Below are 115,343 nucleotides of genomic sequence, written 5' to 3'. Positions count from 1 at the left end.
GCGGCCGCCGGCAACCCGAAGTTCGTCAGCGACCTGCGGCACGGCCACGCCGACCTGTACCGCGCCGACGTCGCCTACCTCGAGCAGCACACCGACGCCATCACCGCCGCCGTCTCGTGACGGCGGCGGTCTGACGCACCCGTTCACCGGGCCGTCACCGGGACCGCCTGGCCGCACTGTTCCTCCAGACCGCACCCAGCAACCACGCGGCGGACTCCGACACTGCCTCGGGTAATGTCGCAGGGCCATGACGGACAGCCCGGCCGACGCCACCCCCTACGAAGTCCTCGGCGTCCCGGCGACGGCCGACGACGACGCGCTCCGCCGCGCCTACCGGCGTGCGGCCCGCGAGTCCCACCCCGACCTCGGCGGCGACGCGCAGCGCTTCCGGCAGGTCCAGGTCGCCTGGGAGCGCATCGGCACGCCGGTCGCCCGCCGCGCCTACGACGTCGGCTCCCGCGCCTCCGGTGCCGGTCCGTCGGGCGGCGCCTCCGGCAGGCCCGAGACCGGTCGTGACGCCTACGCGCCCCCGGCAGCGCGTCGCGACACCCGCCCCCGGGCCCGGTCCCACGGGCACCCCGGCGGTCGGTCCCGCGAGGTGTTCCTGCAGGCCGAGCGCGAATGGGTCGGACTCGGTGACCCCATCGAGGACCCGTACGACCCCACGCTCATCCGTTCGGCGCCCCGGCACATCCGTCGGTTGCTGGCCGAGGCCCTCGCGGAAGAGGCGACGGCCTCGGTCGTCTCGGACATGGGCATCGGCGTGACGGTGTGGCACGACGTCGATGCCGGGGCCGAGGGCAAGCTCGACCACGCCGTCCTGACCCCGAGCGGCCTGTGGGCGGTGGAGTCCATCGACTGGGGTGCTCCGGTGCGCATCGAGCACGGTGAGATCGTCGGAGAGACCCTCGCACCGGGGGAGCGGCCGGTGAAGGAGCTCGTCCGGGCCGCCCGCGCCGTGCAGAAGCAGACCCGCGTCCGGTTCACCGGGCGGCTGCTCGTCGTGCCGGACTCGGCCGTCACCGAGGACGTGCAGCTCGTCGGCTCGCCGAAGAAGCCCACCGCGCTCGTCGTCCGCCGCAGTGCACTCGCCCAGGTGCTGAACGGCGTCTGGTCACCCCCCGGTTCCGTCGACGTGTTCGACATCCGTGACCGCCTGCAGCAGACCGTCCGCTTCGTGTAGCCCCGACGATCCGTTCGGCAGGCTGGGGCGTCAGTAGCCGCGGAGCTTCTCGAGGTCGCGGCGCTCCCGCTTGCTCGGGCGCCCGGCGCCGCGGTCGCGCATCGGGACGAACCCGGCCTCTTCCTTCGACAGCCGCGGCGGGGTCCGGTCCTCGAAGTGCTTCGCCGCCTCGGGGGCGCTCGTCCGCTTCAGGATGATGCCGGTGACCATGACGATGCGGTCGAAGCCGTTCTGTCGGACCCGCACCTCGTCGCCGGGGCCGATCGGCTGCGCCGGCTTCGCGCGCTCCCCGTTGACCCGGACGTGTCCGGCCTTGCACGCGGCGGTGGCGGCCGACCGGGTCTTCGTGATCCGGACGGCCCAGATCCAGCTGTCGACCCGGGCCTTCTCCATGCCGACACTCTAGGCGGCCCGTACCCTGGGTCGGTGCATGCGGACGAACAGGCGGCGATCGCCCGGGCCCGTGCGCTCGGGGTGTTGCACGACGCCGCCATCGGGGACCGACTCGTCGTGCGGGCGCTCCACGGGGACGGTGCGCAGGACGCCCTCGGCGACCTGGTCGCCCGCACGCCCGACGCCGTGACGATCGCGACCCGTCGCGGCCCGGTCGAGGTCCGGCTCGCCGACGTCGTCGCCGCGAAGCTCGTCCCGCCGCCCCCGCCCGCGCGGCCGGCGCGCTCCCGCCGCTGACGCGGGCGCTGACGCGGACACTGTCGCTGTCGCGCTCGCCGCATCCCGTGCGAGGTTCCGTTCACCGTGCGACCCCGCGTGGGTCGCACCACCACCGGAACCTCGCACCATTCGTGACCGCGCCCGCCCCGCCCCGCGCCGCCCACCCCGGCGAGCCGCGCGCCCCCGCGCCTCGCTCCCGACATACGCTCGTGCCATGGCAGTCCCCGTCCCGCTCGGCACCGAGGACCGCACCGCCCGCCTGACCCTCCGCCGCCCCGAGCAGTGGCGTCGCGAGGACTCTGCCCAGGCGGACCTGCGCGTCACCGGCGACGACGTCGTCCTCACCGTCCGATCCCGACCGAGCGACCGTGCGATCGGCGACGAGAACACCGGGCTCCTCGCGCGGCTGCCCGGCTCCGTCGAAGGACTGCTCCTCGTCGGCTGCGACCCCTGGACCGCCGCCGGAGCCCCCGCACGCCTGGTCGAGTACGTCCGGCCCGACGAGCGCGGCGACGTCGCCGGCACCCACCTGCTCTTCGTCACGGGCCGGCACCGCGTCGACCTGACCATCGAACGCCCGCTCGCCCGGCTGCTCGAGACCGACGACCTCGTGCTCGCCGTCCTCGAGAGCGTCCGCGCCGCCGAACCGGTGCCGGCGCGCCCCGAGCGCGACCTCGAACCCCTGCCGACCCCCGCGCCGGCGCCGGCGGTCGACGGCCCACGCCTCAGCGCGGACGCCGTCGGCACCCTGCAGAGCCTCGCCGGACGCCGGTGGAACCCCACGCTCCTCCGCACCGCGGCGGGCCGCGAACTCATCGAGGCGGGCCTCGTGGGTCGACTCGGCACCCTGCCGGAGTCCACCCAGACCCTCCTCGAGCCCTGGCAGGGCGATGCCCAGCCGGTCACGCTGGAACAGCACCTGCCCGACGGCCGCGAGACGCGCCTCCAGGCCTGGTCGCAGACCGTCGTCGACGGGACCGACGAGGCGGGCGCCGTGGTCGCGTCCGTCACACCGGACCGCGTGGTCGCACTGGCGGCCGGGAGGCTCGGCATCGGTGCGACGTGGACCTTCCCGTTCCGCACGGGGTCGCTGCCAGGGCACCTGCTCGGCCGCAAGCTGGCCGGCGGTCCGGACGCGCCGGACCTGCCGGAGGCCCTGGTCGAGGCGGACCCGCGACTCGCGCGGTTCTGGTCGGCGCCGTGGACGGTCTCGTACCTGCGGCGGCCCGGCAGACCGAAGCCGATCACGATCGTGCGCGCCGAGGGGCAGGGCTTCGCCCGCGTGGGCAAGACGGAAGCCGGGGAGACCGTCCTCAGGACGGACTCCCCGGCGAACGTCTACCGGTCGGTGGTGCGGGCGCTGCTCGGTTGAGCCGCTGCTCGCCTGCGCTTGCGGGCTTGGTTCCTGCTCACGCGGCGGGGCCGGCAGTCAGGGTGACGGTGACGGTCTTGGCGGCGCCGGTGCTGTCGGTGTAGCCGACCACGACCTCGTCGCCGACGGAGTGCGACTGCACCGCGGCGGTGAGCTCGTCCGGCGTGGTGACCGTCGTGCCGTCGAGGCTCGTGATCGTGTCGCCCTCGGCCAGACCGGCGCTCGCGGCACCGGAGCCCTCGACCGTGCCGGCGACGGCGACGCCGCTGGTGGTGCCGGTGGTGCTGCTGACCTCGACCCCGAGGAATGCGGGCAGTCCGATCGTGATGGTGCTCGAGGACTCTCCGGCGAGGATCTTCTCGGCGATCGTCTTCGCGGTCGTGATCGGGATGGCGTAGCCGGTGACGTCGGCCGTGCCCGAGGACGCAGCCGTGGCCATGCCGACGACCTCGCCCTCGCTGTCGACCACCGGGCCGCCCGAGTCGCCCGAGACGATGTCCGCCGAGATCTCGATCAGCCCGGTCAGCGACTCGGTGCCGGTGCCGGACTCGCTCTGCACCTGGATGTCCTGGTCCGTCGCGGTGACGGTGCCCTCGGCAGCGACGAGGTTGCCCGTCCCCTCGGCGTTGCCGACGTCGGTCACGGTGTCGCCCGTCGACGGTTCGCCGTCGTCGTCGAGGGTCACGGTGGACAGCCCGGAGGCGTCCTCGAGCTTCAGCACCGCGACGTCGTTCGTGGCGTCGGAGCCGACGACCTCGGCCTCGTACTCCTTGCCGGTCGTCTCGTCGGTGACGGTGATGCTCGTCGCACCCTGGATCACGTGGTTGTTCGTCAGGACGGTGCCGTCCGAGGTCAGGACCATGCCGGTGCCCGCCGCCTGCGACGACTCGTCGTAGTTCAGGACGGTGTTGATGGTGACGACACCCTTCTTCTGCGTCGTCGTGGCGGCGGTCGCGGCGGACTGCGTGCTCGTCCCGGTGCCGCTGCTGCTGCCGTCGCTGCCGTTGCTCGAACCGGTACCGTCACCCGGCACGGTGAAGCCGTTCGTGCCGTCACTGCTGCCGGAGCCGGAGCCGGAGCCGGTGCCGGAGCCGGTGTCGGGCAGTGTGGTGGTGCCCTGCGACTGGCTCGAGGTCGTGGTCGTGCCCTGCGAGGACAGGCCGAGGGCGGTGCCGCCGGCCGCACCGACGATGGCGAGCGCGGCGATGCCGGAGCCGATCATCAGGCCGAGGCGACGCGGCCGCTTCGTGGTCACGCCGGGGTGGCCGACGGTGCCCTGGTGGTTGGCGGTCGCCGCGGAGTGGGCCCAGGCGTGGTGGCTGCCGGCGAGGGCCGGGCTGCCGATCAGGTACGGGCCGCGGCCGTCGGGCGTGTAGGCGTAGGGCCCGGAGCCGTCCGGGCCGTAGAGGTAGGGGCCGGAACCGTCGAACGCGTACGCCGGGCGCAGCGAGGCCGGGTCGGCGTGCGGTGCTTCCCAGGTCGTCCCGGGTGCCTGCTGCTGCGCGGCGTCGGTGCGGGCGGTGCCGTTCTCGTCGTTGGCGGTGGCGGCGGGGTTCGGGGTCTCGTTCATCGGTGCTCTCCGGTCGTCCCTCGGCGACCCGGTCGGGCGTCGATGGAGATCAGTACAGAGCGCTTCCCCATGACGAGCCTATGAGCGAACCCTGCACACGCTCCGGGCTTGCTCGGGGGACACCGAACAGGGGTCTGGCGTTAGGGTTGCCTTACTTCCATGCCTCCAGCCACGTCCTCGCCCCCGGCCCCCAGCTCCGTCCGCCGACTCGTCGGTGCGACCGTGCTGGCGGTCGTCGTCCTCGCGGTGGCGTGTGCACTGTCGATCGCGTACGGGTCGCGGCCGATCCCGCTCGGTACCATGCTCGACACGGTGCTGCACCCCGGGCGGAACGACGAGATTGGGTTGATCGTGTTCGGCAACCGCGTGCCCCGCACCGTCGTCGGGCTGCTCGCCGGAGCGGCCCTCGGCGTCGCCGGCGCCGTCATGCAGGGTGTCACGCGGAACCCCCTCGCCGACCCGAGCGTCCTCGGCATCAACGCCGGGGCGACCCTCGCGGTCGTCACCGGCATCGCGCTCTTCGGGGTGAGCGGGACCGCCGCCTCCCTGCCGTTCGCCTTCGTCGGTGCGGCCCTCGCCGCCCTGCTCGTCTACGGGATCGCCGCCGTCGCCCGGCGGGGGCTGTCGCCCGTCGGTCTCGCGCTGGCCGGTGCGGTGGTCGCGGCCGCGCTGTCGTCGATCACCACGGCGGTGCTCGTGACCGACCAGAGCCTCCTCGACCAGCTGCGGTTCTGGCAGGTCGGAGCGCTCGCAGGCAAGGACCTGGGCACCGCCGGCATCATCACCGCACCGGTGCTCGTCGGCCTGGCCATCGCGTTCGGCCTCGGCCGGTCGCTCAACACCCTCGCGCTCGGTGACGAGCTCGCCGCGTCGCTCGGGCAGCGGGTCGTGCTCGTCCGTGCCGTCGGCGGGCTCGTGGCCGTGCTGCTCGCCGGGTCCGCGGTCGCCGCCGCCGGACCGATCGCGTTCGTCGGCCTGGCCGTGCCGCACGCCGTCCGCCGGTTGAGCGGACCGGACCACCGCTGGACCATCCTGCTGTCGGCGATCGTCGCGCCCGCGCTCCTGCTCGTCGCGGACGTCATCGGCCGCGTGGTCGCGTACCCGGGGGAGCTGCAGGTCGGCATCGTCACCGCGCTCATCGGGGCGCCGGTGTTCATCGCGCTCGTTCGGTCGAGGGTGGTGCGGGGCCTGTGAAACGAACCCGTTCGCTGGTCGGCCTGCGCCGCGAGGTCACGGTACTCGTCGCGGTGGTCGTGCTCATCGCCGTGCTCGTCCTCGTGGGGCTCGGCGTCGGTTCGATCCCGCTCAGCCCGACGCAGATCGTGGCAGCTCTCTTCGGGCAGGGCGACCGGATCTCCGACTTCGTCATCGGGCAGCTCCGCGGGCCGCGGGTGCTCGGGGCCGTGCTCGTCGGGGCCAGCCTCGGTGTCGCCGGCGCGATCGTCCAGAGCGTGGTGCGGAACCCGATAGCGAGTCCGGACGTCATCGGCATCACCTCGGGCGCGAGCGCGACCGGCCTGACCGCCATCGTGCTCTTCGGCGCCAGCGGGGGCACGCTGTTCTCGGCCGTGCTCGTGGGCGCCGTCGTGGTCTCGATCGTCATCGCCGGACTCGCCTGGCGCAGGGGCATCACCGGCAACCGTGTCGTGCTCGTCGGCATCGGCGTCGCCGCGATCTGCCTGAGCATCACTGGCTGGATGCTGACGAGCGGCACCGTCACGCAGGCCGGCACCGCCCTGCTCTGGCTCTCCGGCAGCCTGAACGCCGTCGACCGGAACCTCGTCGGTGTGCTCGTCATCGCGTTCGTCGTGCTCGGGCTGCTCGCACTGCTGCAGTCCGCACGCCTGCAGGTGCTGAGCCTCGGCGACGAGGTCGCATCCGCCCTCGGGCTCCGACCCGACCGGGCGAAGGTCCTCCTGCTCCTCACCGCCGTGTGCCTGACCGCCGCGGCGGTCGCGACTGCTGGGCCGGTGTCGTTCGTCGCGCTGATGGCCGCCCCGATCGCCCGTCGGCTGGTCGGCAGTGGGCGCGTGGCGCTCGCCCCGGCCGCGGCCGTCGGCGCGGCGATCACGCTCGGCAGCGACCTGATCGCCCAGTTCGCTATCCCCGGCAACGCCCTGCCGGTCGGCGTCGTCACCGGTGTCGTCGGCGCCCCCTACCTGCTCTGGCTGCTCGCGCGCGGGCGCTGAGGCGCGTCGCGCCCGCCAGCTCACCCCACCGACGGGAGGCCCGGAGCCGGTCCGCCACGGGCCTCCCGTCCGCCCGTTGCCCCGTTCTCGCGCGCGTCTGCGTTCGTTCTCGCGCCCGTCTGCGTTCGTTCTCGTACCCGGCTGCGTTCGCCGATCGCGGACGCTCGTCCACAGGCGCAGTTCAGGGCTGCCGCTCGGGCCCTCGTTTCCGATACGCTGGTGGGCCAAGAGGAGGAGGTCCACCGATGCCAGATCCAGTGGTCCCGCAGCCGGGCGGTCAGAAGACCCCGGAGCAGCGGCTGGTCGACACCACGCTGACCTTCAGCATGGACATGGGAGCGGCACTCACCGCCGAGTCCGGTGTCTCGACCGAAGAGCGCGAAGCCGTCAACGCCCTGCCCTCCGGGTCGGCGTTGCTGGTGGTCCGTCGTGGCCCCAACGTGGGTGCGCGGTTCCTCCTCGACTCCGACGTCACGACGGCCGGCCGACACCCCGACGCCGACATCTTCCTCGACGACGTCACCGTGTCGCGCAAGCACGCGCAGTTCCTGCGCCACGGCACGAGCTTCAGCGTCAAGGACAACGGCTCCCTGAACGGCACGTACTTCGACGGTGTCCGCATCGACGAAGCGCTGCTCAGCGACGGGGCCGAGGTCCAGGTCGGCAAGTTCCGGCTGACGTTCTACGCCTCCCGGGTCGACCTGGCGCGCCTGGCGAACGCGTAGTGGCCGCACGGTCCGCTGCGGCCCGGGCTGCGGCCGCGGCACCGGACCTGCTCACGATCGGGCAGGTCCTCGCTCGTCTCAAGCCCGAGTTCCCGGACCTGTCGAGCTCCAAGCTGCGCTTCCTCGAAGAGCGCGAGCTCGTCACCCCGGTGCGCACGGCGAGCGGGTACCGCAAGTTCTCCGCAGCCGACCTCGAGCGCCTCCGGGTGATCCTCGGGCTGCAGCGCGATCATTACCTGCCGCTCAAGGTCATCAAGGACTACCTGGCCGATCTGGACGCCGGTCGCGAGCCCGTGCTGCCCGGTGGCGGCGACGCACCCCGACCGTCGATCCTCGGGCGCGAACGTCGATACACCCGCGACGAGACGGTCCGCGCCGCCGGAGCGTCGCCGATGCTCCTCGCCGACGCCGTGTCGGCCTCGCTCCTGCCCGCCACCGAGACGTACGGCGAGGACAGCGTGTCCGTGCTGAAGGCCCTGGTCGAACTGCAGCGCACGGGCATCGAGCCGCGCCACCTGCGCACCCTCCGCAGCACTGCCGAGCGCGAGGTCGGACTCATCGAGTCGGCGCTCATGCCGGTCTCCCGTCGGGGAGACGCAACCTCACGCGCGAAGGCCGCCGAGCTCGCGCGCGAGATCTCCGGACACCTCGAGATCATCCGCTCCGACCTGATCCGCCAGGCCATCGGTCGCCTCGACGGATGACGCGATCCGGTCCTCCCGCGGGGGTTGTGTGTCAGTCGGTTGGGCGTATCCTCGACACGCCGGACGCGCCGGGTCGGATGTCCCGCGCGGGAGCGGTCGGAGTCGCTACCGTGGACCTCGGAACAACTCTCAACCCGTCGTTGAAGCTTCGGGTGGGAGCTCGATCGTCGTGGAAGGCAAGCTCATGAGTGGGAACGACATCCCTGGCACCGAGTCGGACACGACCCGGTACGACCTCGGGCTGCTCTTCACCGATGGTCTGCCCGAGCACGACGAGCAGAACGGCTACCGCGGCACCGTGGCCGCACGGGCAGCCGGCATCTCGTACCGTCAGCTCGACTACTGGGCCCGCACCGAACTCGTGCAGCCGACGATCCGCGGCGCCGCCGGCTCTGGGTCGCAGCGCCTCTACGGGTTCCGCGACATCCTCGTGCTCAAGCTCGTGAAACGTCTGCTCGACACCGGCATCTCGCTGCAGCAGATCCGGACCGCCGTCAACCAGCTCCGCGAGTCCGGCGTCTCCGACCTCGCCCAGACGACGCTGATGTCCGACGGTGCCTCGGTGTACCTGTGCACCTCCGACGACGAGGTCATCGACCTCGTGTCCCGCGGCCAGGGTGTCTTCGGCATCGCGGTCGGCAAGGTCCTGCGCGAGGTCGAGAGTTCCCTGGTCGAGCTGGACGCCACCGCCGCGGCCGATCCTTCTGACGAACTGGCCGCTCGCCGCGCTTCCCGCGCTTCCTGACCCGCGCTTCCCGCGCTTCCTGACCCGCGCTTCCCGCGCTTCCTGACCCGCGCTTCCCCTCGCTCGCGCCGGGCCCGGGCCGAGATCTCGCGACCTGCCGCGTGCGTGTCGCCGAGGTGCCACGAATTGTCGCTTGCGACGTTGTCGGCCGACAGTTGGTGACCTCTCGGCGGACGTGAGCGGTATGTCTTCGACCCCAGGCGAGCCGGAGCCGGGCGTGTCCGCCGGGGCTGGGGCGGGCCTCCCAGCTGTCCGAGGTCCCACGACCTGCCGCGTGCGTGTCGCCGAGGTGTCACGAACTGTCGCTTGCGACGTTGTCGGCCGACAGTTGGTGACCTCTCGGCGGATGTGAGTGGCATGTCGGGGACCCGCGGCGAACGGGGCCGGGCGTGTCTGCGCGGATGGAGCGGGCCTCCCGGCTCTCCATGAGCGGTCGCAGACCGGCCCATGCGCGTCGCCGAGGTGTCACGAACCGTCGCCTGCGGCGCCGCCGGGCGACAGTTGGTGACCACTCGGCGGAAGTGAGCGGCATGTCGTGACCACTCGGGCGACGACCGCGACGACCTCGGCCGACCGCCAGAGTGCAGGGACCTACGCGGCGCCGCCGTCGGCGTACGGGCCGATCTTGCCCGTGCGCATGATGCGCTCGAGCAGCTGGTCGAAGTTCTTCGCCATCTCCTGTGCCGACTCGCCGGGCCAGACGTGCAGCGGCTTCGCAGCACCCTGCGCCTGCTGCAGCGACGTGCGCTCCGGCAGCTGCGGGGAGAGCACGAGCGGGCCGAACATGTCGCGGAGCTCCTTGATGCGGAACTGGTGCTCGAGCGACTGCACACGGGCACGGTTGACGATGATGCCGAGGGGCTGCAGGCGCGGGGAGAGGCCGCGGCGGATCTCCTCGATGGCGCGGAGGGCACGGTCGGCGGCGGCGACGGAGAACAGGCCGGGCTCGGTGACGACGGTCACGCGGTCGGACGCCGCCCACGCCGTGCGGGTGAGGGCGTTCAGCGACGGCGCGCAGTCGATGAGCACGAGCTCGTAGTCCTGCTCGACGTTCGCCAGGGCCTCTTCGAGCTTCCAGATGTCGCGGATCGACGGGTGCGGCCCGTCGAAGTTGATGGCGGAGGGGGAGCCGACCATGACGTCGATCTTGCCCTGGGACCCCTTCGTCCAGCCGGAGGGGGCGATCGCCTGACGAACGATCTTCTCCTTCGGGTTCTCGAGGACGTCGGCGACGTTGAGGTGACCGGCGAGGTTGATGTCGAGGCCTGTGGAGACGTCGGACTGCGGGTCCAGATCCACCACCAGCGTGCGCAGTCCCCTGGCGAACGCGGCCGAGGTCAGGCCGAGCGTCACCGTCGTCTTGCCGACACCACCCTTGAGGGAGCTCACGCTGAGTACATGCACGTTGAGCAACGTTACCGCCACTAGGGTTGTGTCACCTCAACCCGGGCTGAAAGGGACGACGTGTTCAGCAAGATCCTCGTGGCGAACCGTGGTGAGATCGCCATCCGAGCGTTCCGTGCAGCGTACGAACTGGGGGCGCGCACCGTCGCCGTCTACCCGTACGAGGACCGCAACTCCCTGCACCGTCTCAAGGCCGACGAGGCCTACCTGATCGGCGAGCGGGGGCACCCGGTCCGGGCGTACCTCGATGTCTCCGAGATCATCCGCGTGGCGCGCGAATCCGGTGCCGACGCGATCTACCCGGGGTACGGCTTCCTGTCGGAGAACCCGGAGCTCGCTGCCGCGGCCGCCGCGGCAGGGATCACCTTCGTCGGGCCCGGTGAGCACGTGCTCGAGATGGCCGGGAACAAGGTCACCGCGAAGGAGCACGCGGTCGCGGCCGGCGTCCCGGTCCTCGCCAGCACCCCGGCGAGCCGCGACATCGACGAACTCATCGCCGGCGCTGACGGGGTCGGGTTCCCGGTGTTCGCCAAGGCCGTTGCCGGCGGCGGCGGGCGCGGGATGCGCCGGGTCGAGACGAAGCCCGAGCTGCGCGCCGCCCTCGAAGCGGCGATGCGCGAGGCCGACAGCGCGTTCGGTGACCCGACGATGTTCCTCGAGCAGGCCGTGATCCGGCCGCGGCACATCGAGGTCCAGATCCTCGCCGACGCTTCCGGCACCGACGCCGGCACGATCCACCTGTTCGAGCGGGACTGCTCCGTGCAGCGGCGCAACCAGAAGGTCGTCGAGATCGCCCCCGCGCCGAACCTGGACCCGGCGGTCGCGCAGGCACTGCACCGCGACGCCGTCGCCTTCGCCCGATCGATCGGCTACGTCAACGCCGGCACCGTCGAGTTCCTCCTCGACACGGAGGGTGAGAAGAGCGGACAGCACGTCTTCATCGAGATGAACCCGCGCATCCAGGTCGAGCACACGGTCACCGAGGAGGTGACCGACGTCGACCTGGTGCAGTCGCAGATGCGCATCGCGGCGGGTGAGACCCTGGCCGAGCTCGGGCTGTCGCAGGACACCGTCCACGTGCACGGCGCGGCCCTGCAGACCCGGATCACGACCGAGGACCCGACCCAGGGGTTCCGCCCGGACACCGGCCGCATCAGCACCTACCGCAGCCCCGGTGGCGCGGGCGTTCGTCTCGACGGCGGCACGGTCGCCACCGGTACGCAGATCAGCCCGCACTTCGACTCCATGCTCGCGAAGATGACGTGCCGCGGCCGTGACTTCCCGGCGGCGGTGTCCCGCGCCAAGCGTGCCCTCGCCGAGTTCCGCATCCGCGGCGTGAGCACGAACATCCCGTTCCTGCAGGCGGTCCTCGAGGACCCGGACTTCGCCCGCGGCGACATCTCGACGACGTTCATCGAGGAGCGACCGCAGCTGTTCGGCGGCCACGTGTCGAAGGACCGCGGCACGAAGGTGCTCAACTGGCTGGCCGACGTCACGGTGAACAAGCCGAACGGCGAGCGGTCCCCGCTGGTCACCGACCCGAGCGCCAAACTGCCGGCCCTCGACCTGACGAAGCCGGTGCCGGAGGGGCAGCGTGACCGCCTGCTCGCGGTCGGTCCGGCCGAGTGGGCGAGGTCCCTGCGCGCCCAGACCGCCCTGGCCGTCACCGAGACGACCATGCGCGACGCCCACCAGTCGCTCCTCGCCACGCGCGTCCGTACGAAGGACCTCGTCGCGGTCGCCCCGTACGTCTCCCGGCTCACGCCGCAGCTGCTCAGCGTCGAGGCCTGGGGCGGCGCCACCTACGACGTCGCGCTCCGGTTCCTCGGCGAGGACCCGTGGGAGCGCCTGACGGCGCTCCGTGCGGCGATGCCGAACATCCCGATCCAGATGCTGCTGCGCGGTCGCAACACGGTCGGTTACACCCCGTACCCGACCGAGGTCACCGATGCGTTCGTCGCCGAGGCCGCCGCCACGGGCGTCGACGTCTTCCGCGTGTTCGACGCGCTGAACGACGTCAGCCAGTTGCGCCCAGCCCTGGAGGCCGTGCTCGCGACCGGCACGGCCGTCGCGGAAGCAGCGCTCTGCTACACCGCCGACCTGCTCGATCCGGCAGAGGACCTGTACACGCTCGACTACTACCTCCGCCTGGCGGAACAGATGGTCGAGGCCGGCGCGCACGTCATCGGCATCAAGGACATGGCCGGCCTGCTCCGCGCCGGTGCCGCCGAGAAGCTGGTCACCGCCCTGCGCGAGCGGTTCGACCAGCCCGTGCACGTCCACACCCACGACACCGCGGGCGGACAGCTCGCGACCCTCCTCGCCGCGTCCCGTGCCGGGGCCGACGCGGTCGACGTGGCGGCCGCGCCGATGGCCGGCACGACCAGCCAGCCGAGCATGTCCGCCCTCGTCGCCGCACTGGCCCACACCGAGCGCGACACCGGCCTGTCCCTCGACGCCGTCGGTGATCTCGAGCCCTACTGGGAATCGGTCCGTCGCGCGTACGCCCCCTTCGAGTCCGGGCTCGCCGGTCCGACCGGCCGTGTCTACAAGCACGAGATCCCCGGCGGGCAGCTGTCGAACCTCCGCCAGCAGGCGATCGCGCTCGGACTCGGCGACCGGTTCGAGCAGGTCGAGGACTGGTACGCCGAGGCGAACCGGATCCTCGGGCGACCGACCAAGGTCACGCCGTCGTCGAAGGTCGTCGGTGACCTCGCCCTGCAGCTCGCCGCGGTCGGCGCCGACCCGGTCGACTTCGAGCAGAACCCGGACAAGTACGACATCCCGGACTCCGTCGTCGGCTTCATGGCCGGCGAGCTGGGCGACCTGCCCGGCGGCTGGCCCGAGCCCTTCCGGTCGAAGGTCCTGGCCGGCCGCGACGTCCGACTCGAGATCGCCCCGGTGCCCGAGGACGAACGCGCGCGCCTCGAGGCGCCCGGCCCCGAGCGGCAGCAGGCCCTCAACCGGCTGCTCTTCCCGCAGCCCACGCAGCAGTTCCAGCGTGTGCGGGAGCAGTACGGCGACCTGTCCGTCGTGCCGACCGTCGACTACCTGTACGGGCTGCGTCCCGGACAGGAGCACAGCGTGCCACTCGGCAAGGGCGTCGACCTGTTCGTCGGGCTCGAGGCCATCGGCGAGGTGGACGCCAAGGGTGTCCGCACGGTCATGGCGACGATGAACGGGCAACTCCGCCCCGTCGCCGTCCGTGACCGTTCGGTCGAGGTCGAGACGAAGGCGGCCGAGAAGGCTGTCAAGTCCGACCCCAAGCACGTGGCCGCGCCGTTCTCCGGCGTGGTGACGCTCAAGGTCGCCGTCGGTGACGTCGTCGAGGCCGGTGCGCCCCTGGCGAGCATCGAGGCGATGAAGATGGAAGCGGCCATCACGGCGCCCGTAGCGGGCACCGTCGGCCGACTCGCGATCCCGGTGACCCAGCAGGTGGACGCCGGCGACCTCTTGGTGGTGCTGCAGTAAATTGACCGTTCGTCCCATCCGCCTGTTCGGCGACCCCGTCCTCCGTTCTCCGGCCGACCCGATCCGCCCCGAACTGCTCGGGAGCCCCGGCGTCCGCGACCTCGTGCAGGACCTCGTCGACACCGTGCGAGAGCCCGGCCGCGCCGGTGTGGCAGCTCCCCAGATCGGCGTCGGACTCCGTGCGTTCTCCTACAACGTCGACGGCGAGGTCGGGTACGTCCTCAACCCCGAGATCGTCGAGGTCGCCGGGGAACCCGAGCTCATGGATGAAGGCTGCCTGTCGGTGCCGGGGCTCGGCTACCCGACGCGGCGGTACCCGCACGCCAAGGTCCGCGGCGTGGACGTCGACGGACACGAGGTCGTGCTCGAGGGCACCGGGCTGATGGCCGAGGCGCTGCAGCACGAGTGCGACCACCTCGACGGCACCGTCTACGTGATGACGCTCGACCCCGAGATCCGTCGACAGGCGCTGCGCGACATCCGAGCGCAGGACTGGTTCCACTGACGCCCGCGCCGAGGCCACGAGACCCTGCTCGCGGTCAACGTCGTTCGCGTTCGGTGAACTCCGCGTGACACCCCTTCGTGGGATTGTCGCTTTGTCCTGACGAGGGGGTACCGTGCTGCTGTCGGCCTCCCACCGACACCCCATCACATCCCCCCAGGACTCCCGCATGACCAGTCAGAACGACGAGCTGAGCTCGCACCGCACCCGCACCAACCGCCGACCAGCCGAGACCACCGTCACGACCGGTTCGACCGCCGTCCTCGACGCCCCCGCGACGGAGCAGTCGCCGGAGGCCTGACCCCCGCAGGCGCCCCCGGCGCCCGCTGAACGGCCTGGAGGCCCGGATCACGTCCGACGGGCGTGATCCGGGCCTCCAGGCGGTTGCGTCCAGCCCCCGCACGTACCTGGCGGCGGGCGTACCTGGTCGGAGGAACCGACCCGGTACGCCCGAAACGACCCGGTACGCCCGGAGCGAGCGGGCCCGCTACGAGCGGTTGCGGTGCCGGCCCTCGATGACGGGGGTCGCGGTCGTCTGCACCTTCGACCCGGAGTAGATGTGGGCGACCTCGGCCGCGAACTCCTTGAGGATCACACCACGCTTGATCGTCAGCTTCGGCGTGAGGTGCCCAGAGGCCTCGGTCAGCTCGGTGTCGAGGATCGTGAACGAGCGGACCGACTCGGCGCGTGAGACGCGGCCGTTGGCGGCGTCGATCGCCTCCTGCACGGCCGACAGTACGCGCTCGTCGTAGGCGGCCTCGTGCGCGGACAGCGCCGGCGTGATGCCACGCGTCTCGCACCAGCCCGGCAGCATCTCGCGGTCGAGCGTCACCAACGCGGCGACGAAGGGCTTGCCCTCGCCGACCACCACGACCTGCCCGATGAGCGGGTGCTCGCGGATGCGGTCCTCGAGCGGTGCCGGAGCGACGTTCTTGCCACTCGCGGTGACGATGAGCTCCTTGGCGCGTCCGGTGACCGTGAGCACCCCGTCGGCGTCGAGCCGACCCAGGTCGCCCGTGCGGAACCAGCCGTCGGTGAAGGCCTGCTCGGTCGCTGCGTCGTTGTGCCAGTAGCGGTCGAAGACGTCGACGCCGCGGATGAGGATCTCGGCGTCATCGGCGACGCGCACCTCGACGCCCGGAAGCGCGCGGCCGACCGACCCGATGCGGAGCTCTGCCGCTCGGTTCACGGTGGCGGGCGCCGTCGTCTCGGTCAGGCCGTAGCCCTCGAGGATGAGCACCCCGATCGACCGGAAGAAGTGCGACAGCCGCGGGGACAGCGGGGCGGACCCGCTGACGGCGTACTCGACCCGGCCGCCGAGCGCGTCGCGGAGCTTCGCGTACACGAGCCGGTCGAACAGCTTGAACCGCAGACGGAGCACCAGGGGGACCCGGCCCGAGGCCAGTGCCTCGGAGTGCGCGACCGCGGTCGCCGCCGCCGCGCGGAAGATCCGGCCCTTGCCGCCGAGGTCGGCCTTCTGCTCGGCGGAGTTGTAGATCTTCTCGAACACCCGGGGGACCGCGAGCAGGAACGTCGGCTTGAAGGTCGACACCGCCCGCATCAGGTCCTTCGTGTCCGGCTCGTGGCCGACGAGGACCCCGGCGGACACGGACATCGCCGCGATGAACCGGGCGAAGACGTGTGCCAGCGGGATGAAGAGCAGGGTCGAGGCGCCGTCGGCCACGACCTCGGGCATGGCCTCGCTCGCACCCTCGACGGTGGCGGTGAAGTTGTCGTGCCGCAGCACGCAACCCTTCGGCCGGCCGGTGGTGCCCGAGGTGTAGATGATCGTGGCGTCGTCGCGGCCGTGCACGGTGGCGGTCCGCGCGTCCAGTTCGTCGTCGGTGACGTCCTCGCCGAGCCGGACGAGGTCGTCGAGGCCGCCGCCGTCGATTGTCCAGTGCTGCCCGAGCGACGGCAGGTCCGGCGCGATGGAGGCCACCCGGCGCGCGTGCTCCTCCTGCTCCACCACGATGGCGACGGTCTCGGAGTCGGAGAGGATCCAGCGCACCTGGTCGGGGGAGCTCGTCTCGTACACGGGCACGGACACCAGGCCGGCTGTCCACACGGCGAAGTCGACCAGGGTCCACTCGAGGCGCGTCCTGGACAGGATCGCGACGTGCGCGCCCGGCTCGAGCCCGGCGGCGACGAAGCCCTTCGCGATGCCGCGGACCCGGGCGAGCGTCTCCGCGGCCGTGGAAGTGGTCCAGGTGTCGCCGTGGCGCTGGGCCAGGATCGGACGGTCCGGCGTCAGGCGGGCGCGATCGCCGAGGAGCCGCGCTGCCGAACCGTGGTCCGGGGCGACCGGACCACTGCTCGGCGGTGTGGCGTGCCTCCCGGCCGACGGCGTGGTCCCGGTGGCGGCGCTGCCAGCGGTGGACGTGCCGGTGGAGGCGCTGCTGCGTGCAGGACGCTGATCGTTCACGGTGACTCCCTTGTCTGCCGGTTCGAATCGAGTGCGCCTCAACACCGAGGCGACACAGCCAGCATAGGACGCGTCACCGGGCGTTCCGCGTCTTCGCGGCGAACCGGTAGGCTCGTTCCTCGTGCACGCCATCGGAATCGACATCGGGGGCACCAAGATCGCGGGAGCGGTCGTGACGGAACTGGGCGAGATCGTCGCCGAGGACCGCGTGGCCACCAACGCTGCGGACCCGAACGCCATGCTCGACGACGTCGTCTCGATGGTCGAGCGACTCAGTTCGCTCCACCAGGTCGGCGCCGTGGGGGTCGCAGCGCCGGGGTTCATCGACGCCTCGCAGTCGATCGTCTACTACACGCCGAACATCCGCTGGCGGAACGAGCCGCTGCGCCAGAAGCTGCAGCAGCGCCTCGGCGACCTGCACATCACGGTCGACAACGACGCCAACGCCGCCGGCTGGGCCGAGTTCCGGTTCGGAGCCGGCCGGCTGGTGTCGGACATGACCATGCTCACCATCGGCACGGGCGTCGGCGGTGCGATCGTCACCGAGGACCGCCTGTTCCGCGGGGGCTTCGGCACCGGTGGCGAGATCGGTCACCTGCGCATCGTCCCGAACGGCCTGCCGTGCGGGTGCGGCGCCCGCGGCTGCATCGAGCAGTACGGCTCCGGCCGCGCCCTGCAGCGCATGGCCAACGACGTCGCCGACGCCGGCGGCATCGGTTCGGCACTCGCCGATGCCCGCGCCGAGAACGGCGGCCAGCTGGACGGCAAGATCGTCGGCGATCTGATCCTGGCCGACGACCCGGGTGCCCTGGCGGCCCTCCGTCGTCTCGGTCGGCACCTCGGCGAGGCCTGCGCCTCGCTGTCCGCGGTGCTCGACCCGCAGCTCTTCGTGTTCGGTGGCGGCGTCGCCAGCGCGGGGGACCGGCTGCTCGACCCGATCAAGCAGGCGTACCTCAACAACCTGCCGGCCCGCGGGTACCACCCGGAGCCGGACTTCGTGATCGCCGAGCTCGTCAACGACGCCGGTGTCGTCGGGGCCGCCGACCTCGCCCGCATCCACGCCCGCACGGCGTAGGGTCGGGCCACCCCACACCCGGGCGCCCCACAGCCGGGCAAGACCGCACGCGGACCACCCACCACCTGGACCTTCTCACCACCTGGAGTCGTCGATGACCTACTGGCTGCTGAAGAACTTCGTGCTCGGCCCGCTCATCCTCACCCTGTTCCGGCCGTGGGTCGTCGGGCGCGAGCACGTGCCGACGACGGGCCCGGTCATCTTCGCGTCGAACCACATCTCCTTCATCGACTCCGTGATCCTGCCGGCGGTGCTCGACCGGCGGCTGTCGTTCCTGGCGAAGAGCGACTACTTCACCGGGCGGGGGCTGAAGGGCTGGGCGACGAAGACGTTCTTCAACGCCATCGGTCAGCTGCCGATCGACCGCTCCGGCGGCAAGGCCTCCGAGGCCTCGCTCCGCACCGGCCTGCAGGTCCTGGCCCGCGGCGAGCAACTCGGCATCTACCCCGAGGGCACCCGCAGCCCCGACGGCAAGCTCTACCGCGGCCGTACCGGCATCGCGCGGATGATCCTCGAGGGGCGGGTGCTCGTCGTCCCCGTCGCCATGGTCGGCACGCGTGAGGTCCAGCAGATCGGGCAGCGGTTCCCGAAGATCAAGCGCGTCGGCGTGGTGTTCGGCAAGCCGCTCGACTTCTCGCGGTTCCAGGGCTTCGAGACCGACCGCTTCATCCTGCGCAGCGTCACCGACGAGATCATGCACGAACTCGCCGGGCTGAGCCGCCAGGAGTACGTCGACGTCTACGCAACCAGCGTCAAGGAGCGGGCGAGCTCGGCACGCGTGGCCGTCATGCGGGAACGGAAGTCGACGCCCGCACGTTAGGCTCTGATGGTCCCGGCACCCCGCCGGGATGCCCGTCGTGCCGGTTCGCGGCACACCTGACGGGCCGCCCGCACAGAACACCGAGGTAACGCCCTTGTTCGAGTCGACCGACTTCGTCGCCCTGCAGGATCCGGACGTGATCGAGGGCCTCGACTCCTGGCGGACGCTCCCGATCAAGCAGCAGCCGACCTGGCCCGACGCGAACGCGGCCGAGGCCGCCTCGGCCGAGATCGCCACGCTCCCGCCGCTCGTGTTCGCGGGCGAGGTCGACAACCTCCGGGACCGGCTCGCCGCCGCCGCCCAGGGCAAGGCCTTCCTGCTGCAGGGTGGTGACTGCGCCGAGACCTTCGCCGGCGCCACGGCCGACTCCATCCGTGACCGGGTGAAGACGATCCTGCAGATGGCCGTCGTGCTGACGTACGGCGCGTCGATGCCCGTCATCAAGATGGGGCGCATGGCGGGGCAGTTCGCCAAGCCGCGCTCGAGCGACTTCGAGACCCGCGGTGACGTGACGTTGCCCGCCTACCGCGGCGACATCGTGAACGGCTACGACTTCACTCCTGAGAGCCGCCAGCCCGACCCGCGCCGCCTGGTGCAGGGCTACCACACGGCCGCCTCGACGCTGAACCTGGTGCGCGCGTTCACGCAGGGGGGTTTCGCCGACCTGCGCCAGGTGCACTCCTGGAACAAGGGCTTCGCCTCGAACCCGGCGAACGCCCGCTACGAGCACCTCGCCAAGGAGATCGACCGAGCGATCCGCTTCATGGACGCCTGCGGCGCCGACTTCGAGGCGCTCAAGCACGTCGAGTTCTACGCCTCGCACGAGGGGTTGCTCATGGACTACGAGCGCCCGATGACCCGCATCGACTCCCGTTCCGGCATGGCGTACGACACCTCAGGGCACTTCATCTGGATCGGGGAGCGCACGCGCGACATCGACGGCGCGCACGTCGACTTCCTGTCGCGGGTGCGGAACCCGATCGGCGTGAAGCTCGGTCCGACCACGAGCGTCGACGACATGAAGGCCCTGGTCGACAAGCTCGACCCGAACCGCGAGCCGGGTCGCCTGACCTTCATCACGCGCATGGGAGCGGGCAAGATCCGTGACGAGCTGCCGAAGCTGCTCGAGGCGATCAAGGGCATGGACGCCAACCCGCTGTGGGTCACCGACCCCATGCACGGCAACGGCCTCACCACGCCCACCGGCTACAAGACCCGCCGGTTCGACGACGTCGTGGACGAGGTCCTCGGGTTCTTCGAGGCACACCGGCAGGTGGGGACGTACCCGGGTGGCATGCACGTCGAGCTCACCGGTGACGACGTCACCGAGTGCCTCGGCGGCTCGGAGCACATCGACGAGGCCACCCTCGCCACCCGCTACGAGTCGCTGTGCGACCCGCGACTGAACCACATGCAGTCCCTCGAGCTCGCCTTCCTGGTGGCCGAGGAGCTCGGCGCGCACCAGCCCGACCGCGCGTAGCGCAGGATCGGTTCCGCCAAGGCGACGGAATCGCGCGGCACGTTCGCGGGGTTCTGTCGCTTCCGCGTACCGGACGGGAGGCCCGCGGCGGTGCCGCGACGCGCCTCCCGTCCGTCATGCCGTTGCGTCCACTGCCCTGGCCGCGACGTTCTGCGGAGGCGCCAGCACGCACGGGCGGCACAGCGTCGCGCAGGCGCCACGCACCGGCGTGCCCGCGCCGCCGCCGCCGCCCTTACTGGTCGTAGGACAGGGTGACGGTGTCGCCGCGGTAGACCGTGGCGCCCTCGCCTGGGTCGGTGCCGGTCACCGGCAGCTTCGACTTCCAGTCGTAGAAGCCGCACAGGATGTTGGTGCAGTCGGGCACAGCGACCTTGAGGCCGAGTCCCTCGAGGGTCGCGGTCGCCTCGTTGATGGTCTTGCCGACGACGCCCTCCTTCGGCACGGTGATCGGCGTCTGGCCCTTCGACACGACGACGTCGACCGCGGTGCCACGCACGGCGGGCGAGTCCTGCACCGCGCCGGACACGATCTGCCCGGCCGGCACGGTCTCGCTGTACTCCTCGGTGCGGGCGCCGAGGATGAGTCCGACCTCGTCGAGGGCGGCGGAGGCCTCGTCGACGGTCTTCCCGACGACGTCGGGCACGGGCCCGAGCGACACGGTGAGGGTGACCTCGCCGGTCTCCTCGTAGGCCTTCACCGTCGTCAGGTCGACCGCCCTGCCGCCGGACGCGCGGCCGGTCGCCGCGATGACGGTGTCCTTCGGGGCGTCGGCGGAGAACTCGTAGCGGTCGTCCTGCAGTGCGAAGTCGTCGTCGAGTGCGGCGGTGACGGTGGAGAGCGGCTGCCCGACGATCGCGGGCAGGGCGATCATCCGCGGGCCGTTCGACACCACGAGCTGCACCGCCGTGCCCTTCTGGACCTCGTGGTCGGCCGCCGGCTTCGTCGTCGACACCTGTCCCTTCGCGACGACGGCGTCGAACCGGGTTCCGGTCTTCGACGCCGTCTGCAGGCCCTGTGCTTCGAGCAGCTGCCGGGCCTGCGAGACCGACTTGCCCGTGACTTCCGGGATCCGGACGTTACCGCCCGGTCCGGGGCCGAAGTACCAGCCGAAGCCGGCGCCGATCAGGGTGATCACGACGACCACGGACAGCAGGATCCAGCCGCGCTTCCCGCGCTTCGCCGACTGGTCGGCGAGCCGCTGACCGGCGGGGGAGAGCACCCCCGGCTGGCTGCCGGTGCGGCGCGGGCCCGGGGTGGAACCACGGCCGCGGGCCGGCGAGCGCCCGCGGTCGGCGGTCTGGTCACGGTCGGCGGACCGGTCGATGATCGCGGTCTCGTCCGCGCTGGCCGGTGCGGCGAACGCTCCGAAGCCGGCGGCGCCGGCAGCGGCACCGAGGGGGCCGACACCCCCGCCGGACGGCAGGATCGCGGTCCCGTTCTCGGGGCGCAGCACGGCTGTCCGGTACTGGCCTGTCGCACGCTGCTGGTTGCCGGACATGTGGTCGAGCATCTCGCGGGCGTCGCGGGGGCGGTCCTCCGGGTCGCGCGCGGTCGACCACGCCACCAACTCGTCGAGTTCCGGCGGCACCCCGGCCACGGCGGCACTCGGCGCGGGCACGGAGTCGTTGGCGTGCTGGTAGGCGATCTGCATCGGCTGCTCACCCTTGTAGGGCTGCTCGCCGGTGAGCATCTCGTAGAGCATGATGCCGAGCGCGTAGATGTCGCTGCGGGAGTCCGCGGCACCGCGGGTCACGAGCTCCGGGGACAGGTAGGCAATGGTGCCGAGCAGGGCGGCCCCGGTGGCGGTGTTCGCCGTCGTCGCACGGGCCAGGCCGAAGTCGCCCAGTTTGATCCGGCCGTCGTCGGCGAGCAGGACGTTCTCGGGCTTCAGGTCGCGGTGCACGATGCCTGCCCGGTGCGCGGACGCCAGCCCGGCCAGCACGGCGCGCAGGATGTCGGTCGCCTGCTCCGGCGTCAGCGCGTGGTGCTCCTGCAGCAGGTCCCGCAGCGTGATGCCCGGGATGTACTCCATGACGATGTAGGCGGTGTCGCCCTCGGCGCCCTGGTCGTACACGCCGACCAGGTTCGGGTGCGACAGCCGAGCGGCCGAACGCGCCTCCTGGATGAAGCGCTCACGGAAGGCCTGGTCGTCGGCCAGGTGCCCGTGCATGACCTTGATCGCGACACGTCGCTCCAGGCGCACGTCGGTCGCCAGGTAGACGGTCGCCATGCCCCCGCGAGCGATGCGGGAGCGCACTCGGTACCGCTGATCGATCATGCGACCGATCATCGGGTCCGTGGCGGCGTTGGTGGTCATCGGCGGCATTCTACGAATCGAGACTGCACGCCGCCGCACCGGCGCACCGGCCGTGACCCAATCTCGATCTTCCGGATGAGGCTCAGAGGGTCGCCAGCCAGCCTTCGGCGGCGCTCGCCCAGTTGGCGTAGGCCTCCGGGTAGGCCGAGAGCTGCACGGCCTGGGCCGCGTCGGTGATGCTCATGGACGACCAGCCGGGCACGTCGAGCAGCCCGCGGGTCTTGCCGGCGTTCGGGTTGTTCCGCCCGCCGAAGAACAGCTTCGTGGAGTACGCCGGGTCCTGCAGCTCCGCCGCGCTGCCCCAGCCCTGGCTCGGACGCTGCTGGAACAGCCCGACCGAGTCGCGGTCGCCGTGCGCCACGTTGCGGAGGCTCGACTCCTGCATCGCGGCGGCGAGGGCAACGACGAGGCCACGGTCGGAGACCCCGAGGGAACGGCCGACGGCGACGATGGTGGCGGCGTTCTGGCGCTGCTCGGCGCTCAGGCCGACCGTTCCGCTGACGGCGGCACCCGAGGACACCGCGGGGACGGCCGTCACCGACGACGACGGGATGACGAGGGTCTTGCCCGCGTAGATGGTGCTCGTGTACGACAGGCCGTTCGCCGACAGGAGCGACGCGACGGACACGTGGTGGGCGGCGGCGATCGAGCCGACGGTGTCGCCCGCCGTGATCTTCACGCTCGACGTCGACGTCGACGGTGCGGCGGCGGTCGACACGGACGGCGTGCCCGACGAACCGTGCGGCACGCGGAGGGTCTGTCCGGGGTAGATGACGCTGCGCTGTGAGAGCTTGTTCGCGCTGAGGAGTGCCGTCGTCGACACGCCGACCCGCGACGCGATGCCCGACACGGTGTCGCCCTGCTTGACGTGGTAGCTCGAGGTGCTGGACCCGGAGCCCGAGGTTGCTGACGACGTGCGGACGGCGGCAGTGGTGACGGCGGGTGTCGACGCCAGGTGGAGCGTCTGCCCCGGGTGGATGATCGTGTTCCAGCCGAGTCCGTTGCGCACCAGGATCTCCTGCGCCGACAGCCCGAAGCGAGCGGCGATGGCGGAGACGGTGTCACCCTGGCGCACCGTGTACGACGTCGGCGCCGTCGCGGTGGCCGCGACGGTCCGCACCAGGGTCTCCGACTGGCGCGCGACGGCGGTGCCGAACACGGGGCGGTCACCGACGTTGCGGTCCTGGTCGACGTGGCGCTTGTGGTTCGCGTCGGCGTCGTCATGCCGCGGCTCGGCGTGGGCGACGGGGCCGGTCAGGCTCGCGGTCATCGCGATCGTACCGGCGAGGACGATGGGCATGGTGGCGAACCGGGCGGATCGTGCGCGCCGGGCGTCTTCGTCTGCAGCGTGGTCCACGGGTATCTCCTGATGTCGACTGAGCCGTGCGTGATCGGTGCGCGCACGCACAGGTGGCACAACGCTGGCATGGTGTGATTCCCAAGTCAACCAGAGAGTCTGATGTGGTCGATGTGACGAATGTGACGGACGATGCGGATTCACTCCGGCGGTCACTCTGGCACCATGGGCGTGTGAGTGCCGAACCCGCCGACGACCTGTCCCTCTCCGAACGCTGGCTGACCGTCCCCGAGCTGGTGGACATGTTCAGCACGAGCCCCGGTCGGATCCACCGCCTCTTCGAGCAGAAGACCCTGCTCGCCGCCCGCGTCGGCGGAGTCCTCCGCGTGCCGAGTGAGTTCCTCGAGGACCGCGAGCCGCTGCCCGAACTCCGCGGCACGCTCATCGTGCTCTCCGACAACGGCTTCACCGACGACGAGGCCGTGCGCTGGATGCTCACGGTCGATGACGCGATGGGCACGACGCCGATCGCCGCGCTGCGCGCCGGCCGCAAGGCCGAGGTGCGCCGCATCGCCCAGTCGCTGCTCTGATCCGACACCCCTGACGGACGGGAGGCCCGGTACCGGCTGGTACCGGGCCTCCCGTCCGTCCGTGGTCGCGTGCCGGGCGACGGGTGCGTCTACGCGGAGCGGCGGCTGACGGTGTCGGCCAGGGACGCGAGCTGCTCGCGTGCCGACGGCGTGAGCGGCGACGCGCCGAGCGCCGCCTTCGCCCGCTGCACGTGTCGATCGATCGATCGCTCCACCGCTGCCACCGCACCCGACTCGGTCAGGGTGGCGCGGAGCATCTGCACCTGTTCCTCGTCGAGGTCCGGGTCGCCGAGCAGCTCGTCGAGGAGCTGTCGGGGGCCACTCGGCAGGGCCTTGCGGGCCGAGGCGATGAGGACGGTGCGCTTGCCCTCGCGGAGGTCGTCGCCGGCGGGCTTGCCGGTGACCTCGGGGTCGCCGAACACGCCGAGCATGTCGTCGCGGAGCTGGTACGCCACCCCGAGGGGGAGTCCGAACGCGCGGAGGCCCTCGAGCTGCGAGTCGCTCGCGCCGGCGACCAGGGCGCCGATGACGAGCGGGGCCTCGATCGAGTACTTCGCCGACTTGAAGACGATGACGCGCTGGGCGCGGAGCAGATGCTCGGACTCGTCGATGACCGGCCAGGCGGTCTCCTCGTGCACGTCGAGGTACTGGCCCGCCGTGACGTCGAGGCGCATGTCGTGGAACTCCTGGCGGACGATCCGGGCGCGGACCGGGTCGAGCAGCGCGAGGCCCTCGTCGAACACGGCGTCGCTGAGCGAGAGCAGCAGGTCGCCGAGGAGCAGGGCCGAGTTCGTGCCGTACTGTCCGCGGTCGCCGACGAAGCCCGACTCCTGGTGCAGCGACTCGAAACGGCGGTGGGCAGCGGGGCGTCCGCGGCGGGTGTCCGAGCGGTCCATGATGTCGTCGTGCACGAGGGCAGCGGCGTGGAAGACCTCGAGCGCGGCGGCGACCGTGACGATCGCCTCCGCGGTGGTCTGCCGCGACCCCTCGGCCAGCGGGTCGAACGAGCCGGAACGGCCGGCCACCGACTGCCATCCCCAGTAGCAGAACAGCGCCCGGAAGCGCTTGCCGCCGGACAGCAGGTCTCGGGCGTACAGGTCGAACGGCGCAAGGTCCGGACTGATCGCGAGGAGCCGTTCACGCTGCTCGTCGAGTGCCCGGTCGATACGCGCCGATACGAGGTCCACTAATCGCGTACTCTCAGCCACGATCCCTACCCTAGTGGAGTGGTCGAGGCATAGAATCGGTCCACCCAACCCGCGTTTTTCAACCCCGCGTCGATCCCAGGAACAGAGGGAACCAAGATGCCGCTCTCGGAACAGGAGCAGCGCCTTCTCGAAGAGATGGAGCGCAGCCTCTACCAGAACGATTCCGATTTCGTGGCGCGTGTCACACGTCGACAGGGTCGTCCGACGTACACGGCCATCACACTCGGGGTCCTCGGTGCACTCGCCGGGGTCGCCATCGTCATCGTCGGCCTGGTCATGAAGGCACCGCTGCTGGGCATCCTCGGCTTCGTCGTGATGCTCGCCGGTGTCCTCTTCGCGCTGCGCCCGGGCATGCGTGCCCCGAAGTCCAGGCCTGCTCGACCGGGTCGGCCGGCGTCCGGCGGCGCAGCTCGGCCGTCCGCCGGTGGTGGATCCTTCATGGACCGCATGAACGACCGCTGGGACAAGCGGAACGACCAGAGCTAGGGAGCGCTGCGCTCCACACTCCTCCACGGGGTCGACCTTCGGGTCGGCCCCGTTCTGTGTTCCCGGGGCGTGGGTGCGGTGGCGGGTGCGCGCGAGCGGTCACGACATGCCGGGTGATGGCCGCCGAGGGGGCACGAACTGTTGCCCGAGGCCCGCGCTGCCGACGGTTCGCGACCTCTCGGCGGCGGGCCCGCGGCGCGCCCTGAGGCGCTCCACCGACTGCGAAAGTCCTCCACTTTCCTCCACGGGAGCCCCGGGGCAGTCGAGCCGCATGATTCCGGGCTTGTCGGGTCTCCCGCGCGGGGTGCATTCCGGATTTGGTGCCCCCAGTAGGGGTGTCGCGGGCCGAAAAGGGAGCAGAAGCCTGGGTCTGGGGAGGGGAGTGGAGTAAAGTGGGGCTCGCAACGGTCCGGTGGAGCGGAGGGGAGGCCCGACGTGCTGCTCGGTACTCATGCCCCGAAGCTCGACGAGAAGGGTCGCGTGATCCTCCCCGCCAAGTTCCGGGACGAACTGTCCGGGGGTCTCGTGATGACCCGCGGTCAGGAACGGTGCGTCGTCGTCTTCAGCGCCCGGACGTTCGAGGAACTCCACGAGCGCATCCGGACCGCTCCGATGACGTCGAAGCGCACCCGCGACTACATGCGTCTGTTCCTCTCGGGGGCCAGCGCCGAACAGCCCGACAAGCAGAACCGCGTGACGATCCCACAGAACCTCCGCGAGTACGCGGGGCTCGAGCGGGACCTCACGGTCATCGGCAGCGGTGACCGTGCCGAGATCTGGTCGACCCCCGCGTGGGAGGCCTACTACGCCGAAGCCGAAGAGGCATTCGCCGACAACGACGAGGAGGTGATCCCGGGGATCTTCTGATCCGCGGATCGGGACTCCCAGCCGTGAAGCCCTGACATCACTTCCCCGGTGTCAGGTCGCATGGATGGGGATCCGGACCCACGGCCCAGGAGACGAGGGGCTGCACATGGCCGAGGACGAGACTCCGAAGTTCCCGCACACGCCGGTGATGCTCCAGCGCATCGTCGACCTCTTCACGCCGACGCTCGAGGGCCCGGGCAAGGTCGTCGTCGACGCCACGCTCGGGATGGGCGGCCACTCCGAAGGGTTGCTCGAGCGGTTCCCGGAGCTCACGCTCATCGGGCTCGACCGGGACACCGATGCGCTCGGCATCGCGGGGGAGCGGCTCGCCCGCTTCGGTGACCGCGTCCGGCTCGTGCACACCGTGTACGACGGCATCACCGAGGCCATCGAGGGCCAGGGGTTCTCGAAGGTCGACGGCGTGCTGTTCGACCTCGGCGTGAGCTCGCTGCAGCTGGACCGGGCGGAGCGCGGGTTCGCGTACAGCCAGGACGCGCCGCTCGACATGCGGATGGACCGGACCGAGGGGCAGACCGCCGCCGACGTCCTGGCCACCTACGACGAGGGCGAACTCCGCCGCATCTTCCAGCGCTACGGCGAGGAGCGGCTCGCGGGCCGCTACGCCCGGGCCATCGTCGAGCGCCGGGCGACCAAGCCGTTCGAGATGTCCGGCGACCTGGTCCAGGTGCTCCACGACGCCACCCCGGTCGCGATCCAGCGTCAGGGGCACCCGGCCAAGCGGGTGTTCCAGGCGCTCCGCATCGAGGTGAACGCCGAACTCAGCGTGCTCGAGCGGGCGATTCCGGCAGCGCTCGACGCCATCGCCGTCGACGGCCGGATCGTCGTCGAGTCGTACCAGTCGCTCGAGGACCGCATCGTCAAGCGGGCGCTGGTGGAGCGCACGAAGTCGAGCGCCCCAGCAGGCCTGCCGGTGGAGCTGCCCGAGCACGCCCCCACTTTCTCCCTGATCGTCAAGGGCGCCGAGCTGGCCGACGAGGCCGAACGCGCCGCCAACCCCCGAGCAACCCCCGTGCGTCTGCGCGCGGCCCAGCGGATCCGGAAGTGACATGAGCACGAACCTCGCACTCGTCGACCCCGCCGTCATCCCGTCGCGGGCCCCGCGCCCGGACCAGCAGCCGCGGCCGGAACTCGTCGAGGTCACCCCGACCGCGGCCCAGCGTCGCGTCCGGCCCCGCATCGGCTACGCCGTCGTCGCCGTCGTCGCGCTCGGCATCCTGCTGCTGGCCCAGCTCGGCATCAGCATGGTGCTCAGCCAGGGGGCGTACACGCTCAACGCGCTGTCGGCCGAGCAGACGGATCTCTCCCGCACACAGCAGTCCCTGTCCGAGGAACTGCGGGTGCTCGACTCGCCGCAGAACCTCGCCCGCAACGCCCAGGCGCTCGGCATGATCGCGAACTCGACGCCGGTCTACCTCGACCCGAAGACGGGCCGCGTGTACGGCACGCCGACACCGGCGAAGCCCGACCAGGCAACGGCGTCGACCGACAACCAGGTGCCGAACTCCCTGCTGAACGACGTCCCGCTGGCTGCGAAGCCGGGCGACACGTCGACGAGCAAGGAGACCGGCAGCACAGGCGCAACCGGCGCCACGGCCGCCACCGACACCGCAGGCGCCACCGACGACGCGAGCGCCGCTGCCTCCGGCACATCCGGCACCGCCGCGTCTGAGAAGACGAGCGGCGCCAGCGCGTCGGACCAGGGGACGGCGAAGTCGTCCGTAGAGTCCGACGCGAACCCGCTCCAGGCGCCCTCCACCCGGTGACCGGCGGGGCCGCCGCACCCACAGCACCGCCCGGGAAGGACCGCACCGCGTGAGGAAGACGATCCGCAACCGACGCCTGCGCTACAGCATCGTGATGCTCGCCGTGATCGCGCTCGTCGGCGTGTTCGTGGTCCGGCTCGTCGACATCCAGGTCGTGCAGGCCGCAGAGCTGAACGAGCAGTCCGCCCAGAAGCGCAGCATCCCGGTGACCATCTACGGCACCCGCGGCTCGATCGTCGACCGCAGCGGCACCGAGCTCGCCGACAGCGTCACGCGGTACAACATCACGACCTCACCGCGCCTGGTGAAGGCCTTCGAGGGCAAGCTCGGCGGCACCCGGGTGAAGGAGGTCAGCGTCGGCGCCGCGCTCACCGCGCTGGCGAAGGCCTCCGGCGGCGACGTCGCGACCATGCGGAAGAACATCGCCGCGAACCCGAAGTCCGACTTCGCCTACCTGGTCAAGGGATTGGACGTGAAGCACTACGAGGCCGTCACCGACCTCGGCATCCCCTGGATCTACAAGGAGCAGCAGGCGTCGCGGGTCTACCCGGCCGGTGCGACGACGGGCAACATCACGGGCTTCATGGGCACCGACGGGGCGCAGGCCGGTCTGGAGTACGCGTACGACCAGTGTCTGGCCGGCACCAACGGCTCCGAGACGTACGAGCGCGGGGAAGACGGCGTCCAGTTGCCCGGCAGCACCGTGACCGCGAAGAAGGCCAAGGACGGCGGCACCCTCGTCACGACGATCGACAGCGACCTGCAGTACATGGCGCAGCAGACCATCGCGTCCGCCGCGAAGACCCTGCAGGCCGAGTCCGCGACCGCGACGGTCACGAGCGTGAAGACCGGCGAGCTGCTGGCGGTCGCCGACTACCCGACGGTCGACCCGAACGACGTCGATGCCACGACGGACGAGGGCGCCTTCGGGTCCCGCGCGCTGACGGCGACGTACGAGCCCGGGTCGACGATCAAGGCCGCCATCGCCGCCGCCCTGATCGACCAGGGCAAGTCGAGCCCGACCGACCAGGCCGTCGTGCCGTACTCGCGCACGTTCCCCTGGGGTGGCACGATCCACGACTCGGAGTTCCACGAGACCGAGAACCTGACGCTGACCGGCATCCTGCGCGACTCGTCGAACGTCGGCATCACCGAGCTCGGGTCTCGGCTGACCGCCCAGCAGCGCTACGACTACATGAAGAAGTTCGGGCTGTTCGAACCCGAGACGGCGATCGACTACCCGGGTCAGCCGTCCATGGACTACGGCTCGAGCCCGAACTGGGACCAGCAGACGGACATCAACTCGATGTTCGGCCAGGGCATCTCGACGACGGCGATCCAGGTTGCAAGCGTGTTCCAGACGATCGCCAACGACGGTGTCCGGATCCCGCCGCACTTCGTCAAGGGCTGCACCACGGCGGACGGCACGACGATCGACGCGCCCGACGTGCAGAAGCAGCGGGTCGTGTCCGCCGACGCCGCCACGCAGGTGACCGACATGCTGCAGAGCGTGGTCACCGGTGGCACCCTGGTGGGCATGAAGCCGATCTCCGGCTACAACATCGCCGCGAAGACGGGCACCGCGGAAGTCGCCGAGGGGTCGCAGGGCTACGGCTCGCAGCGCATCACCTCGGTGGCCGGAATGGCACCCGCAGAAGACCCCCAGTATGTTGTCACGGTGACGTTCACGAAGCCGCAGACCAACAAGTGGTCGAGCGGAGCGGCTCCGGCGTTCCGCACACTCATGTCCCAGGTGCTCGAGAAGTACCGTGTCGCCCCCTCCACGACGCAGGCGAAGACCTACCCGTCCACGTGGTGAGGAAGAAGGAGCACTTGTCCGCACGGATCCCCCCGGTCCTCCGACCCGAACACCCGACGCCGAGGGCCGTCGCCGAACTCGCGAACGCGTTCGGTCTGCGCGTCGTCGGCTCGCTCGACGGCGTCGAGACGACCGGCGTCACGCTGAGCGCCGCCGAGGTGCAGCCGGGTGACCTGTTCGTCGGCGTGCACGGTGCGAACCGGCACGGTGCGCAGTTCGCCACCGAGGCCGCCGAGCGCGGTGCCGTGGCCGTCTTGACCGACCAGGACGGCGTCGCGCTGGTCGAACCCTCCGGGCTGCCCGTGCTCGTCGTCGACGACCCCCGTACCGCCCTCGGCGACGTCGCAGCGTGGGTCTACCGCACCCACCCGGACGAGGCCACCGACCTGCCGCAGCTGTTCGCCGTCACCGGCACGAACGGCAAGACGAGCACGTCCTACATCCTCGAGGGGATCCTCAAGCAGCTCGGTCTCGTCACCGGCCTCAGCTCGACTGCCGAGCGCCACATCGGCTCGCTCAGCGTGACGAGCCGGCTCACCACGCCCGAGGCCAGCGAGATGCACGCGCTCCTCGCCCGGATGCGCGAGAGCGAGGTCCGCGCGGTCGCGGTGGAGGTCAGCGCCCAGGCCCTGAGCCGGCACCGTGTGGACGGGATCGTCTTCGACGTCGCAGCCTTCACGAACCTGTCGCACGACCACCTCGACGACTACGCCGACATGGAGGAGTACTACCAGGCGAAGCTCCCGCTGTTCCAGCCCGAGCACGCCCGTCGCGGCGTCGTCTCCCTGGACACCGACTGGGGCCGCCGCGTCGTGCAGGACTCCCGCATCCCGGTCACGACCATCACGGTCCGCCCCGACGTCGAGGCCGAGTGGCACGTCGACGTCGTCGAGGCGCACGCGGCCTACACCGAGTTCCGCCTGACCGGCCCCGAGGGCCGTTCGCTCACCACCCGTGTGCCCCTGATCGGCTGGCACATGGCGGCGAACGCTGCACTCGCGATCGTCATGCTCGTCGAGGGCGGCTTCGAGCTCGGCGCCATCGCGCACGCGCTCGAGAGCAACCACCGTCGCTACCCCGACGAAACCGACGAGCGCGACGACGACGCTGCGGACCGCCGCGTGTCCGCCATCGAGTGCTACCTGCCCGGTCGCACCGAGCGGGTCTCCGGTGAGCACGGACCGAGCGTCTACGTCGACTTCGGTCACAGCGCCGACGCCTTCGAGAACACCCTCGCGGCGGTGCGCCAGTTCACCGCCGGCAAGGTCCTCATGCTGTTCGGCGCCGACGGCGACCGCGACACCACGAAGCGCGGCGACATGGCCCGCGTGGCCGCTGCCGGCAGCGACATCCTCGTCGTGACCGACCACCACCCCCGTTTCGAGGACGCCGCGTCGATCCGCAAGACCCTGGTCGACGCCGCGCGCGAGGCGTACCCGGACCACGAGCTGTACGAGGTGAGCCCGCCCGAGGCCGCGATCCGCAAGGCCGTGGGCCTGCTCGGCGAGGGCGACTCGATCCTCTGGGCCGGCCCCGGCCACCAGGACTACCGCGACATCCAGGGCGTCCGTACGCCGTACTCCGCCCGCGACGAGGCCCGTGCGGCCCTGCGCGAGGCCGGTTGGGAGCCGAACTCCGGTCCCGCGGAGGACGTCCGATGATCGCCATGACCCTCGCCGAGATCGCCACCGCGGTCGGCGGCGATCTCATCGGCGGCGCCCAGGCCACCGACGCCGCCGAGCCGGGCGACCTCGTCGTCGAGGGCTCGGTCGAGACCGACTCGCGCCTGGTCCGTCCGGGCAGCGTGTTCTTCGCGCTCCCCGGAGAGGTGACCGACGGCCGCCGCTTCGTTCCCGCCGCGGTCGACGCCGGCGCCGCACTGGTGATCACGCCGGAGCGCGTCGACACCACCGCGCCGCAGATCGTCGTGGCGGACGGCTACGAGGCCCTCGCCGCGCTCGCGCACGAGGTCGTCACGCGCGTCCGGATGAGCACCGCAGACCGTGTCGACGCAGACGGTCGCCCCGCCCCCTTGCGGGTCGTCGGCATCACCGGCTCGAACGGCAAGACGAGCACGAAGAACATGCTCCGCACGATCCTCGAGCAGCACGGTGAGACCGTCGCGCCCCAGGGGTCGTTCAACAACCACGTCGGGGCACCCATCTCGATGCTCCGCGTGACTTACGACACCCGCTACCTGGTGGTCGAGATGGGGGCGAGCGGCGTCGGCCACATCGCGAAGCTCGTCTCGATCGCCGAGCCCGACGTGGGCGTCGTCCTCAAGGTGGGCCTCGCGCACGCCGGCGAGTTCGGCGGCATCGAGGCGACGCAGCGAGCGAAGTCCGAGATGGTCACGGACCTGCCCGAGACCGCCACGGCCTTGCTCAACGTCGACGACGACCGCGTCGCGTCGATGCGCGACCTGACGGCCGCGCGCGTGGTCGGCTTCGGCACGTCGGCGGACGCCGACTACCGCATCACCGGCATCGAGACGGACCGCAGCGGCACCCGCTTCACCCTCACCGCGCCTCTCCCCACCGGCAAGGCCGACCTGCCGCTCGCGCGTCAGTCCGGAACCGGCGGCGTGGCCCCGGTCCGCCCGGAAGGCGAGCGTCCGACGGACGCCACCCTGTCTGGAGGCCCGGATCACGTGGACGTGCGCCTCGCGATCCTGGGTGAGCACCACGCAATGAACGCGTCCGCCGCGCTCTCCGTCGCCCACCTGTGGGGCGTCCCGCTCGCCGATGGTGCCGCCGCGCTCGCGTCGATGACGCGCGCCGAGCGCTGGCGCATGGAGCTGCTCCAGGACGGCCCCGAGGGCGTCACGGTCATCAACGACGCGTACAACGCGTCGCCCGACTCGACCGCGGCGGCGCTGCGGACCCTGGCGCAGATCGTGCGCCCAGGGGAGCGGACCGTCGCCGTGCTCGGCGAGATGGCCGAGCTCGGCGAGTACTCCGTCGAGGAGCACGACCGTATCGGTCGGCTCGTCGTCCGGCTCGGCATCGGACAGCTCGTGGTCGTCGGCCGCGGCGCGATGCCGATCCACCAGGCCGCCACCCTCGAGGGATCGTGGGACGGCGAGTCCGTGTACATCGAGGACGTCGACGACGCCGTCCGTGCCATGCAGGAGATGCTCCGCCCCGGCGACGTCGTCCTCGTCAAGTCCTCGAAGTCTGCCGAACTGCGATTCCTCGGCGACCGCCTCGGAGGTGTCACCGAATGATCGCGCTCCTCGTCGCCGGCGCCACGTCGCTGGTGTTCACGTTGCTGCTCACCCCGTTCTTCATCAGGCTCTTCCACCGGCTCGGGTGGGGGCAGTTCATCCGTGACGACGGACCCCAGTCGCACCACACCAAGCGCGGCACCGCGACGATGGGTGGCATCGTCCTCATCATCGGCGCGGTGATCGGGTACTTCGTCGGGCACCTGGCCGGACGTGACTCGATCACGCTGTCCGGGCTGCTCGTGCTGTTCCTGATGGTCGGGCTCGGGTTCGTCGGCTTCATCGACGACTTCCTGAAGGTCCGTCGTCAGCGGAGCCTCGGACTCGGCGGCTGGGCCAAGGTCCTCGGCCAGGTCATCGTCGGTGTCATCTTCGCCACCGTTGCCCTCGTCGTGCCGACCTCGAACGGCAAGCCGCCGGCGTCCACCATGATCTCGGCGATCCGCGACGTGCCGTGGCTCGACTTCATGGCGCTCGGAACGGTCATCGGCACGGTGCTGTTCCTGGCGTGGATCGTCCTGCTGACGGTCTCCACGTCGAACGGTGTGAACGTGGCGGACGGGCTCGACGGCCTCGCCACCGGGTCGAGCATCCTCGCGATCGGCTCGTACGTGATCATCGGCTTCTGGCAGTCGAACCAGATCTGCGGCGGTGCCCGCCTCGACGCGAGCACCGAGCACGCCTGCTACACGGTGTCCAACCCGCTCGACCTCGCGGTGGTCGCTGCCGCGGTCTGCGGTGGGCTCATCGGCTTCCTCTGGTACAACACCTCGCCGGCGCAGATCTTCCTCGGCGACACGGGATCGCTCGGCCTCGGCGGTGCCCTGGCCGGTCTCGCGATCCTCAGCCGCACGGAGCTGCTGCTCATCCTCATCGGTGGCCTCTTCTTCATCGTCACCGGCTCGGTCATCCTGCAGCGGGCGTACTTCAAGATCACCCACGGCAAGCGGATCTTCCTGATGAGCCCGCTGCACCACCACTTCGAACTGAAGGGGTGGGCCGAGGTGACCGTCGTCGTCCGCTTCTGGATCATCGCCGGACTCTTCGTGGCGGCGGGGGTCGGGCTCTTCTACCTCGAATGGATCGCGCGCGTTGGCTGATCGTCTCCAGTCCCTCGACAGCTGGTACTCGGACGGATGGCGGGGGCTGAACGTCGCCGTGCTCGGACTCGGCGCCACGGGCTTCTCGGTCGCCGACACCCTGGTCGAACTCGGCAGCGCGGTGACGGTCTACTCGTCAGACGCGCCGACCGACAGCGTCGAGCTGCTCGACGTCATCGGCGCTCGGTTCCTGCAGGCACCGCTCGACGCGGTGCCGGACGCACTCGTGCAGCAGGCCCCCGACGTGGTCATCGTGTCGCCGGGCCTGCCGCCGCACAACGCCACCGTGCAGTGGTCGGTGGCGAACAGCACCGTCTGGGGCGACATCGAACTCGCCTGGCGCGTGCGCGACAAGGTCGTCCGTGGCCCGGTCGCCGCGCCGTGGATCACCATCACCGGCACGAACGGCAAGACCACCACGACCCAGCTCACGACAGCGATGTACGAAGCGGGCGGACTGCGCGCCGTCGCCTGCGGCAACATCGGCGTCCCGGTGCTCGACGTCGTGCGCGACCCGGACGGCTACGACGTGCTCGTGGTCGAGCTGTCGAGCCACCAGCTCCACTACATGGCGGAGTCCGGCGACGGTGCCGTGGTGCCCCTCGCGAGCGCGTGCCTGAACATCGCCGACGACCACCTCGAGTGGCACGGTTCCGCCGAGGCGTACCGGGCCGCCAAGGCCAAGGTCTACGAGCGCACCGTCATGGCGTGCGTCTACAACACCTCGGACGAGGTCACCCAGCACATGGTGCAGGAGGCCGACGTCGTCGAGGGCTGCCGCGGGGTCGGCTTCACACCCGGGGTCCCGGCTCCCGGTGACGTCGGCATCGTGGAGGACGTCCTGTGCGACCGCGCCTTCACCGAGGACCGGCGGAACAGCGCGCTCGAGCTCTCGACCGTCGCCGACCTCGAGACCGCCGGACTCGCCAGCCCGCACATGACCATGAACGTCCTGGCCGCGGCGGCCCTCGCCCGGGCCGGCGCGGTCCAGCCGAGCGCGATCCAGGCCGCGGTCCGCGCCTTCCGCGCCGACCACCACCGCACCGAGTTCGTGGCCGAGGCCGAGGGCATCACGTGGGTGGACGACTCGAAGGCGACGAACCCGCACGCCGCCACCGCGTCGCTCGCCTCGTTCGACACCGTCGTGTGGGTGGTCGGCGGCCTGTTCAAGGGCGTCGACATCGACGGTCTGATCGAGCGCTTCGGGCCCGAGGTCCGTGCCGCCGTCGTGATCGGCGCGGACCGGACCCCCGTCCTGGAGGCATTCGCGCGACACGCGTCCACGGTTCCCGTGCTCCAGGTGGAGACGACGGACACTGATCAGGTCATGCGCGAGGCGGTCCGGCATGCCGCGTCGGTCGCGAGACCGGGCGACACGGTCCTCCTCGCCCCGGCGGCGGCGTCGTTCGACCAGTTCGCGTCCTACGCCGACCGGGGGCGCCGTTTCGCGGCCGCGGTCCACGAGCACCTGGGAGGAGAAGTCGATGGCAACGACACCGACGGATCTTCCGAACGGCCGTAGCGGCCGGACGTCCGAGGGGTCGCGTCGGCGCACGAACGGTGCGCTCGTCGCCGTCAAGAACGTCTTCGTCGCCGAGTCCAGCACGTTCTACACGATCCTCGGCGTCACGCTGTTCCTCGTCGTCTTCGGCGTCGTGATGGTGCTGTCCTCGTCGAGCGTCGAGGAGTACGCGGCCACCCACGACTTCTTCGGTGCGGCGTCGCGCCAGGGCCTCTACGCCGTGCTCGGCGTGCCGCTCATGCTCGTCGCGAGCCGGGTGCCCACCCGGATGTGGCGGAAGTGGGCGATGCGGCTGCTCGGTGCGGCCCTCGTGCTCCAGCTGCTCGTCTACACACCGCTCGGCATCGACGTGCAGGGCAACCGGAACTGGATCGGCATCGGTTCGTTCACCGCGCAGCCGTCCGAGGTCGTGAAGCTCGGCCTGGTGCTCGGCATCGGCGCGATCATCTACGTCAAGCGGGACAAGCTCGACGACTGGAAAGAGGTCTTCGTCCCGATCGGGATCGCCTCGCTGCTGTCGCTCGGACTCGTGATCCTCGGTGGTGACCAGGGCACGGCCATGGTCATGCTCATCCTGGTCTTCGGTGCGCTGTACATCGGCGGCGTCCGCGCCCGGCACCTGCTCGTCGGCCTGGCCGCGATCGCCGTGATGCTGCCGTTCGTGACCATGGCGTCGGCGTCCCGCTCGACCCGCATCAGCGCCTGGCTCTCCGGCTGCACCGACACCAGCCAGTACCAGGACATCTGCTGGCAGCCCGTGCACGGCATGTGGGCCCTGGCGTCCGGCGGGGTGTTCGGCGTCGGCCTCGGCAACTCCAAGGCGAAGTGGTCCTGGCTGCCCGAGGCCGACAACGACTACATCTTCGCGATCATCGGCGAGGAGCTCGGCCTGATCGGCGCCGTCGTCGTGCTCGGCCTGTTCGTCGTGCTGGCGGTGGGAATGATCAAGATCATCCGGCAGTCCCGCGACCCGTTCGTGAAGACGGTCACGGGCGGCATCCTGGCGTGGATCATCGGGCAGGCGCTCATCAACATCGCCGTGGTCCTCGGACTGCTGCCGGTCCTCGGCGTGCCGCTGCCGCTCATCTCCGCCGGTGGTTCGGCGCTCATCATGACCCTGGTGGCGATCGGCGTCGTGCTGTCGTTCGCCCGCGACTTGCCCGGCAAGAACGACCCGGCCGCGTCGAACCGACTCCCCACCACGAACGGACCACTGCGGTGAGCAAGTACCTCTTCGCCGGCGGCGGTACCGCCGGCCACGTCAACCCCCTGCTCGCGGTCGCCGACCGGCTGACGGAGCGTGAGCCCGAGGCCGAGGTGCTCGTGCTGGGCACCGCCGAGGGCCTGGAGTCCCGACTCGTCCCGATGCGCGGCTACGAGCTGCTGACCATCCCGCGCCTGCCGTTCCCGCGCAGGATCAACGCGAACGCCCTGCGCTTCCCGCAGCGCTTCGTCGCGGCGGTCAAGCGGACCGAGCAGATCATCCGTGAGCACCGGATCGAGGTCGTCCTCGGCGTCGGGGGCTACGCGGCCGCCCCGGCGTACATCGCCGCGCGCCGTACCGGAACACCGATCGTCGTGCACGAGCAGAACGCGAAGCCCGGGCTGGCGAACCGCCTCGCCGCGTTCCTCACCGACCACGTCGGGTTGACCTTCTCGAACACCCGGCTCCGGAACGGTCGGGTCGTCGGCATGCCGCTCCGCCGCGAGATCGAGTCGCTCGACCGCCGCGCGAGCCGCGTCGAGGGCCTTGCAGCGTTCGGTCTCGACCCGGACCGCCCGGTGCTGCTCGTGACCGGCGGATCCTCGGGCGCCCGGAGCATCAACCGGACGATCAACCGCTCGGCGTCCGCCATCGTCGGTGCCGGCTGGCAGATCCTGCACGTCGTGGGCGCCGCGTCGGACATCGGCCCGAGTGACCTCGACGGCTACCACGTGCTGCCGTACTGCGACCGGATGGACCTGGCGTACGCCGCCAGCGACTTCGTCGTGTCGCGCTCCGGCGCCGGCATGGTGTGCGAGCTCACCGCGGTGGGACTGCCCAGCGTGCTCGTGCCGTACCCGGTGGGCAACGGCGAGCAGCGCCACAACGCGAAGGACGTCGTCGACGCCGGGGGAGCGGTGCTCGTGGCGGACGGGGAATTCGACCAGGACTGGGTGACGTTCCAGCTGCTGAGCATCCTGCAGGACCGATCCCGGATCGCGGACATGACCGTCCGTGCCGGCAGCGTCGGCCACCGCGACGGTGCCGACCGGATGACCGACCTGGTCCTCGACGCGGCCAAGCACGCACGAACGCGGCCCACGCCCGGCAGCACCAGCACCACGGAGGAACCATGACCATCAAGCCGGACCTCACGCAGCCGATCCCGGACGACCTCGGCACGGTGCACTTCGTCGGCATCGGCGGCGCGGGCATGAGCGGCATCGCCCGGATGTTCGTCGCCGCTGGCCACGCCGTGACGGGGAGCGACTCCCGCGAGACCGACACGACCGCCACGATGCGCGACCTCGGCGCGACGGTGCACATCGGCCACGACGCCGCGAACGTCGGCGCGGCCGACACCATCGTCGTCACCAGTGCGCTGTGGCCGGACAACCCCGAGCTCCTCGAGGCGCAGCGCCGCGGTCTGCCGGTGCTCCACCGCTCGCAGGCCCTCGCCGCCCTGATCGCCGAGCACCGCCTCGTCGCGGTCGCCGGTGCGCACGGCAAGACCACCTCGACCGGCATGATCGTCACCGCGATGGTCGAGCTCGGCCTCGACCCGAGCTTCGTCAACGGCGGCGTCATCCAGTCCCTCGGCACCAGTTCGGCCCCGGGGTCGAGCGACCTGTTCGTGGTCGAGGCCGACGAGTCCGACGGCTCGTTCCTGCTGTACGACGTCGCCGTGGCCCTGGTCACCAACGTCGACGCCGACCACCTCGACCACTACGGCAGCGAGGAAGCGTTCACCGAGGCCTTCGTCGAGTTCGCCGCGAAGGCGAGCGAGCGCGTCGTCATCTCGAGCGACGACGCCGGCGCGAAGACCGTCACGGCCGGCATCCGCCAGCGCGCCGACGCCCCCGAGATCGTCACCTTCGGCGAGGCCGTCGACGCCGACGTCCGCATCGAGTCGATCACCGAGTCCGCCGGTGTCGAGGTCGACTTCCGCGCCGCCGGCGAAGCGCACCACCTGACCCTCCGTGTGCCCGGTCGCCACAACGCGATCAACGCCGTCGGCGCCTTCGCGGTCCTCACCGGCCTCGGGGTCGCCCCGGCCGACGCGCTCCGCGGGCTCGAGGCCTTCGGCGGCACGCAGCGCCGCTTCGAGCTGCACGGCGTCGAGCGCGGCGTCTCCGTGTACGACGACTACGCGCACCACCCGACCGAGGTCGCGGCTGCGCTCAAGGCTGCCCGCAACGTCGTCGGTGACGGCCGGATCATCGCGATCCACCAGCCGCACCTGTACTCGCGCACCCGCCTGATGGCCGGCGACTTCGCGAAGGTCTACGAGGAGCTCGCCGACCACACGGTCGTGCTCGATGTCTACGGCGCCCGCGAGGACCCGGAGCCCGGTGTCACCGGCGCACTGGTGCAGGAGCGCTTCTCCGACCAGTCGCGCGTCGAGTTCCTGCCCGACTGGGACGAGGCAGCGGCCCGCGCGGCCGCCGTCGCCGAGGACGGCGACATCATCATGACGCTCAGCTGCGGCGACGTGTACCGGATCATCCCGCAGGTGCTCGGGGCGCTCCAGGACGACGGAGCGTCGTCCCGGTGAAGCGCCCCGAGGGGTTCGACGAGGGGGCGGCCCGCCAGGACGCCCCGGCCGAGGCCACCGAAGCGCCCCGGCAGCGTCGTGGTCCCTCGAAGCCGCGGCTGCCGTTCCGCGGTCGTGCAGCCGACGAACGGGAGGCCCGTCCCGCGTCCGACCCGGACGTGCCGGTCGACGAGACGCCCGAGCCCACCCCTGCGCACGAGCCCGACGCCGACACCCCGGGTTCGCCCCGGGACCGCGTCGGCGCCTTCGCGGGCGCGGCCGGCCGCCGGTTCGGTGCCGGCTTCGGGGCGGTCGCGGACCGGCTCCGCGAGTACACGCCGAACGAGGACCACCGCGACCCCGAGGCCGACCGACGCGAGGCGGAACGACGGGCCGTCACGGGCGGTGCAACCGACCACGACGCGACCGTGACCGACGTGCTCGACGCGGGCGGCACCTCCCGGCCGCACCACCACGTCGAGGTGCCCATCGGAGCGCGCGTGCGCGCAGCGGAGACCGCCCGCGAGGCGCGCGTCGCGAAGCGCCGACGCCGGCTGCTCGAGCGCGCGGAGGTCCGCCGGTTCACCCGACGCAGCCGCCACCGTCGCGCCGCCTGGACCACGGCGGCGGGCGTCGTCGTCGTGCTCGGCGTCTCGATCCTCGTCGCGGTGTACTCGCCGCTCATGGCGCTCCGCACCATCGAGGTGCAGGGCACGAACCGGGTGGACGAGACCGCGCTGCGCCAGGCGCTGTCCGACCAGATCGGCACCCCGTTGGCCCGGCTCGACTTCGACGCGATCAAGCGCGACGTCGCCGGGTTCCCGCTCATCGAGAGCTACGTGACCGAAGAGGCTCCGCCGCACACGCTGGTCGTCACGGTGACCGAGCGCACGCCCGTCGTCGCGGTGCGGTCGGGCACCACGTTCGACCTGGTCGACCCCGCCGGGATCGTGGTCCAGTCCTCGCCGAAGCGCCCGGCCTCGATGCCGCTCGCCGACATCGCCCGCGCCCGCCTCGGGTCCTCGAGCTTCCGCACCATGACCGAGGTCGTTCTCGCGCTCCCGTCGACCGTGCGGTCGCAGGTGACGCGGGTCGCGGGGTCGACCGCCGACGACGTGACGCTGACCCTCGAGGACGGCTCGACCGTCGTGTGGGGGAACCCGGACGAGTCCGAGGCCAAGGCCGCGCTGCTCGCTGCGCTGGTGAAGGACCACGGTGCCCGGAACCCGGGCGTCGTCGTTGAGTACGACGTCTCGTCGCCGGACAACGGCGTGATCCGAGCCGAGGGCTGAGGCGTGTTCGCGCCGGAGACCGAATTGCACGACCTGATCGGCGACACGCGGCGTGGCGGGGCGACAGTGCGCCGAACGCACCCGTAGCGTCGAAGCCAGCACCACATCTACCAGCATTGCCCCTGAACTTCAAGTAGAGGTTGAGGGTTCTACCGGAGGCCTGACTGACGTGACCACGAACCACAACTACCTCGCCGTCATCAAGGTCGTCGGTGTCGGCGGCGGCGGCGTCAACGCCGTCAACCGCATGATCGAGCTCGGTCTCCGTGGCGTCGAGTTCATCGCGATCAACACCGACGCCCAGGCCCTGCTGCTCAGCGACGCCGACGTCAAGCTCGACGTGGGCCGCGAGATCACCCGCGGGCTCGGCGCCGGCGCGGACCCCGAAGTCGGCCGTCGTGCCGCCGAGGACCACGCCGAGGAGATCGAAGAAGCCCTCGCGGGTGCCGACATGGTGTTCGTCACCGCGGGCGAGGGCGGCGGGACCGGCACGGGTGGCGCCCCGGTCGTCGCTCGCATCGCGAAGTCCATCGGTGCCCTGACCATCGGCGTCGTCACGAAGCCGTTCAGCTTCGAGGGCAAGCGTCGCCAGTCCCAGGCCGAGAACGGTGTCGCGGGCCTCAAGGACGAGGTCGACACGCTCATCGTCGTCCCGAACGACCGCCTGCTCGAGATCAGTGACCGCGGCATCTCCATGGTCGAGGCGTTCGCCACGGCCGACCAGGTGCTCCTCGCCGGCGTGCAGGGCATCACCGACCTCATCACCACCCCGGGGCTGATCAACCTCGACTTCGCCGACGTGAAGAGCGTCATGCAGGGTGCGGGTTCCGCGCTCATGGGCATCGGCTCGTCCCGTGGGGCCGACCGCGCCATCAAGGCCGCGGAACTCGCCGTCGCGTCGCCGCTGCTCGAGGCCTCGATCGACGGTGCGCACGGCGTGCTGCTCTCGATCCAGGGTGGCTCGAACCTCGGCATCTTCGAGATCAACGACGCCGCTCGTCTGGTGCAGGAGGCCGTGCACCCCGAGGCGAACATCATCTTCGGTGCGGTCATCGACGACACCCTCGGCGACGAGGTCCGTGTGACCGTCATCGCCGCGGGTTTCGACGGCGGTGAGCCGGCGCAGCAGCAGAAGGAGCGCCGTTCCAGCTACGTCGACCCCGAGGCCGGTTCGTCCGTGCCCGTCGCCGCAGCGTCCACCGGTGCGATCGAGGACTCGGCGACGTCGACCCCGTCCTGGGCCTCGCAGGAGCACCAGCCGCCGGTGCAGCGCGCCGCGGACCCGGCGTTCGACGACGATGACGAGCTCGACGTCCCCGACTTCCTGAAGTAAGGGTCCCTTTGGTCGCCGACACGCGCCTTCCGTCCGCCTCGTCCCACGACGACGGACTGGAGGCGCGTCTCGCGTCCGTCCGGCAGGGCATCACCGACGCGGCGCGAGCCGCAGGGCGTCCGGTCGACGAGCTCACGCTCGTCGTCGTGACGAAGTACCACCCGGCGTCGCTCGTCCGGGAGCTCGCCACGCTCGGCGTCACGCACGTGGGGGAGAACCGCCACCAGGAGGCGCAGGCCAAGGCGGCCGAACTCGCCGACCTGCCGCTGACCTGGCACTTCATCGGGCAGCTGCAGTCGAAGAAGGCCCGTCAGGCCCGACGGTACGCCCACGTCGTGCAGTCCCTCGACCGTTCTTCCGTGGTGGACGCCTTCGCACCGACCGAGGCTGAACCGGCCCCGCCCGTCATCGACGGGTTCGTGCAGGTCAACCTCACCGGTGATCCCGGACGCGGCGGCGTGCAGCCGGACGCGGTCGAGGCCATGGCGGAGCGCGTGCTCGCCACCGGGACGATCCGCTTGCGAGGGGTGATGGCGGTCGCGCCCCTCGACGAGGAACCCCGGGCCGCGTTCGCTCGGCTCCGCACGATCTCCGACCGTGTCGTGACACTCGAGGCCCGAGCGACCGACATCTCCGCCGGCATGAGCGGCGACTACGCCGACGCCGTCCTCGAGGGCGCGACACACCTGCGGATCGGCACCGCAATCACGGGAAATCGGCCGGCGGCACCCTAGCCTCGTTGCAGGGCATCCACGAGCACGAACTCCGGAGGAACCATGGCCAACCCGCTGAAGAAGACGATGGTCTACCTCGGCCTCGCCGACGAGGAACTCGACTACGAGGACGAGCAGCAGCAGGCTGCGCCCGAGCGGCAGCAGGCCGCGCCCGCGCGCCAGCAGGCCGCCCCCGCGCCCGCCGAGCCGCAGGAGGCCTCCGCAGCGGCGGCTCCGGCGGCAGCCCCCGCTGCGGCTGCGACCGCCGCGAAGACGCACACCAACCAGCGCGGCGCCCAGATCACTCCGCTCCGCCGCTCGCACACGACCGCACAGAAGGCGACCCCGGTCCAGGAAATGAACGAGATCCTCACCGTCCACCCGCGCGAGTACAAGGACGCCCAGTCCATCGCCGAGAGCTTCCGCGACGGGATCCCCGTCATCATCAACCTCTCGCAGATGACCGAGGGCGACGCCCGCCGCATGATCGACTTCGCGTCGGGACTGTCGCTCGGCCTGTACGGCAAGATCGAGCGCGTCACGAACAAGGTCTTCCTGCTCTCGCCGGCCCACGTCGCAGTGAGTGGCGAGCCCGCTGAGGTAGAGTCCGACATCGAGGCGAACTTCTTCGTCCAGTCCTGAGCCTTCCCGGCCACCCGCCCGTGAGCGTCGTCGTCCGACGGCGCTCGCCCGAGACGAGCGAGCCCCATCGTGTCCGTGATCCTAGGGATCATCTCCCTTGCTCTCCTGCTCTACTTCTTCGTGATGTGGGGGCGGTTCGCCCTGGATCTCGTGCAGAGCTTCAACCGGTCCTGGCGACCGCGCGGGGGCATGCTCGTGGTCTCCGAGTTCGTCTACACGGTCACCGACCCGCCCATCCGCGCGGTCCGACGGGTCCTCCCGCCGCTCCGCCTGGGACCGGTGGCGCTCGACTTCGGCTGGACGATCGTGATGCTCGTCGTCATCATCGCCCGCGTCGTGGTCGCCGCCCTGATCGTCAGGGTCTAGCGGATCACGGTCCGCGACACGCGCCACGCCACGGCATGGTCACGGTTCTGACCCATCGTCGGTGTACGGTGGTCGGGATCGATGCACGCTCCGGCGGCGCATCCGCACCGCACGGTACGACTGGTACATTCGGTCGCACCGCACGCGGTTCCACACGTTCAGCAGTTCTATTGAGGTGACGGCAATGGCTTTGACGCCGGAAGACGTAGTCAACAAGCGGTTCCAGCCGACGAAGTTCCGCGAGGGCTACGACCAGGACGAGGTCGACGACTTCCTCGACGAGGTCGTGGTCGAGCTGCGTCGCCTGACCGCGGAGAACGACGAGCTCCGCCAGCGCCTGCAGGCGGCCGAGTCGGCCCCGCAGCAGCCGGTGCAGCTCGAGAAGTCCGCTCCGGCGGAAGAACCGGAGCCCGTGCCGGCTCCGGTCGAGGCGGCTCCCGAGCCCGCTCCGGTCGCTGCGGCCGCCCCGGCGACCACGGTCCCGGCGGACGAGGACACCGAGGGCACCACGAACCTGCTGACCCTCGCGCGTCGTCTCCACGAGGAGCACGTCCGCGAAGGCATCGAGAAGCGCGACGCGCTCATCGCCGAGGGCACCGCCCAGGCGGCCCGCCTGGTCTCCGAGGCCGAGGCGAAGCAGCGCCAGATCATCGCCGACACCGAGAACACGAACCGTCAGCGTGTCGCGGTGCTCGAGCAGGAGCAGCGCCAGCTCGAGGGCAAGATCGACGAGCTCCGGACCTTCGAGCGCGACTACCGTGCGCAGCTCAAGAGCTACATCCAGGGGCAGCTCTCCGAGCTCGACTCCTCGGGCGAGCAGTCCGGTCTCACCCCGGCGCCGGCATCGGCGCAGGGCTTCGGCAACTGACGTTGTCGCGACCAGCATCACGAGCGAAGGTCAGTGTCCGCGCGATCGCGGCACTGGCCTTCGCCGCTGTCGTGGTGGTGGCGTTCGACCAGGTCGCCAAGGCGCTGGTCGTCGCGAACCTGCCGTACGGCACAGCGGTCCCCGTCCTCGGCGGGGCGCTCCAGTTCCTCTACGTCCGGAACCCCGGGGCGGCGTTCTCCTTCGCGGTGAACATGACCTGGGTGTTCTCGGTCATCTCGGCCGCGGTCGTCGTCGCGATCATCCTGTACTCGCGGCGGATCCGCTCGATGTGGTGGGCGATCGTGCTCGGCATGCTGCTCGGTGGCGCGCTGGGCAACCTGATCGACCGCCTCTTCCGTGAGCCCGGGTTCGCCCGGGGGCACGTCGTCGACTTCATCTCGACGCCCTGGATGATGCCCGCGATCTACAACGTCGCGGACTCGTTCATCTGCATCAGCATGGTGCTGTTCGTGCTGTTGGTGATCGTCGGGGTGAACCTCGACGGATCCCGCACCCTGTCGGCCAAGCGCCAGGCGCAGGCCGACACGGCGGAGCCGCTCGACGGCGGGGCAGCGTTCTCGTCAGCTGATGGTGCCGTCGACGAGCCGACCCGCGCCTCCAGGCCGGATGACCGGGACCGTCGCGGCACGCTGGGCCACGACGCCACGTGACCGAGTCGCGTTCTCTTCCCGTTCCCGACGGGCTCGCCGGCGAGCGAGTCGACGCGGCCATCGCGAAGCTGCTCGGGTTCAGTCGTTCGTTCGCGGCTGACGTCGTCGCAGCCGGGGGCGTCCGTGTCGACGGTGTGCCCGTCGGCAAGTCAGATCGCCTGCACGCCGACTCCTGGCTCGAGGTCGAGTGGACCCCGAAGGAGCCGCCGCGCATCGTGCCGGCCGTCGTGCCGGGCATGACCGTCGTGCACGACGACGAGGACATCGTCGTCGTCGACAAGCCCGTCGGTGTCGCTGCACACCCTTCGCCCGGGTGGGACGGTCCGACCGTCCCCGGCGGGTTGGCAGCGGCCGGGTTCACCATCGCGACCTCCGGGGCCGCTGAGCGCGCCGGGATCGTGCACCGGCTCGACGTCGGAACGTCCGGGCTGATGGTCGTGGCGAAGACCGAGCTCGCCTACTCCCACCTCAAGCGCGCGTTCAAGGAGCGCACGGTCGAGAAGGTCTACCACGCGCTCGCCCAGGGACACCCGGACCCGACCTCCGGCACCATCGACGCGCCCATCGGACGGCACCCGTCGAGCGACTGGAAGTTCGCGGTGACCGCGGACGGAAAGCCGAGCGTCACCCACTACGAGACCCTCGAGGCCTTCCGTGCCGCGACCCTGGTCGAGGTGCACCTGGAGACCGGTCGCACGCACCAGATCCGTGTGCACATGGCCGCAACGCGCCATCCGCTCGTCGGCGACACGATGTACGGCGCCGACCCGGTGCTCGCGGCGGAGCTGGGGCTGACACGGCAGTGGCTCGACGCGGTCCGGCTCGGCTTCGCGCACCCGCGCACGGGGGAGTGGGTGTCGTTCGAGGCGCAGTACCCCGACGACCTGCAGGCCGCCCTCGGGAAGATCCGGAGAGCGTCCGTCTGACGCGCCCGGCCGCTTGTGCCGAGGGGGCACGAACTGTCGGTTGCGGCGCCGCCAGGCGACGCTTTCCGCACCCGCGGCGGCCCGCGTGCGGCGTGTCCTGCCCCTTCGGCGGCGCGCCCCGCGCGTGTCGCGACCCGGTGCCGGTCTGGAGGCGCGGCGCGGCCCCGCCCCGCGCCTCCCGTCCGCCCCGACGCGCGCGGGAATGTGGGCGGTCGCGGCTAGGCTGTTCCCACCCCGCAGCACACCGTACGAACCGGAGGTTCCGTGTCGGATTCCGACTCCTTCGTCCACCTGCACGTGCACAGCGAGTACTCGATGCTCGACGGTGCCGCCAGGCTCTCCGACCTCGTGGCGGAGACCGCCGCGCAGGGCATGCCGGCCGTGGCGGTGACGGACCACGGCAACATGTTCGGCGCGTTCGAGTTCTGGAAGGCCGCGAAGGCCGGCGGGGTGAAGCCGATCATCGGGACCGAGGCGTACATCACGCCTCGCACCCACCGCTCGGACAAGACCCGTGTCCGCTGGGGTGACGGGGGTGGCGACGACGTCTCCGGTGCCGGCTCGTACACGCACATGACGATGTTCGCCGAGAACACGACGGGCATGCACAACCTGTTCCGGCTGTCGTCGAAGGCGTCGCTCGAGGGGTACTACTTCAAGCCCCGCATGGACATCGAACTCCTGCAGGAGTACCACGAGGGCATCATCGCCACGACGGGCTGCCCCTCCGGCGAGATCCAGACACGCCTGCGCCTCGGGCAGTACGACGAGGCGGTCCAGGCGGCGGCTGACTACCGCGACATCTTCGGCAAGGAGAACTACTTCGCCGAGGTGATGGACCACGGGCTCGAGATCGAGCGCCGGATCATGAGCGACCTCATCCGCCTGGCGAAGGACCTCGACATCCCGCTGGTCGGCACGAACGACCTGCACTACACGCACGCCCACGACGCGAAGTCGCACGCGGCGCTGCTCTGCGTGCAGTCCGGCTCCACGCTGAACGACCCGAACCGCTTCAAGTTCGACGCCGACGAGTTCTACCTGAAGACCCCGGCGCAGATGCGGCACGTCTTCCGCGACAACCTCGAGGCCTGCGACAACACGCTGCTCATCGCGGAACGCTGCAACGTCGAGTTCGACACCTCGGCCAACTACATGCCGAAGTTCCCGGTGCCCGAGGGGGAGACCGAGCACTCCTGGTTCGAGAAAGAGGTCGCGAAGGGACTGGAGTACCGGTACCCGGACGGCATCACGAAAGAGGTCCAGGACCGTGCTGACTACGAGGTCGGGATCATCAACCAGATGGGCTTCCCGGGCTACTTCCTGGTGGTCGCCGACTTCATCAACTGGTCGAAGAACAACGGCATCCGCGTCGGCCCGGGGCGTGGTTCCGGTGCCGGTTCGATGGTGGCGTACGCCATGCGCATCACCGACCTCGACCCGATCCGGCACGGCCTGATCTTCGAGCGGTTCCTGAACCCGGACCGCGTCTCGATGCCCGACTTCGACGTCGACTTCGACGACCGGCGCCGAGGTGAGGCGATCAAGTACGTCACCGAGAAGTACGGGTCGGAACGCGTCGCGCAGATCGTCACGTACGGCACCATCAAGGCCAAGCAGGCGCTCAAGGACTCCTCGCGCGTCCTCGGGTTCCCGTTCGGCATGGGTGAGAAGCTCACCAAGGCGATGCCGCCGCCCGTGATGGGCAAGGACATCCCGCTCACCGGGATCTTCGACAAGGACCACCCGCGCTACAAGGAAGCCGTCGACGTCCGCACCGTGGTCGAGACCGACCCCGAGGCGAAGACCGTCTTCGACACGGCGCTCGGGCTCGAAGGGCTGAAGCGCCAGTGGGGCGTGCACGCTGCCGGCGTCATCATGTCGAGCGACCCGCTCATCGACATCATCCCGATCATGAAGCGGGAGCAGGACGGCCAGATCGTCACGCAGTTCGACTACCCGGCAGCGGAGTCGCTCGGCCTGATCAAGATGGACTTCCTGGGGCTCCGCAACCTCACGATCATCAGTGACGCCCTCGACAACATCAAGACGAACCGTGGGACCGAGCTCGACCTCGAGAACATGGGGCTCGAGGACCCGGAGGCGTACGCGCTCCTGCAGCGCGGTGACACCCTGGGTGTGTTCCAGCTCGACGGTGGGCCGATGCGTGGCCTGCTGCGGCTGATGAAGCCCGACAACTTCGAGGACATCTCCGCCCTCATCGCCCTGTACCGTCCGGGCCCCATGGGTGCGAACTCGCACACGAACTACGCGCTGCGCAAGAACGGCGAGCAGCCGATCACGCCGATCCACCCGGAGCTCGAGGAGCCCCTCAAGGACATCATCGGCACGACCTACGGCCTGATCATCTACCAAGAGCAAGTGATGGCCATCGCGCAGAAGGTCGCCGGGTTCTCGCTCGGCCAGGCGGACATCCTCCGCCGCGCGATGGGCAAGAAGAAGAAGTCCGAGCTGGACAAGCAGTACGCGGGCTTCCAGCAGGGCATGAAGGACAACGGGTACTCCGACGCGGCGATCAAGACGCTGTGGGACATTCTGCTGCCGTTCTCCGACTACGCGTTCAACAAGGCGCACTCGGCGGCGTACGGCGTGGTCTCGTTCTGGACCGCGTACCTGAAGGCGCACTACCCGGCCGAGTACATGGCCGCGCTGCTGACCTCGGTCGGCGACGCCCGCGACAAGCTCGCCCTGTACCTCAACGAGTGCCGCCGGATGGGCATCAAGGTCATGCCGCCGGACGTCAACGAGTCGATCGGCTTCTTCGCCGCCGTCGGGGACGACATCCGTTTCGGCATGGGTGCCATCCGCAACGTCGGCTTCAACGTCGTCGATGACATCGTCAAGGCCCGCAAGGAGAAGGGCGCGTTCGAGTCCTTCCACGACTTCCTGCGGAAGATCCCGATCTCGTCCGCGAACAAGCGCACGGTCGAGTCGCTCGTCAAGGCCGGTGCCTTCGACGAGTTCGGGAACACCCGTCGCGCACTGGTCGAGATCCACGAGGGCGCCGTCGAAGGGGCCGTCAAGGTGAAGCGCGACGAGGCCAACGGCAACGTCGGGTTCGACTTCGACTCGCTGTTCGCCGAGGTCGCCGAGGAAGCACCGTCGGCCGCGGTGTCCCAGGTGCCGGAACGCCCCGAGTGGTCCAAGCGCGACAAGCTCGCCTTCGAGCGCGACATGCTCGGGCTCTACGTCTCCGATCACCCGCTCGCCGGGCTCGAGATCGAACTGGCGAAGCACCAGTCGATCACCATCGCCGACCTGCTCAGCGCAGACGACTCGATCGAGGGCGAGACGGTGACCGTCGCCGGCCTGCTGACGAGCGTGCAGCACCGGGTGGCGAAGACGAGTGGCAACCCGTACGGCATCGTCGACATCGAGGACTTCGGCGGCCAGATCGGCGTGATGTTCCTGGGCAAGACGTACCAGGAGTTCGGCCCGTCTCTGGTCCCCGACTCGATCGTCGTTCTGCGCGGTCGCGTCAACGTCCGCGACGACGGCAAGGCCCTGCACGCGGTGAGCATGTTCCAGCCGAACGTCGGCGACGCGATGGGCTCCGGCCCGCTCACGCTGTCGTTGCCCGAACGCCAGGCCACGACGACCACGGTGACGGAACTCGCCGCCGTGCTCGGCCGCCACCAGGGCGACACCGAGGTCCGGCTGAAGCTGCTCAAGGACGACGTCGCGCGCACGTTCGAACTGCCGTTCCCGGTGAACCTGACCCCGGACCTGTTCGGCGAGCTGAAGAGCCTGCTCGGACCCCGCTGCCTGGTGTAGGAGCGTCGACCATGGCCGGTCACCGGATCTTCGGGACGCCCGTCGCGGACGTGTACGTGCACTACCTGGCGAAGGTGGCGCGCAAGGGCCACACGAAGGCGGAGCTCGACGCGGTCATCGAGTGGTTGACCGGCTTCGACGACCGGGCGCTCGGGCAGCACCTGGCCGACGGGACCACGTTCGAGGACTTCTTCGCGGCTGCGCATCTCAACCCGAACGCGTCGATGATCACCGGCGTGATCTGCGGCGTGCGGATCGAGGAGCTCGACGACCCGCTGATGCGGCGGATCCGCTACCTGGACAAGCTCGTCGACGAGGTCGCGAAGGGGCGGCCGATGGCGAAGGTGCTGCGGAGCGGGGAGCCCCGGACGCCCACGACGCCTCGGTAGGCTGGTTCCTGATGATGCAGCGAATCGACCTCCGCGGCGGCCTCCCCGCCCGTGCCGAACTCCTCCGACTCATGCCCCGTGCCGCGGTCGACGTGTCGCACGCGGTCGACGCCGCACGCGAACTCGTGGACGCGGTCAGGCAGCACGGAGCGCAGGCGCTGCGCGACCAGGCCGAACGGTTCGACGGGGGAGCACCCGCGAACGTCCGTGTCCCCGCGTCCGAGATCGCCGCCGCGGTCGCCGGGATCGCTCCCGAGGTGCGAGCCGCTCTCGACGAAGCGATCCGCCGCGTCCGCGCCGCCAGCGCGGCCCAGGTGCCGACGGGCTCGGTGACGACCCTGGCCGACGGCGCCGAGGTGCACCAGCGTTGGCAGCCGATGCGTCGTGTCGGGCTCTACGTCCCCGGCGGCAAGGCGGTCTACCCGTCGAGCGTCGTGATGAACGTCGTCGCGGCCCAGGTCGCGGGCGTGCCCTCGATCGCCCTGGTGTCGCCGCCGCAGCGTGACCACGGCGGCGCGGTGCACCCGACGATCCTCGCGGCAGCTGGTCTGCTGGGGATCGACGAGGTCTACGCGATGGGCGGCGCCGGCGCGATCGGCGCCCTGGCGTACGGCGTGTCCGAGATCGACCTCGAGCCGGTCGACCTGGTCACCGGGCCGGGCAACAACTACGTCGCCGCGGCGAAGCGTCTGGTGCGCGGTGTGGTGGGCATCGACTCCGAGGCCGGCGCGACCGAGATCCTCGTGATCGCGGACGACACTGCCGACCCCGGGTTCGTCGCCGCCGACCTCATCAGCCAGGCCGAGCACGACGAGCAGGCCGGCAGCGTGCTGGTGACGACGTCGGCGGCGTTCGCCGACGCGGTCGAGGCCGCCATCCCGGAACGCACCGCGGTGCTCGGAACGGCTGCGCGCCTCCAGACCGCCCTGGCCGGACCGCAGTCCGCGATCGTCCTGGTGGACTCGCTCACCGACGCCGCGACCGTGAGCAACGCCTACGGGCCGGAGCACCTCGAACTCCAGACGGCCGACGACGAGGCCGTGCTGGCCGACATCGACGCCGCCGGAGCGGTGTTCGTCGGACCGAGCACGCCCGTCAGCCTGGGCGACTACCTGGCCGGGTCGAACCACGTGCTGCCGACCGGCGGTCAGGCCCGCTTCGGGTCCGGGCTGTCCGCGTCGACGTTCCTGCGTCCGCAGCAGGTCGTCCGGTACACGCCGGCGGCTCTCGCCGAGGTCGCACCCCACATCGTCGCGCTCTCCACCGAGGAGCAACTCCCCGCGCACGGGGCCGCCGTGACGGAGCGGACGAACCGATAGCCTGGGGAACGACATGTTCTGCCCCTTCTGCCGCCACCCGGACTCCCGCGTCGTCGACTCACGGACGAGCGACGACGGAACCTCCATCCGTCGCCGTCGCCAGTGCCCCAACTGCGGTCGGCGGTTCTCGACGACCGAGACCGCATCGCTCAACGTCGTGAAGCGGAACGGCGTCACCGAGCCGTTCAGCCGCGACAAGATCGTGTCCGGCGTGCGCAAGGCGTGTCAGGGCCGACCCGTGACCGACGGTGACCTCGCCGTTCTCGCGCAGCGCGTCGAGGAGACCGTCCGGTCGTCGGGGTCGAGCCAGATCGACGCGAACGACATCGGCCTGGCGATCCTCGCGCCGCTGCGTGAGCTCGACGAGGTCGCGTACCTGCGGTTCGCGAGCGTCTACCAGGCCTTCGACTCGCTCGAGGACTTCGAGGACGCCATCGGGCAGCTCCGCCGCGACCACCGCGCGGCCTCGGACACGACCACCGGGTCGTCGGCATCGTCGGGCACCCGCGCGTGAGCGACATCGCCGCACGGGTCGTCCGCGGCGGCTACCGCGTCGTCTTCCGGTCGGTGTTCGCGAACATGGACCCCGAACGGGCGCACCACTTCGCGTTCGCCGTCATCGCCGGGCTGCCGCGCCTGCCGTTCCTGAGCGGCGTCGTGGAGCGGTACTGCCGGCCTCCCGCCGCCGACGGGGTCACCACGATGGGCATCCACTTCCCGTCCCGGTTCGGCCTCGCGGCGGGGTTCGACAAGGACGCCCGCGGGATCGCCGGTCTCGGGCTGCTCGGGTTCGGTCACGTGGAGGTCGGCACGATCACCGCGAAGGCGCAGCCCGGCAACGAGCGGCCGCGCCTGTTCCGGCTCATCGCCGACCGCGCGCTGATCAACCGGATGGGCTTCAACAACCACGGTGCAGCCGCGGCAGCCCGCCGCCTCGAGCGTGCCCGCCGCAACCCGGGCCGACCGGTCATCGGCGTGAACATCGGCAAGAGCCGGGTCGTCGCGGTCGAGGACGCCATCGACGACTACCTGGAGTCTGCCCGACGGCTCGCGACCTTCGCCGACTACCTGGCGGTCAACGTCAGCTCGCCGAACACGCCCGGCCTGCGCGGACTGCAGGAACTCGACCAGCTCCGGCCGCTGCTGTCCGCCGTCCGCGACGCCGCCGGCCGGACGCCCGTGCTCGTCAAGATCGCACCCGACCTGACCGACGAGCAGATCGACGCGATCGCCGGTCTCGCGGTCGAGCTCGGGCTCGCCGGGGTGATCGCGAACAACACGACGATCTCGCGCGACGGGTTGGCCACCGACGCATCCGACGTCGAGGCCATGGGCGCCGGAGGGCTCTCCGGTGCGCCGCTCGCGACGCGTTCGCTCGAGGTCCTGCGTCGCGTCCGCGCCGCGGTGCCCGCCGACTTCTGCGTCATCGCCGTCGGCGGTGTGACCACCGAGCAGGACGTGCAGGACCGCATCGACGCCGGCGCGACGCTGGTGCAGGGCTACACGGCGTTCCTCTACGAGGGTCCGACCTGGGCCGCGCGCATCAACCGCCTGCGCCGTCGTCGCCTGCGTCGCGCCGCGCGGTAGACGCGACTCCTCGACGGCCAGGAGGCCCGTGGCGACACCGCCAGGTGCCTCCTGGCCGTCGTGTTGGCGCGCATACGGCCGCTTCGTGAGCACAGGAAGGGTCGGGTGCGCCGTGCTCCCTCGACCATTCGTGCTCACTCGATGTGCGCGGCGTCGCGGGGAGCGGGAACGACGAAGCGCCGCCCGGCATGCCGGGCGGCGCTTCGTCGTGCGCGTGTGACTAGAGCGTGGGGTACTGGCCGCGTCGCACCTGCGGCTTCGGCAGGCGCAGGAAGCGCAGCTGCCACGCCCGCGTGAGGATGTAGAGGAACGTGCCGCGCTGCAGCTCGCCGAACTTGCCGGTGAGCTTCCGGCGGAGTGACAGCCAGAGCACCACGCAGTCGATGATGAACAGGGCCACGAACGCCCAGACGAGCAGGAGCGAGTACGACGCGACGACGGTCTGCGCGGCGGCGAACCCGACGATCAGGAACAGCACGAGCACGGGCATCATGACCTCGCCCACGTTCCAGCGGGCGTCGATCCAGTTGCGGACGAAGCGGCGCTGCTCCCCGCGGTCCTTGGCGGGCAGGTAGCGCTCCTCACCGTTGGCCATGCCGACCCGGGCGCGCTCGCGCTCCGAGTTGAGGCGAGCGCGTGCGGCCTTCTTGTCGACCGGCGTGTTGCCGACGAGGGGGCGACGGTTCGCTGCCTCACGCTCGCGGCGCGACGGCGTCGGGCGGCCCTTGCCCTGCTCGAGGAGCTCGGCCTCGGTCGGGTTCACGGTCGTGTTGGTCTTGGGGGCTGCCTTCGCCACGGTGCGTTCCTAACGGCGTTGTGCGTGCGGGATCGTCCTCTAGATTACCGGGCATGACCGACAGCGAACAGCACAGCACCGCGACCGACCCCGCGCTCCTCGACGCCCTGCGCGAACACGTGCAGGGGGCACTGCCCACGACGATCGCCGACCTGTCGGCGCTGGTGCGCCTGCCGTCGGTGTCCTGGTCGGCCTTCGACCCGGCGAACGTGCGTGCGAGTGCCGAGGCCGTCGCGGACCTCGCCCGGTCGACCGGGGTGTTCGGCGCGGACGACGTCCGGATCGTGCGGTCGGCGGTCTCCGGCTCGACGGCCGACGTCGCCGAGGCCGACGCCGAGACCGAGCTCGGCCAGCCCGCGGTGCTCGCGGTGCGCCCTGCGCGGAACGGCAAGCCGACGGTGATGCTCTACGCCCACCACGACGTGCAGCCGCAGGGCGACGAGGCCCTGTGGGAGACGCCGCCGTTCGAGCCGACCCTGCGCGGTGACCGCCTGTACGGCCGCGGCGCCTCGGACGACAAGGCCGGCGTCATGACGCACATCGCGTCACTGCGGGCGATCCACGCGCAGTTCGGCGACGACCTCGACCTCGGCGTCGTGCTGTTCGTCGAGGGCGAGGAAGAGTTCGGATCGCGCTCGTTCCGCACGTTCCTGCGCGAGCAGAAGGAGCACCTGGCGGCCGACGTCATCGTCGTGGCGGACAGTGACAACTGGTCGACCGAGGTGCCGTCCATCACGGTGTCGCTGCGTGGCAACGTCACGTTCAAGCTGACGCTGAAGACGCTCGAGCACGCGAGCCACAGCGGGATGTTCGGGGGAGCGGCCCCCGACGCGATGATCCCGATGGTGAAGCTGCTCGCCTCGCTGCACGACGATGCCGGTTCGGTGGCGGTCGACGGCCTGGCCTCCTACGACGCCGACGTGCCGGAGCGCACCGACGACGAGCTCGCCAGCGACGCGGCGCTGGTGCCCGGCGTGCGGCCCATCGGCACCGGTGCCGTGCTGTCCCGCATGTGGTTCCAGCCGTCGATCACCGTGACCGGCATGGACGTCCCGAGCGTGGCGAACGCGTCGAACACGCTGCTGCCGTCGGTCTCGGCCCGCGTCTCCGTGCGCGTCGCACCGGGGCAGGACGCGCAGGAGGCAGCCGCCGCGGTCGAGCGGCACCTGCGCGAGCACGTTCCCTTCGGGGCACGGCTCGAGATCACCGAGCCCGACAGTGGTGACGGCTTCCTCGTCGACACGGCAGGGTGGGCCGTCCAGGAGGCCCGCACCGCCATGCGCGAGGGGTGGGGTGCCGAGGCGGTCGAGCAGGGCATCGGCGGGTCGATCCCGTTCGTGTCCGACCTCGCCGCGGAGTTCCCCGAGGCCCAGATCCTGGTCACCGGCGTCGAGGACCCGGATACCCGCGCGCACAGCCCGAACGAGTCCCAGCACCTCGGCGTCCTGCACCGTGCCATCGCGTCGGAGACGATCCTGCTCGCCAGGCTCGCGACGCGCAGCTGAGGGTGCTTACAATCGACGCCAGGCGCGGTGAACCACACCGCCCGGAGGGAGACGCGCGATGAGCGACACCATCACCGACGACGCACCGACGACCGAGGCTCCGTCGCACGGCGTGCTCCTGAGCGACGCCGCTGCTGGCAAGGTCGCGAGCCTGCTCGAGCAGGAGGGCCGCGACGACCTGCGCCTGCGCCTCGCCGTCCAGCCCGGCGGCTGCTCCGGCCTGATCTACCAGCTGTACTTCGACGAGCGTCTGCTCGACGGTGACACGACCGCCGAGTTCGACGGCGTCGAGGTCGTCGTCGACAAGATGAGCGTCCCGTACCTCGACGGTGCCACGATCGACTTCGAGGACACGATCCAGAAGCAGGGCTTCACGATCGACAACCCGAACGCGCAGGGCAGCTGCGCCTGTGGCGACAGCTTCCACTGATCACCAGCCGATCCGACACGCGAGCGGGGAGCGACCAGAACGGTCGCTCCCCGCTCGCGTTCTCGGTACCGGCGCCCGCGCAGTGGAGCGCGGAGTGACCGGGGAAAACCTGCCACGCGCAGGTGCGGATCGAGGCCAGAACCGTGTCGCGTGTGCGCGAGCGGTACCGAGCTGCGAGTAAGCTAGGAGTGTTCCAATCAAGCTGGGAGCCAGCCATGCGTCGCCTTCGTGCGGCTCGCCGTCGGACTCGACGGGCTGACCTCCGAAGCTCACGTCTTTTGCGAGAGGTAACAGTGCGTTCGAATCGCCGTATACGTTGGGCGGCCGTCCCGGTGGCCGTCGGTCTGGTCATCGCACTGGCTGGCTGCACGCAGCAGCAGATGAACGGATGGCTCCCCGGCACGGAGGAGACGAAGGACGTCACGAACCACACGAGTCGCATCGTCGGCCTGTGGACCACCAGCTGGGTCGTGCTCCTCGCCGTCGGTCTGATCGTGTGGGGCCTCGTCATCTGGGCAGCGATCGTGTACCGCCGCCGGAAGGGCCAGACCGGCCTGCCCGTGCAGATGCGCTACAACATGCCGCTCGAGATCTTCTACACGATCGTGCCGCTCATCCTGGTGCTCGGCTTCTTCGCCTTCACCGCGAAGGACCAGTCGGCCATCGAGAAGCCCTTCACCGACCCGGACGCCACCGTGCACGTGTACGGCAAGCGCTGGGGCTGGGACTTCAACTACATCAACAAGGACAACCCCGAAGAGAGCGTCTACTACCAGGGCATCCAGGCCCAGGAAGAAGAGAACGCCAACGGGGCCATCGACCAGTCGCAGCTGCCGACCCTCTACCTGCCCCAGGGCAAGAAGGTCGCGATCGAGCTCTCTTCGCGCGACGTCGACCACTCTTTCTGGGTCATCGACTTCCTCTACAAGAAGGACATGCTCCCGGGCAAGACCAACTGGGAGTACTTCATCCCGGAGAAGCTCGGCACGTACCAGGGCAAGTGCGCCGAACTCTGCGGTGAGTACCACTCGCTGATGCTCTTCCAGGTGAAGGTCGTCACGCCGGCGGAGTACGAGAAGTACCTCGGCACCCTGGAGGACCAGGGCAAGGTCGGCCTGCTCGGCGACGAGTACAACACCAACAGCAACGAACCGAACAACAAGGCGCCGGTCGAGGCGTCCAGCGAGAACAAGTAGGGGCTCGTCAGATGACAACGTCACTCGTCGGCCAACCGACCCAGACTCCGACGCCGGACTTCCAGGCGTCGAAGGTGGGCCGGAAGGGCAACATCGTCGTTCGGTGGATCACCTCCACCGACCACAAGACCATCGGGTACATGTACCTGATCGCGTCCTTCATCTTCTTCCTGCTCGCAGGTGTGATGGCGCTCGTGATCCGTGCCCAGCTCTTCGAGCCCGGCCTGCACGTGGTCGCCACGAAGGAGCAGTACAACCAGCTGTTCACGATGCACGGCACGATCATGCTGCTGATGTTCGCGACGCCGCTGTTCTCCGGGTTCGCGAACGCGATCATGCCGCTCCAGATCGGTGCCCCCGACGTCGCCTTCCCGCGACTCAACGGCTTCGCCTTCTGGCTCTACCTGTTCGGTTCGCTGATCGCGGTCGGCGGCTTCCTCACCCCACAGGGCGCCGCGTCGTTCGGTTGGTTCGCCTACGCGCCACTGAGTGACACGACGTTCACACCAGGGCTCGGTGGCACGCTGTGGGTGTTCGGCCTCGGCATGACCGGGTTCTCGACGATCCTCGGCGCCGTGAACTTCATCACCACGATCATCACGATGCGTGCCCCGGGCATGACGATGTTCCGCATGTCGATCTTCACGTGGAACACCCTCGTGACGGCACTCCTCGTCCTGATGGCGTTCCCGGTCCTCGCGACGGCGCTGTTCGGCCTCGGGCTCGACCGTGTGTTCGACGCGCAGATCTTCAACCCGGCGAACGGCGGGGCGCTGCTCTGGCAGCACCTGTTCTGGTTCTTCGGGCACCCCGAGGTGTACATCATCGCGCTGCCGTTCTTCGGCATCGTCTCCGAGGTCTTCCCGGTCTTCAGCCGGAAGCCGATCTTCGGGTACAAGACCCTCGTCTACGCGACCATCTCCATCGCGGCCCTGTCGATCACCGTCTGGGCGCACCACATGTACGTCACGGGTGGTGTCCTGCTGCCGTGGTTCTCGCTCATGACGATGCTCATCGCGGTGCCGACGGGCGTGAAGATCTTCAACTGGGTCGGCACGATGTGGCGCGGTTCGGTGACGTTCGAGACGCCGATCCTGTGGGCGATCGGGTTCCTGGTGACCTTCACGTTCGGTGGGCTCACCGGTGTGATCCTGGCCTCTCCGCCGCTCGACTTCCACGTGTCCGACTCGTACTTCGTGGTGGCGCACTTCCACTACGTGGTCTTCGGCACCGTCGTCTTCGCGATGTTCTCCGGCTTCTACTTCTGGTGGCCGAAGTGGACCGGCAAGATGCTCAACGAGCGTCTCGGCAAGATCCACTTCTGGCTCCTGTTCGTCGGGTTCCACACCACGTTCCTCATCCAGCACTGGCTGGGCGTCGTCGGGATGCCGCGTCGATACGCGACCTACCTGCCGAACGACGGCTTCACCTGGATGAACCAGCTGTCGACGATCGGCTCGATGATCCTCGCGATCTCGTTCCTGCCGTTCATCTTCAACGTGTACGTGACGGCTCGGAACGCTCCGAAGGTCGCCGTGAACGACCCCTGGGGCTACGGCCGCTCGCTCGAGTGGGCGACCTCCTGCCCGCCGCCACGGCACAACTTCACGTCGATCCCGCGAATCCGCTCGGAGTCCCCGGCCTTCGACTTGAACCACCCCGAGGCCGGTGTGCCGATCGGTGTGGGTCCGGCCAAGGACGCCCCCGATGCCCCGACCTACGACGCCGCGAAGGGCGAGGTGAAGTAAGGCCATGCGCGCGAACACCAACCTGTTCTGGATCCTCTTCGGATTCTTCGTCCTCGCTGACGCCGCGTACACCACGTGGGCGATGATCTACTACGGCGAGCCCGAGTGGGTCGGCACGGTGGCCATCGGCCTCACCGGGCTGATGTCGGCGTTCATCGCCTTCTACCTCGGCAAGGTCATGTCCTCCCAGGGCGGCGTGCTGCCCGAGGACCGCCCCGACGCCAACATCGAGGACGGCGACGCCGAGCTCGGGCACTTCAGCCCGTGGTCGTGGTGGCCCATCCTGCTGGCCGCCGCGGTCGGCGTCTGCTTCCTCGGCGTCGCCGCTGGCCTGTGGATCGTCCCGATCGGACTCGTCCTCGTGGCGATCACCCTGGTCGGCTGGGTCTACGAGTACTACCGCGGCAACTTCGGGCACTGACCCGGCGCTGCAGCGCACCGGACACTTCGGGCGGCACCAGAACGGTGCCGCCCGAAGTGCGTCCAGGTGACGAAACTCCGGTCCCGATCCGGAACAAACGGGCCCGCCCGCGACTTGACTGGAGCGGACCTCCCACCACAGCGAAAGGAGTCACCTCAGGTGACCGACAAGCGCACCCTCATCATCTTCGGCGCGACGGGCGACCTCGCCTCCCGCCTGCTCCTGCCGGGCCTCGGCACCTTCCTGCAGAGCGGCCGAGCCGTTCCCGTGCAGCTGATCGGCACGGGCCGCAGCGAGCGCAGCCCCGAGAAGTGGAAGGACATCGTCACGCAGTCCTTCGCGTCGCAGGACGTCAAGGGGCCGGAGGTCGACGCGACCATCGAGTCGACGCAGTTCATCCAGGGCGACCCGACCGACCCGAAGCACCTCGAGGCGCTCCTCGCAGCGGCCGAGTACGAGCCGATCCTGTACTTCGCGCTCCCGCCGCAGATCGCCTCCGACATCTGCGAGGCGCTGCAGCACGTCGAACTCCCCGAGGGCACGACGCTGGCCTTCGAGAAGCCCTTCGGCACCGACGTGGCGAGCGCCCAGGCGCTCAACGAGACGGTCCTGAAGCTCGTCCCCGAGGATCGCGTGCACCGCACCGACCACTTCCTCGGCCGCACGACGGTGCTGAACATCATCGGTCTGCGCTTCGCGAACCGCCTGTTCGAGCCCATCTGGAACGCCGACAACATCGAGAAGGTCGACATCTTCTACGACGAGACCCTCGGTCTCGAGAACCGCGCTCAGTACTACGACGAGGCCGGCGCGATGGTCGACATGATCCAGTCGCACCTGCTGCAGATCCTCGCTCTGGTCACGATGGACGCCCCGGCCGCGATCGACGCGGTGGAGTTCCGCTCGTCGCTCGCCCGTGTCCTGCGTTCCACCCGCCTGAAGGGCGACGACGCCACGATCGCTTCGCGCCGCGCCGTCTACACCGCGGGCACGATCGACGGCAAGGAGCTGCCGTCGTACCAGGACGAGGACGGCGTGGACCCGTCGCGCAAGACGGAGACCCTGGCCGAGATCTCGGTCGAGGTCGACACCGCTCGTTGGGCCGGCGTCCCGTTCACGCTGCGCTCCGGCAAGGCGCTCGGCACCAGCCGGAAAGAGGTCCTGATCACCTTCAAGCCGGTCACGCGGCTGCCCTCCGGTCTGACCGGTCGTCCGAAGACCGACACGCTCCGCATCGTCCTGAACCCGGACGAGATCGAGCTGTCGGTGTCGGCCAACGGTGGCGGCAACCCGTTCGAGATGGGCCAGGTCACGCTGTCGTCGTCCTTCAGCGACGGCGAGCTGACCCCGTACGGCGAGGTCCTGAACGGCATCTTCCACGACGACCCGCTCCTCTCGATCCGCGGCGACGTGGCCGAGCGCTGCTGGGAGATCGTGGAGCCGGTCGTGGCCGCGTGGAAGGCCGACGAGGTCCCGCTCGAGGAGTACCGCGCCGGTTCGCGCGGCCCGGCGGACTGGGAGTCGTCGTCCTGACGGACGCCGTGTCCTGATGCGCTGCATCTGACGGACGGGAGGCCCGGTGCCAGCTGGCACCGGGCCTCCCGTCCGTCGTGTGCGGGCTTGCAGAGCGTCGCAAGACGCCGGCGTCTCGTCGCGGGCGTGTCAGGCGGGGAACCCGGCTCGCTCGCCCTCGCCGGTCCACGATCGAGTGCCGCCGTCGTGGACGGGCACCCGCGTGCGGTGTCCGACCCGCGCGCCCCGGGCACGCTCGATGGCGTCCGCCGCCGACACGAGCGTCAGGTGTGACAGCACCTGCGGGGTGTTGCCGATGTGGTGTCCGGTGGTGACGTCGATCTCCTCGGACAGCATGCCGACGTCGTTCGCGTACCCGACGAGCACGTCCATCAGGCGCTCGGCGTCCGTGATCCGCCCAGAGCCGGCGTACTGCTCGACGAGCCAGAACGAGCACGCCAGGAACGGGTGCTCCGCACCGGAGAGCCCGTCGAAGCCGGCGGTGGTGCGGTAGCGGAGCACGAGGCCGTCGCTGCCGACACGCAGGTCCTCCTCGATGGCGCGGACCGTCCCGGTCATCCGCGGGTCGTCGGCGTGGAGGAAGCCGACCTGTGGCAGCACGAGCAGGCTCGCGTCGACCTCGTCGGTGTCGTAGTGCTGCCGGAATGCGCCGCGCTCCGCGTTCCACCCGTGTTCCTCGATCTCGGCCCGCACGGTGTCGCGCAGGGTCCGCCAGCGGTCGACGGGCCCCTCGAGCCCGAACTCCTCGGCGGCGGCCACGCCGCGGTCGAACGCCGCCCAGATCATCGCCCGGGAGTGCGTGAACCGCCGTCGTGGTCCGCGCATCTCCCAGATGCCGTTGTCCGGCTCCTGCCAGTGCTCCTCGACGTAGCCGAGCAGGGCACGCTGGAGCGCCCACGAGTCGGCGTTCTCCTCGACCCCGAGCTCCCGGGCATCGTGCAGCGCGGACAGGACCTCGCCGAAGACGTCGCCCTGGTACTGGGTCGAGGCGCCGTTGCCGACCCGGACCGGGGTGGAGCCGAGGTAGCCCGGCAGCTCGGGCAGCTCGCGCTCGGGCAGTTCGCGCTCCCCGGCGATGCCGTACATGATCTGCACCTCGGCCGGGTCACCGGCGATGGCTCGCAGCAGCCAACCCCGCCAGTGGGTGGCCTCGTCCCCGTAGCCGTGCGCGATGAGCGAGGCGAGCGCGAGGGACGCGTCACGGAGCCACACGTAGCGGTAGTCCCAGTTGCGCTCCCCGCCCGGGTCCTCGGGCAGACTGGTCGTCGCGGCGGCCACCACGCCGCCCGTCTCGCCGTGCGTCATCGCACGGAGGAACACGAGCGAGCGCCGCGTGGCCGCGGCGTAGCGGCCCTCGGTCCGGGCGGGTGCGGTCCAGTCCGTCCACCAGGAGACGGTCTGCGCGAGGGCGGCGTCGACGTCGAGCGGCACCGGCGGTTCCCGGTGCGACGGGTACCAGGTGAGGACGGTGTCCAGGACGTCGCCGTCGCGGACCGTGGTGACCGCGGTGTGTCGGTGACCGTCAGCCCGGAACTGCGGCCCGCGGACGATCACAGACCCCGGCCCGGCCGTCGCCAGCAGGGAGGGTTCGTCGGTGTCGCCGATCTGCCGGATCCAGGGCAGGGCGCGGGCGTAGTCGAACCGGATCCGGAGCGTCTGCCGCATCTCGACCGAGCCGCGCAGCCCGCGGGCCCGTCGCACGATCGACGGCCGGTGCGCCCCGACCGGCATGAACTCGGTGACCTCGACCACGCCGTCGCGCGTCGTCCAGACAGTGGAGAGCACGAGGGTGTCGCCGTGGTACTTCCGTTCCGCGGTCGCGTCGTCGTCGTCGGGCCGCAGCGTCCAGTGCCCGTGGTCCTCGGTGCCGAGCAGTGACGCGAACGCGGACGGGCTGTCGAAACGGGGCAGACAGGCCCAGTCGATGGTGCCGTCACGGCCGACGAGTGCGGCGGTGCCGGTGTCGCCGATCAGGGCGTGGTCCTCGATGCGGTTGTGCGGTGCCGCCGTCGCCGTCGTCGCCCGGGGTGCCGGTGGGTCCTGCTGCTCGGTGCTCATGGACCGATCGAACACCCCGCGCCCGAGCATCGAGGCCCGTGAGCTGCGTCCGTGTGAAGAGCCGCTCAGGCCGGGTCGGAGGCGTCGGCCTCGGTGATGCCGACCCGGGCGAGCTCGCTCCACAGTCCGGCGCCGTCCGGCGCGTAGACCCACGGTGCCGACGAGTCACGCGAGCGCTCCTGTGCGCGCGACCGACCACCGGCCAGCACGGCCTCGCTCGTCGAGAGCTGTCGGATCGCGACCCCGGCGACGTTGTCCGGGTGCTCGCGCGAGAAGTCGCCGTACAGGCTCTCGTCGTGCTGACCGTCGTCGCCGACGAGCAGCCACCGGATGTCCGGGAAGTCCTTCGCCAGCCGCCGCAGGTTCTCCTGCTTGTGGAGCTGTCCACTGCGGAAGAACCGGTCGTGGGTGGGGCCCCAGTCCGTGAGCAGCAGCGTGCCGGACGGGTACATGTTGCGCGTCAGGAAGCGCTGCAGCGTCGGGGCGACGTTCCATGCACCGGTGGACAGGTACACCGTCGGCGAACCGGGGTGCTGCGCCAGGATCCGCTCGTACAGCACGGACATGCCCGGTACGGGTCGGCGGGCGTGCTCGGTGAGCACGAAGGAGTTCCAGGCCGCGAGCATGGGGCGGGGGAGCGAGGTCACCATCACGGTGTCGTCGATGTCCGACAGCAGCCCGAACCGGGCGTCCGGGTGCACCACGAACACGTCGGCCTCGACGTCACGCCCGCCCCCGGCGGACAGTCGCACGGTGCGCCAGCCGGGCTCGAGGTCGATCGGCACGATCGTGTCGACGACGCCGCCGCGGTCGGTCTCGACCACGTGCGAGACGCCACCGGCGGTCACGGTGACCTCGGCGTGGTCGACGGCGACGCTCGTGAAGCTCTTCCAGCCACGGACGCCGGCGTAGGACACGTCGGAGGCGAGGCCGCGGCGCGTCAGCAGCACGCGGCAGAGGATCCGCACCCACCCGGGCGCGCCGTAGCCGGTGTAGGGGACCACCGTGGGGACCAGGCCGTGACGACGCGCACGCTGCTCGCGGAACTCCTGGACGGCGTCCTCGATGCGGGCCGCGCGGTGCAGGAGCGGCTCGGCCAACGACGGCTCGTGGGGCGTCGGGTCGGGCATGGCGCCATCATCCCACGGACGCCTCGGAAGTCCACGCGTCGACGGACCTGGTGAGTCGCAGCCATGTTCCAGGTGGTCTCTGCGAAAGTTGTCCCCGTCACACCAACCAACCGCGCTGGAGCGCAAGAGGAGAACACGTGCTCGTCACCGAGGTAACGAACGCTCTGCCGGGGGGATCATCACTGCTCAGGAACGAGCCGGTCCAAGCCCGCAGTTCGGCGCGCCTCGCCGGCCTCCTCGACGCCGCTGCCGCGGTCATCGACGAGATCGGGTTCGAACGGCTCACGACCGCCATGGTCGCCGAACGGGCGGGGGCGTCCATCGGCACCGTCTACCGGTACTTCCCGGATCGCATCGCCGTCGTCGAGGCACTCGCCATCCGCTGCACCCAGCGGCTCGCGGCCCGCTTCGTCGAGGCGCTCGACGCCAGTGGCGCCGAGACCTGGCAGGACGCCAACGACGCGCTCATCGACATGACCGCCGAGATGTACCGCACCGAGCCGGGCTTCCGCGCGATCCGCTTCGGTGACCCCGCCGACACCGGTACCGGGGACGCCGAGGACCGCATGGGGGCGCTCGGCGCCGCCGTCGGTCAGATCATGCGCGACCGCTTCGGTCTTCCGGACAACGAGCGCATCACCCGGGCCTGGGTGGTGCTCGCCGAGTCCGGGCACGCCGTGCTGGCACGCGCGCACCGCGACCGTGAGCACCCCGACGTCGCGCTCATCGAGGAGTACCGCACGATGAACCGCGCCCACTTGGGATCGGTGATCGCCGCCTCCTGACCAGCGCGCCACGCCGCGCGACCGATCCGATCACGCCCGCGTCTCCGAACAGGAGGCGCGGGCGTCGTCGTCCCAGCCGGTCGCGTCGAACGCGGTGCACGTCCACCGGCGTCGGCTCCCGCCGCGGGGCCGTCACGCATCGTCACACCGAACCGATGTCGGTGCCCCCGGGTACTCTCATCCGGAGTCGGGCTACCTCCGAACAGAAGGGCACCCATGATCGAGTTCCGCTCGGTGCGCAAGACCTACCCGGACGGCACGACCGCCGTCGAGCAGTTCGATCTGGTCATCCCGTCCCGGACCACCACCGTCTTCGTCGGCTCCAGCGGCTGTGGCAAGACCACGCTGCTCCGCATGATCAACCGCATGGTGGACCCCACCTCCGGCGCGGTGGAGATCGACGGGTCGGACGTCGCCGGGGTCAACCCCGTCGAGCTCCGTCGTCGCATCGGCTACGTCATGCAGAACTCCGGCCTGCTCCCGCACCGCAAGGTCGTGGACAACATCGCGACCGTGCCGCTGCTCACCGGGGTCTCCCGGGCTGACGCCCGCAAGCGTGCGCTCGAGCTCATGGACACCGTCGGGCTCGACCGGGCCTTCGCCGACCGGTACCCCTCCCAGCTCTCGGGTGGTCAGCAGCAACGCGTCGGTGTCGCCCGCGGGCTGGCGGTCGACCCGAACATCCTGCTCATGGACGAGCCGTTCGGCGCCGTCGACCCGCTCGTCCGGAGCGACCTGCAGGACGAGCTCATCAGACTGCAGCGTGAGCTCGGCAAGACCGTCGTGTTCGTGACGCACGACATCGACGAGGCGTTCAAGCTCGGCGACCAGGTGGTCATCCTGAAGAAGGGCGGCGAGGTCGCCCAGCAGGGGACGCCGGCACAGATCCTGGCGGAGCCCGCCGACGACTTCGTCGCGAACTTCATCGGCGCCGCTCGCGGTCGCCGTGCCCTCCGGGTCGAGCAGACCCCCGCCGGCCCCGTCGTGGTCGACGGTGAGGGCCGGGCGGCCGGCGTCCTGACGGGCCCGGCGCAGGTGGTCGACGCCGCGGCCGCGGTTCCGCAGCCCCGTCTCGGTGCAGCAGAGGCCGGAGTGCCGCACGGCGCCCCGGGTGCTCCGGCGCAGGGTGGGGGCATCCGGTGAAGTGGATCCTGTCGAACCTCGACACGATCGGGGACGACACGGTCTCGCACCTGGTGGTCGCGATCCCGCCGATCATCATCTCCTTCCTGCTGTCGATCCCGATCGGCTGGGTCGTCGTCCGGCTGCAACGCCCGGGGGGGTCCCGGCTCGCATCGGGTGTCGGTAGCGGCATCGTGACCCTCGCCGGCCTGCTCTACGCGATCCCGTCGCTCGCGCTCTTCGTCGCGCTGCCGAGCATCATCGGCACCGACCTGCAGAGCCCGGTCAACGTGATCATCGGTCTGACGCTCTACGGCCTCGCGCTGATGGTCCGGTCCACGGTGGACGGGCTCACCTCGGTGGACGAAGCGACCAAGTCGTCGTCGACCGCGATGGGGTACTCGTCCGCCCAGCGGTTCTTCCGCGTGGAACTCCCGCTCGCCGGTCCGGTCCTGCTGGCCGGGCTGCGCGTGGTCTCGGTGTCCACCATCTCGCTGACCACCGTCGGTGCGGTCCTCGGCATCCAGAGCCTCGGATCGCTGTTCACCGACGGCCTCGGTCGTGGCATCTACGAAGAGATCCTCTCCGGCATCGTCATGGTGCTCGTGCTCGCGTTCACGATCGACGGGCTCCTGGTCCTGCTCGGCCGCCTCGTGATGCCCTGGGCCCGCACGGACTCGGTGTCGCGACGGCAGGCCCGGCGCGTCCTGCGAGCAGCGGAGGTCTCCTCGTGATCATCGGACAGGCCTTCGGCTGGGTGTTCGACCCCGCCAACTACACCGGGTACGACGCCATCCCCGAGCGCGTTTGGGAGCACGTGTGGATCACGCTGCTCGCGGTGCTCATCGCCTCGGTGATCGCGGTGCCGGTCGGCTACACGATCGGCCACACGCGCCGCGCGCGCGGCTTCTCGATCGCGGTGTCCGGTGGGGTCCGGGCGCTGCCGACGCTCGGTGTGCTCTCGCTGTTCGGGCTCCTGCTCGGCATCGGCCTGCAGGCACCGCTCCTGGCGCTCGTCGTGCTCGCGATCCCGTCGGTCCTGGCGGGGGCCTACTCCGGTATCGAGTCAGTCGAACCCGTGACGGTCGACGCCGCCAAGGCGCAGGGCATGACCGGGTGGCAGATCCTCTGGAAGGTCGAGATCCCGCTCGGCCTGCCGCTCTTGATCGGCGGGCTCCGTGCCGCGGTGCTGCAGGTCGTCGCCACGGCGACGCTCGCCGCCTACGTCGGTGCGGGTGGGCTCGGCGGCTACTTCTTCCTCGGGCTGAAGACCCAGGACTACGCCGAGATGCTCGGCGCCTCCATCCTCGTGATCGCGCTCGCGATCGCGTTCGAGATCGTGTTCGCCGTGCTGCAGCGTGCGGCGGTGCCGAAGGGCACCGCCGACAGGTCGGCCCGACAACGCCAGGGGTCGCGCGAGCGAGCCCGCAACCCATTCCCGGAAGGAAATCCATCGTGATCACAGCAAAGATCCGTGCCGGCGCCGCAGCCGCGCTGGCGCTGGGCGTCGCAGCTGCCCTGACCGGCTGCGCGTCGAGCGACCCGCTCGACAGCGGCTCCAGCTCGTCGTCCGACTCGAAGACCATCGTCGTCGGCTCGCAGCAGTACTACTCGAACGAGATCATCGCCGAGCTCTACGCCCAGGTCCTCGAGAAGGACGGCTTCGACGTGGAGCGCAACTTCAACATCGGGCAGCGCGAGGTCTACATCCCGCAGCTCGAGAAGGGGGCGATCGACGTCATGCCGGAGTACAGCGGCAACCTGCTGCAGTACTTCGACAAGGACTCCGACGCGAAGACCGCCGACCTGATCGACGACGGACTCGAGAAGGCGTTGCCGAAGGGCCTGCGTGTCCTGGACGAGGCCGAGGCCACCGACCAGGACAGCTACACCGTGACGAAGCAGTTCTCCGAGGACAACGACGTCACGAGCCTGGCCGACCTCAAGAACGTCGACGAGAAGCTCACGATGGGCGGGAACTCCGAGAACCAGACCCGCCCGTACGGTCCGAAGGGGCTGAAGTCGGTCTACGGGGTCGACGTGGACTTCACGGCGATCGAGGACTCCGGCGGAGCGCTCACGGTCAAGGCCCTGAAGGACGGCACCGTCCAGCTGGCCGACATCTACACGGCCGATCCGAGCATCAAGGCGAACGGCTTCGTCACGCTGAAGGACCCGGAGAACCTGATCCTCCCGCAGAACGTGATCCCGGTCGTGTCCGACAAGGTGAACGAGAAGGCCGCCGAAGCGATCGACGCGGTGAACGAGAAGCTGACGACCGAGGCGCTGATCGAGCTCAACACGAAGAGCACGGCGGACAAGGAGAAGGCGTCAACGATCGCCGAGGAGTGGCTGACGGACGAGGGCCTGCTGTAAGCGCCCCTCGCGGATTAAACAACAGGCGTCGGGTATCTACCCGGCGCCTGTCGTGGTTCGTGGAGCGGATGATGCGAACATCTGTGCCGCACCGTTGTGCCGATCAGGGCGCCTGCACGTTTGTGCACAGGAGGGTTCTACAAGTTGTCGAGCCGGTCGCCACCGCGATAGCGTTGACGTGTCCCAAGGGCTGTGACACCTGATGTATCCGTTCCACAGGAAGCTACTGACGTGCACGAACAGCGCGCGGCCACCCGGCTGGGAAACGCCGCATGAACGACCTCCTCGATCCGCTCCTCCTGTCGCGGTGGCAGTTCGGTCTCACGACGATCTACCACTTCCTCTTCGTCCCGCTGACGATCGGGATGGCAGCCGTCGTGGCCGTGTTCCAGACCGCCTGGTACCGGACCGGTCGCGCGCACTACCTGCAGCTGACCCGGTTCTTCGGGCGCATCTTCCTCATCAACTTCGCCATGGGCGTCGTGACGGGCATCGTGCAGGAGTTCCAGTTCGGCATGAACTGGTCGGACTACTCACGGTTCGTCGGTGACGTGTTCGGGGCGCCGCTCGCGCTCGAGGGCATCCTGGCGTTCTTCTTCGAGGCGGCGTTCATCGGCGTGTGGATCTTCGGCTGGGACCGCCTGCCGAAGGGGCTGCACCTGGCGAGCATCTGGTGCGTCAGCGCCGGCACGATCATGTCCGCGTACTTCATCATCGCCGCGAACGCGTTCATGCAGCACCCGGTGGGGTTCGCCATGAACGAGGCCAAGGGGCGTGCGGAGCTGACCGACATCTGGGCGGTGCTCGGCAACAAGGTGGCCCTCGCGGCCTTCCCGCACACCCTGTTCGCCTGCTTCATGGTCGCCGCCGCGGTCATCATCGCGGTCGCGGCCTACCACCTGGCCCGCAACCAGCACCTCGAGACGATGATGCCGGCGCTGAAGTTCGGCATGTGGACCATGCTCGCTGCCGGAGCCCTGACCGTCCTGACCGGCGACCAGCTCGGCCTCACCATGGTCGACACCCAGCCGATGAAGATGGCCGCGGCTGAGGCGCTGTACAACACGGCGACCGGCAAGGACGCCTCGTTCTCGATCTTCACCCTCGGCACCCCGGACGGTGTGCACGAGCTGTTCTCGATCCGGGTGCCGTACCTGCTGTCCTTCCTGTCGACGCACACCTTCACCGGCACGGTCGAGGGCATCAACGACCTGCAGGCGCAGTACACCCAGGTCTACGGTCCTGGCGACTACAGGCCGATCATCTGGGTGACCTACTGGAGCTTCCGGTGGATGATCGCCCTCGGCGTCGGCGCGGTGCTCGTCTCGCTGGTGGGTCTCTGGCTGACCCGCAAGGGCCGCTTCCCGACCCGGCGCTGGGTGTGGCGCGTCGCGACCTGGACGGTGCCGCTGCCGATGGCCGCGATGATCGTCGGTTGGATCTTCACCGAGATGGGCCGCCAACCGTGGCTCGTGTTCGGGCTGCTCCGGACGAAGGACGGCGTCTCGCCGAACGTGACCGGGCTCGAGGTCCTGATCTCACTGCTGGTCTTCACCCTGATCTACGGCTCGCTGGCCGTCGTCGAGTTCAAGCTCATCAAGAAGGTCGCGCAAGAGGGCCCCGCCGACCCGGCCGAGGTCGACGCGGAGACCGGCGAGGTCAAGCACGAAGTGACGGTCTACTAGAAATGGACGCTGCCTGATGGATCTCCCCGTTCTGTGGTTCGCGATCGTCGGAGTGTTCTTCGTCGGCTACTTCGTCCTCGACGGATTCGACTTCGGTGTCGGCATGTCCCTGCCCTTCCTCGGCAAGGACGACACCGACCGCCGCGTCCTGATCAACACCATCGGCCCGGTCTGGGACCTCAACGAGACCTGGGTCATCGTCGCCGGCGCCTGCCTGTTCGCCGCGTTCCCCGAGTGGTACGCCACGATGTTCTCCGGCTTCTACCTGGCGCTGCTGCTCATCCTCGCCGCACTCATCGCCCGCGGGGTCTCGTTCGAGTACCGGCACCAGAACAAGCACCTCGAGTGGAAACGCCGCTTCGACCTGATGATCATCGTCGGCAGCGCTGTGCCGTCGTTCCTGTGGGGCGTCGCGTTCGGCAACGTCGTCCGCGGCATCCCCATGGACAGCGGCCACAACTACACCGGCACCCTGTTCGACCTGCTCAACCCGTTCGCCCTGCTCACCGGAGCCGCGACCCTGCTGGTGTTCTTCACCCACGGCGTCGTGTTCGTCGCGCTGAAGACCGAGGGCGAGATCCGCGTCCGCGCGAAGCGCCTGGCGACCCGGGCCGGCATCGTGACCGTCCTCGTGGGCGCCACCTTCCTGGTGTCGATGGCGTTCGTCCGTGCCACACCGGCATCCCTCGTGCTGTCGGTCGTCGCGGCCCTGGCACTCGTGCTCGCCGTGCTCTGCAACACCTGGGGCAGGGAAGGCCGGGCGTTCACCCTCATGGCGATCACCATCGCCGCGATCGTGCTCGCGATGTTCACCGCGATCTTCCCCGACGTCATGCCCGCCTCCAACGACGCCGCGAACAGCCTGACGGTGTACAACGCCTCGTCCGGGTCCTACACGCTCACCGTGATGAGCTGGGTCGCATTGGTCTTCGTCCCCCTCGTCTTCGCCTACCAGGCCTGGACCTACTGGGTGTTCCGCAAACGCGTCTCCCGCGCCCAGGTCACCCAGGCCGCCCACTAGGCGACGACGATGAAGCCACTCGACCCGCGACTCCTGCGGCTGTCCCGGACAGCGCGCGGCTTCATCGTCGCGGCTGCAGGCGCCGGCGTCCTCCGCACCGTCGCGACCATCGCGATCGCGTGGGGGATCGCCGCGGCCGTCACCCTCGGGGTGGACGCGGTCCGGGTCGGCAGCGTTCCGTCCGCCCTCGGGCAGACCCTCGCGCTGCTCGGGGGAGCATTCGTCCTCCGCGCCGTCGCAGCGTGGGCCACCGACGACCTGGCGGCCCGCGCCGCGGCGAAGGTCAAGAGCGAGATGCGTACGACGGTGCTCGCCCGTGCGGCGGAGCGGGGGCCGTCGTGGCTGGCCGGCAGGTCGAGCGCGGGCTTCGCCACCACGCTCGGCCCCGGGCTCGACGCACTCGACGCGTACTTCGGCCGGTACCTGCCGCAGTTCGCGCTCACGGCGACCGCGACACCGGTGCTCCTGGTCGCGATCGGGCTCGGCGACCTGACGAGCGGGCTCATCATCCTGCTCGCCCTGCCGGTCATCCCGGTCTTCATGATCCTCATCGGCCTGGCGACGCAGGCGCTGCAGCGGAAGCAGTCGGACGCGCTGGCCCGGCTCGGCGGCGCCTTCCTCGAGGCGGTCGAGGGGCTCGCGACGCTCAAGGTGTTCGGCCGCGCCCGCCGGCAGGTCGGTCGGATCGGGACGGTCACGGACGAGTACCGGCGCGGGACCCTCGGTGTGCTCCGCCTGTCGTTCGTGAGCGGCTTCGCTCTCGAGCTCGCCGCGAGCCTGTCCGTCGCACTCGTCGCCGTCGCGATCGGCATCCGGCTGGTCGACGGGTCGCTCGGGCTCGGCGCCGCGATGTTCGTGCTCGTCCTCGCCCCGGAGGCCTTCGCCCCCATCCGCCAGGTCGGCGCCGACTTCCACGCCGCGCAGGACGGCGTGGAGGCGTCGGCCGCAGTGCTGGACGTCCTCGCCGACGACGCCACCGACCCGCGCACCGGCAGCAGCACCCCCGCGGAAATCGACATCGACGACGACCGCGCGAGCACCGCCGCCGCCGCGGCCCGCGCGCTGGTCGTGCGGCGCCTCACCGTCCGCCGGCCCGACGTCGTGATCGGGCCGTTCGACCTGCACGCCGAGCCCGGCACGGTCGTCGTGCTCGCCGGTCCGAGCGGCTCCGGCAAGTCGAGCATCATCGCTGCGCTCCGCGGGATGCTGCCGCACGACGGCCAGGTGGTCGTGCCCGGACCCGCGGGCGCGACCCGGGCCGAGCGCACCACCTGGGCCGACCAGCGTCCGCGCCTGGTGCGCGGCACCGTCGCCGAGAACGTCGCGCTCAGCGCGACCCCCGACGACACCGACGTGCGGAGCGCCTTGCGTGACGCGGGGCTGGGACTGGACCCGGGCCTCCCGGTCGGCGCCGGCGGCAGCGGCCTGTCCGGCGGCCAGGCGCAGCGCGTCGCGGTCGCACGTGCGCTGTACCGGGCGCGCCGCGTCGCCACACCGCTCGTGCTGCTCGACGAACCGACGTCGGCCCTCGACGCCGATGCCGAGGCGCGCGTCATCGAGGCGGTCCGCGCTCTGGCAGCCGACGGTGCCGTCGTCGTGGTCGCGAGCCACCGACCGGCGGTCGTCGCCGCTGGTGACGTCCGGGTGGACATCGGTGCTGACGGGTCCGCCACTGTGCGGACGTGGGTGCGCGCATGAGCCGGGAGGCGCGTCGTGCGTCCGTCATGCGGCTCGCGATGCCACGCGGGTCGGGTTGGGCGAAGGCGGTCGCCGCCGGATCGCTCAGCACCGTCTGCGCGGTGGCGCTGCTCGCTGCGAGCGGGTACCTGATCACCCGAGCGGCGGAGCACCCGCCGATCCTGTACCTGACGCTCGTCATGGTCGGCGTGCGGGCGTTCGCCCTCGGGCGAGCGGCACTGCGCTACGTCGACCGGCTCACCGGGCACGACGCCTCGTTCCGCCAGCTCGCCGTGGTGCGGACCGAGATGTACCGACGGCTCGCCTCCGTGGCGCCCGCCGGGCTCGGCCGGACCGGGCGGGGCGACCTGATGACACGGCTCGTGACGGACACGGACCGACTGCAGGACCTGCCGATCCGCGTGGTCGGTCCGCTGGTCTCCGCCGGGGTCGTCTCGGTGCTGTCCGTCGTCGCCGTGGCGTTCGTGTCCGTCCCGGCGGCGCTCGTGCTGGTCGGCGCACTGGTGGTCGCGGCGCTGGTCGGGTCCGTCGTCACCCTGTCGATCGCCGCGCGTTCCGACCGCGAGACCGCTGCCGACCGTGGCCGGGTCGCCGACCTGGTGCTCGACACCGTCCGGACGCTCGACGTCTTCGCCGCGTACGGCACGCTCGACGAGCGCCTCGCGCACATCGCCCGGCTCGACGACGGTGTGACCCGCGCGGTCCGGCGCCGTGGCGCGGTCGAGTCGCTCGTCGGGGCCCTCGTCGGGCTCGTCGGCGGCGGATCGGTCATCGGGATCCTCGCCGTCGGTGCACCACCTGTCGTCTCGGGCGTGCTCGACGGGCCGCTCTGGGCGCTCACGGTCTTCGTGCCGCTCGCCCTGTTCGAGGTCATCGGGACCGTCCCGCTCGCCGTCCTCACGCTCCGCCGCGTCCGGGCCGCCGCCGACCGTGTCGAGCAGGTCGTACCCGCCGACGTGCCCACCGGCATCGTGCCGGAGCCCGCTGAGGACGCCGACCCGGCCGCGCTCGTGATCGACGGTCCTGTCACGGTCGCCCTGCGCGACCTCACCGTCCGCTGGCCGGGGGCCGACGAGCCCGCGGTCGACCGTGTCTCGCTCGACCTGCTCCCCGGCGAGGTCGTCGTGCTCGAGGGCCCGAGCGGCGCTGGCAAGTCGACCCTCGTCGACGCGCTGGTCCGGTTCGTCGACCACGAGGGCTCGTACAGGCTCGACGGAGTCGAGGCGAAGGACATGCACCCCGACGCGGTCCGTGCCCGCGTCGGGCTCATCGAGCAGGACCCGTTCGTGTTCGACCAGTCGGTGCGGCAGAACCTGCTCTTCGCCTGCGAGACCGCGACCGACGGCGAACTGCTCGCCGTCCTCGACCGGGTCGGGCTGGGCGAGTGGGTGGTCCGACGGGGAGGACTCGACGCCTCCGTGGGAGAGCGTGGCGTGCTCGTGTCCGGCGGCCAGGCGCACCGGCTCGCCCTGGCCCGCGCGCTGCTGCACGCGTTCCCGGTGCTCGTGCTCGACGAACCGACCGCCGACGTGGACCCGGACCTCGGCGACGCGGTGCTCCGCGACCTCGTCACGACCGCCCGCGCGGCGGGCCGGACCGTCGTGATCGTGTCGCACGTGCCGGTCGCGACGGACCTGGTCGACCGCACCCTGCGGATGCGGGACGGACGCCTGCTCATCGGGTGAGCCGACGCACGGACGCGGGACGGGCCTCCCGGCTTGTATCGTTGACGACCGTGACCACCGACCAGCACGCCGAGGACCCGAACGCCTACGACTTCCGTCGTATCCAGGAGAAGTGGCAGCCCCGCTGGGAAGCGCTCGGGCTCTTCACCACCGACCTCGACGACACGCGTCCGCGCAAGTACATCCTCGAGATGTTCCCGTACCCGTCGGGCGATCTCCACATGGGGCACGCCGAGAACTGGGCCCTCGGCGACTTCGTGGCGCGCTACTGGCGCCAGCAGGGCTTCAACGTGCTGCACCCGATCGGCTGGGACTCCTTCGGCCTGCCCGCGGAGAACGCGGCGATCAAGCGCGGGGTGGACCCGAAGGACTGGACCTACGCGAACATCGAGCAGCAGAAGGCGTCCTTCAAGCGCTACGCGCCGTCGTTCGACTGGACCACCGAGATCCACACCTCGGACCCCGAGTACTACAAGTGGAACCAGTGGCTGTTCCTGAAGATGTACGAGAAGGGCCTGGCGTACCGGAAGGACAGCTGGGTCAACTGGGACCCGGTGGACCAGACCGTGCTCGCGAACGAGCAGGTCCTGCCCGACGGCACCTCGGACCGCTCCGGTGCCGTCGTCGTGAAGAAGAAGCTCACGCAGTGGTACTTCAAGATCACCGAGTACGCCGACCGTCTGCTCGACGACCTGAACCAGCTCGAGGGGCGGTGGCCTGCGAAGGTCATCGCGCAGCAGCGCAACTGGATCGGCCGCTCGGTGGGCGCCGACGTCGACTTCGTGATCGAGGGTCGCGACGAGCCCGTCACGGTCTTCACCACACGTCCGGACACGATCCACGGGGTCACGTTCCTGGTCGTCGCGCCGGACTCCGACCTGGCGGCGTCGCTCGTTGCTGCTGACTCGGTTCCGTCCGACGTGCGCGCTGCGTTCGACTCGTACCTGACTGCGACGCAGAAGACCTCCGAGATCGATCGGCAGAACGCCGACCGTCCGAAGACCGGCGTGCCGCTCGGACGGTTCGCCATCCACCCGCTGACAGGGGAGCGGCTGCCGATCTGGGCCGCCGACTACGTGCTCGCCGACTACGGCCACGGTGCCGTCATGGCGGTCCCGGCGCACGACCAGCGCGACCTCGACTTCGCGCGTGCCTTCGACCTGCCGGTGAAGGTCGTCGTCGACACGAACGCCGCCGTCACCGGCGCGATCCCGGTGATCCCCGAGGGCGCCACGATCGAGGACTTCGACGTGCCCACCCTCGACCCCGTCGCCACGGGCGAGGCGCTGACGGGCCAGGGCCGGATGATCAACTCCGGGCCGCTCGACGGCATGTCGAAGCAGCACGCCATCACCGCCGCGATCTCGCTGCTCCAGGAGCGCGGGACCGGCCGAGCAGCGAAGACCTACCGCCTGCGCGACTGGCTCATCTCGCGCCAGCGCTTCTGGGGCACGCCGATCCCGATCATCCACGGCGCCGACGGCACGGAGCACCCGGTGCCGGAGGACCAACTGCCGATCGTGCTGCCGGACACCGAGGGCCTCGACCTCAAGCCGAAGGGCACCTCGCCGCTCGGCGGAGCGACGGACTGGGTCAACGTCCCGAACCCGGTCGACGGCACCCCGGCGCTCCGCGACACCGACACGATGGACACCTTCGTGGACTCGTCGTGGTACTTCCTGCGCTTCCTGTCGGCGAACGACGACACCCAGGCGTTCGACCCGGCCGCTGCGCGCCGCTGGGCTCCGGTCGACCAGTACATCGGCGGCATCGAGCACGCGATCCTGCACCTGCTGTACGCCCGCTTCGTCACGAAGGTCCTGTTCGACCTCGGCTACCTCGACTTCACCGAGCCGTTCTCGGCGCTGCTCAACCAGGGCATGGTGCTGTCCGGCGGATCGAAGATGTCGAAGTCGAAGGGTGGTGTCTCACTCGGCGACGAGCTCGACGCCAACGGTGTCGACGCCATCCGCCTGGTGATGGGCTTCGCCGGTCCGCCCGAGGACGACATCAACTGGGAGGACGTCTCCCCGTCCGCCTCGGCTCGGTTCCTGGCCCGCGCGTACCGTCTGGCGCTCGACGTCACGTCCTCGCGCGACGCCGTGTGGGCCGACGGCGACCGGGCACTCCGCCAGGTCACCCACCGGTTCCTCGCCGACGCCCCCGGGATGATGGAGTCGTTCAAGTTCAACGTCGTGATCGCGCGGCTGATGGACCTGGTCAACGTCACCCGCAAGGCGATCGACAGCGGCCCGGGCGCCGGTGACCCCGCCGTGCGTGAGGCCGTCGAGACCATCGCGCTCGGGCTGAGCGTCTTCGCGCCGTACACCGGCGAGGAGATGTGGGAGAAGCTGGGCTACGAGGCAACCGTCGCCACGTACGGCTGGCGGAAGGCCGACCCGACGCTGCTCGTGCAGGAGACCCTGACGGCCGTCGTGCAGGTCAACGGCAAGGTGCGCGACTCGTTCGAGGTGTCGAAGTCGATCGAGCCGGACGAGCTCGAGCAGCTCGCGCGCTCCTCGGCGAACGTGCAGCGCTACATCGGGGACCGCGAGATCGTGAAGGTGATCGTGCGGGCGCCGAAGCTCGTCAACATCGCGATCAAGGGGTAGCGGGGGCTTCCCTCCACAGGGTGGAGTGTGCAGCACTCCTCCACAGGTGTGACCTCCGGAGCCCGGGCGAGCGGCCGGGCTCCGTAGCGTTCGGGCATGTCGTCACCGTCGTCTCCCGGACCCTGGTGGTCTCGTCTGACACTGTCACCGCGCGCTGCCGTGGTGCTGGCAGGGATCGTGGTGGTGGCCGCGGTCGTCGTGGTGTTGGTCGGTTCCCTGATGGGGGCCGACGGTGGCGGGGGTGCCGGGGGCGTCGTCGTGCGCGGTGCGCCGACGGCTGGTGCTGGTGGTGCCGGTGGTGCGGGTGCTGGAGCTGGTCCGTCCGGTGCTGCGTCGCCTCCGGCATCTGGTGCGGCCGTGGCCGGCGCGGGGGACGAGCGGGTCGTCGTCCACGTGCTCGGGGCGGTGCGGCGGGCCGGGCTCGTCTCGCTCGCGGGGTCCGGTCGTGTCGCTGATGCGATCGAGCGGGCGGGCGGGGCGACCGAGGACGCGGACCTCGACCGGCTGAACCTGGCTCGGGTGTTGACGGACGGAGAACGGCTGTACGTGCCGCGGGTGGGGGAGGAAGACGTCCCCGAATCCCTCGGTCCCGTCACGGGCGACGGTGCCGGTCCTGGTGCTGCCGGCGGGGCCGGTACCGGCGAGGGACCAGTCACCGCCCCGGCGGGGTCGGCCGTGGTCGACCTGAACACCGCTGACCAGACCGCACTCGAGACGCTTCCCGGCATCGGACCGGGGCTCGCCGGCCGGATCCTCGCCTGGCGCGACGAGCACGGCCGGTTCGCCGCGGTCGAGGACCTGCTCGACGTCAGCGGGATCGGGGACGTCCGGTTCGCCGAGCTCCGTGAACGCGTACGGGTCTGAGGGGGTCCCGTGCACCTCGCCCCGAGCGCGACCGACCTGCGGGTGGCGGTGCCGGTGGTCGTGGCGTGGATCGTGACCGCCGTGCTCGTCGGGGTGCCCGGAGCGGCGCCGGTCGTCGGGATCGTCGCCGCGGTGCTGGCGGGGGCGAGCGGGGTCCTGCTCGGGTGGCGCCGGTGTCGGCACCTGGCCCTCGCGGTCGTCGCGGGACTCGTGCTCGTCGCGGCGACCCTGGTGGCCCTGCTCGCGGTGGCGGTCGCCGTGGGGGAGACCCGCCGAGCACCCGAGTCGGTGCGCGCGCTCGTGTCCGGGCAGGGTCCGGACGGTGGTTCGGCGCGCGTCGAGGCAGAGGCCATCCTGCAGCGCGACCTGGTGCCCGGCGACCGGTCCGTCGTCGCACGGCTGGTGCGGGTGGACGGGGTCGTCGGGCTCCGGGTCCCGGTCCGGCTCGTCCCGCCGCTGCACGACGACGAGCCCCAGCGAGTGCTGCCCGCGGGAGCACGTGTGACCGCGACCGTCGCGCTGCGGACAGACGAGCCGGGGTCGGCGACCGCCTTCGTGGCGTTCCTGCGAGGCGCTCCGTCCGCCGTGCCTCCCCGAGGACTGCTCGGAGCGACCGACTCCGCGCGGCAGGCCTTCGTGCGGGCGACGGCCGACCTGCCGCAGCCCGGCGCAGCACTGCTGCGCGGGCTGGCGATCGGAGACCGGTCGGGCCTCGACCCCGCGACCGAGGCGGCGATGGAGACCTCGGCGCTGACGCACCTGACGGCGGTGTCCGGGGCCAACTGTGCAGTGGTGGTCGGGCTCGTGGTCGTCCTCGGGCGCGCGTGCGGTCTGGGGCGCGGCACCCGGGCGGCGCTGGCCGTCGCCGTGCTCCTCGTGTTCGTCGTGCTCGTCCGACCCGACCCCTCGATCGTCCGGGCGACGGTGATGGCGATCGTGGTGCTCGTCGTGCACCTGGTCGGCCGACCCGTGCGCGGTGTGCCGCTCATCGCCCTCGCCGCCGTCGGCATGCTCGTCGTGGACCCCTGGTTCGCCCGGTCGTTCGCGTTCGCACTGTCGGTCCTCGCCACGAGCGGGATCGTGGTGCTCGGCCCGCCGTTGACGGCACTGCTCGCCCGCCGCCTCTGGACGCCGGTGGCAGCCGCGCTCGCGGTGCCCGTCGCGGCGCAGATCGCGTGCTGGCCGGTGACGATCCCGCTGTCCGCAGCGTTGCCGACCTACGCGGTCCCGGCGAACCTGCTCGCGGAGCCCCTGGCACCCGTCGTCACGGTGGTCGGCCTCGGCGCCTGTGTCATCGCGCCGCTGTGGCCGGGCGGCGCATCGTTGCTCGCCGCGGTCGCGTGGGTCCCGGCGACGGCGGTCGGGGGCATCGCGCACGCGGCCGCCGCGTTGCCGTACGCCTCGGTACCCTGGCCGGGCGGCACCGTCGGCGTCGTCGCCGCCGTGCTGGTCAGCGGGTGCCTCGCGACCGCGATCCTGGTCCCGCGTGCGATCCGGGTCCGGCTGCTGCTCGCCGCGGGGGTGGTGGTCGTGGTCGGCATCGCAGCGGTCACCGTGCCGGTGCTCGTGGTCCGGGGGTCGCTGCCGGGCGACTGGTCGGTCGCCGCGTGCGACGTCGGGCAGGGGGACGCCGTGCTGATCCGGGGCGGAGCGTCGGTGGCACTCGTCGACGCCGGGGACGACGAGGAACGGCTCCGGGCCTGCCTCGGCCTGCTCGGGATCACGCGGATCGACCTGCTCGTCCTGACACACTTCGACCGCGACCACGTCGGTGCCGTGGGAGCGGTTTCCCGCATCGTCGACACCGCCCTGGTCGGTCCCGTCGGCCGGGCGTCGGACGGCCGGGTCGTCGAGGAGCTGCAGCGCTCCGGCGTCGACGTCCGACAGGCCGACGACCGCACCGCTGGCAGGCTCGGGCCGCTCGGCTGGCGGGTGCTCTGGCCGCCGTCCGGGGCCCGTGACGCCGGCAACGACGCGAGCATCGTGCTCGTGACGGGGCCGGCTCCGGGGCAGTCGTGCGCCACCTGCCTGACCGGGGTGTTCCTCGGCGACCTGGGGGAGTCGTCGCAGCGCCGTGTCCGCGGCAGCGGAGGGTTGCCGACGGGTTCGGTCGACCTCGTCAAGGTGTCCCACCACGGTTCGGCGGACCAGGACCCCGACCTCTACCGGCAGCTCGCGGCACCGGTGGGACTCATCGGCGTCGGGGCGGACAACACGTACGGACACCCGACCCGGTCTGCGCTCCGCATGCTCGACGCCGCGGGCACCGTGCCGTACCGCACCGACGAGCACGGCACGGTGGTGCTCGCCCGGTCCGGCACCGATGCCGTGCGGGTGTGGACGGAGCGCTCGTCGTCGGCGGCCGCCCGTAGGATCGTCGGTGCACGACTCGACCCGGCACCGTCCGGGCCGGCACCACCGGAAGGACCACATGGCTGCCAAGAAGCCCGCGCGCGCCGCAGCGAAGATCGACCAGGTGCCCTGGTCGGGGATCCGCCCGGCACCCGTCGTGCTCGTCACCGGGCCCGAGGCGTTCTTGGCCGACCGCGCCCGCAGCGTGCTGAAGGACCTGCTGCTGGGCGAGGACCCGGCGCTCGAGGTCCACGACCTCGAAGCCGACCAGTACGCCCCCGGTCTGCTCGCCACCCTCGCCAGCCCGTCGCTGTTCGGCGAGCCCCGGCTCGTGCAGGTGACCAACGTCGAGAAGTGCACCGACGCCTTCATCACCGAGACGATCTCGTACCTGCAGGCACCTGCCGAGGACGTCACTCTGGTGCTCCGGCACGGTGGCGGGGTGCGAGGCAAGAAGCTGCTCGACACGATCCGCAGCGGCGTCGGCGGTGGCGTCGAGGTCCTGTGCGACGAGCTCAAGCGCGAGACCGACCGCATCGACTTCGTGAACGCCGAGTTCCGGGCCGCTCGGCGCCGGATCGCGCCCTCGGCCGTGCGGACCCTGGTCATGGCCTTCGCGGACGACCTGGCGGAGCTCGCGGCGGCGTGTCGACAGCTCCTCGCCGACGAAGCCGAGGAGATCACCGACAAGGTCGTCGACAAGTACTACGGCGGTCGGGTCGAGACGAACGCCTTCAAGGTGGCCGACATCGCGCTGGCCGGCAGGTCGGCGCCGGCCATCGTCGAACTACGGCACGCCCTGGCCACCGGCGAGGCGCCGGTGCCGATCGTCGCCGCGTTCGCGAGCAAGATCCGCACGATGGCGAAGGTCAGTGCCTTCCGCGGGCCGAGCGGGCAGGCGGCCTCGGCGCTCGGCATGGCGCCGTGGCAGGTGCAGCGCGCCCAGCGTGACGTCGCCGGCTGGAGCGAGTCCGGGTTGGCGAACGCGATCATCAGCATCGCCGAGGCCGACACCGCGGTGAAGGGCGGCTCGCGCGACGCGCACTACGCGCTCGAGGTCATGGTCCGCACCATCGCCCGGCGCGGCGAGCCCCGCTGAAGCGAGTCGCGCCTCCCGGCCGTCCCGCGCCTGGAGCGCGCACTTCGTGAGCAGAAATGGTCGGGAGCGCCCTCGCGACCTGACCGTTCCTGCTCACGAAATGAACGCAGCGCAGCGCCCCCGCACACGACGAAGGTTCCGCACACGACGAAGGTTCCGCACACGACGAAGGCCCCGCACACGACGAAGGCCCCGCACCAACGGTGCGGGGCCTTCGGACCAGAAGGGTCAGTGCGTCAGAGCGACGCGACCTTCTTCGCGATGGCCGACTTGCGGTTCGCGGCCTGGTTCTTGTGGATGACACCCTTGCTCACTGCCTTGTCGAGCTTCTTCGTCGCGACGGCCAGGGCCGCGACTGCCTTGTCCTTGTCGCCGGCGGCAACGGCGTCGTTGGTGTGACGGATGTGCGTCTTCAGCTCCGACTTGTAGGCCTTGTTGCGCTCGGTGGCCTTGAGGTTGGTCTTGATCCGCTTGATCTGCGACTTGATGTTCGCCATGAAATGCTCCTGCTTCGTCTCGTACGGGTGGGCGCGACCGCAGGGTAGAGGGGCCCTTGGTCGCATCGCGTTCCACCCGTGGGCGGGGAACGCGGAAGCCAGCCACCAACACTACCAGGCCGGAGGGCTGCCACCAAAGCACGAAACCGGGCCTGATCGGCGAGACGCCGCGGCAACACGCACCGGATACGGTGACGGCATGCCCTCCCTCGCACCTCGGATCGACACCGTGCCCGCCTCCGGCATCCGCCGGGTCTTCGAGCAGGCGGCGCTCCTGCAGGCGAGCGGCGCCGCCGTCACGATGCTCGTGATCGGTGAACCCGACGTCCCGGTGGCGCCGCACATCGGCGAGGCGGCCCGCCGCGCGTGGACCGAGGACCGCACCGGGTACACCCCGAACGGCGGCATCGGCCCGCTGCGCGAGGCCGTCCGCGACAAGCTCCGCCGCGAGAACCGCATCGAGGCCGACCTCGAGCAGATCTGGATGACGATCGGGGCGACACAGGCACTCTTCCAGGCGATGACGCTCACGCTGAGCCCCGGCGACGAGGTCCTGGTGCCGGACCCCGGCTACACGACCTTCACGATGAACGCCCACATCATCGGGGCGACGCCGGTGCCGTACCGGCTGGAACCGCAGCACGGGTTCGAGCCGGACCTCGTGGCGCTCGAGGCGAGCGTCACCGAGCACACGCGGGTCCTGATCGTGAACTCGCCGTCGAACCCGCTGGGCTCCGTCTTCGGCGAGGAGACGCTCCGGGCGCTGCTCGCGTTCGCGAAACGCCACGACCTCTGGATCATCAGCGACGAGGTCTACGAGTACTTCACCTACGGCACCCGCCACATCAGCCTGGCCGCCCTCGACGAGGACGACCGGGTGTTCTCGGGGTTCTCGCTGAGCAAGACCTACGCGATGACCGGCGTGCGGGTCGGGTACCTCGTGACGCCGAAGGGCCTCGGCCCGACGATGCGGACGACGCAGGAGGCCATGATCAGCTGCGTCGCCGAGCCCGACCAGTACGCGGCACTCGCGGCGATCGTGGGGGACCACTCCGCCGTCCGCGACGCCCGCGAGCACTACCGCGCGAACCTCGCGGTCGCGAAGGAGACGCTCGACGCCGCCGGTATCCGGTACCTCGACCCGCGCGGGGCCTTCTACCTGTGGATCGACATGTCGCACGCCTCCGACGGGGACGTCGCCGAGTGGGCGCTCGAGTTCCTGCAGCGCGAGCGGGTCGCCGTGGCGCCCGGCAGTGCCTTCGGGCGCACCGGCGAGGGCTGGATCCGAGTCTGCCTCGCCGCCACCCCGGACGACCTGCGGCGCGGCCTCGGCGCGCTGCCGGCAGCGGTGCACGCGAGCGTCTGACGCGCTGCCGCCGCCCGCCCCGCCGACCCGACCACCGGCCTGGAGGCCCGCCCCGCGTCCGGGACGCACGTCGCGCCACGCGCTCCGTGCCTCCAGGGCGGGTGAAGCGTGGGAGACTGGGCCGACCGTCCGACCCACCTGAGGAACCGTGAGCCCACAAGCATCTGCGCCGCTCGAGCCCGCCGCGACCCCGGCCGGCGCGATCCGCAACTTCTGCATCATCGCGCACATCGACCACGGCAAGTCGACGCTGGCCGACCGCATGCTCTCGATCACCGGCATCGTCGAGGACCGCGCGATGCGTGCGCAGTACCTCGACCGCATGGACATCGAGCGCGAGCGCGGCATCACGATCAAGTCGCAGGCCGTGCGCATGCCGTGGGAACTCGACGGTGAGACCTTCGCGCTGAACATGATCGACACCCCCGGGCACGTCGACTTCTCGTACGAGGTGTCCCGTTCCCTGGCAGCGTGCGAGGGCGCGATCCTGCTCGTCGACGCGGCGCAGGGCATCGAGGCCCAGACGCTCGCGAACCTGTACCTGGCGCTCGAGAACGACCTCGAGATCATCCCGGTCCTCAACAAGATCGACCTGCCCGCGGCCGACCCGGACAAGTACGCGGCCGAGCTCGCGCAGCTCATCGGCGGCAAGCCGGAGGACGTCCTCCGCGTCTCGGGCAAGACCGGCGTCGGCGTGCCCGAGCTCCTCGACCTGGTCGTCCGTCGTGTGCCGGCACCCGTCGGTGACGCCGAGGCGGCACCCCGCGCGATGATCTTCGACTCGGTCTACGACAGCTACCGCGGCGTCGTCACCTACATCCGCATGATCGACGGCTCCATCTCGCCGCGCGAGAAGGTCCAGATGATGTCGACCAAGTCGACGCACGAGATCCTCGAGATCGGGGTGTCGAGCCCGGAGCCGCACCCGACGAAGGGGCTCTCCGTCGGCGAGGTCGGCTACCTGATCACCGGCGTGAAGGACGTGCGCCAGTCCAAGGTCGGCGACACCGTGACGAGTGCGCAGAAGCCCGCGACGCAGGCGCTGCCCGGCTACACCGACCCGAAGCCGATGGTGTTCTCGGGCCTGTACCCGATCGACGGCTCGGACTACCCGGACCTGCGTGAGGCGCTCGACAAGCTCAAGCTCTCCGACGCGGCACTGGTGTACGAACCGGAGACCAGCGTCGCACTGGGCTTCGGGTTCCGCTGCGGGTTCCTCGGCCTGCTGCACCTCGAGATCATCACCGAGCGGCTGTCCCGTGAGTTCGGCCTCGACCTCATCACCACCGCCCCGAGCGTGATCTACGAGGTCACGAACGAGGACAACAGCGTCACCGAGGTCACCAACCCCTCCGAGTTCCCGACCGGGCGCATCATCGAGGTCCGCGAGCCGATGGTCCGTGCGGCGATCCTGGCGCCCAAGGACTACGTCGGTGCGATCATGGAGCTCTGCCAGCAGCGCCGTGGCTCCCTGCTCGGCATGGAGTACCTCGGCGAGGACCGCGTCGAGATCCGCTACCAGATGCCCCTCGGCGAGATCGTCTTCGACTTCTTCGACCAGCTGAAGAGCAAGACCCAGGGTTACGCCTCGCTCGACTACGAGCCCATCGGCGACCAGGCCGCCGACCTCGTCAAGGTCGACATCCTGCTGCAGGGCGACCAGGTCGACGCGTTCAGCGCTATCGTCCACCGCGACAAGGCGTACGCGTACGGCACGCTCATGACCGAGCGGCTGCGCAAGCTCATCCCGCGGCAGCAGTTCGAGGTCCCGATCCAGGCGGCCATCGGCGCGCGGATCATCGCCCGCGAGAGCATCCGCGCGATGCGCAAGGACGTCCTGGCGAAGTGCTACGGCGGTGACATCACGCGCAAGCGCAAGCTCCTCGAGAAGCAGAAGGAGGGCAAGAAGCGCATGAAGACCATCGGCCGGGTCGAGGTCCCACAGGAGGCCTTCATCGCGGCGCTCTCCGGCGACGTCGAAGAGAAGAAGAAGTAGCGCGCAGCCGTTTCGCGCTGAGCGACGGTCCACGCGCTGCGACCGCCGTGATGTGTCGCTGAGCGCGAAGGATCGGCGCGCGGTCAGCCGGAACGGCGGGCGCGAGCCCGCAGGGCGGCCAGGCAGAGGGCCGGGAGGCTCGCTGCGGCCAATCCCGCCAGTGCGGTCCGCAGGATGGCCCAGTGGGCAGCGGCGTCGAAGTCGGTCTGCTCGCCGGAGGCGACCCCGGCGACCACGGCGCCGACCACCATCGCGAGCGTCACGACTCCGAGGGCCAGCGGCAGCCGACGGCCGCGCTGACGCCGCACCGCCGACACCAGCGCGGCGCCGAACAGCAGTACGCCAGCGCCGGCGCAGCTCGCCCCGACGGCGGCGATGACGTTGGCGGTGTCGAAGCCGTTCCACGCCTCCGGGGCGACGGGGACGGTGGCGTACCGAGCGGGTGACGCCGCGGCCGACGTCGTGACGTCCACCAGCACCCGGGCAGTCGCCGCCACGCCGAACGCGACGAGCGCGAGCACGGCGAGGACGGCTGCCCGGCGGTCGATGGACCGCGGGCGGGCGGGGGTGGGGCGGGGCACCTGCTGACGATAGCCGCGAGGCGGACGGTTGTCGGGCCTCCAGTTCGGGGCGCACGCTGACCGCGCCGACGTGCCGGACCCGAGTGCGGATCGGTTCGATCCGGACCGTCCCGCCCAAGTAGCATGGCGGCATGAGCATCCGCGGGAGCTACCGGACCGCCCTGACGTACGGCGCGGTGGGGGCGACCCAGGCGTCGGACCTCATGACCTACCCGCCGGACGGTTTCACGCCGACCGAGTCGCGCGCGCGGATCGGGCACGGCGACCAGCGGTTCGAGACCGCCGTGGTGCAGGCGCTGACGTGGCAGATCCAGGAGCGCAGCGGCGTCCGTGTCCGCGTCGAGGAGCAGCCCGACGACGACGAGGTCCGGTACAACCCGGTGACCTTCGACGACGACGGCGTGCCGATCGCGCCGGCGTCCATCGGGACGCCCCGCGTCGAGAAGTTCGCGCCGGACGGCACCCCGCTGCTGACGGCGGGGACGAGCGCCACGCTGACGATCCACGCGTTCGGGCAGACCGTGCAGGCACCGGTCCGTGTCGTGTCGATCATCGACGAGCACGACCGCAAGGGGTTCGCGTACGGCACGCTCGAGGGGCACCCGCTCTCCGGCGAGGAGTCGTTCGTCGTCGAGCGCACCCCGGACGGATCGGTGTGGCTCCAGATCCGGCAGTTCTCGCAGCCGGCGAGCCGGAAGTGGCGCATGGTCGCACCGATGGTGCGGCGGCAGCAGAAGGTGATGGCGGAGAAGTACCTGGCGGCGCTGCGCGGCGACTAGCGGTGGTGCTCGTCAGCGCAGCGGCGGCAGGGCGGCGATCGCGTCCTCGATGAGCGCGGCGTCCTGTTGGCAGTCACGCGCGACGGTCACGGCGTTCGTGTGCCGGAGCGCATCGACGTCGTAGACGCCCGTCGCCACGGCCAGGAACGGGATGCCCGCTGCGTCGGCTGCTTCGCCGTCACGCGGGGTGTCGCCGACGATGACCGCACGGGTACCGGTGAGCTCGGCCGCGGCGCGCGTCGTGACCCCGGCCCGTTCGACCTCGGTGTCGCCGAAGTACGAGTGCACCCAGTCGAAGACGCCCGGGTCGAACCCGGCGCCCGTGAGCTTCACTCGGGCTCTGTACTCGGAGTTGCCGGTGAGCAGGCCGTTCCGCCAGCCGAGTTCGGTGAACCGGGTCAGGAGCGCCTTCGCGCCCGGCACCGGACTGCGGTGGACGCCGGAGGCCTGCCGCTCTGCGGTCAGGTCGTGCAGGTGCCGGCTGACGGAGGGGATCAGGGTGTCCTCCAAGGCGTGGGCGCGCACGTGCTCGGCGATGAGCCCCGCGTCGGTCCGGCCGTGCTGGTGCCCGACGCGGAGCGTGAGGTCGCGACCAACCGCCCGCTCGAGGGCCAGGTGGTAGAGGTTGCCCGGGGACGAGGCGTTCATCACGAGGGTGCCGTCGATGTCCCACAGCACCGTGGTGGGAACGGGATGGTGCTCCATGCGTCCATCATGACGGACAATTGAGTCCATGCCGAGTGCTCTTCCGATCGCCGATCCAGCGCCAGCGGACGGACTGATCACCCCCCGCGCCACGGCGGGCACCGCCGCCGGATCCCCGGCGGGTCCCGACGTCGGTGACCTGCCCTTCGGTGTGTACGTGCACGTGCCGTTCTGCCGGGTGCGCTGCGGGTACTGCGACTTCAACACGTACACGGCGTCCGAGCTCCGCGGCGTGCGTCGCGACGACTACGCCGGGCACGCCGTGCGTGAGATCGAGTGGGCCGCGTCCGTGCTCGACCGCTCCGGGGTCCCGCGGCGGCCGGTGTCCACGGTGTTCTTCGGTGGCGGGACCCCGACGATGCTCCCGGCGTCCGACCTCGCGATGATCCTGCGGGCGATCGACGACACCTGGGGGATCCTGCCCGGTGCCGAGGTCACGACCGAGGCGAACCCCGACTCGGTGGACGCCACGTCGCTGGAGACGCTCCGCGCCGGCGGGTTCAACCGGGTGAGTTACGGCATGCAGTCCGCCGTGCCGCACGTGCTCGCGACCCTCGACCGCACCCACGACCCGCTCCGGGTCCCGGTCGTCGTCGACCTCGCGAAGCAGCAGGGGCTCGACGTCTCGCTCGACCTCATCTACTCGACGCCCGGGGAGTCGCTCGCCGACTGGCGCACCTCGCTCGACGCCGCCATCGCGTGCGCCCCCGACCACGTGTCCGCGTACTCGCTCATCGTCGAGGACGGCACCGCGATGGGACGCATGGTTGCCCGCGGGGAGCTCCCCGCCCCGGACGACGACCTGGCCGCCGACATGTACGAGCTCGCGGACCAGGTGCTCGGTGACGCCGGCTACGCCTGGTACGAGGTCTCGAACTGGGCGCGCCTCGACGCGGGGGGCGGCACCGCGCAGCACGCGAGTCGCCACAACCTGTCCTACTGGAAGGGCCACGACTGGTGGGGCGTCGGCCCGGGGGCCCACTCCGCCGTCGCCGGCACCCGGTGGTGGAACGTGAAGCACCCGGCCGCGTACGCGAATCGTGTGCTGTCGGGCGAGTCGCCGGCCGCGGGCCGCGAGACGATCGACGACGAGACCCGGTACGTCGAGCGTCTGATGCTCGCTGCCCGCGTGCGCGGGGAACTCGCGACGAGCGAGATCCGCCAGGAGGCCCGTGGCCGGGTTGCCGGCCTCATCGCACGTGGGCTGGTGGACGGTTCTGCCGCGGTGCGGGGACGCATCGACCTCACCCTGCGGGGTCGCCTGCTCGCCGACGCGGTGGTGCGGGAGCTGCTCGACTGAGCGGACCGCGCCACTTACTGCTTGATGAACTCGATCGAGAGCGGGTAGCGGTAGAACTGGCCCTGGTTTGCGGCGATCGCGGCCATGATGCCGAAGATGATCGTCAGGACCGCGATCACAGGGAGCAACAGCGCGCCGATCAGGATGACGGTGAGGAGCCCGGACACGACGTAGGCGATTGCCATCGTGATGTGGAAGTTCAGCGCCACCCGGGTGTGCTCGCGGATGAAGCCGCCGCGGTCACGGAGCACCAGGTAGGCCACCAGCGGCGCGATGAAGTTGAAGAAGATGCCACCGATGTGGGTCAGCGTGGCCCACAGTCGCTGGTCCTCGGGGCTCATCGGCTGGGGCGGGGTGTAGCCGCCGGGGTACTGGGGTCCTCCGGGGTACTGGGGTCCGCCGGGCTGCTGGGGTCCGCCGGGTCCCTGGCCGTAGGGGCCGCCGGGCTGCTGTCCGTAGGTCATGTCGGAAGCGTATCGGCCGGTCGCCCGGAAGTCCCGGGCCGTCGGTGGTCGGGCGTAGGATCAGCAGTCGACACGTCCGAGTGCCAGGTCGATCGGGAAGGAGGCGCTCGTGGTCAGTGAACGCAGCCTCGAGGTCCTCAAGGCAATCGTGCGCGACTACGTGGCGTCGCGCGAACCAGTCGGGTCGAAGACCATCGTCGAGCGGCACGCCTTCGGGGTCAGCGCCGCCACGATCCGGAACGACATGGCGCTGCTCGAGGACGAGCAGCTCATCGCCGCCCCGCACACCTCGTCCGGCCGGGTACCCACCGACAAGGGGTACCGGGTCTTCGTCGACCACCTCGCCGCCGCGCGACCGCTCTCCAGTGCCCAGCGGCACGCGATCGAGACCTTCCTCGGCGCCCCGAACGACCTCGACGAGGTCCTCGGCCGCACCGTCCGGCTGCTCAGCCAGCTCACCAACCAGGTCGCCCTGGTGCAGTACCCGTTGATGGTGCGCGCCCGGGTCCAGCACGTCGAGCTCGTCCGGCTCGGCGACGCCCGCCTGATGGTGGTGCTCATCACCGACACCGCGCGGGTCGAGCAGCGCGTGGTCGAGACCGACGTCTCCCTCGACGAACCGTCTCTGGCCGAGCTCCGCACGGTCGTGAACGGCGCGACGGTGGGGCTCCTGCTGCAGGACGTCCCCGCGGCCCTCCGTGCGGTGCCGCAGCGACTCCGGCCCGATGCCCAGACACTCGGCGGCGTGGTCGTCGCGACGCTCATCGAGCAGGTCGCGGCGAACCGGCAGGACCGCCTGCTGATGGCCGGTGCGGCGAACCTGGCGAAGAGCGAACAGGACTTCTCCGGTGGCCTCTTCCCCGTGCTCGAGGCGATCGAGGAACAAGTCACCCTGCTCCGGTTGTTCGGGGAGATGCAGGTGGACGACGTCGCGGTGGCGGCCCGCATCGGCGTGGAGAACGCCGAGTACGGGCTCGACGCCACGAGCATCGTCGCCGGCGGCTACCTGGCCCGTGGCGAGGTGGCCCGCCTGGGCGTCCTCGGGCCGACCCGCATGGACTACGGCACGAACATGGCAGCCGTCCGAGCCGTTGCACGGTACCTGTCCAAACTCCTGGGCGAACATTGACCGACCGACCGAACACAACCGACTGAGGGATACGTGGCAGACCACTACGACGTCCTCGGCGTCCAGCGAGACGCCTCCGATGCCGACATCAAGAAGGCCTACCGCCGCCTGGCGCGTGAGCTCCACCCGGACGTGAACCCGGCACCCGACGCCGCCGAGCGCTTCAAGGACGTGACGCACGCGTACGACGTGCTGAGCGACCCCGAGCAGCGACGCCGGTACGACGCCGGTCCGCAGGCCGACAGCCCCTTCGGCGGTGGCGCCGGCGGCTTCAGCGACATCTTCGACGCCTTCTTCGGCGGGGGCGGGGGCGGCGGACGCGGGTCCGGCCCGCGCAGCCGTGCCGAGCGCGGGCAGGACGCCCTGCTCCGCATCGAGGTGGACCTGGACGAGGTCGTCTTCGGCACCCACAAGGACGTCGAGGTCGACACGGCCGTGCTGTGCGAGACCTGCCACGGCTCCTGCTGCGCACCCGGCACCAGCCCCCGCACCTGCGACATCTGCGGCGGCTCTGGACACATCCAGCGCCAGGTCCGTTCGCTCCTCGGCAACGTCGTGACGAGCGCACCCTGCGGCACCTGCCGTGGCTACGGCACCGTCATCCCGAGCCCCTGCCCGACCTGCCAGGGACAGGGCCGCGTCCGCGCCCGTCGCACGGTGCCGGTCGACATCCCCGCCGGTGTCGACTCGGGCCTGCGCCTGCAGATGCCCGGCCAGGGCGAGGTCGGTCCGGCCGGTGGCCCGTCCGGCGATCTCTACCTCGAGATCCGCGTGCGCCACGACGACGTCTTCAGCCGCGACGGCGACGACCTGCTCGCGACGCTCGAGGTCGGCCTGACCGATGCGGTGCTCGGTACGACCACCACGATCGACGGTCTCGACGGCCCGGTCGAGCTCGAGATCCGACCCGGTGTGCAGAGCGCCGACGTGCTCGTCATCAAGGACCGCGGCATCACGAAGCTGCGCGGGAACGGCCGCGGCGACCTCCGGGTCGGCGTGCAGGTCGTCACCCCGACCAAGCTGTCCCACAAGGAACGACAGTTGTACGAGCAGCTCGCGAAGTCGCACAAGGCCGCGCCGCCGCAGCTCTCCCGGTTCCAGCAGGGCATGTTCGGCAAGCTCCGCGACCGCTTCTTCAACCACTGATGGCGTCGCTCTACCTCGTCGACTCGCTCGACGGCGTGACGGTCGGTGGCCGGGTGTCGCTCGACGGCGCCGAGGGCCGGCACGCCGTGTCCGTCGCGCGCGTGCGGGTCGGCGAGGTCCTGCGGATCGCGGACGGTCGGGGCACGGTGGTGTCCGGTCCGGTCACCACGCTCGGCAAGGACACGCTGGAGCTCGCGGTCGAGACCGTCGAGCACCAGGACACACCGCGCCCGTCGCTGACCCTCGTGCAGGCCCTGGCGAAGGGCGGACGCGACGAGATGGCGGTGCAGGCTGCGACCGAGATCGGCGTCGACCGGGTCGTCCCGTGGGCGGCCGCGCGGAGCGTCTCCCGTTGGGACGGCCCGAAGGTCGAGAAGGGCCGCGCGCGGTGGGCGGCGATCGCGCACGAGGCCGCGAAGCAAGCCGTCCGACCACGCGTGCCCGCGATCGCACCACTGGTCACGACCGGGCAGCTCGTGCCCGCGCTCGGCGTGGGGGCCGTGGTCGTCGTGCTCGACCCCACCGCCACGGTCCGGCTCGCCGCCTGGGAGCCGCCGTCGGGCGTGGACGACATCGCCCTCGTCGTCGGACCTGAGGGTGGCATCGACGGTGCCGAGCTCGACCGGCTCGAGGCCGCGGGAGCCGTTCGGGTCCGACTCGGCGACAGCGTCCTGCGCACCTCCACCGCCGGCCCGGCCGCACTCGCTGTCCTGCAGGCGCGACTCGGACGCTGGTGAGCCGTACCCCGCCGTCGGGTGCGTCCTACGATGGAGCCATGAGCACCAGTACGCCCAGCATCTTCTCGAAGATCATCGCGCGCGAGATCCCGGCGACCGTCGTCGCCGAGGACGACCGCGTGATCGCGATCGAGGACATCGCCCCGCAGGCACCCGTGCACGTGCTCGTCATCCCCAAGACCGAGCAGTACTCCACCGTCGCCGAGCTCGCAGCGGGGGACCCCGGCCTCCTCGCCCACCTGGTCGCCACCGCGCAGCGCATCGCCGACGAGCGCGCCGACGGCCAGTTCCGTCTCGTCTTCAACACCGGCGAAGCCGCCGGTCAGACCGTGTTCCACGTGCACGCGCACGTACTCGCAGGTGAACTGCAGGAAGGCACCCTTGCCGGATAACGAACCAGCACAGCCCACCGCCGACGACGACCAGCCCGTCTCCGTCGCGCTCCAGGTCGACGGCATCGCCATGGTGCAGCTGCTCGGTCCCCAGGACCGCCTGCTCAAGACCGTCGAACGCCAGTACCCGGGCGTCCGCGTCGTCGTCCGCGGCAACGAGGTCGCGCTGAGCGGCCCCGAGCGGGACGTCGCCCGCGCGAAGGCGCTCGTCGACGAGCTCGTCGGGATGGTCAGGCGCGGGCAGGAGATCGGCCCGGCCGACATCCCGATGTCCGCCCGGATCCTCGACGACGACCGGAAGCCGTCGGACACCTTCGGCACCCCGATCGTGTCGAGCCGCGGCAAGTCGGTGCGCCCGAAGACCGACGGGCAGCGCGCGTACGTCGACGCCATCGACGACAACACCATCACGTTCGGCATCGGACCCGCGGGGACCGGCAAGACGTACCTGGCCATGGCGAAGGCCGTGCAGGCCCTGCAGCGTCGCGAGGTGAACCGGATCATCCTGACGCGCCCCGCGGTCGAGGCCGGCGAACGGCTCGGCTTCCTGCCGGGGACGCTCACCGACAAGATCGACCCCTACCTGCGGCCGCTCTACGACGCCCTGAACGAGATGATGGACCCCGAACTGGTCCCGAAGCTCCTGGCGGCGGGCACGGTCGAGGTCGCTCCGCTCGCGTACATGCGTGGTCGTACCCTGAACGACTCGTTCGTCGTGCTCGACGAGGCGCAGAACACCACGCCCGAGCAGATGAAGATGTTCCTGACCCGTCTCGGGTTCGGTTCGAAGATGGTGATCACCGGCGACATCACCCAGGTCGACCTCCCCGGCAACGTCTCCGGCCTGCGACTCGTGACCCGCATCCTCGAGGACGTCGAGGACATCCACTTCGCCCGACTCGGCAGCGAGGACGTGGTCCGCCACACCCTGGTCGGCCGGATCGTCGACGCGTACACCGTGTACGACGAGGAACGCCTCGCCGAGCAGGCCGGCCACCGTCCCGGTGGCCGCGGCACCGGCCCCGTCGGCAACCTCGACGGGGCGAACCGTGCCGAACGCCGGGGACGTCCGCCGCAGGACCGCCAGCGGCCCCCGTCCCCCCAGAACGACGCCCGAGGAGGCAACCGGTGAGCATCGAGCTCAACAACGAGTCCGGGGTCGAGGTGGACGAGGCGGCGATCCAGCGGCTCGCCGCCTTCGCCCTCGACGCGATGCACGTCCACGCCGACGCGGAGCTCGCCGTCGTCCTGGTCGACGAGGGCGCGATGGAACAGCTGCACGTGCGGTGGATGGACGAGCCCGGTCCGACCGACGTCCTGAGCTTCCCGATGGACGAACTCCGTCCCGGCACCGAAGAGGACCCGACCCCCGCTGGACTCCTCGGTGACATCGTGCTGTGCCCGCAGGTGGCCGAGGAGCAGGCGAAGACGGCCGGTCACTCCAGCACCGACGAGATGCTGCTGCTCACCTGCCACGGGATCCTGCACCTGCTCGGATTCGACCACGCCGAGCCCGACGAGAAGGCCGAGATGTTCGGCCTGCAGGGCGAGATCCTCACCGCCTTCGCCGCGCAGCACCGAGGGCGGTAGCCGATGGTCGTCGTCGCCGGTCTCCTCGCGGTGGCGCTGGTGCTCGTCGTGCTCGGCGGGCTCCTCGCCGCGAGTGACGCCGCGCTGTCGGTGGTCTCCCGTGCCGACCTGGACGAGATCGCCCGTGGCAACAAGCGCCGGCGCGCGATCGAGGCGATCGCGGACGACGTCGGTGCGCACGTCAACGCCCTGAACTTCTTCCGTGTCCTCGCCGAGACCGCCGCCGCGGTGCTCGTCACGATCGCCCTGGTGCGCGCGTTCGACAGCTGGTGGGTGGCGCTCGTCGTCTCGGCCGCGATCATGACCGCCGTCTCGTTCGTGCTCGTCGGCTCGAGTCCGCGCAGCGTCGGCAGGGCCCACGCGGAACGGCTCATCGGCACGACTGGCGGGATCGTCCGTGGTGTCCGCATCGTGCTCGGTCCGCTGGCCGGTCTGCTGGTCCGGATCGGTGACCGGGTGACCCCGGGCCGCGGTCGCAGTGCCTCGACGGTGTCGAGCGAGGAGCAGTTGCTCTCCCTGGTCGACGAGGCCACCGAGAGCAACGTGCTCGAGGACGAGGACCGCGACCTCATCCACTCGGTGTTCGAGTTCAGCGACACCCTGGTGCGCGAGGTCATGGTGCCCCGCACCGACATGCTGACGGTCGACGGCGCCGACACCCTCGCCGCCGCGATGGAGCAGTTCCTGGCCGCCGGCGTGTCCCGGATGCCGGTGACGGGCAAGGACAGCGACGACGTCCGCGGCGTGCTGTACCTCCGTGACGTGGCACGCGCCCTCTACGAACGCCCCGGGTCCGGCACCGAGCGGGTCTCCCGGCTGCTGCGTCCGGCCGAGTTCGTGCCGGAGTCGAAGGCCGCCGACGACACGCTGCGCCACATGCAGGTCGCCAAGAACCACCTGGTCCTGGTCGTCGACGAGTACGGCGGCGTCGCCGGACTCGTGACGATGGAGGACCTCATCGAGGAGCTCGTCGGGGACATCTCCGACGAGTACGACCGCGCGGTCGTCGACCGTGTCGAGGTCGAGCCGGGTGTCTGGCGGGTCTCCGCCCGACTGCCGGTCGACGAACTCGGCGACCTGTTCGGCATCGAGCTCGACGACGACGACGTCGACACCGCCGGTGGCCTGCTCACAAAGGAGCTCGGGCACCTGGCCGTCTCCGGCGAGACCGTGAACGTGTCCGGGGTCGTCCTGACCGCCGACCGTGTCGAGGGCAAGCGCCGCCACCTGATCACCGTGCTCGCCGAACGCACCGACGCCCTGGCGGACATCGAGGACGCTTTCGACGACGCCGAACCCACCACGACGGGAACATCGCACGCATGACCGACACCGACACCGACAGCACCCCCGCCGGATCCGGCAGGCCCTACCGCGCGGGCTTCGTCTCGTTCGTCGGCCGTCCGAACGTCGGCAAGTCCACGCTGACCAACGCCCTGGTCGGCGAGAAGGTCGCGATCACCTCGTCGAAGCCGCAGACCACGCGGCGCGCGATCCGCGGTATCGTGCACCGCCCAGGCGGCCAGGTCATCATCGTCGACACCCCGGGGGTACACCGTCCCCGGACGCTCCTCGGCGAGCGACTGAACGACCTCGTGCAGGCCACCCTGGGCGACGTCGACGTCATCGGGTTCTGCGTCCCGGCGAACGAGCCGATCGGACCGGGCGACCGGTTCATCAACGACACGCTCGACCAGTACCCGCGTGCGAAGAAGGTCGCCATCGTCACGAAGATCGACCGTACCTCGAAGGACCGTGTCGGCGAGCAGCTGCTGGCCGTCTCGAAGCTCCGCGACTGGGATGCCGTGGTCCCGACGTCCGGCACGAAGGGATTGCAGCTCGAGGACCTGCTTGGCGTGGTCACCGCGCTGCTGCCCGAGTCCCCGCAGCTGTACGACTCCAGTGCCGTGACCGAGGAGACCGACGAGGAACGCATCGGCGAACTCATCCGTGAAGCGGCGCTCGAGGGTGTCCGTGACGAGCTGCCGCACTCGCTCGCCGTCGTGATCGAGGACGTCGTCGAACCCGACGAGGACGATGACGCCGACGGGCCCCTGCGCATCTTCGCGAACCTGTTCGTCGAGCGCGACAGCCAGAAGGCGATCGTCATCGGCCACAGGGGCGAGCGCCTGAAGGACGTCGGGTCGCGGGCCCGCGTCGAGATCGAGTCGCTGCTCGGCGGTCGACACGTCTACCTCAACATCCGGGTGAAGGTCGCCAAGGAGTGGCAGCGTGACCCGAAGCAGCTGGGACGCCTCGGCTTCTGATCGACCGGTACCGGCAGCCCGGGTCATCCGGTCGACGGACGCGCCGATGACCCGTCGGCCGTACCGTGGACGGGTGTTCCGACCGATGCTGCGCGCCCAGGTCATCACCGACCTCGTCATCGCCGTCGTGCTCGGCGGCCTGGTGCTGATCGCCAGCGGCAGGGGGCTCGACGGTCCGCTCTCGGTCGTCACCGTCGTCGGGATGACCGGCGCCCTGGCGCTCCGACGACTGTCGCCCGGTCTCGCCCTCGCGGTTGCGTGGGTGTTCGCCGTGTTCGAGATGGTGACTGCCCAGGTGCCGGACCTGTCGAACGTCTTCATCGCCGGTGTCATGTTCACGACGAGTGCCTACGGCAGTCGGCGGATCCGGCTGGCCGGGCTCGTCTCGTCCATCGTCGGTTCCCTGACCGCAGCGGTGTACCTCGGCATCGACGACTACCGGAACCGTCTGACCTTCGAGTCGTCGACGCCCCTGCAGCAGTCCTTGCAGGTCACCGTGTCCTCGTTCGCGGTCGTGCTCCTGCTGCTGCTGCTGCCGTGGCTCGCCGGCCTCGTCGTCCGCACCCGGCGATCGGCGAGCATGAGCCGCGAGGCCCAGCTCCTCGCGGAGCGGGACGCCGCCCGGGCCGACCGTGCGGTCGCCGTCGAGCAGGAGCGCGTGCGCATCGCCCGCGACATGCACGACATCGTCGCCCACTCGTTGGCGGTGGTCATCGCGCAGTCCGACGGTGCCCGGTACGCCCTGAAGGCCGACCCGGCGGTGGCCGACCAGGCGCTCACCACGATCTCGGCCACCGCCCGCCGTGCCCTCGGCGACGTCCGCGAGCTCCTCGGCGCGCTCCGCCACGAGCAGGGCACGGCGCCGACCCCCGACATCGACGACATCGACCGGCTCATCGACGAGATGCGGCGACTCGGGCTCGACGTCCGGGTCGAACGACAGGGGGACCCGTCGGGACTGCCGACCACCACGCAGCTCGCGGTGTACCGGATCGTGCAGGAGAGCCTGACGAACGCGTACAAGCACGGCGAGCCGGGCAGTCCCGTGCGCGCCGCCCTGACCTACCGGCCGGACACCGTCGAGATCGCCGTGGTGAACCGACGCTCGGACGACGGCATCCGTGGGCCCGGTACCGGCCACGGCCTCGTCGGCATGCGCGAGCGTGCCGTGATGACCGGCGGCACCATGACCGCTGGTGCCCGCGGTGACGACTTCGAGGTCGCTGTCCGCATGCCCTCCGTGCCCGCCAGCGGGCAGATGCCCCGCGGCCGCATCACCCCGACCGAGCAGGAGCACACCGCCCGATGACCACGACCTCGCCCACTGAGCACCTGATCCGCGTCGCCCTCGTCGACGACCAGGCGCTCTTCCGCACGGGCATCCGGATGCTCATCGACTCGCAGCCGGACCTGCAGTTCGTCGGCGAGGCCGGGGACGGTGCTGAGGGCGTCGAGCTCGTCCGCCGCACCCGCCCGGACGTCGTTCTCATGGACGTCCGGATGCCGGTGATGGACGGCATCACAGCGACGGCGCACATCGTCGAGCAGTCCGGCACCGACGGCGCGAAGGTGCTCGTCCTGACCACGTTCGACTTCGACGAGGCCGCGGCGAAGGCCATCCGTGCCGGGGCGAGCGGTTTCGTGCTCAAGGACGCCGACCCCGAGTTCCTGCTCGCCGCCGTCCGCACGGTGCACGCCGGCACCGCCGTGTTCGCGGCCTCGGCCACCCGCGAGCTCCTGCGGCGGTACGACGACTCCGTCGAGCGTGCCGTCGCGGTACCGCCGTCGTTCGCGGACCTCACCCCCCGGGAGCGCGAGATCTTCGACCTGGCCGCCAAGGGCTTCAGCAACAGCGAGATCGCGAAGCACGAGTACGTGAGCGAGGCGACCGTGAAGACCCACATCTCACGGGTGCTGACCAAGCTCGGGCTGCGGGACCGCGTGCGGCTCGTCGTCTTCGCCCACGAGCACGGCCTGGTCACGAAGGCGGACTGACGCCACGTCATCCGGAGGGATGAACCCTCCACAGGGAACCGAGCCGACCGGACGATCCACAGGAGCCGACCGACCGACGCGGGAAGGCCTCCCGGCCGTCAGGGTGGGTACATGACCACCAGCCACGCTCCGATCATCCGTCTCGACCACGTGTCCAAGCACTACGGCGACGCATCCCGACGGGTGACGGCGCTCGACGACGTCAGCGTCGACATCGGTGCGGGGGAGTTCACCGCTGTGATGGGCCCGTCGGGTTCCGGCAAGTCGACGCTCATGCACGTCGCGGCCGGTCTCGACGCGGTGTCGGCGGGCCGGATCCGGATCGACGGCGTCGACGTCACCGCCCTCGGTGACAAGGACCTCACCGAGCTCCGCCGGCGTCGGCTCGGGTTCGTGTTCCAGTCGTTCAACCTCGTGCCGACGCTCGACGTCAGCGAGAACATCCGGCTGCCGTTCCTGCTCGGCGGACACAAGCCGTCGCGCGAGGAGACCGCCTGGATCGACCGTCTGGTCGAGATGCTCGGGCTCGGCAACCGCCTGACGCACCGGCCGCACCAGCTCTCCGGCGGACAGCAGCAGCGCGTCGCCATCGCCCGGGCACTCGCCTCACGCCCGGCGGTGGTCGTCGCCGACGAGCCGACGGGCGCGCTCGATTCGCGCACCGGTCGTGACGTGCTCGCGATCCTGCGGGGTGCGGTCCAGGAGTGGGGGCAGAGCGTCGTCATGGTGACGCACGACCCGGTCGCGGCCGCGAACGCGGACCGCATCCTGTTCCTCGCCGACGGCCGGATCATCGCGGACCGCCCCGCGATGGACGCTGGCGCGATCTCCACCACGATGCTCGGGATGGAGGCCGCAGCGTGAACGGTATCCGGTCCTTCGCTCCCACCGTCCTCGTCGCCGCGCTCGGCACCACGTTCGGGTCGGCGCTCGTCATCGCCCCGGGCGTCGTGGCCGAGGCGCTCGGGGCCGCCGGACTCGCCGACCTCGGTCCGATCAAGGCGATTCTGTCCGTGGTCGGCTGGCTGTTCCTCGGCATCGCGCTCTACGTCGGTGCGATCGTCACCGCCAACACGTGTGCGACGCTCATCGCCGGTCAGACCCGCATCATCGCGCTGCAGCGGCTCATCGGTGCCACCGGTGCCACCCTCCGTACCCGGATCACCCGGACGGGTCTCGTCGTCGGGGTGCTCGGCGGGATCAGCGGCGCCGTCGTGGGCACCGCGCTCTCGGCCGTGTTCGTCGTCGTCCTCCGCGGCAACGGGTTCCTGCCCGACACCGATTACACCCTCGTGCCGTGGGAGCTCGTGCTCCCCGTGGTCGCCGTCGTCCTCGCGACCTGGGGCGCGTTCGCCGCGGGGTCCCGCCGCGTACTGACCGTCACTCCGCTCGAGGCGCTGTCCTCGAGCATCGAGCCGAGCCACGACGACGTCCGCTCCGGCACCGCCCGCAAGGTCTGGGCGATCGTGCTCATGGCGGTCGGTGCCGCGCTGGTGCTCCTCGGACTCGCGATCAGCGCCTCGTCGCCGATCGCCGTGCTCCCGGCAGCGCTCGGCGGGTTCGTCTCCTTCGCGGGCGTCGCGGTCGGCGCGACCATCGTGATGCCGCCCGTGCTGCAGCTCATCGGTCGTATCGGCTCGCACGACCCGGTCGTCCTGCTCGCCGGGCGCAACGCGATGCGGGCGCCGGGCCGGTCCTCCCGAGCCACGATCGGGCTCGTCATCGGGGTGACCCTGCTGGTCACCTTCGCGGTGGCGCTCGGGATCATGCAGCACGTGCTCGAGACCCAGATGCGGGCGATGAGCGAGGGGAGTGCAACGCCCCAGATGATCGAGGCGCAGCGCGAGCTCTTCGTCCAGATCAACGCGGTGGTCAGCGTGATCGTCGGGTTCTCCGCCGTGATCGCGGCCGTCGGTGTGGTGAACGCCCTCGCCCTCGGGGTGCTCCAGCGGCGACGCGAACTCGGGCTGCTCCGTGTGCTCGGGCTGACCGCGGCGCAGGTCCGCCGGATGATCGTCACCGAGGCCGTGCAGATGGTCGTGGCGGCCGTCGTCTCGGGGCTCGTGCTCGGCACCCTGTACGGCTGGGTCGGCGGACAGACGCTGCTCGGCTCGCTCGGGACGCCCGTGGCACCGGTGCTGCCGCCGCTGACCATCGGCATCGTGGTGATCGGCGCGCTGGTCCTGGCGGTCGTCGCCACCATCGCCCCGGTGCGGCGCGCGATGCGCGTCCCGCCGACCGAGGCGCTCGCGGTCGACTGACGCGTCGCCCTGGTCGCACCGCGCGACGACACGGGAGGCCCGGGGCCAGCTGGCACCGGGCCTCCCGTCCGTGGTGGGGTCGCGCGGACGTGCCGTGCACGGCCCAGCCATGCCGCTCACGTCCGCCGAGGTGTCACGAACCGTCGTCTGGACGCGGCCCGGGCGACAGAACGGGACCTCTCGGCGACGGGCCCGCGGCATGTCTCGACCACTCGGCACCCCACTCGGCAGCCCACTCGGCAGCCCCACTCGGAAGCGCCGGGCGGTCCCGCGTCACACGCTTGCGCCAGCCTGGTTCACCGGTGCTACCGTGGGTGTCGATGTACTCGGCACTCCTCCTCCTTCGCTGCCGCGACGAGGCCTGACACTCCGGCCCACCTCGTCGCGGAGTCCGTCGTGGCCGCACCGCAAGAGCTCACGATCACGCGACGAAAGCGACGAACGATGCAGAACACGCAGCAGCCCTCCGGGATGCCGATCCACAAGTACGTGCCCTTCCACGAGCAGATCAGCGTCGACCTGCCCGACCGCACCTGGCCTGCCAAGCGCATCGACAAAGCCCCGCGCTGGTGCGCCGTGGACCTGCGTGACGGCAACCAGGCCCTCATCGACCCGATGGACGCCGAGCGCAAGCGTGCGATGTTCGACCTCTTGGTCGGCATGGGCTACAAGGAGATCGAGGTCGGGTTCCCGAGCGCCTCGCAGACCGACTTCGACTTCGTCCGGTCGCTGATCGACGAGGGCGCCATCCCCGACGACGTCACGATCCAGGTGCTGACCCAGGCGCGTGAGCACCTCATCCAGCGCACCTACGAGGCGATCGACGGCGCGAAGCAGGCCATCGTCCACCTGTACAACTCGACGTCGATCGTGCAGCGCGAGGTCGTGTTCCGCACCGACGTGCAGGGCGTGGTGGACATCGCGGTCGCCGGCGCGAAGCTCTGCAAGGCGGCAGAAGCGACCCTGCAGCACGACACCACGATCTACTACGAGTACTCGCCGGAGTCCTACACGGGCACCGAGCTCGAGGTCGCGTTGGAGATCTGCAACGCCGTCCTCGAGGTCTTCGAGCCGACGCCGGAGCGCCAGGTCATCATCAACCTGCCCGCGACCGTCGAGATGGCGACGCCGAACGTCTACGCCGACTCCATCGAGTGGATGTCCCGCAACCTCGCGCACCGACAGAACGTCATCCTGTCGCTGCACCCGCACAACGACCGCGGCACCGCGGTGGCGGCCGCAGAGCTCGGGTACCTGGCCGGCGCTGACCGCATCGAGGGCTGCCTGTTCGGGAACGGTGAGCGCACCGGCAACGTCGACCTGGTCGCCCTCGGCATGAACCTGTTCACCCAGGGCATCGACCCGGAGATCTCCTTCGCCGACATCGACCAGGTGAAGCGCACGGTCGAGTACTGCAACCAGCTGCCCGTGCCGGAGCGCCAGCCGTGGGCGGGTGACCTCGTGTACACGGCGTTCAGTGGCTCGCACCAGGACGCGATCAACAAGGGCTTCGAAGCGATGAAGGCCAAGGCCGCCGCCGCCGGCAAGGACATCGACGAGATCGCGTGGGCGGTGCCGTACCTGCCCGTCGACCCGAAGGACATCGGCCGCTCGTACGAGGCCGTCATCCGCGTCAACTCGCAGTCCGGCAAGGGCGGTGTCGCGTACCTGCTCAAGACCGACCATGCGCTCGACCTGCCGCGCAAGCTGCAGATCGAGTTCTCCGGTGTCGTGCAGCGGCACACGGACTCCGAGGGCGGCGAGTTCTCGTCGCAGCGCATCTGGGACGTGTTCCAGGACGAGTACCTGCCCGCCTCGATCGACGACGAGAAGTGGGGCCGGTACGAGCTCACCAAGACTGCGACGTCGAGCGACTTCGAGGGCACGACCTCGCTGTCGGTCGCGCTCCGGGTCGACGAGGGCGCGATCACGGCCGAGGCCGTCGGCACCGGTCCGATCGACGCGTTCCTCAAGGTGCTGGCCGACCAGGGTGTCCAGGTCACGCTGTACGACTACTCGGAGCACACGATGAGCGCCTCCGGTGACGCGAAGGCCGCGTCCTACGTCGAGCTCGACGTCGACGGCGTGCGCCTCTGGGGCGTCGGCATCGACGCCGACATCTCGACGGCGTCGCTCAAGGCGATCGTCTCCGCGGTGAACCGCGCGGTGCGCGCGGGTGCGGCCACCGGCGCCGACGCGCCGGAGCTCGTCTCCGCCTGAAGTCGTCTCCGCCTGAGCAGGTGACCACGCCGGGAGGCGCAGGTGCGGGGCAGTCCCGCACCTGCGCCTCCCATCCGTGCGCACGTTCACTTCCTGACGCAAGACGCCGTCGTGTTGTCGAGACGCCACCGAAAGTCGCGGCGTCTCGACGAGCGCGCGGCGTCGGGCGACGTCGACGGCGTCTTGTTGCAGCCACCGCCGCACGAGCACCGCGATCGGGTGTCGGCGGGGCGGGGGATACTGGTGAGATGCCGTTGTACCGGGACGAGTGCGTCGTGTTGCGCACCCACAAGCTCGGTGAGGCCGACCGCATCGTCACGATGCTCTCCCGGCAGCACGGCAAGATCCGCGCGGTGGCCAAGGGCGTGCGGCGGACCGCGTCGAAGTTCGGCAGCAGGCTCGAACCGTTCATGGTCGTCGACGCCCAGTTCTACGAGGGCCGGTCGCTCGACATCGTCACCCAGGCGGAGTCCCTCGGCGCGTACGGGGCGCAGATCGTCGCCGACTACGGCGCGTACACCGCGGCCAGCGCCATGGTCGAGACCGCCGACCGACTGAGCGAGGCCGACGCCGGGCTGCAGCAGTACCTGTTGCTCGTCGGGGCGCTCCGGTCCCTGTCGCGCGGTGAGCACCAGTCCAGCGCGACCCTCGACTCCTACCTGCTCCGCGCGATGAGCATCGCCGGGTGGGCGCCCTCGTTCAGCGACTGTGCGGTGACGGGGGAGCCCGGCCCGCACTCGGCGTTCGTGGTGCAGCTCGGTGGTGTCGTCGCCGACCGTGCGGCGCCCCCGGGCACGCCGCGGCTCGACCCGGCGACGCTCGGGGTGCTCGGCTCCCTGCTCGCCGGAGACTGGGCAACGGTCGACGCCACCGACGAGCGGACGCGTTCGCGGGCCTCCGGCGTGGTCGCGGCCTACGCCCAGTGGCACCTGGAACGATCGCTCCGGTCCCTGCCGCACGTCGACCGCTCCGAACACCCGATGCCGGTGCCGCAGACCCACGGCGGACCAGAGGCGACGGCGCGCGCGGTGGCTTCCACCCCCGCACCCGCCCTGCCCGACCCCGATCCCGCTGTCGAAGGAGCCCCCACCGCATGAGCCCCCGCCGCCCCGACGACGTCGAACCGTTCCGCCCGATCGACTGGACCGGCGAGACGCCCCCGGCGATCCCGGCCCGGTTCGTGCCGGAGCACGTGGCCATCGTCATGGACGGCAACGGCCGGTGGGCGAACGGCCGCGGTCTGACCCGGATCGAGGGGCACAAGGCTGGCGAGGCCTCGCTGCTCGACGTCGTCGCCGGCGCGATCCAGATCGGTGTCGGGCACGTGTCGGCGTACGCGTTCTCGACGGAGAACTGGAAGCGTTCTCCTGAAGAAGTGCGGTTCCTGATGGGCTTCAACCGCGACGTCATCCGGCGCCGGCGCGACCAGTTGCACGAGTGGGGCGTCAAGGTGCGGTGGGCCGGACGGCGTCCGAGGCTCTGGCGGAGCGTGATCGACGAACTCGAGACCGCCGAGCGGATGACCGCGGGCAACGACGTGCTCACGCTGACGATGTGCGTGAACTACGGCGGCCGGAACGAGATCGTCGACGCCGTGCGGGGCATGGCCGAGGACGTCGCCGCCGGACGCCTGAAGCCGAGCCAGGTCACCGAGAAGGCACTGGCGAAGCGGCTGTACGTGCCCGATATGCCCGACGTCGACCTGTTCCTCCGGAGCTCGGGGGAGCAGCGCACGAGCAACTTCCTGCTGTGGCAGTCCGCCTACGCCGAGATGGTGTTCCTCGACCGGCTCTGGCCGGACTTCCGTCGCACCGACCTGTGGGGTGCGATCGAGGAGTACGCGAGCCGGGACCGACGGTACGGCGGCGCGGTGGACACCCCAACGGCCTGAGTCGACCCCGCCGCGGTCGACGGGCCGGCCACCGACCACGAACCACCCTCAGCGCGGCAGCGGGCCATCGAGCAGGTGCGCCGATGCCCGGACCGCCTCGAGCGTCGCCCGGACGCTCGGCACGCGCTCGGCCCCGCGGGCCACGACGACCTCGACCCGTCGGGCCAGGTCGTCGTCCACGGCATCGATCGCGACCTCGGCGGGGATCACCGTCGTCACGAGCGCCAGCCGGGGGAGCAGCGCCACCCCGAGCCCGGCGGCGACGAGCCCCACCACCGCCGCGGCGTTGTCGGTCTCGAGCACGATGTCCGGCGTGAACCCGGCGGTCGCGCACGATGCGAGCAGGTGCCCCCGGCAGCGCGGACAGCCGCCGATCCACCGCCCGTCGCGGTGGGACGCGAGGTCCACGACGGTGGAGCCGGCGGGGCGGATCCGCTCAGCGCCTCCTGGCTCGACCGGAGTCACCAGCGCGAGCGGGTCGCGACCGAGTGCCCGGGTGACGAGTCCCGGGTCCGGGGTGGTTCCGACCTCGTCGCCGACGTAGGTGAAGGTGAGGGCGGCGTCGACCTCGCCGCCGCGCAGGAGTTCGAGTGCCTCGGGCGGTTCGACCTCGATGTACGAGGTCGTCACGCCCGGCGCCGTCGTCGCCAGTCGCGCGAGCACCGCGGGCACGAGGGTGGAGGAGGCGCTCGGGAACCCGGCGAGCCGCACCCGACCACGGGTGAGGCCACCGACGGCGTCCAGGTCCTCGCGCGCGGCGGTCAGCGCGGCCTGCACGTGCAGGGCGTGGGCGGCGAGCACCTGGCCGGCCTGCGTGAGCGTCGCGCCGCGTCCGCCACGCAGGACGAGCGCGTGCCCGAGGCGCTGTTCGGCGCGTGTCAGCAGCTGGCTGACGGCGGGTTGGCTCGACCCGAGCGCGGCGGCGGCTCGGGTGATCGACCCACCGTCGGCCACGGCGCGGAGGACCCGGAGCAGCTGGGGTTCGATGTCGTCCATCACGCGATGTTACCGGCTGCACAACGAATTGGCCCTGGTGTGATGGGCTGCCAGCCGCGACGCTGGCCCCATGGACTCCTTCCCCGCCGGCCGTGGCTACCTCGCGGCGTGCACCGCGGGCCTGCCGACCCGTGCCACCCTCGCCGCCCAGCGAGCCGACCTCGACGCGTGGTCCCGCGCCGAGACGTCACCGGCCGGCTACGGAGCCCTGGTCGAGGAGGGGCGCGAACTGTTCGCGGCCCTGGTCGGGGTCCCGGCAGCGCGGGTGGCGACCGGCTCGCAGACCTCGGTGATGGCCGCGGTCGTCGCGGACGCCCTGCCCGACGCCGCCGAGGTGGTCGTGCCCGACGGCGACTTCAGCTCCGTGGTCTTCCCGTTCCTCGCCCAGGCCCACCGCGGCGTGCGGGTCCGGAGCGTCCCGCTCGACCGGCTCGCCGCCTCCGTCGGGCCCGACACCGCCCTCGTCGCCTGGTCCGCGGTGCAGTCCGCCACGGGTGTCGTCACCGACCCGGACCCGGTCGTCGCTGCCGCCCGACGCGTCGGCGCCCTGACGCTGTGCGACCTGACGCAGGCGGCCGGCGTCCTGCCCGTCGACGCTGCCCCGTTCGACGTGACGCTCACCCATGCCTACAAGTGGCTCTGCGCACCGCGTGGGGTCGCCTTCATGACGCTCTCCGACACCGCCCTCGGTCGGCTCCGTCCTGTGCAGGCCGGCTGGTACGCCGGGGAGGACGTGTGGTCCTCCTGCTACGGCCCCGCCATGCACCTGGCCGCCGACGCCCGTCGATTCGACGTCTCGCCCGCCTGGCAGGCATGGCCGGGCGCCGTGGCCGCGCTCCGGCACGCTGTCTCGCTCGACCAGCAGGCGGTCTGGAGGCACGCCACCGGTCTCGCAGATCGGCTGTGCGACGCGCTCGGGTCGCCGCGGCAGGGCGACGGGCAGGCGATCGTGACGTTCGCGGACACCGACGGGTCGGCCCTCCGTGCCCTCACCGCCGCGGGGCTCACCGCCTCCGGGCGCGCCGGTCGACTGCGCATCGCGTTCCACCTGTGGAACGACGAGCCGGACGTGACCGACGTGGCGGCCGCGCTGGCCGGGCTGGGACCGCGCACGTCGGGATCGTGACGACGAACGGCGGCGCTGGGACGGGCCTCCCGGGCCGGTAGTCTTGCCCGGACCGTTTCCGCACCGAGCACCCAGCTCGGCGACCTCTGGAGCACCCTTTGGCACAGCCCTCCCGTCTCGACAGCGTCATCGCCCTGGCCAAGCGCCGCGGCTTCGTCTTCCAGTCGGGTGAGATCTACGGAGGCTCCCGCTCCGCGTGGGACTACGGGCCCCTCGGTGTGGAGCTCAAGGAGAACATCAAGCGCCAGTGGTGGCAGCGGTTCGTCCGCGGCCGCGGTGACATGGTCGGCCTCGACTCCGCGGTGATCCTGCCCCGCAAGGTGTGGGAGGCCTCCGGGCACGTCGCGACCTTCACCGACCCGCTGGTGGAGTGCCTGCACTGCCACCACCGGTTCCGCGAGGACCACCTGCTCGAGGCGTTCGAGGCGAAGAAGGGCCGTGCCCCCGAGGGCGGCATGGCCGAGATCGCCTGCCCGAACTGCGGCACCCGCGGCGAGTGGACCGAGCCCCGTGAGTTCTCCGGCATGCTCAAGACCTACCTCGGCCCGGTCGAGTCGGAAGAGGGCCTGAACTTCCTGCGCCCCGAGACCGCCCAGGGCATCTTCGTCGACTTCGCGCAGGTCGTGACCACCAGCCGCATGAAGCCCCCGTTCGGCATCGGCCAGGTCGGCAAGGCCTTCCGCAACGAGATCACGCCCGGCAACTTCATCTTCCGCACACGCGAGTTCGAGCAGATGGAGATCGAGTACTTCGTGCCGCCGGCCTCGGCCCAGGAGCACTACGAGCAGTGGATCGCCGACGCCGTCGCGTTCTACACCGACCTCGGCATCGACCCCGAGAACCTCCGTCGCTTCGACGTGCCGGACGGCGAGCGGGCGCACTACTCGGACGCCACCGCCGACATCGAGTACCGCTTCGGCTTCACCGGCTCGGAGTGGGGCGAGCTCATGGGCGTCGCGAACCGCACCGACTTCGACCTGAACAACCACATCGAGGCGTCCGGCCAGGACCTCCGGTTCTTCGACCAGGCGGCCAACGAGAAGTACGTGCCCTACGTCATCGAGCCGTCGTTCGGTCTGACCCGCGCGCTCATGGCGTTCCTGCTCGACTCGTACCACGAGGACGAGGCCCCGAACGCGAAGGGCGGCGTCGACAAGCGCACGGTCCTGCGCCTCGACCCGCGCCTGGCCCCGGTGAAGGCCGCCGTCCTGCCGCTGTCGCGCAACGAGCAGCTGTCGCCCGTTGCCCGCGGCCTGGCCGACGACCTGCGCAAGAACTGGAACGTGGACTTCGACGACGCCGGTGCCATCGGCCGTCGTTACCGTCGCCACGACGAGATCGGGACGCCGTTCTGCATCACGGTCGACTTCGACACCCTCGAGGACAAGGCCGTCACGGTGCGCGAGCGCGACACCATGGGCCAGGAGCGGGTCGCCCTCGACCAGCTGCAGGGCTACCTGGCGCAGCGGTTGCTCGGCGCGTAGACGCGTCGCGGGCATCGGAACCTGGTTCCGGACACAGCACCACGCGGATCCACGGTGCGGTGTCCGGAACCAGGTTCCGCGGGAATGGGCATGCACGCCGTGCGTTGGCATCAGCATGAACGACTCCGTGAAGGTCGATGTCTGGTCGGACATCGCCTGCCCCTGGTGCTACATCGGCAAGCGCAAGTTCGAGGCCGGCGTGGTCGCGTTCGGTGCCTCGAGCGAGGGCCGTCCCGTCGAGGTCGAGTACCACTCCTTCGAGCTGAGCCCGGACACCCCCGTCGACTTCGAGGGGACCGAGGCCGAGTTCCTCTCCGGCCACAAGGGCATGCCCGTCGACCAGGCGCAGCAGATGCTCGACCAGGTCGGTGCGATCGCCGCCGGCGTCGGTCTCGAGTACGACTTCGACCGGATGCACCACACGAACACGGTCAAGGCACACCAGGTCATCCACCTGGCCAAGCAGCACGGCAAGCAGCTCGACATGGTCGAGCGCCTGTTCACCGCCTACTTCGAGCGCGGTGAGCACGTCGGCCAGGAGTCCTCGCTGGCCGACCTCGCGGCGGAGATCGGCATCGACCGCGACGAGGTCCTCAGCACCCTTCGCGACGACTCGCAGCTCGCGGCCGTCCGCGCCGACCAGGCCCAGGCGCAGGCGTACGGCATCAACGGTGTCCCGTTCTTCGTCATCGACGGCAAGTACGGAGTCTCGGGCGCCCAGGACCCGTCGGCGTTCGAGCAGGTGCTCCGCCAGGTGGTGGCGCTCCGCGAGACGACGCCGGAGGAGGTCGCCTCGGCGACCGAACGCGCCACGGACGACGCGAGCGCAGATGTGGCGGCGACCCGATGACGCACACGACCATCAACGACCAGGGCGCTGTGCGCCTCCAGGCCGCGTCGTCGGTGCGGTCCGTGCCGGACGCGCTCACGGGGCTTCCCGGCCTGGAGGCGCGCCCCGCGTTGCTCACCCTCGTCACGCCCGGCGGTGCGCCGGTCTGCGAAGGCGACGCGTGCCTGATCGACGCCGGCTCCTTCGCCGGAGCCGAGGGCGACTGGTCCGAGGTGCCGGACTGACGGTGCCGTCAGGCGCGCTGCGGTTCCTCGTCGGTGATGTCGTCGACCGTCGCCGCGTAGGCCGCGATGAGGGCGTCCGCGTCGACGAAGGCGCTCGCGCCGTGCCGGCCCGCCCCCAGGGCGACGCGGCGGCCGACGATGCGCTCGTCGGCGTAGACCGGCAGGTCGCCCGTCGCGCCGATCGGCGTGATCGTGCCGCGCTCGTAGCCGGACGCCTGGAGCGCGGTGGTGGCGTCTGGCATCGAGAGCTTGTTCACGCCGACGACCGTGCGGAGCTTCTTCCACGCGATGCTGCGGCCGCCGGGTACCAGGGCGAGCAGGAACCCGCCGTCGTGGCGCTTGACCACCAGGGTCTTGACGATGTCGCCGGGCTCGATGCCGAGCAGGTCGGCGGCCTCGTGCAGGGAGTTCGCGGCCGGGCGCTCGACGACTTCGACCGGCAGGCCGCGGGCCTGGGCGTCGGCGTCGAACCTGGTGCTGGCGTCGGTCGTCATGTGGAGAACGCTACCGGCGTGCGCCGACGTGGGAAGATGGGACAGGTATGACGATCACACAAGCACCCGCCTCGCGAGTCGGCGGCCCCCTGCGCATCGGCCCGATCGAGGTCGACGTGCCGGTCGTGCTCGCGCCGATGGCGGGGATCACGAACATGGCGTACCGCCGGCTCTGCCGCGAGTACGGCGCCGGCCTCTACGTGTGCGAGATGATCACCTCGCGTGCGCTGGTCGAACGGACCCCGGTGTCGATGCAGCTCATCCAGCACCACGAGTCCGAGACCCCGCGGTCCATCCAGCTGTACGGCGTCGAGCCGAACACCGTGGCCGAGGCGGCGTCGATCCTGGTGGGCGAGGACCGCGCTGACCACATCGACCTGAACTTCGGGTGCCCGGTGCCGAAGGTCACGCGCAAGGGCGGCGGGGCCGCGCTGCCGTGGAAGCTCGACCTGTTCCGCGAACTCGTCACCAAGACCGTTCGTGCCGCCGGTGACGTCCCGGTCACCGTGAAGATGCGCAAGGGCATCGACGAGGACCACCTGACCTACCTCGACGCTGCCCGCATCGCTCGAGACGCCGGCGTCGCCGCCGTCTCGCTGCACGCGCGCACCGCGAGCGAGCACTACTCCGGGCAGGCCGACTGGTCGGCGATCGCCACCCTGAAGCAGACCGTCACCGACATCCCGATCCTCGGCAACGGCGACATCTGGTCCGCTGCCGACGCGCTCCGGATGATCGACGAGACCGGCGCCGACGGTGTGGTCGTCGGGCGCGGGTGCCTCGGCCGTCCGTGGCTCTTCGGCGACCTGGCCGCGGCGTTCCGCGGCGAGGGCCTCCGCTACATGCCGACCCTGGGCGAGGTCGCGGACGGGTTCCGGCGGCACGCCGAACTGCTCGTCGAGTTCTTCGGCTCGGAAGAGCACGCCTGCCGCGACATCCGGAAGCACGTGGCCTGGTACTTCAAGGGGTACCCGATCGGCAGCGACGTGCGGTCCGGCCTGGCGATGGCATCGAGCCTGCAGGAGATCGACGACTTCCTCGGCCAGCTCGACCACGACGCGCCCTACCCCGGCGCCGATGCCGAGGGGCCGCGCGGTCGTGCCGGTCACCCGAAGCGCACCGCCCTGCCCGACCGTTGGCTCGACAGCCGCGACGTCGACGCCGAGTTCCGCAAGGTCCTGGCCGCCGCCGAGCTGCACCACAGCGGCGGATGAGCGCCATCTCCTCGTACGGGCCGGCCGACGCCGAGCGGTGGCTCCCGGAAGAGCACGGCGGCCGCCGATCGGACTTCGCCCGGGACCGCGCCCGACTGCTGCACTCGAGTGCGCTCCGACGTCTCGCCGCGAAGACCCAGGTGCTCAGCCCGACCGCGGGGCTCGACTTCGCCCGGAACCGGCTGACGCACTCGCTCGAGGTCGCGCAGGTCGGGCGTGAGCTCGCCGACTCCCTCGGGCTGGACCCCGACGTGGTGGACACGGCGTGCCTGGCGCACGACATCGGACACCCGCCGTTCGGGCACAACGGCGAGACGGCCGTGAACGCCTGGGCCACCGGGATCGGCGGCTTCGAGGGAAACGCGCAGACGCTGCGGCTGCTGACACGGCTCGAGCCGAAGGTCTACGGGGTCCGCCCCGGCGCCGGTGGTGCAGACGTCGAGCGTCCGTTCGGGCTGAACCTGACCCGTGCGTCGTTGGACGCCAGCTGCAAGTACCCGTGGCCCGCTGCGCAGGGTGTCTCCGAGGCGTCGTCCGGGCGCACCAAGTTCGGCTTCTACGACGACGACCACGACGCCTTCGAGTGGCTCCGCGCCGGGGCTCCGCGTCGCCAGCGGTGCATCGAGGCGCAGGTCATGGACCTCGCCGACGACATCGCGTACTCGGTGCACGACTTCGAGGACGCCGTCGTCGCGGGGTTCATCGACGTCGCCGCGCTGGGGGACCGGGTCGGCGAGAACGACATCGTGAGCGCCATGCACGCCTGGGTGGGTGACGACCTCAGTCGTGACGAGCTGCTCGAGGCGTTCGACCGACTCCGGGCGCTGCCGCTGTGGATGACGGCGTACGACGGGTCCCGCCGCGACGCAGCACGTCTGAAGAACCTGACGTCGCAGCTGATCGGGCGCTTCGCCCGCACCGCGACGGCAGCCACGCGCGAGTCCTACGCCTCCGGCTCCCTCGTCCGTTTCGCCGCGTCCGTGGTCACCCCGCCGGAGATCATCGGCGAGATCGCGGTGCTCAAGGGCATCGTGGCGGCGTTCGTGATGACCCAGGGCGACCGTCAGCCCGTGTACGAGGACCAGCGCCGGGTGCTCACCGAACTGCTCGACGCGCTGGCTGCCACCGGAGCATCCGACCTCGAGCCGGGCTTCGCCGCCGACTGGCACGCCGCCGGCGACGACTCCGGACGCCTGCGCGCCGTGGTCGACCAGGTCGCGAGCCTGACCGACCAGGGAGCCTTCGCCTGGCACCGCCGACTCGTGGTCGGTGACCGTGATCCCGTCCACATCGCCGTCTGACCGGTCCGCCGCCGTCGGTCCCACGAACTAGGATCGAGGGGTGGCTGGCAGGATCGCGCGGAACGACATCGACGAGGTCCGCTCGCGTGTCAACATCGCCGACGTCGTGGGCGACTACGTCACGCTGAAGCACGCGGGCGTGGGGTCGATGAAGGGGCTGTGCCCCTTCCACGACGAACGCTCCCCGTCGTTCCACGTCCGGCCCCAGGTCGGCCGGTACCACTGCTTCGGCTGCGGCGAGGACGGGGACGTCTTCAGCTTCATCATGGCGCAGGACCACACCACCTTCGCCGAGGCGGTCGAGCGCATGGCGGCGAAGATCGGCTTCACGCTGCACTACGAGGAGGGCGACGGGCCCCGCACCGACTACAACACCCGTGCTCGGCTCATCGCCGCCAACGAGGCGGCGCTCGAGTACTACACGGCACAGCTCACCACGGCGTCGGCCGACCCCGCCCGTCGGTTCCTGGGGGATCGCGGGTTCGACCCTTCGGCCGCGCAGCACTTCGGTGTCGGCTTCGCGCCGAAGTCGTACGACATGCTCAAGGACCACCTGCGCGGGCGCGGGTTCACGATGGAAGAGCTCATCTCCGCCGGGCTCGTCAGCCAGGGCGACCGCTCGCCGTACGACCGGTTCCGCGGGCGGTTGATGTGGCCCATCCGCGACGTCACCGGGGCGACGATCGGGTTCGGCGCCCGTCGGCTGCTCGAGGACGACAAGGGCCCGAAGTACCTCAACACGCCCGAGACCCCGATATACCACAAAAGCCAGGTGCTGTACGGCCTCGACCTCGCCCGCCGTGACATCTCGAAGCAGAAGCAGGTCGTCATCGTCGAGGGCTACACCGACGTCATGGCCTGCCACGTGGCGGGGGTCACCACCGCGGTCGCCACCTGCGGCACGTCGTTCGGTGTCGAGCACATCAAGGTGCTGCGACCGATGCTCGGAGATCTGGCCGGTGCCGACCCGAACGCCAACGGCGAGGTCGTGTTCACCTTCGACCCGGACGAGGCGGGACAGCGTGCGGCCTCCCGCGCCTTCGCCGAGGAGCAACGGTTCGCCGCGCAGACCTACGTCGCCGTCGCCCCCGGTGGCCTCGACCCGTGCGACCTCCGGCTCGCCCGTGGTGACGACGCCATCCGGCGCCTGGTCACGAACAAGCGTCCGATGTTCGAGTTCATGATCCGGCGCACCCTCGACGGTCACGACCTCGAGACCGTCGAGGGGCGCGTCGGTGCCCTCCGCGCGGCTGCGCCCGTCCTCGCGGGCATCCGTGACCGGTCGCTCACGCAGGGTTACGTCCGCGAACTCGCCGGCTGGCTCGGCATGGAGATGCCCGAGGTCCGCCGGGCAGTCGAGACCGCACGTCGGCGTGCGGATTCGGCGGGTCAGGGCGATCGGTCGGGAGGCCCGGGGCACGACGGTCGCGCCGGTCGCGCCATCGACGGGGCCGCAGTGGTCGAGGAGCCCGTCGCCGGGATCCGCTCGCTGCCGAACGACCCCATCAGCCGCATGGAGCGGGACGCCGTGATGGCGATGGTGCAGCAGCCGACGTCCGTCGGGGCGCCGTTGCTCGGGCTCGCCGCCTCGGCCACGTTCTCCTCACCGATGCTCGCCGTGGTGCGGGACGCCGTCGTTGCCAACGTGGACGTCATCGGGGCGGGCGACTGGCTCGACCGCCTGCTCGCCGACGTGCCCGAGCCGCTCCGGACCCTGACGCACGAACTCGCCCTCGCACCGATCCCCGCGCGCAACGCCGAGGACCTGGCGGCCTACTGCCGGAGCATCGTCGTGGCCCTGGTCGAGCGGGACATGCTGGCCCGCAAGGCCTCGTTGCTCGGGCAGTTGCAGCGCGCCGACCCGCACGAGCAGGCCGAGCGCCGCGCCGAGATCCAGCGGCAGCTCGTCGAGATCGACGCGCAGCGGATGCGGTTGCGCGCCGACGCCGAGGCTTCCTAGCTGTACTGCCCAGGGACGTTGGTCAACCGTGTGATGGGTGACCGGTTCCCGATGGCGGTGTGGGGCCGGTG

General features: G+C 70.8%; 101 protein-coding genes and 1 pseudogene (1 of these 102 running past the window's edge). 86 read left to right on the top strand and 16 right to left on the bottom strand.

Going from position 1 to position 115,343, the window contains the following annotated elements:
- Together ITJ56_RS12115 and ITJ56_RS12110 are read left to right on the top strand one after the other, a co-directional pair.
- Window positions 1-120, top strand: the 3' end of a protein-coding gene (locus ITJ56_RS12115; RefSeq protein WP_194630859.1) for a phosphotransferase enzyme family protein. It extends 627 nt beyond the left edge of the window; the window shows 120 of its 747 coding nt (coding positions 628-747); its start codon lies beyond the left edge, outside the window; it ends in the stop codon at window positions 118-120.
- A 127-nt stretch (window positions 121-247) separates the two neighbouring features.
- Window positions 248-1,183 carry a DnaJ domain-containing protein gene (locus ITJ56_RS12110; protein ID WP_194630858.1) on the top strand — a complete coding sequence of 312 codons (936 nt, stop codon included), beginning with the start codon at window positions 248-250 and terminating at the stop codon, window positions 1,181-1,183.
- A gap of 30 nt (window positions 1,184-1,213) precedes the next feature.
- Here ITJ56_RS12110 and ITJ56_RS12105 read toward each other — a convergent pair whose 3' ends face one another.
- On the bottom strand, window positions 1,214-1,576 hold the full coding sequence (locus ITJ56_RS12105; protein ID WP_194630857.1) for an RNA-binding S4 domain-containing protein: 363 nt from the start codon (window positions 1,574-1,576) through the stop codon (window positions 1,214-1,216).
- A gap of 33 nt (window positions 1,577-1,609) precedes the next feature.
- Between ITJ56_RS12105 and ITJ56_RS12100 the strand changes: the two genes are divergently transcribed.
- Window positions 1,610-1,873 (top strand): hypothetical protein, encoded by a 264-nt coding sequence (locus tag ITJ56_RS12100; protein ID WP_323749798.1) that lies wholly within the window; start codon window positions 1,610-1,612, stop codon window positions 1,871-1,873.
- A gap of 196 nt (window positions 1,874-2,069) precedes the next feature.
- Entirely contained in the window at window positions 2,070-3,227 is a 1,158-nt protein-coding gene (locus ITJ56_RS12095; protein WP_194630856.1) for a hypothetical protein, read from the top strand.
- Between the two features lie 37 nt (window positions 3,228-3,264).
- On the opposite strand, the gene ITJ56_RS12090 is transcribed toward ITJ56_RS12095, so the two are convergent.
- Complete coding sequence (locus ITJ56_RS12090; protein WP_228517695.1) at window positions 3,265-4,797, bottom strand: trypsin-like peptidase domain-containing protein; 1,533 nt, start codon at window positions 4,795-4,797, stop codon at window positions 3,265-3,267.
- A 159-nt stretch (window positions 4,798-4,956) separates the two neighbouring features.
- Between ITJ56_RS12090 and ITJ56_RS12085 the strand changes: the two genes are divergently transcribed.
- The 5 genes from ITJ56_RS12085 to ITJ56_RS12065 all read left to right on the top strand — a co-directional run bounded on the left by ITJ56_RS12085 (window position 4,957) and on the right by ITJ56_RS12065 (window position 9,160).
- A complete protein-coding gene (locus ITJ56_RS12085; RefSeq protein ID WP_194630855.1) occupies window positions 4,957-5,991 on the top strand; it encodes a FecCD family ABC transporter permease in 1,035 nt (344 codons plus the stop codon).
- Complete coding sequence (locus tag ITJ56_RS12080) at window positions 5,988-6,986, top strand: FecCD family ABC transporter permease (protein ID WP_194630854.1); 999 nt, start codon at window positions 5,988-5,990, stop codon at window positions 6,984-6,986. The genes ITJ56_RS12085 and ITJ56_RS12080 overlap by 4 nt, the downstream gene beginning before the upstream one ends.
- A 245-nt stretch (window positions 6,987-7,231) precedes the next feature.
- The gene (locus ITJ56_RS12075; protein ID WP_194630853.1) at window positions 7,232-7,711 is read left to right on the top strand and encodes an FHA domain-containing protein; all 480 of its coding nucleotides are present in this window, start codon (window positions 7,232-7,234) and stop codon (window positions 7,709-7,711) included.
- Window positions 7,711-8,415 carry a MerR family transcriptional regulator gene (locus tag ITJ56_RS12070; RefSeq protein WP_194630852.1) on the top strand — a complete coding sequence of 235 codons (705 nt, stop codon included), beginning with the start codon at window positions 7,711-7,713 and terminating at the stop codon, window positions 8,413-8,415. Before ITJ56_RS12075 ends, ITJ56_RS12070 begins: the two co-directional genes overlap by 1 nt.
- 184 nt (window positions 8,416-8,599) lie before the next feature.
- The gene (locus ITJ56_RS12065) at window positions 8,600-9,160 is read left to right on the top strand and encodes a MerR family transcriptional regulator (protein WP_194630851.1); all 561 of its coding nucleotides are present in this window, start codon (window positions 8,600-8,602) and stop codon (window positions 9,158-9,160) included.
- Window positions 9,161-9,751: 591 nt separating this feature from the next.
- Here the strand turns inward: ITJ56_RS12065 and ITJ56_RS12060 are convergent.
- Window positions 9,752-10,564 (bottom strand): ParA family protein, encoded by an 813-nt coding sequence (locus tag ITJ56_RS12060; protein ID WP_194630850.1) that lies wholly within the window; start codon window positions 10,562-10,564, stop codon window positions 9,752-9,754.
- 60 nt (window positions 10,565-10,624) lie between these two features.
- Between ITJ56_RS12060 and ITJ56_RS12055 the strand changes: the two genes are divergently transcribed.
- The 3 genes from ITJ56_RS12055 (at window position 10,625) to ITJ56_RS18730 (ending at window position 14,838) form a co-directional block, all read left to right on the top strand.
- Entirely contained in the window at window positions 10,625-14,035 is a 3,411-nt protein-coding gene (locus tag ITJ56_RS12055) for a pyruvate carboxylase (RefSeq protein WP_194630849.1), read from the top strand.
- Between the two features lies 1 nt (window position 14,036).
- The gene (locus ITJ56_RS12050) at window positions 14,037-14,540 is read left to right on the top strand and encodes a peptide deformylase (RefSeq protein WP_194630848.1); all 504 of its coding nucleotides are present in this window, start codon (window positions 14,037-14,039) and stop codon (window positions 14,538-14,540) included.
- Window positions 14,541-14,706: 166 nt separating this feature from the next.
- Complete coding sequence (locus ITJ56_RS18730) at window positions 14,707-14,838, top strand: hypothetical protein (RefSeq protein WP_259362772.1); 132 nt, start codon at window positions 14,707-14,709, stop codon at window positions 14,836-14,838.
- Window positions 14,839-15,024: 186 nt separating this feature from the next.
- Here ITJ56_RS18730 and ITJ56_RS12045 read toward each other — a convergent pair whose 3' ends face one another.
- Window positions 15,025-16,962, bottom strand: a complete 1,938-nt coding sequence (locus ITJ56_RS12045) for an AMP-dependent synthetase/ligase (RefSeq protein ID WP_194630847.1) — start codon at window positions 16,960-16,962, stop codon at window positions 15,025-15,027.
- Between the two features lie 121 nt (window positions 16,963-17,083).
- Between ITJ56_RS12045 and ITJ56_RS12040 the strand changes: the two genes are divergently transcribed.
- The 3 genes from ITJ56_RS12040 (at window position 17,084) to ITJ56_RS12030 (ending at window position 20,337) form a co-directional block, all read left to right on the top strand.
- Window positions 17,084-18,037, top strand: coding sequence for an ROK family glucokinase (locus ITJ56_RS12040; RefSeq protein WP_194630846.1), 954 nt, complete (start codon window positions 17,084-17,086; stop codon window positions 18,035-18,037).
- Window positions 18,038-18,131: 94 nt separating this feature from the next.
- Window positions 18,132-18,857 carry a lysophospholipid acyltransferase family protein gene (locus tag ITJ56_RS12035; RefSeq protein WP_194630845.1) on the top strand — a complete coding sequence of 242 codons (726 nt, stop codon included), beginning with the start codon at window positions 18,132-18,134 and terminating at the stop codon, window positions 18,855-18,857.
- Window positions 18,858-18,993: 136 nt separating this feature from the next.
- The gene (locus tag ITJ56_RS12030) at window positions 18,994-20,337 is read left to right on the top strand and encodes a class II 3-deoxy-7-phosphoheptulonate synthase (protein ID WP_194630887.1); all 1,344 of its coding nucleotides are present in this window, start codon (window positions 18,994-18,996) and stop codon (window positions 20,335-20,337) included.
- A gap of 232 nt (window positions 20,338-20,569) precedes the next feature.
- Here ITJ56_RS12030 and pknB read toward each other — a convergent pair whose 3' ends face one another.
- Both pknB and ITJ56_RS12020 read right to left on the bottom strand, forming a co-directional pair.
- On the bottom strand, window positions 20,570-22,654 hold the full coding sequence (pknB, locus tag ITJ56_RS12025) for a Stk1 family PASTA domain-containing Ser/Thr kinase (protein WP_194630844.1): 2,085 nt from the start codon (window positions 22,652-22,654) through the stop codon (window positions 20,570-20,572).
- Between the two features lie 82 nt (window positions 22,655-22,736).
- On the bottom strand, window positions 22,737-24,011 hold the full coding sequence (locus ITJ56_RS12020) for a LysM peptidoglycan-binding domain-containing protein (protein WP_323749797.1): 1,275 nt from the start codon (window positions 24,009-24,011) through the stop codon (window positions 22,737-22,739).
- 173 nt (window positions 24,012-24,184) lie between these two features.
- Here ITJ56_RS12020 and ITJ56_RS12015 point away from each other — a divergent pair, with 173 nt between their 5' ends.
- Complete coding sequence (locus ITJ56_RS12015) at window positions 24,185-24,541, top strand: Rv2175c family DNA-binding protein (RefSeq protein ID WP_194630843.1); 357 nt, start codon at window positions 24,185-24,187, stop codon at window positions 24,539-24,541.
- Between the two features lie 89 nt (window positions 24,542-24,630).
- On the opposite strand, the gene ITJ56_RS12010 is transcribed toward ITJ56_RS12015, so the two are convergent.
- Window positions 24,631-25,749 (bottom strand): polyprenyl synthetase family protein, encoded by a 1,119-nt coding sequence (locus ITJ56_RS12010; RefSeq protein WP_194630842.1) that lies wholly within the window; start codon window positions 25,747-25,749, stop codon window positions 24,631-24,633.
- Window positions 25,750-25,845: 96 nt separating this feature from the next.
- On the opposite strand from ITJ56_RS12010, the gene ITJ56_RS12005 reads away from it, so the two are divergent.
- The 25 genes from ITJ56_RS12005 to ITJ56_RS11885 all read left to right on the top strand — a co-directional run bounded on the left by ITJ56_RS12005 (window position 25,846) and on the right by ITJ56_RS11885 (window position 54,191).
- Entirely contained in the window at window positions 25,846-26,235 is a 390-nt protein-coding gene (locus ITJ56_RS12005) for a DUF3040 domain-containing protein (protein ID WP_194630841.1), read from the top strand.
- A 435-nt stretch (window positions 26,236-26,670) separates the two neighbouring features.
- Entirely contained in the window at window positions 26,671-27,102 is a 432-nt protein-coding gene (gene mraZ, locus ITJ56_RS12000; protein ID WP_017886616.1) for a division/cell wall cluster transcriptional repressor MraZ, read from the top strand.
- A gap of 106 nt (window positions 27,103-27,208) precedes the next feature.
- Window positions 27,209-28,168 (top strand): 16S rRNA (cytosine(1402)-N(4))-methyltransferase RsmH, encoded by a 960-nt coding sequence (rsmH, locus tag ITJ56_RS11995; protein WP_194630885.1) that lies wholly within the window; start codon window positions 27,209-27,211, stop codon window positions 28,166-28,168.
- A 1-nt stretch (window position 28,169) separates the two neighbouring features.
- Window positions 28,170-28,886: a hypothetical protein gene (locus ITJ56_RS11990; protein ID WP_194630840.1), complete on the top strand. Its 717-nt coding sequence runs from the start codon at window positions 28,170-28,172 to the stop codon at window positions 28,884-28,886.
- 49 nt (window positions 28,887-28,935) lie between these two features.
- The gene (locus ITJ56_RS11985; protein WP_323749796.1) at window positions 28,936-30,705 is read left to right on the top strand and encodes a penicillin-binding protein 2; all 1,770 of its coding nucleotides are present in this window, start codon (window positions 28,936-28,938) and stop codon (window positions 30,703-30,705) included.
- A gap of 14 nt (window positions 30,706-30,719) precedes the next feature.
- Window positions 30,720-32,366, top strand: coding sequence for a Mur ligase family protein (locus tag ITJ56_RS11980; RefSeq protein ID WP_194630839.1), 1,647 nt, complete (start codon window positions 30,720-30,722; stop codon window positions 32,364-32,366).
- A complete protein-coding gene (locus ITJ56_RS11975) occupies window positions 32,363-33,931 on the top strand; it encodes a UDP-N-acetylmuramoyl-tripeptide--D-alanyl-D-alanine ligase (protein ID WP_194630838.1) in 1,569 nt (522 codons plus the stop codon). Before ITJ56_RS11980 ends, ITJ56_RS11975 begins: the two co-directional genes overlap by 4 nt.
- Entirely contained in the window at window positions 33,928-35,031 is a 1,104-nt protein-coding gene (gene mraY, locus ITJ56_RS11970; protein ID WP_194630837.1) for a phospho-N-acetylmuramoyl-pentapeptide-transferase, read from the top strand. The genes ITJ56_RS11975 and mraY overlap by 4 nt, the downstream gene beginning before the upstream one ends.
- On the top strand, window positions 35,024-36,553 hold the full coding sequence (gene murD, locus ITJ56_RS11965) for a UDP-N-acetylmuramoyl-L-alanine--D-glutamate ligase (protein ID WP_194630836.1): 1,530 nt from the start codon (window positions 35,024-35,026) through the stop codon (window positions 36,551-36,553). Before mraY ends, murD begins: the two co-directional genes overlap by 8 nt.
- On the top strand, window positions 36,516-37,775 hold the full coding sequence (gene ftsW, locus ITJ56_RS11960; RefSeq protein ID WP_194630835.1) for a putative lipid II flippase FtsW: 1,260 nt from the start codon (window positions 36,516-36,518) through the stop codon (window positions 37,773-37,775). Before murD ends, ftsW begins: the two co-directional genes overlap by 38 nt.
- Window positions 37,772-38,893, top strand: a complete 1,122-nt coding sequence (gene murG, locus ITJ56_RS11955) for an undecaprenyldiphospho-muramoylpentapeptide beta-N-acetylglucosaminyltransferase (protein ID WP_194630834.1) — start codon at window positions 37,772-37,774, stop codon at window positions 38,891-38,893. Before ftsW ends, murG begins: the two co-directional genes overlap by 4 nt.
- Window positions 38,890-40,311 (top strand): UDP-N-acetylmuramate--L-alanine ligase, encoded by a 1,422-nt coding sequence (gene murC, locus ITJ56_RS11950; protein ID WP_194630833.1) that lies wholly within the window; start codon window positions 38,890-38,892, stop codon window positions 40,309-40,311. The genes murG and murC overlap by 4 nt, the downstream gene beginning before the upstream one ends.
- The gene (locus ITJ56_RS18980; RefSeq protein ID WP_194630832.1) at window positions 40,308-41,582 is read left to right on the top strand and encodes an FtsQ-type POTRA domain-containing protein; all 1,275 of its coding nucleotides are present in this window, start codon (window positions 40,308-40,310) and stop codon (window positions 41,580-41,582) included. Before murC ends, ITJ56_RS18980 begins: the two co-directional genes overlap by 4 nt.
- 169 nt (window positions 41,583-41,751) lie before the next feature.
- Entirely contained in the window at window positions 41,752-42,915 is a 1,164-nt protein-coding gene (gene ftsZ, locus ITJ56_RS11940) for a cell division protein FtsZ (RefSeq protein WP_194630831.1), read from the top strand.
- A gap of 8 nt (window positions 42,916-42,923) precedes the next feature.
- Window positions 42,924-43,649: a YggS family pyridoxal phosphate-dependent enzyme gene (locus tag ITJ56_RS11935; protein WP_194630830.1), complete on the top strand. Its 726-nt coding sequence runs from the start codon at window positions 42,924-42,926 to the stop codon at window positions 43,647-43,649.
- 42 nt (window positions 43,650-43,691) lie between these two features.
- Window positions 43,692-44,270, top strand: coding sequence for a cell division protein SepF (locus ITJ56_RS11930; protein ID WP_194630829.1), 579 nt, complete (start codon window positions 43,692-43,694; stop codon window positions 44,268-44,270).
- Between the two features lie 69 nt (window positions 44,271-44,339).
- Window positions 44,340-44,636 carry a YggT family protein gene (locus ITJ56_RS11925; RefSeq protein WP_194630828.1) on the top strand — a complete coding sequence of 99 codons (297 nt, stop codon included), beginning with the start codon at window positions 44,340-44,342 and terminating at the stop codon, window positions 44,634-44,636.
- A gap of 184 nt (window positions 44,637-44,820) precedes the next feature.
- Window positions 44,821-45,504, top strand: coding sequence for a DivIVA domain-containing protein (locus ITJ56_RS11920; protein ID WP_194630827.1), 684 nt, complete (start codon window positions 44,821-44,823; stop codon window positions 45,502-45,504).
- Between the two features lie 2 nt (window positions 45,505-45,506).
- Window positions 45,507-46,175, top strand: coding sequence for a signal peptidase II (gene lspA, locus ITJ56_RS11915; RefSeq protein WP_228517687.1), 669 nt, complete (start codon window positions 45,507-45,509; stop codon window positions 46,173-46,175).
- A complete protein-coding gene (locus ITJ56_RS11910; protein ID WP_194630826.1) occupies window positions 46,172-47,101 on the top strand; it encodes an RluA family pseudouridine synthase in 930 nt (309 codons plus the stop codon). The genes lspA and ITJ56_RS11910 overlap by 4 nt, the downstream gene beginning before the upstream one ends.
- Window positions 47,102-47,416: 315 nt before the next feature.
- Window positions 47,417-50,896, top strand: a complete 3,480-nt coding sequence (gene dnaE / locus ITJ56_RS11905) for a DNA polymerase III subunit alpha (RefSeq protein ID WP_416354779.1) — start codon at window positions 47,417-47,419, stop codon at window positions 50,894-50,896.
- 11 nt (window positions 50,897-50,907) lie between these two features.
- Window positions 50,908-51,285: a DUF2200 domain-containing protein gene (locus ITJ56_RS11900; RefSeq protein ID WP_194630824.1), complete on the top strand. Its 378-nt coding sequence runs from the start codon at window positions 50,908-50,910 to the stop codon at window positions 51,283-51,285.
- 11 nt (window positions 51,286-51,296) lie between these two features.
- Window positions 51,297-52,604 carry a histidinol dehydrogenase gene (gene hisD / locus ITJ56_RS11895; protein ID WP_194630823.1) on the top strand — a complete coding sequence of 436 codons (1,308 nt, stop codon included), beginning with the start codon at window positions 51,297-51,299 and terminating at the stop codon, window positions 52,602-52,604.
- 13 nt (window positions 52,605-52,617) lie between these two features.
- A complete protein-coding gene (nrdR, locus tag ITJ56_RS11890; protein ID WP_194630822.1) occupies window positions 52,618-53,118 on the top strand; it encodes a transcriptional regulator NrdR in 501 nt (166 codons plus the stop codon).
- Window positions 53,115-54,191: a quinone-dependent dihydroorotate dehydrogenase gene (locus ITJ56_RS11885; RefSeq protein ID WP_194630821.1), complete on the top strand. Its 1,077-nt coding sequence runs from the start codon at window positions 53,115-53,117 to the stop codon at window positions 54,189-54,191. The genes nrdR and ITJ56_RS11885 overlap by 4 nt, the downstream gene beginning before the upstream one ends.
- A 220-nt stretch (window positions 54,192-54,411) precedes the next feature.
- On the opposite strand, the gene ITJ56_RS11880 is transcribed toward ITJ56_RS11885, so the two are convergent.
- Window positions 54,412-54,987 (bottom strand): DUF3043 domain-containing protein, encoded by a 576-nt coding sequence (locus ITJ56_RS11880; RefSeq protein ID WP_323749795.1) that lies wholly within the window; start codon window positions 54,985-54,987, stop codon window positions 54,412-54,414.
- A 53-nt stretch (window positions 54,988-55,040) separates the two neighbouring features.
- Between ITJ56_RS11880 and ITJ56_RS11875 the strand changes: the two genes are divergently transcribed.
- The 6 genes from ITJ56_RS11875 to ITJ56_RS11850 all read left to right on the top strand — a co-directional run bounded on the left by ITJ56_RS11875 (window position 55,041) and on the right by ITJ56_RS11850 (window position 61,820).
- Window positions 55,041-56,492, top strand: coding sequence for a dipeptidase (locus tag ITJ56_RS11875; RefSeq protein ID WP_194630820.1), 1,452 nt, complete (start codon window positions 55,041-55,043; stop codon window positions 56,490-56,492).
- Between the two features lie 58 nt (window positions 56,493-56,550).
- The gene (locus ITJ56_RS11870) at window positions 56,551-56,922 is read left to right on the top strand and encodes a HesB/IscA family protein (RefSeq protein ID WP_194630819.1); all 372 of its coding nucleotides are present in this window, start codon (window positions 56,551-56,553) and stop codon (window positions 56,920-56,922) included.
- A 293-nt stretch (window positions 56,923-57,215) separates the two neighbouring features.
- On the top strand, window positions 57,216-58,118 hold the full coding sequence (gene coxB / locus ITJ56_RS11865) for a cytochrome c oxidase subunit II (protein ID WP_323749794.1): 903 nt from the start codon (window positions 57,216-57,218) through the stop codon (window positions 58,116-58,118).
- A gap of 11 nt (window positions 58,119-58,129) precedes the next feature.
- A complete protein-coding gene (ctaD, locus tag ITJ56_RS11860) occupies window positions 58,130-59,866 on the top strand; it encodes a cytochrome c oxidase subunit I (protein WP_228517685.1) in 1,737 nt (578 codons plus the stop codon).
- 4 nt (window positions 59,867-59,870) lie between these two features.
- Window positions 59,871-60,287, top strand: a complete 417-nt coding sequence (locus ITJ56_RS11855; RefSeq protein ID WP_194630817.1) for a cytochrome c oxidase subunit 4 — start codon at window positions 59,871-59,873, stop codon at window positions 60,285-60,287.
- A 159-nt stretch (window positions 60,288-60,446) separates the two neighbouring features.
- Window positions 60,447-61,820, top strand: a complete 1,374-nt coding sequence (locus ITJ56_RS11850) for a glucose-6-phosphate dehydrogenase (RefSeq protein WP_194630816.1) — start codon at window positions 60,447-60,449, stop codon at window positions 61,818-61,820.
- A 129-nt stretch (window positions 61,821-61,949) separates the two neighbouring features.
- On the opposite strand, the gene ITJ56_RS11845 is transcribed toward ITJ56_RS11850, so the two are convergent.
- Together ITJ56_RS11845 and ITJ56_RS11840 are read right to left on the bottom strand one after the other, a co-directional pair.
- Window positions 61,950-63,878 (bottom strand): glycoside hydrolase family 15 protein, encoded by a 1,929-nt coding sequence (locus ITJ56_RS11845; RefSeq protein ID WP_228517683.1) that lies wholly within the window; start codon window positions 63,876-63,878, stop codon window positions 61,950-61,952.
- 65 nt (window positions 63,879-63,943) lie between these two features.
- On the bottom strand, window positions 63,944-65,008 hold the full coding sequence (locus tag ITJ56_RS11840; RefSeq protein ID WP_194630815.1) for an App1 family protein: 1,065 nt from the start codon (window positions 65,006-65,008) through the stop codon (window positions 63,944-63,946).
- 137 nt (window positions 65,009-65,145) lie between these two features.
- Here ITJ56_RS11840 and ITJ56_RS11835 point away from each other — a divergent pair, with 137 nt between their 5' ends.
- From ITJ56_RS11835 to holA, 13 genes and pseudogenes are all read left to right on the top strand, one after another.
- Window positions 65,146-65,793: a TetR/AcrR family transcriptional regulator gene (locus ITJ56_RS11835; RefSeq protein WP_194630814.1), complete on the top strand. Its 648-nt coding sequence runs from the start codon at window positions 65,146-65,148 to the stop codon at window positions 65,791-65,793.
- A gap of 216 nt (window positions 65,794-66,009) precedes the next feature.
- The gene (locus ITJ56_RS11830; protein WP_194630813.1) at window positions 66,010-66,936 is read left to right on the top strand and encodes an ABC transporter ATP-binding protein; all 927 of its coding nucleotides are present in this window, start codon (window positions 66,010-66,012) and stop codon (window positions 66,934-66,936) included.
- Window positions 66,933-67,649: an ABC transporter permease gene (locus tag ITJ56_RS11825; RefSeq protein ID WP_194630812.1), complete on the top strand. Its 717-nt coding sequence runs from the start codon at window positions 66,933-66,935 to the stop codon at window positions 67,647-67,649. The genes ITJ56_RS11830 and ITJ56_RS11825 overlap by 4 nt, the downstream gene beginning before the upstream one ends.
- A complete protein-coding gene (locus tag ITJ56_RS11820) occupies window positions 67,646-68,374 on the top strand; it encodes an ABC transporter permease (RefSeq protein ID WP_194630811.1) in 729 nt (242 codons plus the stop codon). The genes ITJ56_RS11825 and ITJ56_RS11820 overlap by 4 nt, the downstream gene beginning before the upstream one ends.
- Window positions 68,371-69,291, top strand: coding sequence for an ABC transporter substrate-binding protein (locus ITJ56_RS11815; RefSeq protein WP_194630810.1), 921 nt, complete (start codon window positions 68,371-68,373; stop codon window positions 69,289-69,291). Before ITJ56_RS11820 ends, ITJ56_RS11815 begins: the two co-directional genes overlap by 4 nt.
- A 272-nt stretch (window positions 69,292-69,563) precedes the next feature.
- Window positions 69,564-70,976: a cytochrome ubiquinol oxidase subunit I gene (locus ITJ56_RS11810; protein ID WP_194630809.1), complete on the top strand. Its 1,413-nt coding sequence runs from the start codon at window positions 69,564-69,566 to the stop codon at window positions 70,974-70,976.
- A gap of 16 nt (window positions 70,977-70,992) precedes the next feature.
- A complete protein-coding gene (gene cydB / locus ITJ56_RS11805; protein ID WP_194630808.1) occupies window positions 70,993-71,997 on the top strand; it encodes a cytochrome d ubiquinol oxidase subunit II in 1,005 nt (334 codons plus the stop codon).
- Window positions 71,998-72,006: 9 nt separating this feature from the next.
- Window positions 72,007-73,695 carry a thiol reductant ABC exporter subunit CydD gene (cydD, locus tag ITJ56_RS11800; RefSeq protein ID WP_194630807.1) on the top strand — a complete coding sequence of 563 codons (1,689 nt, stop codon included), beginning with the start codon at window positions 72,007-72,009 and terminating at the stop codon, window positions 73,693-73,695.
- Complete coding sequence (gene cydC, locus ITJ56_RS11795; RefSeq protein WP_194630806.1) at window positions 73,692-75,380, top strand: thiol reductant ABC exporter subunit CydC; 1,689 nt, start codon at window positions 73,692-73,694, stop codon at window positions 75,378-75,380. Before cydD ends, cydC begins: the two co-directional genes overlap by 4 nt.
- Before the next feature lie 50 nt (window positions 75,381-75,430).
- A complete protein-coding gene (gene leuS, locus ITJ56_RS11790; protein ID WP_194630805.1) occupies window positions 75,431-77,992 on the top strand; it encodes a leucine--tRNA ligase in 2,562 nt (853 codons plus the stop codon).
- A gap of 96 nt (window positions 77,993-78,088) precedes the next feature.
- The gene (locus ITJ56_RS11785) at window positions 78,089-78,856 is read left to right on the top strand and encodes a helix-hairpin-helix domain-containing protein (protein WP_194630804.1); all 768 of its coding nucleotides are present in this window, start codon (window positions 78,089-78,091) and stop codon (window positions 78,854-78,856) included.
- Between the two features lie 735 nt (window positions 78,857-79,591).
- Window positions 79,592-80,740, top strand: a pseudogene (locus ITJ56_RS19120) (ComEC/Rec2 family competence protein); the annotation flags it as partial.
- Between the two features lie 547 nt (window positions 80,741-81,287).
- Window positions 81,288-82,307 carry a DNA polymerase III subunit delta gene (gene holA, locus ITJ56_RS11775; RefSeq protein ID WP_194630879.1) on the top strand — a complete coding sequence of 340 codons (1,020 nt, stop codon included), beginning with the start codon at window positions 81,288-81,290 and terminating at the stop codon, window positions 82,305-82,307.
- A gap of 236 nt (window positions 82,308-82,543) precedes the next feature.
- Here holA and rpsT read toward each other — a convergent pair whose 3' ends face one another.
- Window positions 82,544-82,804 (bottom strand): 30S ribosomal protein S20, encoded by a 261-nt coding sequence (gene rpsT / locus ITJ56_RS11770; protein ID WP_194630803.1) that lies wholly within the window; start codon window positions 82,802-82,804, stop codon window positions 82,544-82,546.
- Between the two features lie 199 nt (window positions 82,805-83,003).
- Here rpsT and ITJ56_RS11765 point away from each other — a divergent pair, with 199 nt between their 5' ends.
- A complete protein-coding gene (locus tag ITJ56_RS11765; protein WP_194630802.1) occupies window positions 83,004-84,170 on the top strand; it encodes a pyridoxal phosphate-dependent aminotransferase in 1,167 nt (388 codons plus the stop codon).
- A 148-nt stretch (window positions 84,171-84,318) separates the two neighbouring features.
- On the top strand, window positions 84,319-86,166 hold the full coding sequence (gene lepA, locus ITJ56_RS11760; RefSeq protein WP_194630801.1) for a translation elongation factor 4: 1,848 nt from the start codon (window positions 84,319-84,321) through the stop codon (window positions 86,164-86,166).
- Window positions 86,167-86,249: 83 nt separating this feature from the next.
- On the opposite strand, the gene ITJ56_RS11755 is transcribed toward lepA, so the two are convergent.
- The gene (locus ITJ56_RS11755; protein ID WP_194630800.1) at window positions 86,250-86,747 is read right to left on the bottom strand and encodes a hypothetical protein; all 498 of its coding nucleotides are present in this window, start codon (window positions 86,745-86,747) and stop codon (window positions 86,250-86,252) included.
- A gap of 131 nt (window positions 86,748-86,878) precedes the next feature.
- Here ITJ56_RS11755 and ITJ56_RS11750 point away from each other — a divergent pair, with 131 nt between their 5' ends.
- A complete protein-coding gene (locus tag ITJ56_RS11750) occupies window positions 86,879-87,526 on the top strand; it encodes a DUF1990 family protein (RefSeq protein WP_194630799.1) in 648 nt (215 codons plus the stop codon).
- A 12-nt stretch (window positions 87,527-87,538) separates the two neighbouring features.
- Here ITJ56_RS11750 and ITJ56_RS11745 read toward each other — a convergent pair whose 3' ends face one another.
- Window positions 87,539-88,231, bottom strand: coding sequence for an HAD family hydrolase (locus ITJ56_RS11745; RefSeq protein WP_194630798.1), 693 nt, complete (start codon window positions 88,229-88,231; stop codon window positions 87,539-87,541).
- Window positions 88,232-88,259: 28 nt separating this feature from the next.
- Between ITJ56_RS11745 and hemW the strand changes: the two genes are divergently transcribed.
- On the top strand, window positions 88,260-89,531 hold the full coding sequence (hemW, locus tag ITJ56_RS11740) for a radical SAM family heme chaperone HemW (protein ID WP_194630797.1): 1,272 nt from the start codon (window positions 88,260-88,262) through the stop codon (window positions 89,529-89,531).
- Window positions 89,532-89,545: 14 nt separating this feature from the next.
- On the opposite strand, the gene ITJ56_RS11735 is transcribed toward hemW, so the two are convergent.
- A complete protein-coding gene (locus tag ITJ56_RS11735) occupies window positions 89,546-89,995 on the bottom strand; it encodes a DUF4870 domain-containing protein (protein WP_228517677.1) in 450 nt (149 codons plus the stop codon).
- Window positions 89,996-90,104: 109 nt separating this feature from the next.
- Between ITJ56_RS11735 and hrcA the strand changes: the two genes are divergently transcribed.
- The 15 genes from hrcA (at window position 90,105) to ITJ56_RS11660 (ending at window position 105,623) form a co-directional block, all read left to right on the top strand.
- Complete coding sequence (gene hrcA, locus ITJ56_RS11730; protein WP_194630796.1) at window positions 90,105-91,124, top strand: heat-inducible transcriptional repressor HrcA; 1,020 nt, start codon at window positions 90,105-90,107, stop codon at window positions 91,122-91,124.
- 33 nt (window positions 91,125-91,157) lie between these two features.
- Complete coding sequence (gene dnaJ / locus ITJ56_RS11725; protein ID WP_194630795.1) at window positions 91,158-92,270, top strand: molecular chaperone DnaJ; 1,113 nt, start codon at window positions 91,158-91,160, stop codon at window positions 92,268-92,270.
- Window positions 92,270-93,007, top strand: coding sequence for a 16S rRNA (uracil(1498)-N(3))-methyltransferase (locus tag ITJ56_RS11720; RefSeq protein WP_194630794.1), 738 nt, complete (start codon window positions 92,270-92,272; stop codon window positions 93,005-93,007). The genes dnaJ and ITJ56_RS11720 overlap by 1 nt, the downstream gene beginning before the upstream one ends.
- Before the next feature lie 38 nt (window positions 93,008-93,045).
- Complete coding sequence (locus ITJ56_RS11715) at window positions 93,046-93,399, top strand: histidine triad nucleotide-binding protein (protein ID WP_194630793.1); 354 nt, start codon at window positions 93,046-93,048, stop codon at window positions 93,397-93,399.
- Entirely contained in the window at window positions 93,389-94,531 is a 1,143-nt protein-coding gene (locus ITJ56_RS11710; RefSeq protein ID WP_194630792.1) for a PhoH family protein, read from the top strand. Before ITJ56_RS11715 ends, ITJ56_RS11710 begins: the two co-directional genes overlap by 11 nt.
- The gene (gene ybeY, locus ITJ56_RS11705; RefSeq protein WP_194630791.1) at window positions 94,528-94,989 is read left to right on the top strand and encodes an rRNA maturation RNase YbeY; all 462 of its coding nucleotides are present in this window, start codon (window positions 94,528-94,530) and stop codon (window positions 94,987-94,989) included. The genes ITJ56_RS11710 and ybeY overlap by 4 nt, the downstream gene beginning before the upstream one ends.
- A 3-nt stretch (window positions 94,990-94,992) precedes the next feature.
- A complete protein-coding gene (locus tag ITJ56_RS11700; RefSeq protein WP_194630790.1) occupies window positions 94,993-96,315 on the top strand; it encodes a hemolysin family protein in 1,323 nt (440 codons plus the stop codon).
- Window positions 96,312-97,256 carry a GTPase Era gene (gene era / locus ITJ56_RS11695; RefSeq protein ID WP_194630789.1) on the top strand — a complete coding sequence of 315 codons (945 nt, stop codon included), beginning with the start codon at window positions 96,312-96,314 and terminating at the stop codon, window positions 97,254-97,256. Before ITJ56_RS11700 ends, era begins: the two co-directional genes overlap by 4 nt.
- 73 nt (window positions 97,257-97,329) lie before the next feature.
- Window positions 97,330-98,565: a sensor histidine kinase gene (locus ITJ56_RS18975; RefSeq protein ID WP_323749793.1), complete on the top strand. Its 1,236-nt coding sequence runs from the start codon at window positions 97,330-97,332 to the stop codon at window positions 98,563-98,565.
- A complete protein-coding gene (locus ITJ56_RS11685; protein ID WP_194630788.1) occupies window positions 98,562-99,251 on the top strand; it encodes a response regulator in 690 nt (229 codons plus the stop codon). Before ITJ56_RS18975 ends, ITJ56_RS11685 begins: the two co-directional genes overlap by 4 nt.
- Window positions 99,252-99,362: 111 nt before the next feature.
- Window positions 99,363-100,115 (top strand): ABC transporter ATP-binding protein, encoded by a 753-nt coding sequence (locus tag ITJ56_RS11680; protein WP_194630787.1) that lies wholly within the window; start codon window positions 99,363-99,365, stop codon window positions 100,113-100,115.
- On the top strand, window positions 100,112-101,512 hold the full coding sequence (locus ITJ56_RS18970) for an ABC transporter permease (protein WP_194630786.1): 1,401 nt from the start codon (window positions 100,112-100,114) through the stop codon (window positions 101,510-101,512). Before ITJ56_RS11680 ends, ITJ56_RS18970 begins: the two co-directional genes overlap by 4 nt.
- A 444-nt stretch (window positions 101,513-101,956) precedes the next feature.
- Window positions 101,957-103,732: a 2-isopropylmalate synthase gene (leuA, locus tag ITJ56_RS11670; RefSeq protein ID WP_194630785.1), complete on the top strand. Its 1,776-nt coding sequence runs from the start codon at window positions 101,957-101,959 to the stop codon at window positions 103,730-103,732.
- Window positions 103,733-103,980: 248 nt separating this feature from the next.
- On the top strand, window positions 103,981-104,829 hold the full coding sequence (recO, locus tag ITJ56_RS11665; protein WP_194630784.1) for a DNA repair protein RecO: 849 nt from the start codon (window positions 103,981-103,983) through the stop codon (window positions 104,827-104,829).
- A complete protein-coding gene (locus ITJ56_RS11660; protein WP_194630783.1) occupies window positions 104,826-105,623 on the top strand; it encodes an isoprenyl transferase in 798 nt (265 codons plus the stop codon). Before recO ends, ITJ56_RS11660 begins: the two co-directional genes overlap by 4 nt.
- A 48-nt stretch (window positions 105,624-105,671) precedes the next feature.
- Here the strand turns inward: ITJ56_RS11660 and ITJ56_RS11655 are convergent, their stop codons facing one another.
- The gene (locus ITJ56_RS11655) at window positions 105,672-106,619 is read right to left on the bottom strand and encodes a LysR family transcriptional regulator (protein ID WP_194630782.1); all 948 of its coding nucleotides are present in this window, start codon (window positions 106,617-106,619) and stop codon (window positions 105,672-105,674) included.
- Between the two features lie 70 nt (window positions 106,620-106,689).
- Here ITJ56_RS11655 and ITJ56_RS11650 point away from each other — a divergent pair, with 70 nt between their 5' ends.
- From ITJ56_RS11650 to ITJ56_RS11635, 4 genes are all read left to right on the top strand, one after another.
- Window positions 106,690-107,745 (top strand): aminotransferase class V-fold PLP-dependent enzyme, encoded by a 1,056-nt coding sequence (locus ITJ56_RS11650; protein ID WP_194630781.1) that lies wholly within the window; start codon window positions 106,690-106,692, stop codon window positions 107,743-107,745.
- A 98-nt stretch (window positions 107,746-107,843) separates the two neighbouring features.
- A complete protein-coding gene (locus ITJ56_RS11645) occupies window positions 107,844-109,229 on the top strand; it encodes a glycine--tRNA ligase (protein ID WP_194630780.1) in 1,386 nt (461 codons plus the stop codon).
- Between the two features lie 115 nt (window positions 109,230-109,344).
- The gene (locus ITJ56_RS11640; protein WP_194630779.1) at window positions 109,345-110,079 is read left to right on the top strand and encodes a DsbA family oxidoreductase; all 735 of its coding nucleotides are present in this window, start codon (window positions 109,345-109,347) and stop codon (window positions 110,077-110,079) included.
- On the top strand, window positions 110,076-110,303 hold the full coding sequence (locus ITJ56_RS11635; protein ID WP_194630778.1) for a hypothetical protein: 228 nt from the start codon (window positions 110,076-110,078) through the stop codon (window positions 110,301-110,303). The genes ITJ56_RS11640 and ITJ56_RS11635 overlap by 4 nt, the downstream gene beginning before the upstream one ends.
- Before the next feature lie 8 nt (window positions 110,304-110,311).
- Here the strand turns inward: ITJ56_RS11635 and ITJ56_RS11630 are convergent, their stop codons facing one another.
- On the bottom strand, window positions 110,312-110,797 hold the full coding sequence (locus ITJ56_RS11630; RefSeq protein ID WP_194630777.1) for an aminoacyl-tRNA deacylase: 486 nt from the start codon (window positions 110,795-110,797) through the stop codon (window positions 110,312-110,314).
- Between the two features lie 47 nt (window positions 110,798-110,844).
- Here ITJ56_RS11630 and dusB point away from each other — a divergent pair, with 47 nt between their 5' ends.
- The 3 genes from dusB to dnaG are packed head-to-tail and all read left to right on the top strand — an operon-like array spanning window position 110,845 to window position 115,272.
- Window positions 110,845-112,011 (top strand): tRNA dihydrouridine synthase DusB, encoded by a 1,167-nt coding sequence (gene dusB, locus ITJ56_RS11625; RefSeq protein WP_194630776.1) that lies wholly within the window; start codon window positions 110,845-110,847, stop codon window positions 112,009-112,011.
- Entirely contained in the window at window positions 112,008-113,312 is a 1,305-nt protein-coding gene (locus tag ITJ56_RS11620) for a deoxyguanosinetriphosphate triphosphohydrolase (RefSeq protein WP_194630775.1), read from the top strand. Before dusB ends, ITJ56_RS11620 begins: the two co-directional genes overlap by 4 nt.
- 40 nt (window positions 113,313-113,352) lie before the next feature.
- A complete protein-coding gene (gene dnaG, locus ITJ56_RS11615; RefSeq protein ID WP_194630774.1) occupies window positions 113,353-115,272 on the top strand; it encodes a DNA primase in 1,920 nt (639 codons plus the stop codon).
- The last annotated feature ends 71 nt before the right edge of the window (window positions 115,273-115,343 follow it).

The organism is Curtobacterium sp. VKM Ac-1376, from assembly GCF_015351025.1.
GTDB lineage: Bacteria > Actinomycetota > Actinomycetes > Actinomycetales > Microbacteriaceae > Curtobacterium.
This window is presented reverse-complemented; position numbering and strand designations above follow the sequence as displayed.

What these genes read in the sequence shown, in the direction of transcription:
- ITJ56_RS12110 (WP_194630858.1), top strand. Translation starts at nt 248, where the DNA reads ATGACGGACAGCCCGGCCGACGCCACCCCCTACGAAGTCCTCGGCGTC.
- ITJ56_RS12105 (WP_194630857.1), bottom strand. Translation starts at nt 1,576, where the DNA reads ATGGAGAAGGCCCGGGTCGACAGCTGGATCTGGGCCGTCCGGATCACG.
- ITJ56_RS12095 (WP_194630856.1), top strand. Translation starts at nt 2,070, where the DNA reads ATGGCAGTCCCCGTCCCGCTCGGCACCGAGGACCGCACCGCCCGCCTG.
- ITJ56_RS12090 (WP_228517695.1), bottom strand. Translation starts at nt 4,797, where the DNA reads ATGAACGAGACCCCGAACCCCGCCGCCACCGCCAACGACGAGAACGGC.
- ITJ56_RS12085 (WP_194630855.1), top strand. Translation starts at nt 4,957, where the DNA reads ATGCCTCCAGCCACGTCCTCGCCCCCGGCCCCCAGCTCCGTCCGCCGA.
- ITJ56_RS12075 (WP_194630853.1), top strand. Translation starts at nt 7,232, where the DNA reads ATGCCAGATCCAGTGGTCCCGCAGCCGGGCGGTCAGAAGACCCCGGAG.
- ITJ56_RS12065 (WP_194630851.1), top strand. Translation starts at nt 8,600, where the DNA reads ATGAGTGGGAACGACATCCCTGGCACCGAGTCGGACACGACCCGGTAC.
- ITJ56_RS18730 (WP_259362772.1), top strand. Translation starts at nt 14,707, where the DNA reads ATGACCAGTCAGAACGACGAGCTGAGCTCGCACCGCACCCGCACCAAC.
- ITJ56_RS12035 (WP_194630845.1), top strand. Translation starts at nt 18,132, where the DNA reads ATGACCTACTGGCTGCTGAAGAACTTCGTGCTCGGCCCGCTCATCCTC.
- pknB (WP_194630844.1), bottom strand. Translation starts at nt 22,654, where the DNA reads ATGACCACCAACGCCGCCACGGACCCGATGATCGGTCGCATGATCGAT.
- ITJ56_RS12005 (WP_194630841.1), top strand. Translation starts at nt 25,846, where the DNA reads ATGCCGCTCTCGGAACAGGAGCAGCGCCTTCTCGAAGAGATGGAGCGC.
- rsmH (WP_194630885.1), top strand. Translation starts at nt 27,209, where the DNA reads ATGGCCGAGGACGAGACTCCGAAGTTCCCGCACACGCCGGTGATGCTC.
- ITJ56_RS11990 (WP_194630840.1), top strand. Translation starts at nt 28,170, where the DNA reads ATGAGCACGAACCTCGCACTCGTCGACCCCGCCGTCATCCCGTCGCGG.
- ITJ56_RS11975 (WP_194630838.1), top strand. Translation starts at nt 32,363, where the DNA reads ATGATCGCCATGACCCTCGCCGAGATCGCCACCGCGGTCGGCGGCGAT.
- mraY (WP_194630837.1), top strand. Translation starts at nt 33,928, where the DNA reads ATGATCGCGCTCCTCGTCGCCGGCGCCACGTCGCTGGTGTTCACGTTG.
- ftsW (WP_194630835.1), top strand. Translation starts at nt 36,516, where the DNA reads ATGGCAACGACACCGACGGATCTTCCGAACGGCCGTAGCGGCCGGACG.
- murC (WP_194630833.1), top strand. Translation starts at nt 38,890, where the DNA reads ATGACCATCAAGCCGGACCTCACGCAGCCGATCCCGGACGACCTCGGC.
- ITJ56_RS11930 (WP_194630829.1), top strand. Translation starts at nt 43,692, where the DNA reads ATGGCCAACCCGCTGAAGAAGACGATGGTCTACCTCGGCCTCGCCGAC.
- ITJ56_RS11920 (WP_194630827.1), top strand. Translation starts at nt 44,821, where the DNA reads ATGGCTTTGACGCCGGAAGACGTAGTCAACAAGCGGTTCCAGCCGACG.
- dnaE (WP_416354779.1), top strand. Translation starts at nt 47,417, where the DNA reads ATGCTCGACGGTGCCGCCAGGCTCTCCGACCTCGTGGCGGAGACCGCC.
- ITJ56_RS11900 (WP_194630824.1), top strand. Translation starts at nt 50,908, where the DNA reads ATGGCCGGTCACCGGATCTTCGGGACGCCCGTCGCGGACGTGTACGTG.
- hisD (WP_194630823.1), top strand. Translation starts at nt 51,297, where the DNA reads ATGATGCAGCGAATCGACCTCCGCGGCGGCCTCCCCGCCCGTGCCGAA.
- nrdR (WP_194630822.1), top strand. Translation starts at nt 52,618, where the DNA reads ATGTTCTGCCCCTTCTGCCGCCACCCGGACTCCCGCGTCGTCGACTCA.
- ITJ56_RS11875 (WP_194630820.1), top strand. Translation starts at nt 55,041, where the DNA reads ATGACCGACAGCGAACAGCACAGCACCGCGACCGACCCCGCGCTCCTC.
- ITJ56_RS11870 (WP_194630819.1), top strand. Translation starts at nt 56,551, where the DNA reads ATGAGCGACACCATCACCGACGACGCACCGACGACCGAGGCTCCGTCG.
- ctaD (WP_228517685.1), top strand. Translation starts at nt 58,130, where the DNA reads ATGACAACGTCACTCGTCGGCCAACCGACCCAGACTCCGACGCCGGAC.
- ITJ56_RS11855 (WP_194630817.1), top strand. Translation starts at nt 59,871, where the DNA reads ATGCGCGCGAACACCAACCTGTTCTGGATCCTCTTCGGATTCTTCGTC.
- ITJ56_RS11845 (WP_228517683.1), bottom strand. Translation starts at nt 63,878, where the DNA reads ATGAGCACCGAGCAGCAGGACCCACCGGCACCCCGGGCGACGACGGCG.
- ITJ56_RS11840 (WP_194630815.1), bottom strand. Translation starts at nt 65,008, where the DNA reads ATGCCCGACCCGACGCCCCACGAGCCGTCGTTGGCCGAGCCGCTCCTG.
- ITJ56_RS11830 (WP_194630813.1), top strand. Translation starts at nt 66,010, where the DNA reads ATGATCGAGTTCCGCTCGGTGCGCAAGACCTACCCGGACGGCACGACC.
- ITJ56_RS11810 (WP_194630809.1), top strand. Translation starts at nt 69,564, where the DNA reads ATGAACGACCTCCTCGATCCGCTCCTCCTGTCGCGGTGGCAGTTCGGT.
- cydB (WP_194630808.1), top strand. Translation starts at nt 70,993, where the DNA reads ATGGATCTCCCCGTTCTGTGGTTCGCGATCGTCGGAGTGTTCTTCGTC.
- cydD (WP_194630807.1), top strand. Translation starts at nt 72,007, where the DNA reads ATGAAGCCACTCGACCCGCGACTCCTGCGGCTGTCCCGGACAGCGCGC.
- cydC (WP_194630806.1), top strand. Translation starts at nt 73,692, where the DNA reads ATGAGCCGGGAGGCGCGTCGTGCGTCCGTCATGCGGCTCGCGATGCCA.
- ITJ56_RS11785 (WP_194630804.1), top strand. Translation starts at nt 78,089, where the DNA reads ATGTCGTCACCGTCGTCTCCCGGACCCTGGTGGTCTCGTCTGACACTG.
- holA (WP_194630879.1), top strand. Translation starts at nt 81,288, where the DNA reads ATGGCTGCCAAGAAGCCCGCGCGCGCCGCAGCGAAGATCGACCAGGTG.
- rpsT (WP_194630803.1), bottom strand. Translation starts at nt 82,804, where the DNA reads ATGGCGAACATCAAGTCGCAGATCAAGCGGATCAAGACCAACCTCAAG.
- ITJ56_RS11765 (WP_194630802.1), top strand. Translation starts at nt 83,004, where the DNA reads ATGCCCTCCCTCGCACCTCGGATCGACACCGTGCCCGCCTCCGGCATC.
- ITJ56_RS11750 (WP_194630799.1), top strand. Translation starts at nt 86,879, where the DNA reads ATGAGCATCCGCGGGAGCTACCGGACCGCCCTGACGTACGGCGCGGTG.
- ITJ56_RS11745 (WP_194630798.1), bottom strand. Translation starts at nt 88,231, where the DNA reads ATGGAGCACCATCCCGTTCCCACCACGGTGCTGTGGGACATCGACGGC.
- hemW (WP_194630797.1), top strand. Translation starts at nt 88,260, where the DNA reads ATGCCGAGTGCTCTTCCGATCGCCGATCCAGCGCCAGCGGACGGACTG.
- ITJ56_RS11735 (WP_228517677.1), bottom strand. Translation starts at nt 89,995, where the DNA reads ATGACCTACGGACAGCAGCCCGGCGGCCCCTACGGCCAGGGACCCGGC.
- ITJ56_RS11720 (WP_194630794.1), top strand. Translation starts at nt 92,270, where the DNA reads ATGGCGTCGCTCTACCTCGTCGACTCGCTCGACGGCGTGACGGTCGGT.
- ITJ56_RS11715 (WP_194630793.1), top strand. Translation starts at nt 93,046, where the DNA reads ATGAGCACCAGTACGCCCAGCATCTTCTCGAAGATCATCGCGCGCGAG.
- ITJ56_RS11700 (WP_194630790.1), top strand. Translation starts at nt 94,993, where the DNA reads ATGGTCGTCGTCGCCGGTCTCCTCGCGGTGGCGCTGGTGCTCGTCGTG.
- era (WP_194630789.1), top strand. Translation starts at nt 96,312, where the DNA reads ATGACCGACACCGACACCGACAGCACCCCCGCCGGATCCGGCAGGCCC.
- ITJ56_RS11685 (WP_194630788.1), top strand. Translation starts at nt 98,562, where the DNA reads ATGACCACGACCTCGCCCACTGAGCACCTGATCCGCGTCGCCCTCGTC.
- ITJ56_RS11680 (WP_194630787.1), top strand. Translation starts at nt 99,363, where the DNA reads ATGACCACCAGCCACGCTCCGATCATCCGTCTCGACCACGTGTCCAAG.
- leuA (WP_194630785.1), top strand. Translation starts at nt 101,957, where the DNA reads ATGCAGAACACGCAGCAGCCCTCCGGGATGCCGATCCACAAGTACGTG.
- recO (WP_194630784.1), top strand. Translation starts at nt 103,981, where the DNA reads ATGCCGTTGTACCGGGACGAGTGCGTCGTGTTGCGCACCCACAAGCTC.
- ITJ56_RS11660 (WP_194630783.1), top strand. Translation starts at nt 104,826, where the DNA reads ATGAGCCCCCGCCGCCCCGACGACGTCGAACCGTTCCGCCCGATCGAC.
- ITJ56_RS11655 (WP_194630782.1), bottom strand. Translation starts at nt 106,619, where the DNA reads ATGGACGACATCGAACCCCAGCTGCTCCGGGTCCTCCGCGCCGTGGCC.
- ITJ56_RS11650 (WP_194630781.1), top strand. Translation starts at nt 106,690, where the DNA reads ATGGACTCCTTCCCCGCCGGCCGTGGCTACCTCGCGGCGTGCACCGCG.
- ITJ56_RS11640 (WP_194630779.1), top strand. Translation starts at nt 109,345, where the DNA reads ATGAACGACTCCGTGAAGGTCGATGTCTGGTCGGACATCGCCTGCCCC.
- ITJ56_RS11635 (WP_194630778.1), top strand. Translation starts at nt 110,076, where the DNA reads ATGACGCACACGACCATCAACGACCAGGGCGCTGTGCGCCTCCAGGCC.
- ITJ56_RS11630 (WP_194630777.1), bottom strand. Translation starts at nt 110,797, where the DNA reads ATGACGACCGACGCCAGCACCAGGTTCGACGCCGACGCCCAGGCCCGC.
- dusB (WP_194630776.1), top strand. Translation starts at nt 110,845, where the DNA reads ATGACGATCACACAAGCACCCGCCTCGCGAGTCGGCGGCCCCCTGCGC.
- ITJ56_RS11620 (WP_194630775.1), top strand. Translation starts at nt 112,008, where the DNA reads ATGAGCGCCATCTCCTCGTACGGGCCGGCCGACGCCGAGCGGTGGCTC.